The organism is Sporosarcina luteola (assembly GCF_023715585.1).
Classification (GTDB): Bacteria; Bacillota; Bacilli; order Bacillales_A; family Planococcaceae; genus Sporosarcina; species Sporosarcina luteola_D.
The window spans coordinates 1-115,343 of sequence record NZ_JAMBOK010000005.1 but is presented as its reverse complement, the minus strand read 5'-3'; the positions used below and the strand labels follow the sequence as shown (position 1 = coordinate 115,343).

The following is a 115,343-nucleotide window of genomic DNA, read 5'->3' as shown; positions in this document are numbered from 1 at the left end:
GACATTCCTTTTCGGTTATATTCTCGTAGGCGCCATCGATTTCGGAGCTGGTTTTTTCAATGCATACAGCTTACTCACTGGTAAACAGCGTATTTTGACGAAAGTCATCCAGCGCTATTTATCTCCAGTATGGGAAGTGACGAACGTTTTTCTAGTCTTCTTCTTCGTAGGGATCATCGGGTTCTTCCCGAAGACCGCTTTCTATTACGGGACGACGCTCTTGGTGCCTGTCAGCCTTGGCATCATCTTGCTTGCGATCCGCGGCTCGTATTATGCGTTCGAGACATACGGCGCGCGGGGCCATAAAGGCTATTCATTCATGTATGGTCTGGCGGGTATATTGATTCCCGCGTCGCTGTCAATTGTCTTGACGATTTCCGAAGGCGGCTTCATCGAATTGGTGGATGGAAATCCGGTGCTCGATTACTGGTTGCTATTCACAAGCCCATTGACGTGGTCGATCGTCGTCTTGAGCATTGCGGCAACACTGTACATTTCAGCAGTGTTCCTGACATGGTATGCGAATAAAGCCGGCGACGTGGAAGCGACCGACCTGCTCCGGAAATATGCGCTCATCTGGTCATTGCCGACGATCATTACAGCAGGCGGCATCATTTTCGAGCTTCGGAGGCATAATTTCGAGCATTACAGCAACATCCAGACGTTTTGGCCGATGTTCCTCATTTCCTTCCTGTTGTTTGCAGGAACGGTTTGGCTGCTTTGGAAGCGCCACAACTACGGGTGGGCATTCATTTTGCTCATGGGCCAATTCATCTTTGCGTTTTTCGGGTACGGTGCGTCGCATTATCCGTATTTGCTGTACCCGTATTTGACGATTTACGATAGTTTCACGAATCCTGCGATGGCAATCTCACTCATTGTGGCGTTCATTCTCGGACTTGGTCTCTTGATCCCGTCGCTCGTCCTGCTCATGCGACTGTTCCTGTTCAATAAAGGATATGTCCGTGGGAAGAAGGATTTCCATGTGTAAAGGGGGTTATGGGCATGACTGATTTCATTATTTTCTATGCACCTTTCATCATCCTGATTGCAGCCATCGTTGTTGCGTTTCTCATTGCGCCGCTAGATGGCTCGGTTACGGATAAAGAGGAGTAATGTGGAAAACAGACGTCCAGTGCGTCTGTTTTTTTGCTTCTTGAAAACTTAGCGATCATTTCCAGGAACTTATCTCTCATTTTCACAATTAATCGGTCATGCTCAGTTCCTTATCGGTCACTTCCCAAGAGTTATCGTCATTTTAGGACCTTTGTCTCGTCTAGAGTAAGTGAAATACCTTCCGCTTTGCATGCCTGCCGACACTCGCTTTTGTGATAAACTAAGTACATACGAAATTTGGAGGAAGAAAAAACATGTCTTTTATTGTGAATCAAAATGATCGTCTCACTGTCCATGTGGAGGATTTGACCCATGACGGATCAGGCGTTGCAAAAGTGGAAGGCTACCCGCTTTTTATACCTGGTGCACTGCCTGGCGAGGAAGTCGAGGTCATAGTCGGGAAAACGCTGAAGAATTATGGATTTGCGCGTCTGTTAAATGTGACGAAGCCATCTGAGGACCGCGTGGAACCGCCATGCCATGTGTTCTGGGAATGCGGCGGCTGCCAGTTGCAACATCTATCATACGCAGGCCAGCTCATCCAAAAACAAAAACAGGTCCGCGACGTCATCGACCGCATCGCGAAGTTGCCACACGTGCCTGTCCACCCTGTCAAAGGGATGGAAGACCCTTGGCGCTATCGCAATAAATCCCAGATTCCCTTCAGCGAACGGGACGGAAAAGTTGTATCCGGATTTTACCGGTCGCGCTCCCATCACATCATCGACACGGACGTCTGCATCATCCAAAGTGAAGAGGCAGATGAACTGATGTCCACGCTGAAACACGAAATGCATGCGCTTGGACTTGAAGCGTACAACGAAAAGTCCCATCGTGGCATGCTTCGGCATCTGATCGTCCGGAAAGGGAAGGCGACAGGCGAAATCATGGTTGTCCTCGTGACGTTGAAGAAAAAATTCCCGCAGAAAGACGCCGTTGTCGAACTCATCAAACGAGTTGTACCGGAAGTGACATCGATCATGCAAAACGTCAATGGAGAGAAGACGAACGTCATCTTCGGAAATGAAACGCTCCCTCTCTACGGCAAGTCATTCATCATCGACAAGATCGGCGACATCGAGTTTGAAATATCGGCGCGCTCCTTCTATCAAGTGAACCCTGCGCAAACCGAAGTTCTTTACAAGCAAGCACTCGACTACGCACAGCTGACAGGCGACGAAATGGTCATCGACGCATACTGCGGGATCGGCACCATTTCACTGTTCCTTGCCCAGAAAGCGAAGGAAGTGTACGGAGTAGAAATCGTCCCGCAAGCGATCGAAGACGCCAAACGCAACGCTGAATTGAACGGCATAACGAACGCCCACTTCGAAGCGGGCGCAGCGGAAAACGTCATCCCAAGATGGTACGCAGAAGGCAAACGCTTCGACGTATTAGTCGTTGACCCGCCGCGCAAAGGATGCGACGAGAAACTCTTACAAACAATCCTGGAATACAAACCGAAGCGTGTCGTCTATGTATCATGCAACCCAGGAACACTGGCACGCGACTTGAGGATTTTGGAAGACGGCGGCTACAGGACAAAAGAAGTCCAACCCGTCGACATGTTCCCCCAAAGCAGCCACGTCGAATCAGTCGCCTGGCTGGAAATTTAAACGGTGCCTTTAAACGGTGCCTGTGCATCACCCATTTATGACAATTCAATAATTCGTATATCTATTCATAAGGTAGGCAACCAAAGCTTAACATGGTTGCCTACCTTTTTAATTCTATACAATTGTAGTGTATTATCTGAATTGTGTTGGTGCCTGTGTAAGGTGCATTTATGACTATTCACTATGTAGAATATAAATTCAGTAAATATCCAGTGGCCCATTGATAAATAAAGCTTCCTGATTTTTATTATGCAATTGTAGTGCATAATCAGAATAGTTTGCTGCACAGGCACCTAGCGCAACAGCTTGTAAGTAAAAAACAGGAAGTTACTCCTATTACAAGTCTTTCAAAAAAATACGATATAAAAGTACAGGCCATACCACTAAATTTGAAAGAGAGTGAAGGAGATATATTATGAAAGAATTATACAATAAAGGTAAGTCGCAAAAGATTATTGCAACAGCACTTACGTTAGGATTTGCAATGAATATGTTAGTACCTTTTGCAAGTGCTGAAGAACTGATTGACACGGAAAAAGAGTACGTTGTCGTATACAAGAATAATAGTGGAAAAGACGCTGTTATCAGAGGAAGCAAAAAGGTGAAAACTCAATTCAAGTCCATTAATGCTGTAGCGGTAAAAGCAAGCCCGAATGCAATGAAGGCATTGGAAAAGAATCCAAATATCGCCTCCGTTGAAGAGAACATCAAGTTTTCTTTAGTAAACAATAAAAATGCTGTACAAGTATTGAACAAGGTAGAGGCTAAATCGACCGGAACTACTATACCCGCTGAAGAATCTCAATGGGACATTCAAGCGATGAAAGTATCAAATGCTTGGAACGAAGGATTGACTGGAAAGGGTGTTAAAGTGGCTGTTGTGGATTCAGGAGTTGCAAACCATCCAGACCTTCTAATTAAAGGTGGAGTTTCCACTGTAGATTACACCACTTCTTTCAATGACGACAATGGTCATGGCACGCACGTTGCAGGGAGCATCGGAGCAAAGAGAGATGGAAGAGGATTAGTAGGAGTAGCACCTGACGCTGATTTATATGCCGTAAAGGTAATGGATCAAGATGGCAGCGGTTATCTAATCGACATCTTAGAAGGACTTGACTGGTCGATTGTAAATAAAATGGATGTTGTCAACATGTCTCTTGGAACAAGTGCTGACAGTAAAGCATTTCATGACATGGTTGCTAAAGCACAAATTAACGGAATCGTATTAATAGCAGCTAATGGAAATGATGGAGTGGGAACTCCTGTAAACTTCCCCGCAAAATACAATGAAGTAATTGCTGTATCCGCGGTGGATCAATCTTTGCAAATCGGTAGCTTCTCTTCTACGGGCGTTGAAACAGAATTCTCTTCACCAGGCGTAGCGATTGTAAGCACCTATTTGAATGGAAGTTATGCACGTTTAGATGGAACGTCAATGGCTTCTCCTCACGTTGCAGGATTTGTTGCTCTATTGAAGCAAAAGAACCCTACAATGACAAATGCACAGCTTCGTGCTGAACTGCAAAAGTATGCAACTGATTTAGGTGATGCAGGAAGAGACTCATTATTCGGTTATGGATTCTTAACGTATGAATCCGTTAAAGCACCAACAGTACCGCCTGCACCAGTTGTAGACACTACGGCTCCTGCTGTGGTTAATAATGTTAAATTAACTGCTACAACATATACAAGTGCTTCATTTTCATGGACAAATCCAACGGACGCCGACTTTGCAAAAACAAATATCTATTTAAACGGTAGATTGCTTGGTTCTGTTGATAAAGGCACTCAAGCAGTTAATGTCACTGGTTTAACAAGAAACACATCTTACACTGTTATGTTCAAAACAGTAGACATTACAGGTAATGAGTCTGCGGGTGTAAGTCTGAAATTTACTACAAAACGATAGTGGTTTGTAATGAAAAGCCCTTTCCTTATGGAAGGGCCGCTGGGTTCGCTTTTTACAATCCTGAAATCATCAACATTTTATAATTAATTACTAACTTAAAAAGAAAAGATTGTAGACAAACACAATTTTACTTGTCGTTTGTCTACAGTCTACAAACGCTCAGTGATGAGTGTTTTAAATAGTAGCCTCGAAGACTAGAGCCCGTCAACCTTCCTTGTCCTTATTCATATTATGTAAGGAGAGGAGGTTTTACGGAATGGATCGATTCATCCTTTTGATGTTGGCTGGAATCTTAGCAGGTTTTGCATTAGTACGTGTACCATTAGCTGGTCCTTACTTAGGAGTCTTAGAGCCAATCATAGATTTGCTAGGTATTTTAGCTATCTTGATTTTCTCGCTTGTTCTACTTTATAAAGGAGTAAAAGCGCTAATTGGAAAGTACTAAGGGAAGTTCATTCTCATCATATATAGAAGCTTTTTCGTATCATCGCAAACTTGATAAGTGCCACGTCCTATATCATTGGGACATGGCACTTATCATACTGTCTATTTCGTACTTCTTATCTGTTCCATTAAATAATTGACAAAAGTATCGTCCCGGACAAGCCAGGCTTCGTCGTATCTATTAAAGAAACGATCTGCTTCGTCAAAGCTTGCAAAAGTCTGTTCCATAGTTGTTTTGTTTTGTTAAATAGCCCAAGTTTCCTCGCTTACCGGTTAAATGAAAAAGTTATCTTCTCTTCGATTTGTATAGAGGGAACCGAACGAAGAACGTTTCACATTACTGCGATTTCTGCGTGCATCTTCTCTTGGCTCTAAGAGAACGTGTCCAATACAAACGTTTGAAACGCCTCCTTGCTAAACGAGCATCCAGATGCTTTTGCATGCCCGCCGCCGCCATATTGCCCCGCAACTTCCGACACATCCACATGATCATGGATCGTTCGAAAACCCGGGTTTTTCGGTGCCTGTGCATCACCCATTTATGACAATTCAATAATTTGTATATCTATTCATGAAGGTAGACAACCAAAGCTTGCCATGGTTGCCTACCTTTTTGAATTTATACAATTGTAGTGTATTGTCTGAATTGTGTTGGTGCCTGTGTGAAGTGCATTTATGACTATTCAACGTGAAGAATATATATTCATAAACTATCCAGTAACCCATTGAAAAATACAACTTTCTGATTTTTATTATGCAATTGTAGTGCATAATCAGAATAGTTTGCCGCACAGGCACCCTGAATTGGCACCCTGAATTGCGAATCCCTGTCCAGTCTCGATTTATCCGTGTTTCCCTCATGGCAGCAAATCATTTTGAAATGTTCCATGCTTGGTCGATAAAAGTAGGTATTGAAATCAGTAGCATTACCCAACCATCTTTCATAAATTGGTAAGGAGTGTGTTTATGGACTATTTATTATTGTGTTTCCCCTTTCAAGTTCATAGCACATCTTGACAATTTAATTGGAGGTGCAAGAATGAATGATTTCCATAACGAACTCCAGATGTTGAATGTTGGCGATTTCAATTCGAGTCAGGCAGTTTCTTTTGACCCGAACGCGTCCTTTTCAAATTCTACTGCTCTGCTCCCTATTATCGGCATCGGTGGTGGCATTGGCCGTTGTTCTAGCTGCTTTAGCTGCGCTAGCTGCTTCTTCTTTAGTTGTTTTAATTGCTTCAATTGTTTCCGCTGCTCTAATTGTTTCCGTTGCCATAATTGTTTTCGCTGTAGTAGTTGCGGCGGCCGTTGCCACGGTTGATATTTCTAGACTTCTAACAAAAGCCATGAATGCCAAGGTCCCTGCAGTTGTTGCAGGGACCTTTCTATAAGGTTAAACATATGAAACAAGCTACGGTACATAGGATTATAGTGTTAGTCATAATCTCGATTTAGAAATAGCTATGGTTAAGGAGGAATGAAATGCCGAATTTGACCCCTCTGATGCGTCTGAAAGTGAAAAGGGACACATCTTTTCTCCCCGATTCAAATAGCGGTGTGTATTTCAGGAACAATAAAAATTCTTTTCGTATGGAAGGGAATGCAATCGTTCAGTGGATTGAAAAACTGATACCGATGTTCAACGGGAAGCACACCCTTGGGGAATTGACAGAGGGATTGCCTGTTCCATATCGGGATCGTGTCTATGAAATTGCGGAAGTGCTGCACCAAAATGAGTATGTTCGGGATGTGAGCCAAGATCTTCCTCATCAATTGGCCGATCAAGTGCTAGATAAGTATGCCTCCCAAATAGAATTTCTGGACAGTTTCGGTGATTCGAGTGCGTACCGATTTCAAACCTATCGTCAGGCAAAAGTGTTAGCGGTTGGCGCTGGTCCTTTTTTTGTTTCGTTGGTTTCCTCATTACTTGAATCAGGATTGCCCAAGATCCATATGCTCATCACGGACTCAGTGCCGACCAATAGACAGCGGTTAATGGAACTCGTGGAACATGCCCGTGAAACAGACGGCGAGGTAGCGGTAGAAGAGGTCAGCTTAAAGAAGGATTGGCGGGAGATTATTCAACCGTTTGATTCGATTTTGTATGTGTCTCAGGAGGGCGATATTGAGGAACTCCAATTTCTTCATAAGATTTGTATGGAAGAGAAGAAGGTGTTTCTCCCTGCTATATGCCATCAGGGTGTGGGCCTTGCGGGTCCGTTGGTGCATCCAGACGATAAGGGGAATTGGGAGTCTGCGTGGAGGCGCGTGCATCGAACTGCACTTGCCAAGGAGCAACAGCTCTCCTCTTTCTCTGCCACAGCAGGGGCAATGTTAGCCAATGTAATCACATTTGAATTGTTTAAAGAGATTACAGGAGTGACTGAATCTGGACAGAGAAACCTTTTCTATCTGCTTGATCTAGACACATTGGAAGGAAACTGGCATTCGTTTTTGCCTCATCCGTTGGTGGAAGGACCCATGTCCACTGAATGGGTAACAGATTTGGATGTGCGTCTTGAACGAAGCGAAAGCAAAGATGAATCGAGTGGATTATTACTTTACTTCAGCCAGCTGACATCGGACGTATCAGGGATTTTTCATACCTGGGAGGAAGGAGATCTAAAGCAGCTGCCTTTAGCTCAGTGTCGCGTGCAGGCAGTTGATATATTATCGAAGGGACCCGCTGAGCTTTTACCAGACATAGTTTGTACAGATCTGACGCATGAGGAAGCACGGAGGAAAGCGGGATTGGCTGGAATAGAATCGTATGTGTCACGAGCGGTTGGATTGCTCATTGCGACCCTACCATCCTATCAGGAAATAGAGGAGTACGGGGAAGAAATAAAGGAAATCATCGGTGTGGGAGCGGGAGAAACGGTTGCGGAAGGTATTTGCCGGGCATTGCAAAATTGTTTGGACAAAGAGCTGAGCATGCAGTTGGAAAATAAAAAAATCCATGTTGTTCCCATGCAAGTGGAGACGGTAGAAGACGAACACTGCAGGTTTTATTTGGATGCACTGACCACGATGCACGGCTCAGCGACGATTGGCTTGGGAGAGGAATTGAACGGTTTCCCTGTCATCTGGGTCGGAACGAATGACGGCTGGTATGGTGGTGTAGATTTGAATAGTACATTGGCGTTGCGAAACGCGTTACAACAGGCGCTTATGAACCCGGTGCAAGCCCAGGAAGATTCGTCAGTTCTACTGGAAGAAAAGGTACCACTCAGCCTTGTTATCTCCGCTTGTGATGAGAAGGGACAGTCCGAGATTTTGCATTCCGCTATACAAATCCTAGAACGGAATCACAAACGGCTAGTAATAGCTGATCTAGCAGTTGAACCATTTTTGAAAGAGGGGATCGCAGGGCTGTTTGGCGTATTCTTACGAGAGGAGGGAGGATTCCGGTGAGTGCCGTCATTGTGGTTGTTGGTGAAGGATTATTGGCTGACCGTGTATGCGGGGATCTATTCACTCAATACGAAGTAATACGCCGCTACGATTTCGAAGAGGAAATACCAGAAACGACTGAACTGGTTCTGGTATTGCATGATACCTTGAATCCTTCCATTCATAAAAGAGCGGAAGAGGTATTGCGACTAACCGGCATACCTTGGCTGCGAGGTTTTGTTTCATATGGAGAAGGGGTGATTGGGCCACTAGTACGTTCAGAAATACCAGGCTGCTCCCAATGTGCAGACAAGCGACGTATCATGGCCGGCCGAGATCGTAAAGAGATGTGGGAGATAGAACAGAGACTAAAAGAACACGGTGGAAATTCGTGTGATGCTTGGGCATCGCGTACGGGATTATTGCAATTGGCACACCTTCTCGAGTCGGAGGTACAGAACATACTAGAAGGAGAACAGGCTCATTCTGAAGGTCGATTATGTTTAATCAATCTGAAATCGCTAAGAAGTTCGTGGCATTCGTTTCTTCCTGACCCGTTGTGTCCGGAATGTAGTCGATTACCCAATGATTCAGCAGACGCGGCCCGAATTACACTGCAATCTAGTCTGAAGATCAGTCCTGACAGTTACCGCTGTCGTTCCGTGGATGACCTGCAAAAGATTCTAAGCAAGGATTATCTAGATGATCGGTCTGGTTTGGTAACTAGTAAAATGTATCACCTCATGCTGCCATTTGCCGATGCAAGTGTTAATCTGCCGTTGTTTGGCGGAGACGAGGGGGTGGCAGGCCGGACTCATTCATACAAGGTTAGTGAGTCTACGGCTATTTTGGAAGGGTTGGAGCGGTACTGTGGTCTGTCTCCAAGTGGAAAACGAACAGTCGTTCATGACAGCTACCGCAATCTGGAAGACCGAGCGCTTAATCCTCTTGAGGTAGGTGTTCATTCAAAAGAACAATATGCGCTGCCTAATTTTCCATTCAAACCGTTTAATCCTGATCGCTCGATCGATTGGGTTTGGGGTTATTCGTTTTTGAAAGAGCATCCTATTCTGATTCCGGAGTTGCTTGCTTATTACAGCTTGGGCGGTGAGGGATTTGTCTACGAAACTTCCAATGGATGTGCGTTAGGCGGTAGTTTAGAGGAGGCCATTTTCTACGGTATTATGGAAGTTGTTGAGCGTGATTCGTTCCTGGTGACTTGGTACGCAGAGCTGGCACTTCCACGTCTTGACCCTTATTCAACGAATGATCAAGAATTAAAGTTGATGATTGACCGTGTGCGGGCAGTTTGTGGTTATGATCTTCATTTTTATAACTCGACGATGGAAAACGGAATTCCAAGTGTCTTGGTACTGGCGAAAAACAGGAAAGAAACAGGGTTGAATATCATTGCTGCGGCAGGCGCTCATCTGGATCCAATACGAGCGGCGAAAAGCGCGATTCATGAGTTGGCTGGCATGATGCTAATACTTGACGAGAATTTAAATGCAAACCGGGAGAAGTATGTGCAAATGCTGAAAGACTCTTCCTTGGTACGGAAGATGGATGATCATGGGATGTTGTATGGGTTGCCGGAAGCGCAAGAACGCCTTCAGTTTTTGCTAGATGATAATCGGCCATTGCGAACGTTTGAGGAGGAATTCAAATGGAAGGCAGTGCATGCAGACCTCACGGATGATCTTCGGGATATTCTCCAGGTGTTTAGGAGATTAAACCTCGATGTGATCGTGGTGGATCAAACGGTACCGGACATCAAACAAAACGGACTGTTCTGCGTAAAAGTCCTGATTCCGGGGATGCTGCCGATGACATTCGGTCAACATCTTACCCGAGTAACAGGACTTGAGAGGGTACTCAGGGTGCCAATGGAACTCGGATATAAGGAAGAACTGTTAACACTTGAACAGCTCAATCCATATCCGCATCCGTTCCCATAACCAGTGGTTAGGAGGTAGGAGGATGAATCTTGAGGCATTGCTGCACAATCTCCATTTTGACATTGACAAGGCAAGCCCGCCAGACTGGGAAGTGGATTGGGACGATGCACCGCTTACGTATAAGCTCTACCGTGGCTTACCTGTGATTCCGCTTTCTTTAGAAGTACCGTTGACGATTAAAAGGATGGAAGTAAATGCAAAGATAGACTTAAGCGACATTGGTCATTTTCTCTGGTATGTATTTGGTCTAACTCAATTTAGCGAGTCTATGATGGATTTGGGTTCCAGCGATCAAGCCATGGACCTAATGCATTCGAAACGTAGGTTTGTTCCTTCCGGTGGGGCGCTGTATCCAAACGAATTGTACGTTTATTTGAAGATAGAGAATTTGCCTGCCGGTGTTTACCATTATGATGTGGCACATCATCGCTTAATGTTGCTGCGCGAAGGAAATTACGATTCATATATCTCCAGGGCGCTTGGTAATCGCTGTGACGTATCCGAATGTTTTGGTACTGTTTTTGTATCGACAATGTTTTGGAAGAATTTCTTTAAATACAATAACTTCGCTTACCGTCTTCAAGGCTTAGATGCTGGTGTACTGATTGGACAATTACTGGAAGTTGCAAAATGTTATGGATTCGACTCTTCGGTATACTTCCAGTTCCTAGATCGGGCCATCAACCACCTACTTGGGCTTTCCGAACAAGAGGAGAGCGTGTATGCGGTGATTCCGCTATCGGCGGAAACAACAAGCTGCTTCAACAAAAGCACCATAGATGGGGATGACTCATCCACTGAATTATGCCAAGAGTTGAAAGCAATTCAGTCTACTCATTACGTCCACTCACGAACGGTTAAAGAGTATCCGATGTTAACCAAGATGAATGAAGCGTCTATGTTGGAATCAACGAAATCGTTTCGGCATGTCAAGGAGGAACAAACAAATTGTGAGGGTCAAACGGTGACTCTGCCTTATGTGAAGCGATTGTCTTATGATTTGGCGTCGGTCTGCAGAAAGCGATTTTCACCGGACAAAGATTTCGTTTTGGGGAATGTCAGTCAACTGCAGCTTGCCACATTGCTTAAGGGTGCGATGGATTCCTTCTCGTATCAAAATGATTTGGAGGAAGTTCAAAAGAAACAGAAGTCCCGTGTTTCGCTTTACGGATGTTTGTATACTGTCGAGGGCATACCGGATGGTGCCTATCACTATGACAGCGATGCCCATGCGTTACGTCGAGTACAACTCGGAGATCAGCGATTGCGGTTACAGCACGGTATGGCCGGAGGGAATGTTAATCTGTTTCAAGTACCGCTCTGTCTACATGTGGTAGGGGACAAAAATCATTTAATACCGGACATGGGATACAGAGGATATCGAATCCAGCAAATGGAAGCGGGTATGCTGGTGCAAAGATTGCTTCTAGTCGCGTCAGCCCTCGGATTTGGAGGACACCCACTCCTCGGGTTTGATGTGAACAGTAGTGATGCGATTTACAAGCTGAGTCCACAAGGAAAAACCAGTCTTATCCAAATCCCGACAGGTCCGTATCGACACCGTCCTTGGTTAAGTGGGGGTCTGCATAGTTAAAGTTAGTGGTAATGCCTCAATTCCCTTTTAGGAGTTGAGGCTATCTTTATGTAGAGAGCTAAAACTTCTCTTTTTGGTTAATCATATAAGCAGGGAATTACATTATTTTAGGAAGCTCCATCCAATGGTGTAAAGAGAATTTACAAAACCTTTACAAGAATACCTAAGTAAATTTACAAACTTCTATTATTATTTACAAAGAGCCAATAAATCATGTTGGAGGTATATAGATGAAAATCATGAGGGATGCGCTAAAAGGATTATTCGTTATCTCCTTAACAGTTTTGCTAGCTGCATGCGGCAACAATGCCGAAGGAGAGACCAACTCGTCAAAAGACGGTTCAACTACAATTGCTATTTCAGGGTCTACTTCGGTAGGACCATTAGCTGAAAAATTAGCTTTTAAATATGAAGAAAACAACGATGTGAAAATAGAGATCAACCAAATTGGATCATCGGCGGGCATTACAAATGCGATTAATGGAGTATCTGAAATCGGGATGTCTTCCCGTGATTTGAAACAGGAAGAGGTCGACAGCGGATTAAACGAAATCGTTATTGCTTATGACGGTATTGTTGTCGTCACTCACCCGTCGAATAAAGTGAAAGGTCTCACGCTCGAGCAAGTGAAGAAAATATTCACTGGTGAAGTAACGAACTGGAAAGAACTCGGTGGTGATGACATGGAGATTGTCGTCGTTTCCCGCGAGGATGGGTCCGGATCACGTGACGCATTTCAGGAAATCGTTGACTACTCTTCAGGTGAGCTAGTGAGAAGCGCCATCATTGCGAGTGGAAACGGAAATATTAAAACGACAGTTGCAATGAATAAGCATGCGGTCGGTTTTATTTCCTTCGAATATGTGGATGAGTCCATTTCAACCGTTGACATTAATGGAGTGGAAGCGACAGCGGATAACGTTCTGAAGCAAACATATAAACTATCACGACCGTTCTTGTTCGTCGCCAAAGAAGGAAATCTAACCGATGCAGGACAACAATTCATTGATTTCATTTTAAGTCCAGAAGGACAAGATGTGGTTGTTGAAACCGGGGCTATACCGGTTAATCAATAACGTCTGTCAGTCTACATTAGTGATCTCGGAGGGATGCAGCTATGACAAGCCCACCTATTGAAAAACAAAACATAGGTAACGGTAAATCAAATAGGAGAAAATATATATTGGAAAGTATATCATCAAAGCTTTTCTTATTCTGTGCACTTTTATCAGTGCTCAGTTTGCTGTTGATTGTTGGATTTGTATTTTATAGAGGTTCCCATCCATTCATAGCAGAAGGTTATAGCTTTATTGACTTCATCTTCGGAGTTGATTGGGTGCCGAGCGAGGATAAATTCGGGATATTCCCAATGATTGTCGCTTCCATTTATGCGACAATCGGTGCGCTGCTTATTGGGGTACCGATTGGTTTATTCACAGCAATCTTCCTGTCAGAAATTGCGCCGAAACGGTTTGCAAAAATCATATCGCCAGCTGTCCAGCTGCTAGCGGGGATCCCATCTGTTCTGTATGGCGTTTTTGGCCTTGCCATTATCGTGCCATTTTTGCAGAACAATTTAGGATTAGCAAAAGGGCAAAGCTTATTGGCCGTCATTATCGTATTGGCGATCATGATGCTTCCCACAATTGTGACGGTGGCTGAAACTGCAATTCGCGCTGTGCCAAAAACGTATCGGGAAGGTTCTTTGGCACTTGGTGCTTCTGAAATTGGAACAATATTCAAAGTGGTCGTGCCGGCAGCCAAGTCCGGTATTATGGCAGCGATCGTTTTAGGTTTAGGGAGAGCGATCGGTGAAACGATGGCAGTCATTTTGATAGCAGGAAACAGTTTGATCACGCCTACGAGTCTGACTGACAGTGTCCGGCCATTAACGACTAATATCGCTCTGGAAATGGGCTATGCTGCAGGCGTGCATCAAGAAATGTTATTTGCGACAGGTATCGTGTTGTTCTCCTTTATTTTGATTTTAAATTTCGTTCTGGCAAAAATCAGCGCAAGGGGGGGCCACTAAAGTGAGGAAGTTTAAGGATAATGTATTGCGCGGGCTTCTATGGTTTTCGGCTTTCGTCACGGTCGGTATTCTCTTGCTGATTGTAGGATTCATTTTTTATAAAGGATTCCGTCTCATCAATTTGGAATTCATCTTTGGCGATTATTCACCGACAGATGGTGGAGGCATTTGGCCAATGATTGTTACAACCGTGTATACAATCGTCATTTCACTCGTTATTGCCACACCGATTGGGATTTTAGCGGCAGTCTATCTTCAAGAGTACGCAAAGCAAGGCAGGCTTGTTAAAACGATCCGTTTTGCGACGGAAAGCTTAACAGGGATTCCCTCCATTATCTATGGATTATTCGGTGCCGTATTCTTTGTTACGACGTTAAAGCTTGGCATGTCGATCATCGCGGCGTCATTGACGTTGACGATTATCGTATTGCCTGTTGTCATACGAACAACAGAAGAATCATTGAAAACGGTCCCGCAAACGTACCGGGAAGGTTCTCTGGCTCTAGGTACAACAAAACTTCAAACACTTATGAAAGTCATCTTGCCAAGTTCAATGCCTGGAATCCTGTCAGGAATCATCCTTTCAATGGGACGGATTGTCGGCGAGTCGGCAGCGATATTTTTAACCGCTGGAACTGTGGCGGCGATGCCTGCAAGCATCTTCTCTTCCGCGAGGACATTAACGGTTCACTCCTATTTAGTTACGCAGGAGGCAGGGGATATTGAACTGGCAGCTGCGATTGGAATCGTATTAATCGTCATCATCTTGATTTTGAACTTCTCGGCTACGTTCATTTCAAAGAAATTAACGAAAGCGGATTATTAATGATACAAGAAGTGAAGGAGGAGAATGTAGCGCTTATGAAGCAGTCAGAGAGAACGTCAAAAATCAGAGTAAAAGATTTGAGTCTTTTTTATGGAGATAAACAGGCACTATACGATGTATCACTAACTATTGAAGAAAAGAAAGTGACAGCGTTAATCGGGCCATCCGGTTGCGGGAAGTCAACCTTTCTTCGGACGCTGAACCGCATGAATGATCTAATTGATGGAGTGAAAATAAACGGAGATATTCTCATCGATAACGAAGATATATATAAATCCAATGATGTCATTAAACTTCGTACAAAAGTCGGGATGGTATTCCAAAAACCGAATTTATTCCCTATGAGCATTTATGACAATGTTGCTTACGGGCCTCGGGCGCAAGGCATTAAAAACAAGAAAGAATTGAACAAAATTGTTGAGGAAAGCTTGCGCGGAGCTGCGATTTGGGATGAAGTGAAAGACCGTCTCAAGTCATCAGCACTCGGTCTATCAGGCGGTCAGCAACAAAGGGTTTGTATTGCCCGTGCAATTGCGATGAAACCTGACGTCATTCTAATGGATGAGCCTACTTCGGCACTTGACCCGATATCTACATTGAAAGTTGAAGAATTAATTGCACAATTAAAAAAAGAATATACAATTGTAATCGTAACACACAATATGCAACAGGCTGCACGAGTGTCGGACAAAACAGCTTTCTTCCTTAGTGGAGAAATTGTTGAATATGACGTGACAAATAACGTCTTTTCAAATCCGAAGGACCAAAGAACAGAGGATTATGTAACTGGCCGTTTCGGTTAACGTACCAAGGCGTAATTGATTATTATCAAGGGGTGACTTTCATGAACGCAAGGAAGAACTTTGACAAGAACTTGCAAGAATTACAAAACAAAATGCTGGAGATGAACAAACTTACCATATCCGCATTTGAGAAAGCGTTCACTGCGTTTAAAACACAAGATATTGAATTGGCATTGCGAGTTATCGATGAAGACACGGCTATTGATAATCTTGACCAGGAAATCAACCAATTTGCTGTGTGGCTTATTGCAAAAGAGCAACCATTTGCAACGGATCTACGAAGAATCATTGCATCTCTTAAAATCACTTCTGATATCGAACGTATTGCAGATTTCGCTGTAAACATTGCGAAAGCGACTGCTAAAATCGGAAAGACCGAATCGCTGATGAACATTACAAAACTTGAGCAAATGAATGAGACATCCCTTAAGATGCTGAATATGGCCGTGTCCGCGTTCATCGACGGGAACATGGCGTTTGCTAAGGAAGTCGCCGCTTTAGACGATATAGTCGACAATGCCTATGCAGAAACATATAAAAGCATTACTGAATACTTGCGCCAACACCCCGAAGAAACAACACAGCTCGTTCAGCTGCTGTTCATCAGCCGCTATCTTGAACGTACCGCTGATCACATAACAAACATTGCCGAAAGCGCTGCGTATTTAATAAAAGGTCAGATTTATGATTTGAATCAATAACAAACTACATCAGGTGGAATCCTTCTTTCGTGAGGATTCCATCTTTATTTTTTATGAGTTTGCTCTCTATTCACTATTTTGAGAAGATAAGAGTACTAGGGAATGTAATGGAGGGGTATGATGACGTCAGTAACGGATAGATTAACGGAATCGGTCTTACTGGAAATATTGGAGAATGCATTTCAGTGGTTTGTTGTCGTTGATAAAGAAGCGAACATTTTATATATCAATGAGGAATACTGTAAGTTCCTAGAAACGACTCGTGAAGAAGCAATCGGAAAGCCGGTGAACCAAGTCATTGAAAATTCCCGGATGCATGAAGTGATAAAGACGGGTGAGGAGCATATCGCATCACCTCACTTCATCAAAGGAAACTACATGTTAGCGAATCGTGTCCCAGTGAGGGTGGATGATGAAATTGTAGGGGCTTTCGGAAGTGTTATCTTTCGGGACTTGAACGATTGGCAAAATTTGAGCTCTCAAGTGAGAACGACAATGGAGAAAATTAAGATAGGGCAGTCTACAGAGAAAGCGACTTTCCGACTTCAAGATATTCTTGGATCCTCCGATTCAATCCGGTCAATTAAAGAGACCATACAAATGATCGCCCCGAGTGATTTACCTGTATTGATCCAGGGAGAAAGCGGAACCGGAAAGGAAATGTTTGCGCAGAGCATACATTACCTATCGAATCGATCTGAAAAGCCATTTGTCAAAGTAAACTGTGCAGCAATTCCCGCAGAGTTTCTTGAGCTTGAGCTTTTTGGCAGTGTCGGATCTACTGAACAGCTCCAGAGAAAAGGGAGAATCCATCAAGCGGAAGGAGGTACATTGTTCCTGGATGATCTAGGGGACATGCCACTCTCGCTGCAAGTGAAATTATTGCGGGTTCTTCAGGAAGGAACAATTGAACCGATCGGGTCCCACAATGCCAATGAAGTGAACGTCCGAATCATTGCTGCTGTGAATCAACCGCTGAAAACCTTAATGGAGTCCGGGAAATTTCGTGAGGATCTCTATTATCGGATTCATGCAGTTACGTTGCAAATTCCGCCCCTTCGTCAGCGGATGGAAGATTTCGAGGAAATCACAAATCACTTTTTTCACGAAACGATTGCAAAAGTCGGGAAGCGCAATCTTTCAATTGCACCCGGGACGATGCAAACTCTTAAAGAATATAGTTGGCCGGGGAACGTGAGGGAATTGCAGAACATAATCCAAGCGGCAGTCTATTTGACGAATGGAGATCTGGTGGAACCAAGTGTCCTGCCTCAAGGAGTCCGAGCTAAATCCCTTTACTATACAGGAAGCACGCAAACATTACAGCAAGCGGTTGAGCAATTGGAGAGGAATATCATTGCTGAAACTCTTCAGATGTACGAGAATAAAAGAGAAGCAGCAGAGGCGTTAGGGGTAAGTAGGAGTACTTTTTATGAGAAATTGAAAAAATATGAGTTTTGAACTACTTTCCGGTTTTCTGGACACGAGTCCGGAATTTCGGACATTGTAAAATCCTTGTTTCATATATTGGAAAGGGTTATGAGTAGACAGTCCGGTATTCCGGACTGTCTTTTCAATTTATCTAGTCAAACGCTTATAAATAAAGGTTTGCAAGATTTCATAAGCTTTGATTAAATGAATTGAAAGCGCTTTACTAGTTACATATGTAGGAGGTGGGTTCAGAGAGACAAGCGATCAGTAAATGTAATGTATCTACTGTCATTATTTTTTTGAACAATATTAACTGAAGATTACAATTACGCTTGGGGGGGAAATGGAATGGAAGCATTAGGGATGATTGGTTTGATTGGAGGACTCGCTCTTCTTATTTTCCTGACAATGAAGGGCGTAAATATTTTGATTGTCGGTCCTATTTCCGCGTTGTTTGTTGCGCTTATGAGTGGCATGCCCCTATTCGCTAAACTTGCAGATGAAGGGCAAGCTGATTTTGTTACAAGTTATATGGGTGGATTCACTTTCTTTATTGCATCTTGGTATATGATGTTCCTGCTTGGTGCGGTATTCGGGAAAGTTATGGAGGATAGCGGAGCAGCAGATGCCGTTGCAAAATGGTTTGTAGACAATTTGGGTATGAAGTTTGCGGTATTGGCTATCGTTGCGGCGTGTGCGATTTTGACATATGGCGGCGTAAGCTTGTTCGTTGTTGCATTCTCGGTATATCCAATGGCAATCTCTTTATTTAAACAAGCTGATTTGCCAAGAAGGTTCATTCCTGCGACATTAGCTCTTGGATCGGTAACATTTACAATGACTTCAGCTGGATCGCCGGAAATCCAAAACTGGATACCGATCCCGTACTTGGGGACAACTGCTTACGCAGGCTGGGAAGTCAGTTTACTAGTCGCCGTGTTTATGGCAGTGTTTGGCTATTGGTGGCTGAAGAGAATGGTGACTAAAGCAGTAAATAAGGGTGAGCGGTTCGTCGGCAGGGAATCGGATCCAACATTCGATACTACACGTAAACTGCCAAATCCTTTCTTGTCCATGATTCCTTTGGCTGTTGTACTGATCATCTCATTTATCTTCCACGATTCATTAGCTCAGTCGGCATTGATTGTCGCGTTGCTCGGTGGGATTATCGCGACTTATTTTGTAGGAAGAAAATATTCTTCTAATTTTGGTGCGGCTGTTTCAGCAGGTACGCTTGGCGCAATTGTTGCGATTGGAAACACTGCCGCAGTAGTCGGTTTCGGCGGAGTTGCAAAAGCGGTCCCTGCTTTCCAAATGGCTGTAGAAGCTATGACAAACATTCCGGGCTCTCCTTTAATCGGCGCAGCCATTGCGGTATCGGTAATTGCAGGCATGACTGGTTCTGCATCAGGCGGTCAGACGATTGCCTTGCCATTGATAGCACCTCATTATATGGACATGGGAGTAGATCCGGAGGCGTTGCACCGCGTTGTCGCCATCTCGTCAGGCGCACTTGATTCCCTTCCGCATAACGGATATGTTGTAACAACCATACAGTCCATTTGTGGTGAATCACATCGAGATGCGTACGGTCCAGTGGGGGCATTGACTGTAATTGTTCCAGTCATTGGTGTGGCAATTGCAATCATCTTGTTCTCCTTTGGCTTTGGAATTTAACCGGTTTTGTAGTATAGATTAACAACTGGATGACAGTTTACTCATTGGGCGCCTTAGGCACATCGCGTTTGGCGCCCCGTATTTTTGTCTCAGGAGGGTTTCGCATGGTAGAAGGAAAAGTTTTATTTATTACAGGAGCAGCGCAAGGGATCGGTTTTGAAATTGCCCAAGCATTTTCTGAAGCCGGTGCTAAGGTTGTACTTTCCGATATCAATGAGGAAAAAGTGCAGGCTGCTGCCCATAGACTTAGCGGGGACGCGATTGGCATCAAATGCGATGTCACGTCTGAAGCAGACTTAGAAAAGGCGATAAATGAAGCGATTGATCATTTTGGAAGAATTGATATTCTCATCAATAATGCAGGGATGCAGCATGTTGCAATGCTCGAGGACTTTCCGACAGAGCGGTTCGAATTGCTCGTTAAAATCATGCTCACAGCGCCATTTATTGCAACAAAACTCGTATTGCCGCATATGAGAAAAAATGGTTTCGGACGTATCCTGAATATGGCTTCCATTAATGGGCTTGTCGGTTTCGCAGGGAAAGCGGCGTATAACTCAGCCAAGCATGGCGTCATCGGCTTGACGAAAGTGGCGGCTTTGGAAACGGCTGCAGATGGGATTACAGTGAACGCAATCTGTCCGGGCTATGTTGACACGCCATTAGTGCGCAATCAGCTCCAAGACTTGGCGACAACTCGCAATGTGCCGCTTGAAGCCGTACTCGAGGAAGTCATCTATCCATTAGTGCCTCAGAAGCGACTTTTAGATGTTAAGGAAATCGCCGATCTGACATTATTCCTTGCGAGCGATGCAGCAAGAGGCATGACCGGCCAAGCGGTCGTGCTGGATGGCGGATATACAGTTCAATAAAAAAAGCGACCTCATCTACGAGAGGTCGCTTTTCATTTGACAGAATCTTTCGGGTGCCTGTGCAGCACACATTTATGACAATTCGATAAAATGAATAAAAATGTACAGATTCAAATTGCAAACAGTGACATGAATGGATTTCTGAATTAATTTATTCAATTGTAGTGCATAGTCAGAATAGTTTGCTGCACAGGCACCTCTATTTAGGCACCTCTATTTTTGGCACCTCTATTGATTACTTTTTATCTCTTCCATTAAGTAATTGACGAAAGCATCGTCCCGTACGAGCCATGCTTCGTAGTTTCTTTTGAGGAAACGTTCCGCTTCCTCGAAACTTGTAAAGGTCTGTTCCAGTTTTATGTTATTTTGTTTAATGGCCCATGCCTGATCATTTTCCGGGTAGAGGAAAAAGCTGTCTTCCATTCGGTTTTTATAGAGGGAACCAAACAAGGAGTGTTTGACGTTATAGCGATTTCGTCGTGCATCTTCCCGCAATGGCTCTAAGTGGAACGTGTCCAACACAAATTTTTGAAAAGCATCCTTGGTCATTGAGCATCCTGAAGCTTTTGCATGCCCGCCTCCGCCGAATTGCCCGGCAACTTCAGATACATCAACATGATTATGGATTGTTCGAAAACCGACTCGTTTCCCGCTCATGTTTAAGATGGCGATGTAATCAAGATGAGGGTATTCTTTGCCAAGTTCATTTCCCAGCTCTGAATGGTAGGATTCCGCATATACGACTCCCGCAAAAAGGTTGTCCGCTTGCATCTGGACGAGTCCTCGCCTCTTCCGGCGAATATAGCGTTCGATTTTATCTTCTTCCATATCGAGTAATTTCTTTTCGAATTCATCAAAGTGAAAGTGGTCATTAGAAAGCAGTCGCTCGATCATCTTTTCTTCAAATTCATCAATGGAGAGTAGGAAAAAGAGAGCGTTGAGCCGTTGTGCATTCTGATTATTATTTTTCTCCCATTCCCATGTATCATACTGCCTGACGAGCTCGACAAATTCGGCAATCGCATCTGATGGCTCTATTAGTTGATGTGTCACCAAGTATTCATAAAATAAGGAAGTCGCTGAAGTTGATTTTCCTTCTTCATCCTCCACCACGACATGGCCCCACTCATAGTCATTAAAATGCAAAGCTGTCTTATGGTGATCCAGCAATTGTATCTTCCCGCCGTCTTGATAAAACGACTCAAGTCTCTTTTCGTTTTCCCCACTTACCGATAAATCGGTAATAAACAAAAATGTATCCTTATCTTCATTCTCAAGAAACCATTCCACTTCGCGATCAAGACCGGAAACGGAATTGTAGCGCACGTTAACCTGCTTTCCAAATGCTATTTTCGCTAGAATTCCGCATCCCACGCCGTCCAGATCATTATGTGACAATAATTTATACACATCCATCACTCCTCGAACGACAGTATAGTCAAAATGCAGGAGTGACAGACATCAAAAAACCTCCCGAATTATCGGGAGGTTGGAAGTGTTAGTTCAGCACCAACACCAAGCTTCTCAAGTACAAATGCATAGCATTCCGCGGCTTCCTTCAAGTGGTTGAAGCGGCCTGACTTGCCGAAATGTCCTGCACCCATATTCGTTTTAAACACAATGACATTGTCATCGGTTTTCAATGCTCTCAGGCGTGCAACCCACTTCGCCGGTTCCCAGTATCCGACACGCGGATCATTCAAGCCGGTTGTAATATACATATGCGGATAGTCTTTCGCTTCCACATTGTCATAGGGGCTATAGGACTTCATATAGAAATAATCCTCGTGATTTTGAGGATTGCCCCATTCATCCCATTCCAATGTAGTTAGGGGAATGGTCGTGTCGAGCATCGTCGTAACGACGTCAACGAACGGCACGGCAGGAACGACAACCTTGAATAAATTGCCGGCCAGATTTGCCACTGCTCCAACGAGCAAGCCTCCCGCACTGCCTCCGCGAGCCGCCATTCGATTCGGTGTTGTATATCCTTGCTCAATAAGATGCTTCGCTGCGGCAATAAAATCCGTAAATGTATTTCGTTTATGTTCCATCTTCCCATCTTCATACCAACTTCGTCCCATTTCGGAACCGCCGCGCACTTGCGCTGTGACAAATACGACACCCTTGTCCAAGAGCGGGAGACGATACGGATCGAAATGCGGATCGCTGTTTGCACCATAGGAGCCATATCCAGATAGAATCAATGGCGCTGGCCCTTCATCGAGCGCACCTTCCTGATAGACAACGGTCATCGGAACATTGACGCCATCCTCGGCAACTGCCCATAATTGCTTTTGGCGATAGCTTGAACGGTCAAATTCTCCACTGACGGGTGCCACTTGCAATTGACGCTTCTCTCCAGTAGACAAGTTCAGCCCGTACGTCGTTTTTGGCGTAAGCAGCGACTCGTATTGAAGCAGCACTTCCTCTGTCTCGTAGCCTTGGTCGGATAAAACCGATACTGTATAAAGGGGCTCATCCCATACAAGCGGACTCATCTCACCGTCCTGCACTATCCAAATCTGCGTCAACCCGTTCTCCCGGCCTGCGACAAGCAGCTTATCGCGAAACGGATACATCCCTTGAAGATACCGCTGATCGTTATACGCAACGACATTCACCCGTGAACTGATGTCGTCAAGTGGACAACGGAGCAGTTGGAAGTTCAGCGCATTTTCGTTTGTCAGTATGAGCAGATCCTCCCCCCAATGCTCGACATCATAGAGAATCCCGTCTCGCCGCGCATCCAGTAGTTGCAGAGGGGAGGAAGGGGCATCTGCATCCACCATGCGGATTTCACTTGACGTTTTCGAATGTGAATAAACAAAAATAAACTTCCCGCTTTGCGATTTAGACACGTAAAGTGTAAATGTCTCGTCTTTTTCTTCATAGACAAGCTCATCGTTCCCCACGTCACTGCCTACTCGATGCCTCCATAATTTACAAGGGCGTTGATTGTCATCAACAGTAATGTAGAAAATATAGTCGCCAGAGCGGCTCCATTCCATGCTTCCGTATAAAAACACATCAGGAATCCGGTCGGACAGAAGCTCGCCCGTTTCCATGTCCTTTATATAGATAGTATAACGGTCGGTTCCATCACGGTTCTCCAAATAGGCCAGGCGGTTGTGATCGGTACTCATACGCTGCACCGTCACGCTTAAATAGTCACTGCCCTCGGCCAATACATTCAGATCGAGCACCACTTCCTCCGATGCATCGTTTAAAAGTTCGCGGCTTGCCGCCCGTTTGCGTGCATAGATCGGGTATTGCTTGTCCTTTTCCAAACGTGAATAGTAGTAGTATTGTCCATGCTGTACAGGAACTTTCACTTCCGAATCGGGAACACGGTCAACCATGCTTTGATAAATTAGGTCCGTTAGTTCCTCCATGGGGCGCATGATGTCGTCATAATACCGATTTTCTTCTTCAAGATAATTAATGACCTCCGGGTTAGTACGATCCTTCAGCCAATAATAGTCGTCTTCGCGTACATCGCCATGCAATTCATGGGGATGGGGAATCCGCTTTGCTATAGGTGGTTTCATTCTAGTTCCTCCTCTCCTTATAACTAGTAGTTTCGCGACAATGTACAGAAATACCTCTTTTTAAAAGATGCGTGACGGATTCGTAACAAACATACAGGTCACTGCATATTTTAGGCTAAAGGGGTTTCCTTGCAGACAACCGCCCCCGTCAACTTGGGAGTCGCGGGGGCGGTCAGTGTAGAGAACTACTTATTCTCTTGGCATTATAGAATTTCCAGTTGTACGATTAGCGCCAAGAGGATTTGTAGCAACAGCTGCAAGGAAATCGCTACATCAGTATCTACCGTTGTCACCTCGACATCACGGGAGTTGACGATGATAAGTCTTTGGCGATTCGTCTGCCGGATTTGTGCTCGCTCCAGTAGTTCTGTAGTCACGCGTTCCGCTCTTGTAGCATCTGCAATCGAGATATTGATGACGATTGCAATCGCCACTTGGAGTGCAGCTTGTAAGGACACGGCAACTTGCGTGTCAGTCGTGCTGACTGTGACATTTGCAGAATCACGGATGACGATTAGTTCGTTGGAAAGCTGATCGATATTGGAATCCAACTCCGCATCTGCCCCTGTATTTCTTCTTTCGTTTCTGCGAGTAGCGAGCGGGTGCGTTGCATCATCATCTAATGCAGACCATCTGTCTCGGCATCTGTCTTCTTCACGTGAATAATATTCATAGTCATTGTCATAGTCCATTAAATTTCCCTCCTCTCTCTTCCTATTACATGTGCAGGAAAGTTTTTGAGTTGGACAAATCATCTATTCTTGTTGTTTTTTATTTTCCTTCTGTTGTTTCTTTTGTAGGAATGCATCTCGTAGCGGATGGGGCGCTTGTCCGTCTGTTTTTTCCTGTGAATCGGTTACTTTCCGAACGGCTTTCGATGCCAAAAAGTCGTCTACTTGAGTTTTTAGCTGTTCAACTGTCTGCTTCAATCCTTCACGTTGCTCAACTGTCATGCGTTGTTTAGCTTCATCGATATCGATTTTGTGTTTGGAGAATACATCAGCTACAAACAGTTCCATTAACTGGCTCGACAGTCCATATAATTGTTCGCGGTTATTTTTGTCTTCCACTCAAATCACCTCCTTTTGCACTTACAAATATGTATACTCCCGCGAAACCTTAGTAGCCGGGCATCTATACATACAACAGGAAAAATACATAGGGAATCATGATGTAGAGAGCAACGTATGAAATGAAAAGGAAGAACATCCCCCTTATAGCGGGATTGTTCTTCCTTTTCGTTGATTCGGTCTTTTGGCTCCTATACCAATGAATTCCAGAAGGTAGACAAAAACGTCCTTAATTCATTGTTCAACATGCACAAAGGTTTGGCCGAATTAGCGATTATCGTAAAAACCTTATGCACAGTACATAGCGAGGGGTTGTGCATTTTGGTTACTAGACATAAAGACCGGAACCACAAAGCTATGTATAATAAGTGGTGCACGATGAAAATGTTTTAGAAGTAAAACTTTTATCAGCCAAATACAAACTAAATGCAGTTGAAAATACAGCATTGAAAGGGGCAGTTGATATGACAGTAATAAATGAAGCTATCGAGACAAAAGCAATTCAAGGCGACCAACACTCGACGTTAGATGAATCACTGCATCCGAAAGCCGAGCAGGATCGGACCGTCAAGCCAAAAGACTATGTCTTCATGTGGATTGGCGACGGGGTGAACTTAGGGAATATGACATTGGGAGCCAGTGTAATTGTCGCAGGAGCGGCAACATTGAACATCTTCCAAACAATCTTGGCAGCATTGATCTCCATTGGGATCATTTCAACGATCTTCGCATTGAATGACCGACTAGGTTATCGTGAAGGTATTCCATACGTTGTACAACTTAGAATGTCCTTCGGGATAAAAGGGAAAGTCATTTCGTCATTATTACGCGGTGTACCTGCCATCGTCTGGTACGGTATTCAAAGCTGGATTGGCGGTACTGCGTTGAATGAAATAATGAAAATCGTTACGGACGGAGCATTCAATAATGTTGTTGTCTGCTTCATCGGACTTCAATTATTCCAGATCGTCCTTTCATTATTCGGTTTCCATGCGATTAAATGGGTGGAAACAGTTGCATCGATCGTTTTCATGGCAGCGCTCGTATATGTATTTGGGATCCTTATGACTTCACATACAACTCAAATTGCTGAAACATGGGTACAAGCTAAAGGCTCATGGGGCTTGCCGTTCTTCGGACTCATCATGGTCTTCTTGGGGAACTATGCAGGAATCTTTGTAAGTGCTGCGGACTATTCCCGCGAGCTGAAAACTGGTTTAAGTGATAAGAAGCGTGGAGCATTATACTTTATTCCAATAACAATTTCATACGGTTTTGTTATTGTCATTGGTGCAATGTTGGCAGCTGCAACAGGAGTTACGAACCCGGCGCAAGCACTTCCAATCATCCTTAATAATGATTATGTTTCCGTATTCGTGTCAGCCTTTATCGTAGTGGCAGTTATTGCAACAAATATGGTGGCGAATATCATTCCGCCGGCCTATGTCATTACATTGCTGACAAAATTGAAATACAAAGCTTCTGTAACGATTACAGGATTGCTAGCTTTAGGTGCGTTTCCTTGGTTGCTTATCCAGGAATCGTCAGCTACAGGGTTGAATATGTTCATCCTCATCTATTCAGCATTTTTAGGACCTGTTATCTCCATCCTTCTAGTTGATTATTATATCTTACGAAAACAGAAAGTGGATATGACGGACTTGTATAATGACGAGGGATCATTCGCCGGATATAATCCAGCAGGATTGATCGCAATGTTCATCGGTGCAGGTGCTGCATTCATCGAGGTTGAGCTAGCATGGATCATCGGTCTTGTCGTCGCGGGGACATCTTACTATCTTCTGTCGAAATACGCGTTTAAAAATTCAAGCTTCAAAAAAGGAACTATTTTCGAGAAATAATGAATCTTATAAATTGCCTCTTGAAGAATCACTCTTCAAGAGGCAATTGTTTTGTTCAAACTGCACAAGCGTTTATTTAAAGTGTCTATTATTAAACCCTTCCTTATCCACTGTATCTAATAAAACATCGTTCTTTTGTTTAAGTGACCTAAAGAAGTATATCAATATAGGTTGTATAATGAGGACGTCCACTACTACGGTAGATGTGAAGCTCGTTGGGGCGAAGACAACGGTACGAAACCCTTGCCGATGAACCTCAATATAGGTAGGTTTCGAATACTAGTGGTAAATTTTAAGGAGGGGTTTTTTTGACTCTTTTTGATAGAGAAAAAATGAAGAGTGCAGGATATAGTGAAGATGTTCTGCCCACAAAAGTAGAAGATCGGAAATGGGGGATTAGCAATTTCCTGACGGTCTGGATGGGTTCTGTTCATAACATTCCAAACTATATTGCCATCGGTGCTCTATTTGCTTTGGGATTGTCGGTCGGCCAAGTGTTTGCTGCAATCATGGCTGCTTCCATTGTCATATCAGCAATGCTTGTTCTAAATGGTCATGCAGGATCGAAATATGGATTGCCGTTTGCGATGCTGCTGCGTTTATCTTACGGTCCGAAAGGTGCAATGATTCCGGGTGTGTTAAGGGGAGTCATTTCAGCAATTATGTGGTTCGGATTTCAAACGTACGCAGGTAGCCAGGCTTTATCAATTCTAATCGGTAAGCTTTGGCCGACATATTTGACATTAGGCGGAGATTGGAACTTTCTAGGGTTATCTTTGCCGGCGTTAATTTCATTTTTACTGTTCTGGTTGTTGAACATTGCGTTAATTTACGGAGGTATGGCTTTCCTAGGGAAGTTTACAAATATCCTCTCGCCGCTTGTGTATATTGTTTTTGGAGGAATGGCAATTTGGGCCATTAACTTAGCGGGCGGAATCGGTCCAATTCTTTCATATACAGGCACAGGAGTTCCAGGGAATAAAATAGTTATTTTCATCGCAGCTGTAACGGCAGTCGTTGCGGCATGGGCAGCACCGATTGTTAACGCTTCCGATTTCACGAAGCTTGCAAAATCGACGAAGACGCAAGCGATAGGACAAACTGTCGGCCTTGTTGTGACTTATTTGCTTTTCGCGGTTGCAAGTATCGCCATCATTGTCGGATCGGAAATCGCCTTTGGAACACCAATTTGGAACGTACTCGATGTTGTAGCACGTTTTGACGGGACATTTGCAATCGCTATTTCCGTACTTACACTTTGCTTAACAACATTATCTGTAAACGTAACGGGAAATATTGTACCGGCAGGTTACCAATTAGCATCCCTATTCCCGAAGACACTCACATTCAAATCGGGTGCCATAATTGCAGCAATTACTGGTATTCTCGTCATGCCATGGAAACTGATGGAAAATGCAACAAGCATTTTCACTTTCCTCAATATTATTGGGGGAATCCTGGCTCCGGTGACTGGTATCATGCTAGCCCAGTACTTCCTCATTTCAAAAACTAAAATTGACTTGAATGCTTTATATGATGCGGAAAAGGGAAAATACCATTATACAAAAGGCTTCAATGTGAATGCGATTATTACAACTATAATTGCGGGAGTCATTTGTCTGATTGGAAACGTAGTACCTGTCCTAAAGCCGCTTTATGATATGTCTTGGTTTGTAGGAATCATTACAGCCTTCATTCTTTATACGGCGCTTGAATCGACCTATTCAAAAGGTGCTATGCTGCGAAAAGCTCCAGAGCTATCGAAGGAGAATAGGTAATTCGAGAAATGGTGAAACTGATGTTTGGTGTAAATTTGTTGGGCAAAAAAATCATTGATAACTGAGAGGGGAAATTCAAATGGCTTTCGATTTAGTTATTAAAGGCGGAAAAGTAGTTTTACGTGATGGTGTTTATAACGTTGACTTAGGTATCAAAGATGAGAAGATTTCATGCATCGCAGAGAATATTACGGAAGATGCAAAGGAAGTTATTGATGCATCTGGCCAATATGTCATGCCTGGAATGATTGACACGCATGTACACATCAGTGAACCTGGCCGTGCGGAGTGGGAAGGATTCGAAACAGGATCGAAATCACTGGCTGCAGGAGGTACAACAAGCTACGTGGAAATGCCGCTGAATGCCCTGCCGGCAACAACAAACAAACCAGCGTTGGATCTTAAATTGGAGGCGGCTGTTGACCAGAACTATGTTGACTACGCGTTTTACGGCGGACTCGTCCCTGGCAACGTCGATAAGCTGAAGGAAATGTCGGACGCTGGCGTACTAGCGTTTAAATGCTTCCTATCCGATATTACAAGTGACATTCCGGATGATTTCGTAAACGTGGATGACTTCACTTTGTATAAAGGCATGCAAAAACTGGCTGAATTGGATCAGATCCTATGCATCCACGCAGAAAACGCGTCTGTACCATCGGGCCTTGCTAAGGAATTTGAAAGGGAAGGCAAAAACTCCGGAGTTGAATATGCGGAGTCCCGTCCGATCTTCACAGAAGTGGAAGCAGTTCAGCGTGCGATTCTTTTCGCTAAAGAAACTGGCTGTAAATTGCACCTTGTTCATATTAGTACATCAGAGGCAATTCAGGTAATCCTAAAAGCGAAACAAGAAGGCGTCGATGTTACGGTTGAATCTTGCCCTCACTATTTCGCATTCACTGCGGACCAAGTCGATGAAGTCGGTCCGAAAGCAAAATGTCAGCCACCAATCAGAAAAGCCGAAGACCAAGCAAGACTATGGGACGAGCTTCTAGCTGGCAATATCGACTGGCTGACGTCCGACCACTCGCCTTGTACGGAGGACTTGAAGCAAGGAACGATTTGGGAAGCATGGGGCGGAATTAGCGGCGCGCAAAACAACGTCGACCTTATGTTTGACTTAGCTGTGAAACAGCGCGGACTTCCAGTTCATGAATTCGTTAAATTGATTTCAACAAACCCGTCTGAGCGTTTCAACATTACGCACAAAGGTGAAATTGCAGTTTCCAAAGACGCAGACATCATTTTAGTCGACCCGAACCAATCGTACACAGTGAAAAGGGAAGACCTTTACTACAAAAACAAACATAGTGCATACGAAGGCAGAAAAATCGATTGCCGCGTGACAAAAACAATCGTCCGCGGACATGTCGTATTCGACCTGGAAGAAGGCATTGTCGGAGAACCTGTCGGCAAGTTGATTGCTGCTACTAACTAATTCATTTATACCTTTGCCGTTGTCCGTTGCGGCAATGGCAAAGGTAAATTTTTTATTTGGAGGAATTAACGATGAGTACATACGATTTGATTATTAAGAACGGTACGATTGTTACAGCTGAATCCGTTATCAAAGGTGATATTGCTGTTAAAGACGGTAAGATCCAAGAAGTTGGCCAAGCGCTGCAAGGCACGGCTGATCGTGTAATCGATGCAGAAGGAAAACACGTTTTACCAGGCTTGATCGACACGCATGTCCACTTCAATGAGCCGGGAAGAACAGAATGGGAAGGACTTGCTACAGGAAGCCGAAGCTTGGCTGCCGGCGGAGCGACTTCCTTCTTCGATATGCCATTGAACAGTACGCCTCCGACAATCAATAAAGAAAATCTTGACTTGAAAAAGGCATGCGCCGATGAAAAATCAATCGTCAATCCATATTTCTGGGGCGGCCTTGTTCCTGAGAACATTGCGGACCTCAAGGAACTTCACGAAAATGGGGTTATTGGTTTCAAAGCATTCATGTCGCCAAGCGGTATTGCTGATTTCAACCATGTTGATGATGAAACGATCTTTAAAGGGATGAAAGAAATCGCTTCCTTCGGTTCGCTTCTTGCCGTTCACGCGGAAAGCACGGTCATTTGTGACCAACTTGCTGAAGAAAAGCAAAAACAAGGCAAGACATCTGCAAGAGATTTTGTCGAGTCTAGACCAATCATTTCTGAAATCGAAGCTGTCCGAAGAATTATCTCTTATGCGGAAGCGACTGGATGTAAGCTTCACGTCGTCCACGCGAGCAGCAGAAAAGTAGTCGACATCATAACAGAAGCAAAACAGCGCGGCGTAGACATTACGGTGGAAACATGCCCGCATTATTTAGCGCTATCAATAAAAGACTTCGAAGAAAAAGGCGGATTGGCGAAATGCTGCCCTCCACTACGCGACGAAGACGAAGTCGAAGATCTATGGGCTGCGATTGCTAATGGGGAAATCAACGTTATTGCTTCCGACCATTCACCAGCTCCGGCGACTATGAAAACAATTACAGACAACTATTTTGAAGGTTGGGGCGGAATTTCCGGTGCACAGTCCACGTTGAACATCATGTTGACTGAAGGCTATTTCAAACGCAATCTTCCATTGGAGAAAATTGTTGAATTGACTGCAACGAACCCAGCGAAACTATTCGGCCTCTCGAATAAAGGCGCAATCGAAGCTGGCTATGATGCAGACATAGCGATTGTTGACTTGAACGAAAGCTTTGAACTGAAGAATGAAGACCTCTTCTACCGTCACCAGCACTCACCATACGTTGGGTTTGAGTTCAAAGGAAAAGTCAAAACAACTATCGTTAATGGAGAAGTTGTCTTTGAGAACGATGAAATCGTCTCTGAGAAAACAACTGTTGGCCAATAAAAACAAAAAAACCAAAGCCCATGCAAACCGGGCTTTGGGTATAGACTGTAGACAAACACCATGAATTATGGTGTTTGCCTTCAGTCTTTTTTCTTTAAACATAGAGAGGAAGCTAACAGTGTTGATTTCCGCTGCGTGCGGACGCTTTCCGCGGGCACGGCTTCAGCCAATCGAACAACGTAGGGTTCGATTTGCCTTAATTTCTGCGTTCTTTGCAGAAATTAAGGCAGCCTCCACATCCTGCTCCCTTAGGGGCGCAAAAAACACTGCTCGCAACGCTTCGCTTGTGCTCGCAAAAGCCGTTCTTCGTCACGGCTTTCGCAGGAGTCGCCGCTCTCCGCTCCAATCAACGGGGTTTCCTCAAGACCATCTGGTGGGCAAACTGGATGCGGCCATTAATCTCTCCTTTTTCTATCCATAGTTGAGGATCTTTATCAATTAATGGGAGACCTAGTACAGATTCAGTGGTACTGATAAAGATGACATCCATTCAAACGTTCGGCATCCTTTCCAGTGCCAGGCAATTAACATCTATTGCTAACTTCCTTTTAGAGAAACAGGTTCTTCCTGCACTTCCTTAATAAACGAAATGACAAAAGAAGGCTTTTTCAGAAAACATGAGGATGTCTATGACGAGCATTTCGAAGAAAAGCAGGACATGCGATGGACAGGTGACAGGGGACTTATAAAATATCCATGCAAGCAATGCTGACTTTTGCTGCCATCAATCTTAAGCAGCTGGCCAGTTTGATATGGAGGGCGGAGGCTGTATGCGTTGATTGAATGATGCCGATAACCTAAATGGACATCCAGTTGATTGGAGTGCAGGGCGGCGACTCCTGGGGGATTAGCGCGGCGTGAAGACCCCGCAGAAGCAAAGCGACGAGGAGGCTGAGGGCAAGCCCCCCGGAAAGCGTATGCCCGGAACGGAAATCAACGTTATTTTAGTCTACTGACAGTTAAAATGTACATATTTAAGCAAAAGGGTTGGAAATCATAGATTTCCAACCCTTTTGTCTATAGTCTGAAACCAAAGCCCATTCAAACCGGGCTTTGGTTTTATTCGTCTTCTTTTAAAAGTGATCCGATCATCAACGCTACACGTATGCGCAATGAGTGGGCCGGGTCGCGGAAAGAGCAATTCAGCAACTCTTCCGCTTTCTCGATACGGTATTTCACTGTATTCCTATGGATATACAAGCGGCGGGACGTTTCCGAAATCTCACATTGTGAATCCAGATACACTTGAATCGTCTTGACCAATTCCTGGTTTTCTTTTGTCTTTGGATGGGCAAGGGACTTCAGTGTGTTCTCATACAGTGCTTTCAAATCTTTTTCGGGAATCGTGTTTAATAAATCTTCAAGCTCTTTCATTTTATAGAAATTAATGAAGCCGAGCATATTCATATCGTATCCGCTCATAATTGCTTCGCATGCTTCTGCATAGGCGGTTGTAATATCTTTAATGGACTGAACCGTATTGCTGACGCCGAAGGAGATTGAATAATCGCCTTGCAAGCTTTCCTGGCATCTCGCAACAAATTCAGTTACTTCTGCAGTGTCCGCTTCATCAGCGTATTGCAAGATCATGACGAAGTATTTTTCCTTCGTGAATAAAATACCGTCCAATTCGCTATGAACAATCTCATCCTCAAGTTGATCATAAATACTGTTGTACAGTTCTCCAGCCTTTTTCTCGTACAATTGAAGATCTTCGTAATTTTGTCCTTTTTGGTCTACAGTACAAATGATGCAAATGTTATTTAAGTCCTCGTTCAAGCCATAATAATTAGCACGGCTCAAGATTTCTTCATCAGAATGTATCCGATTTTCGATCAAGTCGTCAAAGAAATTATTTTTGAGGAGCCTTGAGTTCTCTTCGATTGCCTGCTCCTTGATAATTGTAAAGGTAATGACGTTGCCGGCCTGTTCAATCGCCATTTGCGAAGATGGATAAGGCAAAGTCATGGAATCGACAATGACGAGCATGCTAGGATGCTGCCGTTTGGTTTGAACAGGGAAAGTGGAAATGGATTGATGTTCCCTCGAAGGAATCGTAAAGGTGCTTCCTTCCCGGGCAGATGGTAAGTCTTCTTTCACTTTTTCGATGATTTCCTGTTCGGCCAATTTCATTGAGTCCATCCGGAAATCATGACTATGGGCAATTTTTTCTCCCCTATGGTTCAAGAGCAGGGTAGGACGGGATAAAAAATGCCCCAATTGCTCGATGAGTGCAGTTAAACTGTAACCTTTAATCATCATATCGGAAAACTCTTTTTGGACATGCAACGCGTAATAGAGCTGTTCCGATTCAGCATCATTTAAATAATTCAAAATGTGTCGGGATACTTCACCTAATGTGTGCTTCGTAGGCAAATCAATGATAGGAAACGCCAAGTCATCGGCGAGCAGCTTCACTTCACGGGGCAATTCTTTGAAGAATCGATTGATCTTAATGGCAAGTCCTGAACAGTTTAATTCATACATTTGTTTAATCAATTCGCAGAATTTCTCAGGATCGTCCTTGAATGCATATCCAGTCGTAAGGAGAAGGTGATTTTCCTTCAAGAAATTGATGATGTCCGGCGTGTCGGAAATATTTACAAATTGCACATTTCTTGTAAGACCGCGATGGCCCGCAAGCACAATGCTTTCTTTCATGCCTTCCAATATAAATAAATCGTTTACTGTTTTCATAAGCATAACCTCTTTTATAGAATTCCCAATAGAATTTTTAAGCAGTTTGCACATACATACCATAGTTTATTGTACATTAAAAGTAGACAAAAATAAAGCTTGGTTTTGTTCATTGTAAACAATGAAATTTTCAGCGAATACATGTAGACTAGAATAGATACAGGCAGATATTTTGGAATGCTATACGCTTCGGGGGTGAGGAATTGTTAGGCTCGACAAATGTAAACTCAAATCGTAATAGAGATGCGTTTGTTTTGAAGGCGACTGCGGCAAGTGATGAAGTTTCCCGTATCTTGAAGGAAAATCCGAACGGACATGTCCATAGTGTATTTACGACTAGTTTCAATTTAGCCTTCGGTGGGCATCTTGTCCATGTTGGCGCATTGGGGAATGGCATCGCGCCATTCGGAATAGGGTTGGATCAAGCGGATGCGCATTTGCTAACCACTTTGCTTGCTGTCGACTTGGAAGCTGTGTGGGATGAGGAATCAATGTCAGTGCTTTTCCCGAAAGGAATTAGCCTCTCGTTACATGAAGCGAAATGGACAAACCATACAATACAGCCTTCCACTTACGATCTCACTTCTCTTGAGGACAACTTCATGTATTTGGCGGATCGGCTTCTTCAAGACGACTGGCATACTGGTCTGGCCGAAACGACCGATGAAAAAAAACAGATTGTCCACTATATCGTCGACCCCTCTTCTTTCATAGAAGGAATCCCCGTCCTGGATAAATTGAATGACTTGAAAAATCTTGTCTTGCATCATGAGTTGGACGAGAAAGAAGTTTTCGACTATTGGATTGGCAGGGGACTTGGGCTCACACCGAGCGGAGATGACGTCATTACCGGAATTTGTGCAGTTTTATCGGCGCTGGAAGGGACAGACCAAACGTTTCTGCGGAAATTGAAACCCTATTTGATTGAATATGGCCAAAAACGGACGACTTTTGTCGCTCTGGAATATCTTCTCTATGCAACTGAAAACAAATTCCATTCCCATCTCCAGCAGTTATGCTATGTTTTAGATAAACAGCGAGGAAAAGAATTTCTAAAGGCTGTCGAAGAGATGAAGGAGATCGGCCACACATCAGGTGCGGATACAGTACTAGGAATGTTGCTCGGCATGAAAGCTGCCGTTATTCATAAAAAAGAAAGGTGATTGTTATCAAGGAGTTAGTAAAATCAAGTAACTGGATTTCGGGCTTACAGTGGCTCTTTTTTATTTTCACGAATATCGTTGTCATACCAATCACTGTGGGGGCGGCTTTTGATCTTCCGCCAGAGACAATTGTCAATATGCTTCAGCTATCCTTTATCGTCACTGGACTAGCGTGTATTATCCAAGCGTTCTTTGGGCATAAACGTGCCATCATGGAAGGGCAATCCGGCCTTTGGTGGGGTGTCATTTTAACACTATGTACAACAGCTGCGGCTCAAGGGATGCCTTTGCATATTCTTGGAGGCAGCTTGACAGTAGGTATTATCATTGTTTCAATCATGACTTTCTTGATTGGTGTAACAGGGCTCGGTCCCCAAATAGCGAAGTTATTCACTCCAGCAGTGATGGGTGTATTCATGTTCCTGTTCGGCTGTCAATTGATCGGGATCTTTTTAAAGGGGATGCTCGGGATTCCTTTTGGCAACCAGGCTGTAAACCCGCAGATTGATTTATCCGTTTCCCTATTGGCGATTGTCATTGCGACTCTGATCATCGTCATCAGCGTGAAGGCGCCTTCAAGTATAAGGCGATATGGGTTGCTGATCGGGATTATCGTCGGTTGGATCGTTTATGCGCTGATTTTTAAGCCGGAAAGCACAATTAGCGGAACGACAAAGTTCACCCTTGAATTATTCCCATTAGGGAAGCCGGCATGGGATGTCGGGATTATCATTACAACTATTTTAGCAGGAATGTTGAACACAGCGAATACGTTCGGCGCATTAAAAGGAACGGAAAGCATGTATGAAGTGGAAACGACAAAGTCGGAATACAGGGCATCATTCACCATTACGGGTGTATTCACACTCATTGCGGGTATTTTCGGCCTCGTTCCGAACTCGCCATTCGTTTCATCGATCGGTTTCTTGAGCCAAACAGGGATCATTAAAAGGATTCCATTTGTGCTTGGTGGATTCATGTTCCTCATTATGGGACTTATCCCGCCGCTCGGCCACTTCTTCTCACAGCTTCCATTAAGCATCGGTAGTGCTGCGTTGTTTGTCTCGTACTTGCTTCTCCTGAATTCTTCCTTGAATTTCTTCAAGCAAGTCGAATTTAATACGGTCAACGTTTATCGTTCAGCAATTCCGTTGTTCGTAGGAGTTGTCATCATGACTCTCCCGGCCACTTATTTTGTTACAATTCCAGGCGTGATCCGTCCATTGCTAAGCAGTGGGTTGCTAGTGGGAATCATACTAGCGTTGCTGTTGGAGAACTTCTTCAAATGGGATACGTATGGTGTGGAAAGTAAGACGGAACAGAAGGATGAAGTAGATCCACTTCCGGTTAAATCAAAATCATAACGATGAATTAGAAAAGGGCGCGAGAGTATACTCTCGGCCCTTTTGGCTTACTTCAGTTTATTGCGTAAGAAAGTGATCACTTCTTCAAATGCATTTTGTACAATCGGACTTTGCCAGTCTTCGTCAAATTGATGCTTGCCATCAGGAATGGTGATCAGTTTATGGTCAACGCCGTTTTTTTGCAAACCTTCAGCCATCAGGACGGATTGCTCATAGGGGACATCCTCGTCTTTCGTTCCGTGGAGGAGCAGGGTAGGCGGGTAGTGCGGATGGATATTGAATAGTGGACAGTACTTGGAAAGCTCGTCTTTTGCCAAGACAGGGATTAGTCCGCTTAATTCTTCAATCCAAACGCCATGCTGCCTCGCATGCATATAGATGGCGTACCGCTTTTCAATCGGACCGACCGAAATGATTTCATCCGACACGAGCATTTTGGCCAGTTCCCTAGGCACAGTTGTCATCGCTGAATAGTGGGGGCTCGGTTTCACCGCCCAATCACCGGTAATATCGCCATACCCATAGAAAGAAACGATGGCTTTCGGCTTGTTCCGGAACGTACCCGTTAGAAGTGCGAGATATCCGCCCGCTGAACTTCCGATGACCGCAATATTGCTCGGATCATAGTCGAATTCCTTGATCCCTTCATGTTCGATCCAGTCGAGGGCATCTATGATATCATCTTGAATCTCGGGAAGCTTTGACTCTGGCGCCAACCGATAGTCGATTGAGAAGATGTTGAACCCAGCTTGTCGATAAAACTCAATCTGTTCTTTCTTCATATCTTCACGGGACCCCCATAGAAGTCCGCCGCCGTGTATGTAGACAATCACTGGGCGGGATGATTCTTCAGCCGGATAAAAGTCCGCTTTCAACTCGAAGTTATCCTTCTGTTTATAAATGATCGTTGTTTTTGACATGATGTCACGCTCACTCCTTCGTTAGATAAGCTTTCGTTAGTATTGTATAATAAGAAGAATGATATTTCGAGATAAGGACATTAGGATACATGGAAAGGGGTGCGGCAAATGGAGTTTAGAGTAAAGGATTTATTGGCGATCGGGCCGATGAAGGATGCTGAAATTTTAAGCGGACGTACGTATGTTCAAAACGTGATTGAAGGCGTAACGATCATGGAAGGACCGGATATCGCGAATTGGATTAAAGGCGGCGAAGTGATTTTAACAAGCCTTTATTCGATTCGGGATTTCAATGTGCAAGAACAAAAGGATTTTATTGCCAAATTAGCTGATAAGAACGTGAGTGCTCTTGTCATTAAGAAGCATACTGAAGATATTTCCGATCAATTGCTCGAAGCCGGCGAAAAAAACAGAATGCCGATCATACAGCTGCCGCAAGAAGTTCCCTTTGTCGATGTCATGTATCCGATCATGGGGGAGCTTTTCAATAAGCAGGTCACGAAACTGCGATACTTTAAGGAGATCCATGATCGATTTACAGCTTTATCTCTCGCTGATAAAGGCCTTGAGAAAATCATTTATACACTTGAAAAGTTAATTGGAAATCCAGTTGCACTTTTTGATAGGAATTTCAGTTGTATCGTATCGACGTACCCTGAACTTGAACAATTTGAGATGGTAGAGAAAGTGCATTTCTACGAACAGACTTCAGGCATTAAATTTCCTCACTATCGCCAAATTGTAAAATACCCTGAACTGGATAATGTGAAAGGGCATCAAATTGTCGTTCCGATAGAAGCGCTGAACCATAACAAAATGTATTTATTGATCGGCGAAATAAACAAATCACTTGGTGAATTGGATTTGATCGCCGTCGAAAACGCAGCGACTTCCTTATCCTTGGAATTAGTGAAGCAATTTGCCGTCGCAGAAGTGGAGAAGAAGTATAAAAACGATCTCATTGAGGAATTGATCAGCGGGAAAATCCAATCGATTCAAGCTGTATATGAAAAAGCGAACGTCATCGGTTGGGACTTCACTGGTGCATTTGCTGCGGTGCTATTTAAACTGAACCGCCAGGCGGAGGGCGCTTTAAAGCAAAAAGGCGATCTCGCTGACCGTGCGCATTTCCTTGTGAATGAAGCGATTCATCACTATTTGCCGAACGGCATCATTTCAAATAAAAGCAATCTCTTCATTGTTCTTTGGAAAGTTGAGAAGGAGAGCAAAAATGATACTGCATGGATGAATGACATAAAGAATACAGCACGGACGATTCAAGCGGTCATTCAAAAGCAAGCTAAAGACATAGATGTCCAAGTGGGAATAGGAAGTGCGGTAGGAGATATTTCCGAAATTCCGCAAAGTTATCGGGAAGCGCATGATGCACTGGATTTAGGGGAAACATTAAACGGTTTGGCATCGATTACAGCTTTCTCGGAACTTGGGATCTTCCGGCTGCTGCGTTATGTCAAGGACTCATCCGCTCTCATGCAGTTCATACCGAAATCCCTTAAGGAGCTGCTTGATTACCAACAGGCGAATCAATCCGATTTACTGAAAACATTGCAGACATTTTTAGAGTGCAATCAAAACGCAGCTCAAACCGCTAAACTCCTCTTTGTCCATTATAAGACCGTCGTTTATCGCTTGGAGAGGGTTAAGGAGATAACGGGAATGGATTTTGAAGACTCTGAAGAGATGCTGTCTGTACGGGTTGGACTAAAAATTTATGAACTACTTCAGCGTGAAAATGAAGAATAGGTAAAGAGGCAGCTATACATGCTGCCTCTTTTTTTTGTTTCTTATCCATACTAGACAAACAAAAGTTAAATCTTTATCTAATTACGCTAAAGACTATTTAGATTAGAACGCTTACAATTAGAAATGGAGCTAAAACATGAAAGACGATTCATTGCATACTATCCGTATGAACTACAAACAATAATTGCGTTCTACACTAATTATAAGCATACATAACGCGGAAAAGGGTGGTGAAATAGGTGAACGATATGAAAGAAATTATACAAACGCTTGATTTAGCGGAAGAGACTGCCGGCAGACTTGATTGGCTCGGTGACTTCGGCAAAGATCCTGAAGGCGGTGTTTCTCGTTTACTCTATACAAAAGAGTGGGTTGAAGGTCAACACGCTTTGAAAGACTGGATGGAAAACGAAGGACTTGAAGCTCGTTTTGATGAAGTTGGAAATCTGTACGGTACTCTAAAAGGGAAGAACGCAAACGAAACTGTGTTGACAGGCTCCCATGTGGATACTGTAACAAACGGCGGACGCTATGACGGAGCTTACGGCATCGTCGCCGGCATCATTGCGTTGAAGTATTTGAAGAAGCATTTCGGTCAACCAGTCAGAAACATTGAAGTCGTTTCAATGGCAGAAGAGGAAGGCAGCCGTTTCCCATATTCATTCTGGGGATCCAAAAACATCGTCGGCTTAGCCAAACAAGCAGAAGTGGAAACAATTAAAGACTTCGATGGTGTCCCGTTTGTTGACGCAATGAAAAATGCAGGCTTCCGTTTTAAGGAAGAGTCGAATGGTCCACGCAAGGATTTGACGGCATTCGTCGAAGTTCACGTAGAACAAGGCAGTGTTTTGGAAACCGAGAAAACGGCAATTGGTGTAGTGAATAACATTGTTGGACAAAGACGGTATACGGTTGAGATTACAGGTGAAGCTAATCATGCGGGAACGACGCCGATGGGGTATCGGAAAGATGCCATGTTTGCGGCCAGCCATATGATCCATGAAATTATTTCAATGGCTAGAAAAATCGGGGATCCGCTAGTGACGACTGTCGGAAAGATTGAAGCGTACCCGAACATCGTAAACGTCGTTCCGGGAAAAGCGATTTTCACGATCGATGTACGACATACTGCAAAAGAAGCGATCGTTTCATTTACTGAACAAATGACGGCCAGAATGCAGGAAATCTCCAATGAGCATGGAGTTGAAATGAACATTGATCTATGGATGGATGAAGATCCGGTTCCAATGGATCAAAGAGTTGTTGAGCTCATTGAAAAACAATGTAAAGAAAACGGCCTCAATTATAAAGTGATGCATAGTGGAGCGGGTCATGATTCCCAAATCTTTGCTCCTATCGTGCCGACAGCTATGCTGTTCGTTCCGAGTCTGAAAGGAATCAGCCACAATCCAGCTGAATTTACCGAGCCCGCAGATTTGGCAGAAGGCGTTAAAGCACTGATTGGTGCACTTTATGAGTTGGGCTATAAAGAGTAAATTTTTCTCAAATGGGTGTACGCCCGGAAATATAAAAAACAGAGGAGAATGTAAAGATGGGTTATCCAAAAGATATACTTTCAAGCAGGTCAATTATTAAACCAGGACAATATGCACTAATTGCTCCAGAAGGATTAGTGAACAACGTCATCCCTGGATTTGAAAATTGCAGAATCTCCATTTTAGCTTCACCGAAACTAGGCGCAGGCTTTGTCGACTACATGGTTACAATGCATGAAGGCGGCAAGAACAGCGAAGGTTTCTGCGGTGAAGAAGACGTACAGTGCTTTGTTTATGTAATTAGCGGAAAAGTGAAAGCGAAAGCTGACGATCAAGAGTTCATTCTTGAAGAGAGCGGCTACCTATATTGCCCTCCAGGCGTGAAAATGTATTTGGAAAATATGGAGTCAGGCGATTCCCGCTTATTCCTTTACAAGCAAAAGCATATTCCATTGAAAGACGGACGCAAGCCATGGGTAGTTTCCGGCCATGCAAATGACATCGAGTACATGGACTATGACGATATGCATAACGTTCACCTGAAAGATCTATTACCGTTGGATCTTGAATTCGATATGAACTTCCACATTCTTTCATTCGATCCAGCAGCAAGCCATCCATTCGTAGAAACACATTATCAAGGTCACGGCGCGTACCTGCTATCAGGTGAAGGTATGTACAACTTGGATAATGAATGGATTCCAGTTAAAAAAGGCGATTACATCTTCATGGCGCCATATGTCCACCAAGCAGCTTATGCGGTTGGCAGAGAGCCTTTGACGTATGTTTATTCCAAAGATTGTAATCGGGATGCATCACTATAATAGCCCCAGTAAAGAGGTGTCAAGATGAGAGTAAGCAGAGACGACTTAAAAGGTCTAATTAAAACAAAGCTTGAAAAGGCTGGCCTAAATGAAGAACATGCTGATGTCGCGGCAGACGTGTTAACGTTTGCCGACGAGAGAGGCATTCACTCCCATGGCGCAATGCGCGTGGAATATTATGCTGAACGAATCGCCAAAGGTGGAATGAACACAAACCCGGACTTTAGATTTGAAAAAACTGGCCCGGCAACAGGTATATTCCACGGCGACGGCGGAAATGGCCATACAGCAGCGAAATTGGCTATGGATGAAGCAATCAAAATGGCGAAGGAAAGTGGAGTTGCCATCATTGGCGTTAGAGATATCTCTCATAGCGGAGCAATCTCCTACTTCACAAACCAAGCAGCTGATGCTGACCTGATCGGCTTCTCCGTTTGTCAATCAGATCCGATGGTAGTTCCATTCGGAGGTGCCGAGCCTTATTACGGTACAAATCCGATTGCATTCGCTGCGCCAAGCAGCAACGGAAAGATGATTACATTGGACATGGCAACGACTGTCCAAGCGTGGGGAAAAATTCTCCATGCACGTTCCAAGAACGAATCAATCCCGGATACGTGGGCGGTTGACAGCAATGGGGAGCCGACTACGGATCCGATGAACGTCAATGCTTTATTGCCGATTTCGGGCCCTAAAGGGTATGGCCTTGCAATGATGGTGGATGTTCTATCGGGCATCCTTCTCGGACTTCCATTCGGCAATAAAGTTTCGTCAATGTACGAAGATTTGGCGGAATACCGCAAGCTTGGACAACTTCATATTGTCATCAATCCAGCATTCTTTACAGGTTTGACATCTTTCAAAGATGACATTAAACAAACGATGGACGACCTGAATGGAATCAAACCGGCACCAGGCTTTTCAAAAGTCCTTTACCCGGGTCAAAACAATGATGTAGTCATTGAGGATTATAAGGAAAATGGAATCGAGATTGTAGATGATATTTATGAGTATCTAAAATCCGATGTCATCCATAATAACCAATATGACCATAAGAACCCATTCGCTGAATGATATCCATTCTTTAAATAGAGAGCATCAGTGTAAAACTTAATAGGGGTGAGCGGAATGAGAGTAAGTAGTGAGCAGTTGAACGAGTTGATTACAACAAAGCTGCATAAAGCGGGATTGACTGAGGATCATGCGCGCGGAGTTGCCGACGTGCTCGTTCACGCAGATGCCAGGGGAGTCCATTCTCACGGGGCAATGCGTGTCGAGTATTACGCAGAGCGAATTGCTAAAGGCGGACTGAATGCCAATCCTGAATTCAAGTTTGAAAAGACAGGTCCTGTTACTGCCATTTTTGATGGTGATAACGGTGTAGGGCATGTTGCTGCGAAATTGGCGATGGACGAAGCAATTCAAATGGCCAAAGAAAACGGAGTTGCTGTTGTCGGCGTGAGAAGAATCGGTCACAGCGGCGCACTCTCCTACTTTGTTCAACAAGCAGCAAATGAGAATTTGATCGGCATTTCAGTTTGTCAATCCGATCCGATGGTCGTTCCTTTTGGCGGAGCAGAGCCTTATTACGGAACAAATCCGATCGCATTTGCGGCACCAGGCAAAGACGGTAAGAATATTACATTTGATATGGCAACAACCGTTCAAGCTTGGGGGAAAATTCTCCATGCACGTTCAAAAAACGAATCCATTCCTGATACATGGGCAGTTGACAGTGAAGGTCACCCGACTACTGATCCATTTAAAGTGAATGCATTGGTACCGATAGCTGGACCAAAAGGATACGGACTCATGATGATGGTGGACGTCTTATCCGGGATCCTGCTTGGACTTCCTTTTGGAAACAAAGTGTCCTCCATGTACCATGATCTCACCGAATATCGAAATCTTGGACAGCTCCACATTGTCATCAATCCGGAATTCTTTACAGGATTAGGCTCATTCCAAGAAAGCATTGCGACAACGATGCAAGATCTCAATAACATCAAGCCGGCTCCTGGTTTCGATCATGTTTCCTACCCTGGACAAAGAAGTGCCGAAAGGGAGAAGCAGTATGAGGAAAACGGTATTGAAATTGTAGATCACATATACGAATATTTAGTATCAGATGTAATTCATAACAATGCGTTTGATAATAAAAGCCCTTTTGCTAAGTAAGACTTTTTGATAAAAAGGGTGGTCATCTTGAGTGGCCACCCACTTTTCTGTGCGGATTTTACAAAAAAATAATTTAAGAGGTGCGTGAAAACATGCTTTATACGATTGTCAAACAGAATTCATATCAGGATTCAGTTAACCTAATGCTTCTCACGAATAAAATTTCAACAATGGAAGGCATTACTAAGGTTCAAATTATGATGGGAACACCTGCTAACAAGGATATCCTCAAAGCTGCGGATCTTTACACTGAAGAACTAGATAGTGCCGCTTCAAATGACATGTGTATCGTTGTAGACACGGAACAGGAAGAGAAAATTGAAGAAGTACTCGAGGAAATCGATAACTATCTAAGCAACCAAGCAATCAGCGCTGGTAAAGAAGCTTTTGAAACGGTTAACTCTTGGGACAAAGCTGTAAATGCACTTCCTGATGCAAATATTGCTATTATCTCTACACCAGGTCAATATGCTGCTGAAGAAGCGGAAAAAGCGCTTGACCGCGATATGCACGTCATGATTTTCAGTGACAACGTAACGATTGAAGATGAGCGACGCATCAAAGAAAAGGCGCATGAAAAAGGTCTTCTCGTAATGGGTCCTGACGCTGGTACAGTTATCGTTTCCGGTGTTCCACTTGCATTCGCAAACGTAGTGAAAACAGGAAAAATCGGCGTAATCGGAGCTTCTGGTACAGGTATCCAAGAAGTTACGACTGAAATTGACCGTCTAGGTGCAGGGGTAAGCCACGCAATCGGTACGGGCGGCCGCGACCTTTCTGACAAAATCGGTGCAATTACAATGTTGGACGGCTTGAAAGCATTGGCACAACATAATCAAACAGAAGTCATCACACTTATTTCTAAGCCACCTGCAAAAGAAGTTCGTGACCAAGTTGTCGAATTGCTACACAGCATTTCAAAACCGGTTGTTGCAATCTTCCTTGGAGAAGAACCGCATAACCATGAAGGAAATGTGTACTATGCAAACACACTTGAAGAGACAGCTGCACTTGCTGTAGATCTAGTAAAAGGCAACGAAATCAAATCAAATTACAATCACCTTGAAGACGAAGTACCTGCTGTAGACTTGAAACCTGAACAGAAAACAATTAAAGGTCTTTATTCAGGCGGTACGCTTGGATATGAAGCAGCTACATTGATCAGCAGAGGCTTGAATCTTGGAGAAACTGACCACGACCAAGCGGGCTACCTTCTAAATGCTGACGGTTTCGAAATTATCGACCTTGGTGACGATATTTACACACAAGGAAAACCGCACCCAATGATCGATCCGGATACAAGAATCAAGTTCTTCCAAAAAGCTGCACAAGATGAATCAACAGCAGTCATCCTATTTGATGTTGTTCTTGGTTACGGTGCACATGACGATATGGCAGGCGCATTGCTTCCAGGCATCGAGAAGATCCAAAACGAAACAAAAGCAAACGGCAGAAACGTTTACTTCGTTGCTACAGTTTGCGGTACGGATCAAGACCCACAAGGCATCGATGAGCAAAAAGCGAAACTTGCAGAAGCAGGAGTTATTATCCGCGACAGCAATAACCAAGCGACATTGACTGCTCTAGCAATGCTTGGCATTCAAGTTGAAGAAGGAACTAAAGAAGTTGTTCCTGCAAAAGAGACGAAGACTGTTGAGTTCACAGTTTCAGAAGCAATCGAGAAGCTATTGAATGAAAAACCTAGCGTAGTTAACGTTGGATTGAAGAGCTTCACGAAATCGGTTACAGCAAACGGCGGCAGAGTTGTTCAATATGACTGGCGTCCAGTTGCAGGCGGAAATCCAAGATTGCGTAAAATCTTGAGCCTACTTAAGTAATACCAAAAGTGTAGTGAGGAAATATTGATTTTTCAGGAGGAAACCAAATGTACGGACAATTTAAAACGATTGATGAAGCAAACCGAGCGGTTATCGATAAAGTTGTATCTGGCGCACCATTCTTAATTGATGTAGTTCCAGCGAAATCTGTTATTGAAGAGTTAAACGGGAAAGTATTACTTCATGCTGGCCCGCCTATTAAATGGGAAAATATGACAAGCCCAATGCAAGGATCTTGTATCGGTGCTGCATTGTTCGAAGGTTGGGCGACAAACGCTGACGACGCACGTACAATGCTTGAAAACGGTGAAGTTGAATTCATTCCTTGCCACCATGTGAATGCAGTAGGTCCAATGGGTGGAATCACTTCCGGAAGCATGCCGGTCTTAGTTGCGGAAAACCGCGACGGCGGAAATCGCGCATATTGCACAATGAACGAAGGAATCGGTGCAGTACTTCGTTTCGGTGCGTACTCAGAGGAAGTTATCAACCGTCTAAACTGGTTCCGAGATGTGCTTGGTCCAACACTATCCAAAGCGCTTCATATTAAAGGTGACGGCCTAAACGTCAACGTTATGATGGCTAGAGCAATTACAATGGGTGACGAGTTCCACCAACGTAATATTGCCGGCTCATTGATCTTCCTAAAAGATATCGTTCCATACATCCTACAAACAGATGTAGACGAAAAAGATAAGCAAGATGTTATCCAATTCCTTGCTGACACAGATCAGTACTTCTTGAACATTGCAATGGCTTCAACGAAAGCGGTAATGGACTCAGCTAGACAAATCCAACATGGTACAGTAGTAACAGCAATGTGCCGTAACGGACATGAGTTCGGAATCCGTATCGCAGGAATGGGCGACCAATGGTTCACAGCACCGGTTAACACGCCACAAGGTCTATTCTTCACAGGATACGATCAAGACATGGCTTGTAAAGACATGGGTGACAGTGCAATCACTGAAACATTCGGTGTTGGTGGATTTGCAATGATCGCTGCTCCTGGTGTTACACGTTTCGTAGGTGCCGGCGGTATGGACGATGCTGTTAATACAAGTAACGATATGATGGATATTTGTATCGATCACAACCCGAACTTCTCAATTCCTACATGGGACTTTAAAGGTTCTTGCCTAGGAATCGATGCACGTAAAGTCGTTGAAACTGGTATCGAGCCGATCATCAACACAGGTATCGCTCACAAAGAAGCTGGCGTTGGCCAAATCGGTGCAGGTACTGTTCGTGCTCCATTAGCTGCCTTTGAAAAAGCGATCGATGCTTACGCAGTGAAGCTTGGTCTAATCGAAGCGGAATAATGATTTTATGTGGAGAGGAATGGTTATAAGCTAGTTCCTCTCCTCTTTTCTGTGATAAAATAAGGGAGCTTTATTTCTCCAACAGTTTGACTTGATATGCGGTATATTTTTTCTTAATCAAAGGAGAGTTATCAATGAGTAAAAAAGTTGTATTAGCGATCGGTGGAAACGCCATCATTAAAGAAGGCCAAAAAGGAACACTCGAAGAGCAGATCCAAAACATTAATGAGAGCTGTGAACCTGTTCTTGATTTGATCGAACAAGGAAATACAGTTGTCATCACACACGGAAACGGTCCGCAAGTAGGGAATTCATTAATTAAAAACCAAATGGCGGAATCTGTCGTTCCAGCTTTCCCACTTGATGTATTGGATGCTGAAACGCAAGGGAACCTCGGGTACTTGATCCAACAAGCATTCAGAAACAAAATGGTAGAGCGTAACATCCAACGTCCAGTGGCGACAATCGTTACACAATCGGTTGTTTCCCAGGATGATCCGGCTTTCGCTAACCCAACAAAACCGATCGGTCCTTTCTATACACAAGAAGAGTTAGATAAAGTTCTTGAAACAGAAAAAATCGATTACATTGAGGACAGCGGACGTGGATACAGACGCGTCGTTGCTTCTCCAAAACCAGTTACGATTGTTGAAAAAGACGCTATCCAAGCTCTTCTTGACAAAGAAATCATTGTCGTCACAGCTGGCGGCGGCGGAATCCCTGTTGTCGAAGAAAACGGCATGCTGAAAGGTACAGATGCTGTTATCGATAAAGACTTCGCAAGCGCATTGTTAGCTGCGGAAATCCAAGCGGACTACCTCTTCATCCTTACTGGCGTTGAGCAGGTAGCGATCAACTTCGGTACTCCACAACAAGAGAACCTTTTTGAAATGACAGTCGAAGAAGCACTTCGCTACATGGATGAAGGCCACTTCCCTAAAGGAAGCATGGGACCGAAAATCGAAGCGGCTATTATGTTCCTTGAAAAAGGCGGCAAAAACGTCGTTATCACTTCAATGGACAAACTTCAAGACGCACTTGAAGGAAAAACAGGTACACGCGTAACTCTATAATAAAACCAAAAGACAGCTCTCGCAGCTGTCTTTTGTATATCATTGAAAAGTCCAGGCGACGGTTTGTACGTTAGAGTAGGAGGTAGATCGATGTCTGGTAATATTGATGATTATCTTCAGCAAGGGATTTATGGCCCGAGAGTAACGAAGCCAGACGAACGGCGGAGATTCCTCGGATCAATTCGTGAACGCATTGTCATTGCACTTACAAAAGAGCAGGTGAGGGAAAAGGGAGTATACAAACAAGTCGAAGAGGCCATCAAGGAAAATAGAGAAGCCCGTCTGTACTTGAATGGGAATATACACTATGGCGTGCTGTCAAAATACACAAAGATCGCCTCCAAATATGATGTATCGTACAGATATGTTACAAACAAAGAACATGAATCAGATATCGGTCTCATCCTCGCATATGACGATGCAATCGATAAAGAAGAGATTTTTGTAACGAGGGAAAATAATTCCGCCGTCGAGCCAGAAAAACACACTAAGAAAAGCGCCTTCTCCCTCCTCGCAAAACTCTTCAAGCAGGACAAATAGTAATTGTGTCGGTGCCTGTGCATGGTGCAATTATGACAATTCAACTATTTGTATAAAAATTCGTGAAGAAGCTGACTGATTGTTGAATCGGTTGGCTTCTTTATTTTTTTTATTCAATTGTAGTGCATAGTCAGAATAGTTTGCTGCACAGGCACCCGAATTTGGCACCCGAATTTGGGAAGTATAATATTCTCAATGATAGACAAATTAAGAAGGAGTGGATTGTTGGGTAGATGATTTTCGAGAAGAGGTAAAGCTGATGAAAAAAAGTGTTAAAGGAATAAGCTTAGGGGCTACTTCTGCGATAGCGTGGGGAGTAGACACAGTTATTATAGGCATTATTATCGCGAGCACACCATTTAAAGAGGCTGTGATCATTGCTCCAATTATTGCTGCTTTCATGCACGACTTTTTCTCTTCCATCTGGATATCGCTGCTGATGATTAGTAAAGGTGAATTCCTTAATGTTGTAAAGCTGTTTCCGACGAAAAGCGGCGCTATTTTAGTATTGGGCGCATTATCCGGCGGACCGTTGGCAATGAGTTTTTATTTTCTTGGGATTCAATACGCCGGCGTAACGTACGCGGCAAGTATTGCATCAATATTTCCTGGCATAGGAGCCGTGCTGGCCTTCTTTTTCCTGAAGGAGAAGATGAACGGAAAAACTTGGTCAGGGGTAGTTTTGAGCATCATTGGCGTTATTATATTGGCGTATGTGCCAACGAAGTTCGATACGGAAAGCACCTTTTTCATTGGGATATTGTTTTCATTAGGGGCGGCCATCTTCTGGGGGCTTGAAGGTGTGATCGGTGCCTGGGGAATGAGAGGAAAAGAAGTCGTGCCGCTGTATGCGATTAATATTAGGCAAATCACTTCCGCCCTCAGCTATGGAGTGATCATTGTTCCATTGATGAGTGGCTATCCTCTAGTATTCGAAGCAGCGACATCCAGCATCGTATGGGTCATCGTCATAGCCGGCCTTCTAGGAACTCTTAACTATTCCTTGTATTACTCTTCAATTGATTTAATCGGCGCTGCCAGGGGGCAATCACTGAACAATACGTATGTATTTTGGGCGATCTTAACCGAGATTTTGTTTATCGGTACGGCGGTCAATCTTCAATTCATCATTGGTGCAATTATCGTCATTTTGGGATCAATCCTTGTATCAGGAAGCGTCAAGCGAAGCTGATTGTGTGGGTGCTTTTACTAGGTATAAAATTTGCGAGGAAGCCAGCCGATAGGGTAAATCGGTTGGTTTCTTGATTTTTATTCTCAAGTATAATGTAAAATCGGAACTGGATATGTGCAAGGAGCCACTAAATTGGATATACATAAATACAGCATTTATTGCAAGTGGAGGTGTCGCAATGAACGTTACAATTGAATGGACATATAAATCGCCTAAAGGAGTCGAAACCGTCTTCCGTTCCGAGGAAATGGATGCATCACAGGCTGTTCTCATTGCGGAAGATTTAGAGAGGACGGGGCGCACGAAAAGCATAAAGTTCATCGATCGTTTTGACAGCTCGTGGACCGTAAAGGAAATGAAGGGTTATTTGAAAGGAATTGAAACAGAACCCCATAATATTACGGTGTATTTTGACGGGGGGTTCAACTTGTCCACGAAGGCTGCCGGTTTAGGCTGTGTCATCTACTATGATCAGAACGGGAAATCGTATCGACTAAGGAGAAACGTAGCCGTATCTGAGCTAATCTCGAATAACGAAGCCGAATATGCGGCACTACATTTCTGTTTGCAAGAATTGGAGCTGTTGAACGTACATGATCTTTCCGTACGCTTCATCGGTGATTCCCGTGTCGTCATCAACCATTTGAGCGAGGAATGGCCGGTCATCGAGAGCAATCTCTTCAGTTGGGCGGATCGAATCGAGGCGAAAATGAAAGAGCTCGGGATTCGACCGGAATATGAGTTGGTATCGCGAAAGAAGAATGCTGAAGCAGACCGGCTAGCGGCACAAGCGCTGAATGGCATTTCTGTATCAGCAACAATCGAAAGAGGGAATGAATAAAAAAAGTCCCCAGTATGGGAACGAAAGCATTTCAATGATGTTATGTTAACTGCATTTTTTACAATTCTTGCATTGAGATTTGTCAGCACCGCATTTTTTGCATTTTGCCACTCCATCACTCCTTTGCAAGCATATATTCAACTTTATTCAGTTGCCTCCGAAGTTATGCTTGAAATGGCTCCCTTTCATGAATTGATATGCGGATGCCTTGAAACAGCTGTCACTTCCATGTTGGTATACAATAGATGCACTAGCTGCTGTTCAAATTAGGAGGAAATGATAATGGAAATCGGTATTACAACATTCGTGGAAACGACGCCTGATGTAGAAACGGGTCAAGTCGCAAGCCATGCGGAACGTATCCGTGAAGTCGTGGAGGAAATCGTGTTGGCGGATAAAGTCGGGTTGGACGTGTTCGGGGTAGGGGAGCATCATCGTGAAGATTTTGCCTGCTCGTCGCCTGCCGTTCTGCTTGCTGCAGCGGCCTCACGGACAAGCCGGATTAAACTGACGAGTGCAGTCTCTGTTTTGTCTTCAGACGACCCCGTACGGCTCTACCAGCAGTTTGCAACGGTTGATGCGATATCAAATGGCCGTGCTGAAATAATGGCAGGAAGAGGATCCTTCATCGAATCGTTTCCTCTCTTTGGCTATGATCTTCAGGATTATAATGAATTATTTGATGAGAAGCTGGAATTATTATTGAAAATCAATGAATCTGAAAAGGTTACTTGGAACGGCACGCATCGTCCATCCATTCCAGATTTAGGAGTGTATCCACGACCTGAACAAGACCGTTTGCCAATTTGGATTGCGAGCGGGGGAACGCCGCAGTCTGCTATTCGTGCTGGCGTTCTTGGTCTGCCTCTTGTACTTGCGATCATTGGCGGCAGTCCTCTGCAGTTTGCACCGATTGTGAAGTTATATAAAAGAGCTGCGCAGCAGGCGGGACATGACGTATCAAAGCTGAAGATTGCGTCCCATTCCCATGGGTTTGTAGGAGAGACAACAGATGAAGCAAAGGATAAATTCTTCCCGCCAACAGCTCAAGTAATGAATGTCTTAGGAAAAGAGAGAGGGTGGGGGCCGTACACGCGTGAATCCTTCGAAGCAGCAAGCAGTTTGGAAGGGGCAATGTACGTAGGTGACGCGGAAACAGTCGCAGAGAAAATCATTTACCTCCGTAAGAATGTCGGAGTTGAACGTTTCATGCTCCACGTTCCAGTCGGTTCAATGCCGCATGAAGACGTCATGAGAGCGATTGAGCTGCTAGGAACGGAAGTGGCTCCGATTGTAAGAGCTGAAATTGGACGATGGGAAAAAGAAAACACGCAATTACAGATTTAGATAAGAAGTAAGGAGAAGGAAAATGCAAAAACTAACGAAAGTATCCGATCGTCTTTATTATTTACCACCTGTTCAAGTAACGGACCGCCCGATACTGGGGGCGATAGTCGGGGAAGAAAAGACAGTCCTCATTGATTCCGGAAATTCCTCACAGCACGCCAAGCTTTTTTTACAACAGCTTGAGCAAATTGGAGTCAGGGCGGATTTGCTCATCCTCACCCATTGGCATTGGGACCATGTCTTTGGCATGCGTGAAATCGCAGTACCGAGTATCTCCAATAAGGAAACCTACGGAAATATCCAAGAAATGCAATCCCTGTCCTGGGAAGACGAAGACTTGGATCAACGGGTAGAAGAAGGAACAGAAATCCCATTTTGTGCGGACGCAATTAAAGAGGAGTTCGGTTCTGAGCGGAATATCCAGGTTCAGCTACCTACAATTGTCTTCGAAAATCGAATGACTGTACATGCAGGTGGAGTGACATGTGAAATTGAGCACATCGGCGGCGACCATTCAAGCGATTCCTGCATTGTATTCATTCCGGAAGAAAAGGCCCTGTTTTTAGGGGATTGCCTCTATGCGAATCTATACGCTGAAAAGTGGAATTACACGGTGGGAAAAATGCTTAAGCTCGTTCAGCAATTAGAAAAGTATGATGCTGATATTTACTTCCTCTCCCATCATCCAGCGCCTTTACGGAAAGAGGATTTCGACTCGTTTCTGCAATTGCTGAAAAATGCGGCCCTGCTCACCCAAAAGCATGAAGGGAACGCAGAAGCCATCCGCCAAGAAATGGCCAACACGCTCCAACGAGAATTGAACGAAGAAGAAACCGAAACAATCGGCTACTTCGTCAACGGCTGGTGAAATGTGTAGAATTGTGTGGGTGCCTGTGCATGGTACATTAATGACTATTTATGATTTTGGATAAAAATACACCATAATTAGTAATGAACGTTTATATTTCGGTGTTTCAGTTGTCAGTTTATTCAATTGTAGTTAATATGCTGAATAGTGTGCTGCACAGGCACCGCTTTTGACAGCCACCGCTTTTGACTTTTATCTGTCGGTTTCCTGGAAATCGATTTTGATGATGTTGTCGGTTTTTGTGGAGAATGTGATCTGGATAATAACGCCGAATTCGTGCTTGTCGTCTTTTAACCATAACTTGAACTTTTCAATGGTTGTATTGTCTTTCGTTTCGCTCCCGATATGCAAGTAGTCGACAATATTTGCGTCGGGATATTTTTGTTTTGTCTCTTTTACCGCCAAGGCCCCCCATTTTGCGTATGCGGGTGTTTGTTCGTGCTGCTGTGTAGGGATAGTTATATCTGCTGCCGTTGCAGGAACTGCGATCATTAATCCAAGCGTTATAAGTAAATTTTTCATAAGGGTCAACTCCTTGTTCTGTTGATGCTGTTAGGATGAGTCATTTGACTGGATTCATTCTGTCATGTGCGAATAACTGAATTGCAGATTGTAAGAATAGGAGATGTGGCAATGAAGAGGCTAGTCATACTTACTGTTGGCAAGACACATAGCGGAAAAACTACATTTGCGAAGGCTTTGGAGAAAAAGCTAACTAACTCAATTGTTGTGGATCAAGATAACCATGGGGCATTTATTAATACATACTACAAGTATTTACAACCGAAGGCAGGACCGAATACGCTGAAGCACGCAATCTCACAGCTGATTGTCGATTATGCGAAAGAACATACCGACTGTCATCTCATTATTTGCAATTCAAATCGAAGCCGAAAAGGCCGTGCGTATTTGCTTGAACAGTTCTTTCCGAAAACTGAATTCATTCGCGTCCTCGTCCACTTTGATTTACCGGATTCTGTTCTGCTGGACCGCGTTACAAACAGTCAACGTGATACGGGTATCTTCAGAAGCGCTTCCAATTTTGAAGAAGTCCTTGTTCGGCAAAATGCCGATTCGCTTAAGGAAGACGTCGTAGATCCATTTGAGGGAGAAGCAGATCATTTATTCGTAATCAAGGACAGTGGGGAAGTTGAAAGTGTTATCCGGAGAATTGTTATGATGGCAAAAGACATCCGCTAGTCACTTCCCAAGTATAGTTCCTGGGCGAACGGGAATCGTAAAGCCAACATATCCAAATGGAGGATTGGCGATGACAAACAATAACTGGACTGGGAAATGCACATCATGAAGTACTTATTGCTCGTCTGCGCAGCCATCTTAGCAATAGGAATTTCCGAGATTTCAAGCAATGCTATGATTCTAGACTCAACGACGAAAAACACCGTGAAAAATGAAGCACTTTTTCAAGAGATTAAATCTTACGGTGAGCAGCATGAAATCAAACCGATCGATGCAAAGGTGGACAGGGTCTGGAAGGCGATGCCGGGATATAATGGTTTGATTGTAGACGTCAACGCGAGTTATGAAAAGATGAAGGCAGCAGGAAAGTTCGATGAGACAAAGCTTGTTTTTAAAGAAGTCCCTCCAGCTGTTCATTTGGATGACTTGGATCCTCAGCCGATCTTCAGGGGGAATCCTGAAAAGCCGATGGTATCCCTTCTGATCAATGTGGCGTGGGGTGATGAATATATCCCGCCCATCCTCAAAATCCTGAAAGATCAACAAGTAAAGGCAACTTTTTTCTTTGACGGCAGTTGGACGAAGAAAAATCCCGATCTGGCATTGATGATTTATAATGAAGGTCATGAAATCGGCAACCATGCATACAGTCATCCTGATCTACAAAAGCGCTCTAGGACCGAGACGATGGAAGAAATCTCAAAGACAAATGATGTCATTGAGCAAACAATCGGCTTCAAGCCGAAATGGTTTGGACCGCCTAGTGGAAGCTTCAATCAACAAACGATTGATGTCGCACATGAACTTAACATGAAGACGATATTATGGACGGTCGATACGGTAGATTGGAGAAAACCTGAGCCCTCTGAAATGGTGCGCCGCGTCGTATCAAAAGTGGAGAACGGCTCAATGATCTTGATGCATCCAACCGACCCCGTCGCTAAAGGGCTTGGGGCAATGATAATAGATATTAAAGCGAAAGGGCTTCGACTTGGAACAGTGAGCGACCTGATGAGCGAACAACGAATTAAGTGAAAAACGCCTGGCGTTTGATGAAATATCATCAAATTCCGGGCGTATTTTTCGGATCTTATATGACGAATGAACAAAAAGAAAAAATGCCAACCAATCGGCTGACAGTTTACTTTTTTCCATATCCCGTCTTTTTGTCCAATAAGCGCATGACATCTTTGGCGTTGTCAATCACATATTGAATTTCACTTAAATCCCGTTCCATAAGAGTTGATCGATGAATTTCAATTAATAGCTATTTATCTGTAACATCTTTGGTATCTGATAGGTTCTGGAAGTTGAATATTTCCATTGGTGCGACTTCTAAGGAATCCATGACTTTTTCCAGCGTTCCCAATGTGGCATTGCCTTTTCCATTTTCAATTTCAGATATACTTGCTCTTGCAATACCCGCTTTTTCAGCCAAATCCTCTTGGTTCATTCCCTTTGATTCTCTGATCATCCGCAAATGTTCTCCTACAAGCCGGATGAAGTTTGAAGCGGTTGCCATGAATTATCACCTCTACCTATGAGGGTAGAGTAAAATATCGGTATTGATGATCCGCGTATGTAATACAAAGTAATCGGTTTGTTCTATATAACGTACACAGATGTGTGTTCATTAAGAAGTTACAAAATACGAATTTGGGACTGTTCCAGAAACGCCAGAAAAATGGTAAACTGGATAGGTTCTACTCTTATGAAGGAAGTGTTTTACTATGATTGGACGTAATGATCCTTGCCTTTGCGGCAGTGGGAAGAAATATAAGAAATGTTGTCAGTCGAAAAATGCAGTTTCCATTGAAACTGTTCAACAAGATGAACTGGAACGCGCATTGCAGACTTTCTACGACGAGTATCCGGAGCGGAAGGATATCCCGGATTATTTAAAGTTGGCGAATGAATGGAAGCAGTCGTTAGGCAACTTCATGCCTGAAGAAATGATTGAGGCGATTGCGATGGATGAATTCTTTTTCAACCATCGATCTGATATCTGGTTAGGGTATTTGGATAAACAGAAAAAAAGGCTTTTGCGTCCATCGGTTCTGAAAGTGGTTGATACGTGGCACAACCCGCGATCGTTCATCGGGGAAGTTATCGAAGTGGATGATACATATATAACTGTTCAAATGATCTTCAATGATGAAATAATCAAGCTTCGCCGGGAAAGCGAAAAGCCGGTACCTGTGGGCGTCCACTTATTCTGTTTCGTATTGCCTGACGGTACAGGGAATGAAAATCACTATTTAGCAGTGTCGAGCTTGATCTTCTTTCCAACGGATCATACGAATGCAATTCAGGAATTCGCAAAAAGGTTTTCATCTGAAGAAGCATTATCGGCGCCTACTTTCCTAAAGGAAAATGCATTGGATTTCTGGAAATGCCTTGGTGAAGATGGGTATGAAGGCGGCGAATTCACCAATTTCGAAGCTGGCGTTCTGTTATCTGCAATCGAATTTTTGGAAAAGCATAATCGGGATTCGAAAGAGCTGCTAGATGTAGTGGAAGATTTTCTAGTGGAACAGCAGCCGAATGCACGGAAGGAAATGGCGATTGCCGCAGGTGCAATCCGTTTCGGACAAGATAATTCATTTTTTGAACCAATCTCCATGTCGTTGAAGGAAATTGCTGAGTGGTTTGAGGTTTCACCTTCTTCCATGAATAAATATTCTAAAGACCTCGAGGCGTATTACAAAGCCAAAGTTACAAATTAATAGACCTATTTTCCACCTAGCTTCTCTAAGCGGCAGGTGGATTTTTTATTCTCTATCTTTATTGTCAGAAGATTGGTAGAGTTAATTCATTAAAAGAAAAGGAGATGGGGAAAATGGCATGGCCGACGCATATTGTAGCTTGTGGGGGGCTTGTTGAAGACAGCGATGGCAATATTTTAATCGTGAAAACCGAACACGGCGGATGGGTGTTTCCAGGCGGGCAGGTTGAAGTCGGGGAGAATTTGATGGATGGCGTAATCCGGGAAGTGAAAGAGGAGAGCGGCATCGATGTGGAAGTGTCGCATTTGATTGGCGTGTACACGAATTCAGCCCTTTATAAATGGTATGACGGAGTGACGGATGTTCCGACAAAAGTGATGTTCGACTTTGCCTGCAAGCCTGTCGGCGGAGAGCTCTGTACATCGGACGAGACGTCGGATTGCAAGTGGGTTCCTAAAGATGAAGTGCTGGAATACATTACACAGCCTGCAATCCGAGCCCGTATTGAAGAGTATTTTAAGTTTGACGGGCATGTGGAGTATAAAGAATATGTTACACATCCTGGATTTGAAGTGAAAGTGAGCAGGAAGGTGTAGGGGGAAACTTGATGCTAGTGCAGTTATGCGTGAATAAATTGCTTTATGCGTCTTTGCTGCGATTTATGAGCATATAATCGCGTTTATGCGTGCTTTCAAGGATTTATGCGCATTTGCGTGCCTTTATGCGTGAATAAACGATTTTATGCGTATCTACAGGAAAATTCGTATCCAATACAGACCAAAGTACGAGTTTGCCAGATTTCATTTACAATAAAAAATTCTTCGTCTATACTAATGGCAACATAAATTACAACTACATACCGTTTCTGCACTAGGGGTGCCCAATATTGGCTGAGATGCGAGCAATGGCTCCGATCCCTTATAACCCGATCAGGATAATACCTGCGTGGGGAAGTGTAGTGGCTTTCCGATTGTTTCATATTGGAGAAGTACTACATCTTCCGGGATGTAGTTTTTTTTATGAAATTTTTTCGGGGGGTTGAAGGAAATGGAATGTGGATTAAGTCCAATCGTCGGATTCCGTTTTTCGTTATATCCGATGGCAGATGATTTTGTAAGTGTAATAAAAGGAGCGCTGGAAAAGACGGACACGTCCAATGTGTGGATGCATACAGATGATGTATCTACCGTCATGCGCGGCAAGCAGGTCCATGTCTTTAACGTGGCAAAGGCGATTGCGTTGCATGCCGCGAAAACCGGCAAGCATATTGCGTTATCCGGTACTTTTTCGGCGGGATGCCCAGGTGATACAGCGGGCGATGCGTATTTGGACAAGGCCGAGAAGATCGCCAATACGGATGGGACTAATCAATATGTGTCCTCACAATTTGCGCTGTATCCAATGAATAATCCGGCATACATGGATATCATTTATCGCGAAGTGGACAGGGCGAAAGAGCAAGGCGTCTTTAATGAATCGATGCATTATGCGAGCGGTATCCATGGGGATATCCATGATGTATTTGCATTTTATGAAGAGGCTTTCAGCAATGCGCGTTCTGAAGGGCATAAGCATCTGGTCATGACGGTTTCGATGAGCATCAACAGTCCGTCGCACGGAGGACTGTAACATGCTCAAGTCATGGAAGTTGAAAGAAGTCGTCCTCATGTCGTTGTTTTCAGTCGTATTCGGGATTGTCTATCTACTGTTTTTACATGTCGGCAATATTTGGGCAGGGTTTATTGGGCCGATCGCTTATGAATGGATTTTCGGCATTTGGTTCATCGTGTCGATCATCTGTATGTATATTATCCGAAAACCTGGGGCTGCCGTCATTTCGGAAACGATTGCTGCCGCCATCGAGGTGCTGTTAGGGAATGCGGTAGGTCCCCGGTTGATCCTTGCAGGTATTATACAAGGGCTAGGGGCCGAGGCGGCTTTCGCTGCAACGCGCTATCGTCGATTTGATATATGGGTGCTGATGTTGGCCGGTGTAGGCGCGTCGGTGTTCAGCTTTATCTATGGCTATTTTCTAGGCGGATTCACGGTATTCAGCACAGGCTATGTGCTGCTCATGTTTGGCATCCGGATTGCCAGCGGAGCGGTCATTGCCGGCATTGGGGGTAAGGCGGTCGTCGATGGATTGCTTGCTACGGGATCACTCCGAGGCTATCCGATTACGCGTGCGAAAAAAGGTGAGGCGCGTGCGTGAAGTGATCCGGTTCGATAATGTTAGTTTCCGCTATCCCGACGAGGAGGAATGGATTCTTGAAGATCTTTCATTCTCCGTGGTTAGCGGAGAGAGGGTTGTCATAACGGGGCCGAGCGGGAGCGGAAAAACAACATTGCTTTATCTATGCAACCGACTGTACCCGGAAAACTGCGATGGCATCGTAAAGGGTTCCGTTACTTTATTTGATAAAGAAAGCCAGTGCTATTCGCCGGGTGAAGTGAATCATCGTATCGCGACTGTGTTTCAAGATCCGGATGCGCAGTTCTGCATGATGACAGTCGAAGAGGAGCTTGCTTTCACGCTTGAAAACTTGAATGTGGAGCGGGAGGAAATGGTTGGACGGATTCAGGCCGTTTTGGAACTGACAGGATTGACCAAGTTCCGTCATTCTGTCATCCAACAGCTATCCGGAGGGCAAAAGCAACGGATTGCAACAGCATGTGCATTGATCATGGAGCCGGAAATTCTGCTGCTCGATGAGCCGATCTCCCATTTGGATCCGTACACCGCGAAGCAGTACATCGATTGGCTGGATAAGCTTCAACAGGAACGGTCTTTGACAATCTTGGCGATTGAGCATCGGCTCGATTTATGGGGAGGCTTTTTCGATCGTGAATTTCAGTTGGAGCGAATAAATGACGCGAATCCAATGGTGAAAAGGATCAGCAGCAAACAGGAAGGTCGGTCATTGCAAGTAGCAAAAGTCGGCACGCAGTCATTTCTACAGGAAGTTTCATTCACAATGAACCGGGGAGAAGTGGCGATTCTTGCCGGACCGAATGGGAGCGGGAAATCGACATTGCTGAAAGCGCTATGTAAATTGATTCCTGCGAGTGGAACTGTGCGCCCCTCCCATTTAGGCTATGTCCTTCAATCACCGGAATTTTTATTCGTGACGCAAACGGTACGGGATGAGATTGCTTTCGGCGGCGGCACGGATACAGATGAATTGCTGAGCCGATTGCATTTGGCAGCAATTTCGGAAGCCCATCCGTTTGCCGTGAGCCATGGGCAAAAAAGGAGAGTGGCGATTGCTGCGATGCTGTGCGACGGCAGGGAAATCATTTTGATGGATGAACCGACGTCCGGACAAGATGCTGCATCCTTGGCGGAGTTATTCCGGTTAATCGATGAGCGGGCTAAAGAAGGGACTACCTTCTTGATCGTCACCCATGATATGGAGTTTGCGTTTCATGTGGCGGATTCGATTTTATTAATGAATGAAGGCACGTTGACTGGGAAGTTTGACGCTGATCAAGTTTGGCGTGATGAAGAATTACTGGCGAATCATCATCTGCTTCAGCCGAAGGGGTGGGTGGGACATGAAGTCTGCTTTGCATAATATGAATCCTGCTGCAAAGTTCATTGTCGTCACGATTTGCATGTTGACGATGGCATTCTTCTTCAATCCATGGACGCCGTTGCTCATGTGGATCGGAGTGCTGCTCATCCAGCTGTTGTTCAGCAGGATTGATTGGAAGCTATGGATTCTGTTCATGATTCCCTTTCTCATCATGGCGTTCGGTTATTTTTGGACGACACTCGTCTTTGCAGAAGACAAGTCAGGGCCTGTCGTTCTATCGATTTGGTCGATTAACATCACGGAAGTCCAGTTGAATCACGCATTGTCATTAAGTTTTCGTGTCTTGGCGTTCTCTGGCTTATCACTATTATTCGCATTGACGACAAATCCCGTTTCATTCATTTTAAGTTTAATGCAGCAAATGAAGCTCTCGCCGAAAATCGCCTACAGCATTTTGGTCGGATATCAGTTCCTTCCTGTCCTGAAAGATGAATTTGTGCAAATCCAGCAAGCCCATCGGCTCAGAGGCGCGATGCAAGACAAAAATGCAATCCGCCGATTGCTGCATATGCGGAAGATTCTTCTTCCGATGCTAGCGGGTGCTGTCCGAAAAGCGGAAAGGGCCGCATTTGCAATGGAGGCGAGAGGATTCACAGGTGAGCAAAGGACAAGCTTTTACAAAGTCATTCGTGTCGGCAGATTGGACGGGTATTTGGTTAGTCTCTTCATGCTACTGCTCATCATAAGTTGTACCAGTGTTTTATATATCAATTAAGTTCTCGGGGTCCACTTAAAGTGGGGTTACTAGGAAAAGCTTCGAAGGCAGACGCCTGTCGAAGCTTTTTATTGCGGGTCGAAGGTCACGAAACGACGATAAAGTTGTGAAAATGACCGATAACTTCCTAGAACTGATCGATAACTCGTCTAGAATGATCGATATAACTAAGAATATGACCGATAACCACCAGGAAATGACCGATAACTTTCCGGGGACCATGGGGAACAACTCCAAGATTGAAAACGTCAAGCTCTTGAGATTAAAACGGAGTCAATAGGAGGAGCCATGTGGTTAATTAGTACATATGTCATCAATATGTTAGGCTATATGATCGTTGCAATGCCCGTATACGTCATTGCCCGAATCATCATCATAAAAATAAGAAAGCTGCCCGTCAGCAAATTACATGAACTGCTGCTAGCCTTATTCATCCTCTATTTAGTCGGACTCGCCTCCCAAACGATTATTCCGAGGTGGAATCTGGGCGTGGACGGGAGTACGGGAAGATTCTTTTTTGATGTTTCTATTTTTGATCGTCAATCGAGCGTCAATCTCTTCCCGTTCCGGACAATTATGAATTATTTTCAAGCCAATGAGTATGTGAGTGGTTGGAGCAGCGTTTCGCTCGTGAATCTTCTTGGCAACTTGTTCGTGTTTTCTCCGATTGGAATTTTCGTCCCTCTATTATGGCGGAGGATGGATTCATTTAAAGCAATCGGGTTTGTAGGGTTCGCGGTCACTTGCTTCATCGAAGGCACCCAATATTTCATCGGCCGCAGTACGGATATTGACGATATTATCCTGAACACAATCGGTGTAATGATCGGATATGGACTCTATCTCAGTTGGAAAGTGTTTAGACCTCACACAAAAACTGTTGACCGTAAATGATCATTTTGTTATGATAAATACAACTTTCAGAAAGCGGGTGATGTTTTATGGCTACAATCAATATGGCTATTGCACAATTGATCGGCACCATACATTCACCTGCCATGCCTTCGTAATAGGCATGTTTCTTCTGTTATGCGCGTGAAAGCATGGTGTCCGATCCGGAACCATGCTTTTTTATATGTATAATAGGAGGAAAACCATTGATTAACTTAAACGAATACGGATGGAATCAATTCCACCAAGAAAATATGAATACACTAGTAGCAGAACTGAAAGCGGACAAATACGTTCCAGGACGTGTAACGCTTGAACATAAACGGATGTACCGGGTGATGACGGCAGAAGGGGAATGGCTCTCCGTCTGCTCGGGGGCATTTCAACATGCGGCCCACGAACGAAGGGATTACCCTGCTGTCGGCGACTGGGTAGTCGTTGAAAAAATGCCCGGGGAAGAGCGGGGCATCATTCACGCCATCCTGCCGAGGACATCTCTCTTTTCAAGGAAATCAGCCGGGTCGACCATTTCCGAACAGATCATTGCGGTGAATATCGACATCGTTTTCCTCGTCATGTCGATGAACCACGACTTCAATGCAAGACGATTGGAACGTTACCTTGTAGCCGCCTATGATTCCGGAGCGACCCCGGTTGTCGTCCTGACGAAAATGGATGTTAGCGACGACCCCGATCATTATTTGGAGATGGCAAGGGCAATCGCATTCGGCACGGATGTTTTTCCGGTGAGCAATACGACGGGGGAAGGGATCGAGCGGATTACGAATCTGCTAAAAAACGGCAAGACGGCTGCATTATTAGGTTCTTCCGGCGTCGGAAAATCATCGCTCGTCAACTCGATTTGTGGCGAAGGAATGATGGCGGTGCAAGGTATTCGCGAAGATGACGCAAAAGGAAGACATACGACAACCCATCGGGAACTCATTAAGATACCGACAGGGGGCGTGCTCATCGACACACCGGGTATGCGAGAATTCCAATTGTGGAATGAAAGCGAGAGCCTCGACTCCGGGTTCAAGGATATCGAGGAACTGTCAGCTGCATGCAAATTCACCGATTGCGGGCATGAAAGCGAACCGGGCTGCGCAATCCGAAATGCACTTGAAACCGGAGAGTTATCAGCAGAACGTTATGGAAACTATGTTAAACTTCAAAAAGAAATCGCATTCCTCGATCGTAAAATGGACCGCCAAGCACAAGCAGCCGAACGGGACAAATGGAAGAAGATAACGAAGGGAATGCGGAAGCACCCATCTAAAAAGAGATAAATGATAGAGGCAGGGGCAAAGGCGGAATCCTTTGTCCCTGTTTTTGCTTGTTAGAGCGATAGAAGAATACTCTTTGCTGAATGGCACATTCTACAGATGAAATCTTCACATGAAAGATTGGGGAGTTGTAGATGGAGTCAATCTGGTTGGAGTATGCCTGGACGCTGTTAATTCTCATAGGCTTGGAAGCGTTATTATCTGCTGACAACGCGCTCGTACTTGCAGTTATCGCAAAGCATCTGCCGGAAGAAGAGAAAAAAAGAGCGATCAATTACGGAATCATTATGGCCTTCGTCTTCAGATTTGCTGCACTTTTTGCGATTTCTTTTATTGCAAATGTCTGGCAGATACAAGCGATAGGAGCAGCATACCTTCTTTATTTAGGATTAAAGCACGTCATCAAGGCCCGGTTCGGGAAAGAAAATAAGAACATTCATAAGGACGATGAAAAGGAAGCCGCCGGGAAAGGTTTTTGGCCGACTGTAGGAAAAATTGCGTTAGCCGATCTTGCATTTGCAATTGATTCGATTTTGGCTGCAGTTGCACTTGCACTTGGTCTTCCAGATTCACCACTCGGAGATATTGGAGGCATGGATGGTGGGCAATTTATCGTTGTAGTTATCGGCGGTGTTGCTGGTCTTGTCTTAATCAAGTTTGCTGCAACGTGGTTTGTGAAACTCCTCGACAAACGCCCTGCATTAGAAACAACAGCTTATGCCATTGTAGCTTGGGTTGGTGTCAAACTAGCGGTCATAACTCTTGCCCATGAGGATATAGGTGTTTTAAATCGAGATTTCCCTCACAGCACTGTTTGGAGCATCATTTTCTATGGGGTACTAGTAGCGATTGCCCTTATCGGTTGGTTTGCCCCCAGCAATAAATCAGGGAATGCGTTGGAGTAGATGATGGTAGGAAAATCATTAAAAGCGTAAAGAAGCCGGCAAATTGCCGGCTTCTTTCGTTTATGATCTTGGATTCTTATGAATTCTTTCTTTGCGCAAATCCTCTTTCATATCATCGAGGTTAATCGTATCCACTGTCTGCATGTCTTCATGCATATCGAACAAGCTTATGCGATCCGTAGAAGGAATTCCTTCAGGATGCGCCAAATAGCGAAAGTGGATGGTATCTCGAACTTCACCCTCCGTGGGCTGCTTTTCATCAGCCATAGCGCTTGCCTCCCTACATCTGTTTCCTTATAGGATTGGCAAGGACAGTGAATCTATTCATACCCGATCACTCATAGTGGACAACTGTGCTGGATTCAGCGCCTCCGTAATGGGGCAGCCGTCTTTTCTTTATTGGAAATCATTTTGCGGACAATTGGATATAGGACTGGAGCCCATTTAATTGCGGTCTTGATTACTCTTCCTAATTTCATGAAATTCGCCCCTTTCTAACCGTTTTCTTTAATTTCCCCTCTTCTGCAAATAAATAAACAAAAACCCCTATTTCTATGACAGTTTCACTATGTTAATCAACTTCTTGTTTGTCATATTCAAAACTTTTGAAAGAAATATGTTTGATTTTGAAAGTAATTGGACAGAACTGGGGAAATTGTTAAAGAGAGGAGCAACAATACTTGATTAAGATGAAAATGATGATGTTGACGGCAATAATGACACTCTCATTCAGTGCCGTGACAGAAGCAGCTCTATTCAGCCAAACAGAATCTGAAGAGGAGATTACAAATCTCTCCAAAGAAGAAGTGAGTCCGAATCTTATTGATATTCCTTTTGCCGAAATTTGGGAGGGAACGTTTCCCTTATTTTACCCGCCATTAGATTTATTGAAGGAAGAACCTGTAACATACACAGTTGTTGGAGGCGATAATCTATACCGGATCGCCTTGAATTTTGAGATGACAGTGCAGGAATTAATGAGTTTAAATAATTTGACCGGAGAAGTAATCCACCCGGGTGATGTATTGCTAATTAAGGGGGATCATCCCGGAAATGAAACAGCTGCGCTAGAAGCTGTCAAGGTTGCATCTGCCACTCAGGAATCAATTCCAGAAAATGCAAAAAAGAAACCGGCATTCAACACATCCGTTTCGAACCCCCCGGCAAGTTCGGGGACTGAAATGTTTGTAACTGCTACTGCGTATACCGCCTACTGTCCGGGGTGTTCCGGGACGACAGCTTATGGGATCGATTTACGCGCCAATCCAGATCAGAAAGTCATAGCGGTAGACCCGTCAATTATTCCATTAGGTACAAAAGTTTGGGTGGAAGGCTATGGGGAGGCGATTGCGGGAGATGTTGGCAGCGCAATCAAAGGCCATAAGATTGACGTTTTCATCCCTTCTTATGATAGTGCGATGCAGTGGGGCGTTAAAAAGGTGAAGTTGAAAATCATTAATTAACTAGATACGTATTGGGAATTGTTCATTAACTATTCCCAGTACGTTTCTTTTTGGAAGAAAACATTTCCGACTGAGTGAAGTTTCACTTTATCCCGCATTAACTGGCAGTAAGACTCCCACTAGGTGTGAGTCAACTGCCAGTAAAAGCCCGATTGGTTCAACTAACACTCAGTAGGAATAAAACATTTCCGACTGAGTGAAGTTTCACTTTATGTTACACTAGTAACTAATTGACCGTCGGTTGGAGGAATGAAAATGAGTGATATGAATCAGGAGCTATATGATTACTTGATTGACAATAGAGATGCCATTACGGATGCATGGCTGTTGGAACGCGAAGAGAAGGATGGCTCGATTTATTCCAAGGATGCCGGTGCTTGGTCAGAGCAGTTGCTGCGTGAGCAAAACAGGCTTACGAATTTGACAATTGCAAGTAGTTTATTGGAAGACCAGGAAGCATTTGAAACGAATAAAAAGAATTGGGCGAAGCTTGTTGCGGAAAGTCGTGTGAGTAGCAGGACGCCGATCTATGAAGTCCTTGAAGCATTAAGCAAGTTGAGGAAAACATTCTGGCAGTTTATTGAAAAGTTTGTCGATCGGGAAGGGGATCTTGTCCTTCGTGCTGATATTCTCAATTGGGGAATCGTTTTACATAAAGCGTTCGATGAAATCATAGTGGAGTTTACAACGAAATATGATGAGCTGATGAATTCGCGGCTCTTTGCTCAACAGAGCCTGATTGAAGAGTTGAATGCTCCGATCATCAAGCTTAATTCGACAATCGGGGTACTGCCGATTATCGGGGATGTTGATACGACCAGAGTCCAGTCAATTGGCGACTATGTCCCCACTAGGTGTGTGGAGCTTGACGTCAGCCATCTCTTTATTGATTTGTCGGGTGTTTCCATCATTGATACGATGGTTGCGAATCATATTTATCAATTGATGCAAGTGCTTGATTTGCTAGGGATCGAATCGACGATGACCGGTATCCGTCCGGAAATTGCTCAGACGTCCGTCCAATTGGGTCTGGATTTTTCAAGAATCCGTACGTTTGGTTCGTTGCAGTTGGCGCTTAAAAAGAATTTTAAGGATTTCGCTATATAATGAACGTAGAAAAAGAGTGTCCAGAACTTCGGTTTTAACCGTCAATCTGGACACTCATTTTAATTTAAATGTTTTATGTTGATTCCAAATAGATTCATTAGAATTGCCCCTTTTGCATCTTCAGTGATTGTTTTGGAGGTTATCACGCCATTCTCCGATACAGTCAACTTGAGGTCCTTTAACGTTGTTCTACCTGCAGGGGTCGCTAGTGTAACAATGTCAACATGAGTGAAGGTCGACTCGGGTGAGACTTGATTGAACACGCATCCTTCATGGAAGTCGGAAAGCTGCTTTTCGATTGTGGAAAATCGGTACAGTGGTCGGGAATCCCCATTCCGGTTTCTGATCAAATCAAAAATACCGTTGCCGGATTTCTGTACCGCATAAGTCCCACTTACGTCTGTGTGCGGGCTCCCATTCAACGGAATTGGCAGGATAGTGGAATCCCCGAATCCGACATCGACGAGATAAGACTGCTCCAAATGGACGAGGATGGCGGCATGCGTCTCAGGCTTCGCCCACTGTCCATTCGGCCGGTATACAGTGGCGGCGATGAGGGAAGCGTCATATCCGAGCTGTCTCAACAGCCAATGAAATAAACCGTTCAATTCATAGCAAAAGCCGCCACGTTTCCGAAGGACGACCTTTTCGTAAATCGTGTTCAAATTCAAATAGATCGGCACCCTGCGGATAACATCGAGATTTTCAAAGGGGACAGCGGTCATATGCAGACGTTGCAGTTCAGACAACTGTCGCAGGGAAGGTTGGTTGCCAGGTGATGCATGGAACCGGTCGAGGTATTTTTCAATCTCCATTCTATCGGCCTCCTAACAAGTAAGACCAGTATACCATTTTTATAATTATCAATACCCGGAAAAGCCGCTGCAAGGACAATGCTTGCAGCGGCTTTCCAGTATCAACAAAAAAAATATTCTCGACTAACCATTACTACAATTGGTCAACTATGCAAACGCATACAATGTTGAAACAGCAATTTGCGAAAAAAATGTAATACTTTCAGCTTATTACGAATATAAGGGTATTCATAACTAATGATATATGATAGTATAATAAAAAGATAATTCGGATATTAGAAGGACAGTAGATATCCGATGAGAGAATTGCGGGGGATTCATATGAGAAAACATAATATTGTTTGCATCGTCATCATTAGTGCATGCCTATTCCTCCTAGTCGGCTTCAACGACCAGACGAAGTGGGTTCATAATCCCAACTTGATAAGTATTGCCCATAGGGGCGCATCCGGTTTTGCCCCGGAAAATACCCGCTCTGCATTCCATAAGGCAGTGGAACTCCGTGCGGATTATTTGGAATGCGATGTCCATCTATCAAAGGATGGCGAGCTTATTATCATGCATGATGATAAAATCGACCGGACAACAAATGGAAGCGGCTACATTAAGGATATGACATTGGATGAGTTGAAAACATTGGATGCCGGAGGAACGTTTGGTATTGAGTTTCAGGGAGAACCGATTTTGACGCTCAACGAATTACTGGATGAATTCTATGACCAGATCGGATTATTAATCGAACTGAAAAATCCACAGTCCTATCCGGGAATCGAAGAAAAGGTCGTTTCGCTAGTGAAGGATTATAATGATATCAGTTCAATCATCATCCAATCATTCGATGTAGATTCCATGAAGAAAGTACATACTTTATTGCCGGACATTGAAGTGGCAATCTTGGTTCATCCTTCCGAGTCGCTATTATCCGCGAAGAAATTAGATGAATTAACATCATTCGCATCGTATCTCAATTTTAATGTGTCCTTCTTAAGCAAAAAGATGGTGGATAAGATTCACGAACGTGACAGTAAAGTCCTCGTCTGGTCGAAGAAAGACAAAAGGCTTGTGTCGAAAGCACAAAGATTCGGCGTTGACGGCATCATCTCGGACTTTTCAAAATGGCCGACAGAAGAACCGCTCTACTTAGCAAAGGAATAGCTGGATAGAAAAAGCCGAAAAGCGATTTTCGGCTTTTATTTTTTTGCTTTTTATTCCCGCCAGTCATTTGCCATTTTTAGCGGAAATGATGGGAGAAATATAGTATGATAGACGGAATGGATACGAACGGAAATAAAGAGTAAATCGTTCTATACTGTATTTGTCCATCACTACTATTGAGAGGAACTGTGAAGATTGATCATAAGCATTTTATATGAAGATAATCATCTACTTGTTGTTGAGAAGCCGGTCAATTTGCCTGTACAGGGCGATGACAGCGGAGATGATGATCTATTGACATTATTAAAAGCAGACCTGAAGAAGCGTCATCAGAAGCCGGGAAATGTCTATTTAGGTTTAGTGCATCGGTTGGACCGTCCGGTAGGAGGCGTCCTCGTATTTGCAAAAACGTCAAAAGCGGCTTCCCGGCTCTCCGACGTGCTGCGGAAAAGGGAAATGGAGAGGACGTATTTGGCTGTAGTCAGGGGTGGCTTAGGCGATGAGGGCCTACTCACGCATCATCTTTGGAAGGACTCGAGGAAAAACATCGTTCATGCTGTTGACGCATCCTACCCAGGTGCTAAGAAAGCCATCCTCCATTATGAAACAATCGACAGGAAGGACGGGATGAGCCTGCTCGCAATCCGGCTCCATACAGGCAGGTCGCATCAGATCCGAGTACAGTTGTCAGCATCGGGTGCGCCGTTGTACGGAGATCAGAAATACGGCCAGCATGTGAATCGGCCTGGACAGCAGATTGCGTTATGGGCACATACCCTTTCCTTCCCCCATCCGACGACAAAGGAAATACTTGCCTTCACGTCCCATCCGCCAGACGAGCACCCTTGGCATAGTTGGAAACGGGCGAGCGCAGGATTGTTGGTAAATTAGATTCAAGTTTGGCCCCGGTTGATTGACATCGAAAATCAGTACCCCTACACTTAGATAGAGAAAATATGTTGGAGGACACTATGACAAACCATCCGTTTATCCCGATCATTGTAGGGACTGATATCAATGCATACAATATGGCGATTTCTTTTCACGAGGCATACGGAATCCATCCGATCCTCGTCGGTAAGGAGCCTTTATCTTTCACAAGTTTAAGTACGATTCCAGGTGCAATTGAGTTGAATCCGAACTTGGGGGAAAAGGACGAGTTCATTCGCTTCTTGAAACAAGTTGCAAAAAAACATAAAACGCAAGGCAAAAAAATGCTGCTCATCGGAACAAATGATTTATATGTCCGTATGATCATCGAATGCCGTGAAGAGCTCAAGCGAGATTTTGTATTCAATTATATCGACGAGGAATTAATGAATAATCTGCTCGTTAAGAAAAACTTCTACCAGCTTTGCGCAGAGCATGGAATTGATACACCAGCAACGTATTTCCATTCCTGCGAAACAGATGACAGGTTCGATGAAGACGTCATGTTCCCTGTCATCATCAAACCGAGCAACGGTGTGCAATATTACAAGCACCCCTTTGAAGGCATGCAGAAAGTGTATAAAGTCGATTCTTATGAAGAAATCCAACAAGTCATCAAGACAATTAAGGACAGCGGTTATCGCGACGACTTGATCATCCAGGACTTCATCCCGGGCGATGATACATATATGTGGGATTCCGTTTTCTACATTAACAGCAAAGGCAAGTCCGAGCTGATTACGTTCGGACAAGTCGTTTTGCAGGAGCATACCGTGACAGCAATCGGCAATTATACAGCGGTCATCACCCGTTATAATGAAGAGATGATGCTGAAATTGAAAGGGTTCTTGGAAGCGCTCAACTACGTCGGCTACGCAAATTTCGATTTAAAATACGATCATCGCGACAAAAAGTTCAAAGTGTTCGAAGTAAATATCCGGCAAGGTCGTTCAAGTTACTACATCACATCATGCGGTCATAACCTGGCGAAGAATTTTGTCGATGACCTCATTTATGGCGTTGAAAAGCCGTTGACGCTTTTGGACGAGAAATTCCTATTCACCGTCGTTCCGAAAATCGTTCTGAGGAAATTTGTTGACAATGCCAAAGTGCGTAAAGAAATCGATCAGCTTATAAAGGCGGGCAAGTATGCAAATCCGCTGTTTTACAAGAGAGACAAAAGTTTCAAAAGGAAACTGTATCTTTTAATGAGGCAAATTAATTACTATCGGAAATATAAAAATAACAGATGGTCATGAAATCTCCCCGTTGCGTTTAACGCACCGGGGATTTTTTGTTACTTCTTCATTGTTTACAATTCCCGTTAAAGAGGAATAGATGATAGCTAACAATTTAGGAGGAATTAACACCATGAGAAAGCAAGAGAATCCCGTGATCGAAAACAAAAGGGATAAAATAATCGAAAGCCTTGTCGAAGAAGGTGTTTTTAAAATTAATGGAAAACAATTATATCAACTATCTTTATATGAGTTAATGAAACAGTATACAATGAAGGCAGAGTAAAACGATGTTGGGGGGATTTACTTGCAAGGAAAATTGGATGAATTGCGTCATGGATGGCTGGAAGAAGCGACAATCCTGCAAATGCAGGAAAAAATGGAGACCGGTCTTCTTACATCAGAAGAATTGACCGTTATGTATATGGATATAATTTCAGAAAAAGACCTTAATATCAATGCCATATTGGAACTGAATCCGCAAGCACTTCAAATTGCCCGATCGCTTGATGCGGAACGTCGCAAGGGTGCAGTACGTTCTTCGCTGCATGGAATCCCGGTGCTATTGAAAGACAATATGGACACAGGGGACGGCATGCATACGAGCTGCGGCTCGTTGGCAATGAAAGACCACTATGCCACCGAAGACGCATTTTTAGTGAAGAGACTGCGGGAAGCAGGTGCTGTCATCTTGGGCAAGACGAATATGACTGAATGGGCGAACTTCATGTCGGACAAAATGCGTAATGGTTGGAGTTCCCGCGGTGGGCAAGTGAATAATCCGTATGGGCTTTTTGATGTGGGAGGTTCGAGTTCCGGCGCAGCAGCTGCAATTGCTGCAAATATGGCAGCAGTCTCCATCGGAACGGAAACGAGTGGATCCATCATCAATCCATCATCACAAAACGCACTCGTCGGCATCAAACCGACTGTCGGATCCATCAGCAGAACCGGTGTCATTCCACTTTCATTCACCCAGGACACGCCGGGGCCAATGGCGCGGACTGTAGAAGACGCAGCAATCACATTCGGAGTAATGACAGGTTACGATGAAGCCGATCCAGTGACGAAGGAAGCTGAGCGTTTCAATGGAATCGACTGGCTGTCCTTGTGCGACACCGAAGCGCTTAAGGGAACGAGGATCGGAATCCCCCGATCAATTTTCGTCCGCGAGATTTCAACGGAAATGAAAGAGAAATTCGAAGAAGCTCTCCGTCGACTTGAGTCATTAGGAGCCGAACTAGTCGATCATATCGATTTAGGGACAATGGAAGACGATCTTGGTTATGACGTACTTCTGTATGAATTCAAAGCTGCATTAAATGGCTATCTTGGAAAAACGTCACCGACAAATCCAATACGTACATTATCCGATATTATCCAATTCAATAAGGAACATCCGGAAGAGACGTTGAAGTTCGGTCAAGTGCTGCTTGAAAAAGTGGATCGGACGAGTGGGACATTGACCGAGCCGGAGTATATTGAAGCATTGTTGCGCAACCGTCATTTGGCGGGAGAATTGGCTCTTGATAGGGCTTTCGACGAGCATAATATCGATGTGCTCGTATTACCGCAGGATCATGGGTGCAGTTTCAGTGCAGCGGCAGGGTATCCGGCTGTTACGGTCCCATCGTCCTTCACTAAAGAAGGCGAACCTTTTTGCATTACGCTATGCGGCAAAGCGTTTTCCGAACCGGAACTGATTGGCTATGCATACGCATTTGAACAATCTGCGCGTGCACGGAAAAAGCCCTGACTTGAAAGAAACTCGAATTCGGTCCATTATAAGATAAGGAATAGGGAAAGCAGGGATGAGAATGTCCTTCTTGGAAAAAATGGACGATACTATTAAGAATAAGTGGAAGTTTGAAAGGGAAACACCGATTCAATCGCAGATGATCCCTGAATTGTTAAATGGACGGGATGTAGTCGCGGAATCACCTACCGGAACCGGGAAGACGCTTGCGTATGTCTTGCCGATCCTTCAACAGGTCGACGGGAAGAAGATGCAGACACAAGCGTTGATCATGGCACCTTCCCAGGAGTTGTCGATGCAGATCGTCAATGTCATCCGTGAATGGGTGGAAGGAACGGACATTACCGTAACCCAACTGATTGGTGGGGCGAACATGCAACGGCAGGTTGAACGTTTAAAAAAGAAGCCGACCATCGTTGTCGGAACTCCGGGACGCCTCGTTGAGCTTGTAAAAGCGAAGCGCCTGAAGATGCATGATATCCGTTACATCGTGCTCGATGAAGGCGATCAGCTATTATCACGGGATTACCGAGTCATCGTGAAGGAGTTGATCGAAGCGGCCAATCCCGAACGTCAAGTTGCCGTCGTCTCCGCAACGATCACGGATGAAATTGAACTTGTTGCTAAAAAGCTGATGAATGATCCAATTCGGCTGCATGTCTCTGTCGAAGATATGCCGTTGTCAGGCAAAGTCGTCCATTCATTTGTGAAGACGGAAGCCCGGGATAAGACAAATCTTCTTCGAGGGCTAGCACATTTGCCTTCAATCAGGGCGCTTGCTTTTATGAATAATGTCGATCAGCTTCGGATGAAGGAGATGAAGCTGCAATATAATGAAGCACCTGTTGCGGTCCTCTACTCTTCAATGACGAAATTCGAAAGGCAAGAGACGTTGGAAAACTTCCGGAAAGGCGATATCCGGATTTTGATAGCAACCGATCTAGCTGCCCGAGGCTTGGATATACAAGGACTGACCCATGTCATCCACGTCGATGTCCCTCATACAGTGGAACAATACCTCCATCGTTCAGGACGGACAGGACGTGCAGGAGAGGACGGGGAAGTGCTTACATTGCTTTCGTATCCTGAAGAACGGACGTACAGGAAGCTTTCGAAAGGATTCAAGCCTGTCCAAAAGGTTTGGTATAAAGGGAAGTTGACCGAAGGGAATTCGAAGACGGTAGGCGGTCAGAAAGAAGTAAAGAAACCGAACAAGAAATGACAATCAAAAGCGTAGGGTGGCGAAACCGTTGCTCCTAACGCTACGCTTTTACTCGCAAAAGCCGTTCTTCGTGACGGCTTTCACTGCGACAGGCATAAAGCGGATCTGCGAAACGGCGTTTTTTGCCGTGTAGCAGAGCTGATTTATGACCCGAGCGGTTGCCACCCGGAGTCTAGACGACAAAAGGGCATTGCTGGTTTTAGTATCCAGCAATGCCCTTTCCTTGTTCTTATAACTGTGTCAAAATAATCGGTTCGTCTTTTGTCACGATGATTGTATGTTCAATTTGAGCGACAAGGGATTTATCCGGCGTGATGAACGTCCATCCGTCCCCAAGTTCAATAATGTGCTCGGCTTTCTCGGAGATGAACGGCTCGACCGCCAACACCATGCCTTCTTTCATCAATGTTTTATCCCATGCATCATAATAATTAAGAATATGCTGCGGCTCTTCGTGCAAGGATGTGCCGATTCCGTGTCCAGTCAAGTTCTTGATGACTTTCAGGCCGTTATCCTTCGCTTCCCGCTCGACTGCCTTCCCGATTTGGTTCAGACTTGAACCTGCTCTCACTTTTGTCATAGCACGGTCAAAAGCTTGTTTTGCCACGTCGCACAGCAATTGTTTCTTTTCGTCGGATGTACCGACGACGAATGAAATGCCGGTATCGGCAAAGTATCCGCCAAATGACGCGGACACATCGATATTGACAAGGTCGCCGTCTTGGATCACACGAGATCCGGGAATGCCGTGGGCAACTTCATGATTGACACTGATGCATGTATAGCCCGGGAACTCATATTGGTCAATCGGTGCTGATACAGCTCCGCGCTCAGCAAGAAGTCGTCCTCCGAGTTCATCAATCTCTTTGGTCGTAACACCAGGAACAGTCGCCGCTTTCATCGCTTCCCGCACTTCTGCGACGATGCGACCGATCTTTTTCAAAGCTTCGATCTCTTCGTTGTTCTTCACAATCATGATTTACAGGTCCCTTCTTTGAAACGTAATTTTCCATCTGATTATAACATAATTATTCATTCGTAAATAAACGTATGCCTTTCCTAGCTGATTTCCGCTGCAACGACTTATAATACTACCTACCTTTATACAGTCATACATTGATGATGGACCGGATTGGTAATTCCTAATCCGCTACGGAGGCCGTAAATCCAATAAAGGATTTATGTCCTTTTTTGTTGAATACTATAACTAACGTGGCGGTTAGTAGTGTAAGAAGATGTAGTAAACTGGAGGTCATATAATGAGTAAACGTATTATCTTTTCATACGCATTTTTCTTTATCGCAGTAACTACACAAATTATCGATTTAATATTTTCTTCCTCGGAATTGAATCGTGAATATTACTACAATAACTTACTTCAATTTGCATTACTTGTACTTATAGTAAGTCCAATTACAGGGATTGTATTAGGCTTATTCGCAAAAAGAGGAAAGCATAAACTTATCGCTATCGCATTAAATGCTATCTTTTTTGTTTCTATTTCACTAGTAGCGTTAGTAAATCTTTGGATAATAACATTTGGTAAATAAAACTTGCTTCATAATAAGTAGTAGAGAGGATGGCGTTCTATGGCACTTAAAGACTTTGCGTCTAGCTTTTTACTTATCATTAGTTGGTTACTGTTTTCTTTATGTGCATACGCACTTTATTGGACGATAGTAATACCTGGACTAGCCATTGTTCCTTTTCTCGTTTTTTTAATTTCTAGTTTGATCTGTTTTTACTGTTCGAGAAAACTTAATGCTAGGAGAAAAGCCAATTAGTTTTTGAAATGCTCCAAAGTGAGGAGGAAACAATATGTTAATCACTAAGAATAATGGGTTTGGTTTTCTTGATTTTCTTGTAGTAAGAGAAGATGAAATATATGATTATCATCCATTAGCTGGTTCATTTGCGGTAATAAAGTGTGATGAGAAATATCTTTTATGCTATAACACTATGAGAAAACAATGGGAATTGCCAGCGGGCAATAGGGAAGAAAACGAAACACCAAAGGATTGTGCAATCAGAGAACTTTACGAGGAAACAGGTCAAATCGTTTCCGATTTAGAATTTAAGGGGTTATTAAAAGTTGAAAACCAATTGAATACTAAAGTGAAATTCAATCCAATCTATTTTACTGCTCTAAATGAACTTCAGCCATTTAAAGAAAATAGCGAGACATCTGAAATAAAGTTATGGGATTTAAAGGAACTGGTTGGATGTGTAGATGAGGTAGACATCAAAATATTTGACTATATATAGAATATTGAACGCGTGCTTTACTTTTTATTGAATATAAGGGGAGTTTATTTGATTAAGGAAATGTAACTGTAGATTGTGAAATGCAAAATTGGGGTGAATATAATAGTACATAAAATGGGATTGTACGGAGAGTATTTTAAATCAATTAGAGAAGGAAAAAAGACAGTAGAGGTCCGTTTAAACGATGAGAGGCGAAGGGAAATTAAAGTTGGCGATAGTATCGAATTTATAAGGGTGCCTGAAGGAAATGAAACATTGAAGGTACAAGTTACGGACTTAAGACAATACGATACATTTGAACAAATGTATGAAGATATTCCGTTTCGAGATTTTGATTGTGAAGGTTGGTCAATGAAAGAAATGGTAGAAGGGACCTATGAAATATATACTCCGGAACAGGAAAAACAATGGGGAACATTGGCTATTACGATAAAGCATTAACCTGAAATTTTTAACGGACGGTCGTGTTTGAATAAAAAGGACCCTGAAGAGGTCCTTTTTCTTAACTCATATTCCTTTCATTCCTATCATTTCAATACTTTCACACCGTGGTAGACATTCCAGATGACGACGATTAAAAACAGAAGTCCATAGATGAGCATGAACAGGAAAGGAGCCAGTCCCCAAAAGTCAAATTGCCCCGTCAACATTGTGTGCATCCTGGATTCGTAGGAAATCATCGAAAATGAAAACAGGACGAAGCCGGCAATAAGAAGCACGACTGGTATAAGATGAGAGATTAGCGAACGTTTCGCATGCCCTTTCACATCATGATCATCCGTTACAAAAAAGACGATTGCAGGCAATAGAAGCGGTGAAAAGAAGATGCTGAAATAACAGAGGGCTGATAATAGTTTATTATTTGACATGGGCTTACCTCCCGCAATTCTAATAAGTAGTTTACAATTCATCTTGCTTATAAGTACTGTAACATATACAATGAATACGACAATTGAATTACATGACCACAAGGGGTGCCAATATGGCTGAGATTGGACATTCGTCCGGACCCTTCGAACCTGTAAGTTCATGCTTGCGTAGGGATGTGGATGGAAACTGACAACGATCGATGTCTCGGTTCTATCCGGGGTGTCGTTTTTTTGTTGCGAAAAAGTATTGATGCTGTTTACTAACCGTAGCCATGATGGGCATATTTCAAACATACCCATATGTGGAATGCCCGGTCGAGTCAGACGAACCGCTTTTTCATTCCGTATCCCTCCGACTAAAAAAAAGGGGGAATTACAATTGGATCGTAAAAGACTTCAGTTACTGTTGGAGGTTGCGATTTTAGGAGCTTTATCATTTGTACTGGATAACGTAACGTTATTCAAAATGCCTCAAGGCGGTTCCATTACGTTATCGATGCTGCCCATTATTTTGATGGCATATCGGTGGGGACTTGCGGGAGGACTATTGACTGGATTGATTACGGGTCTCCTGCAAGCTGTCATAGGAGGCTATATCATCCATCCAGTGCAAGGTGCATTGGACTATTTTGTTGCATACACAGTTGTTGGGTTTGCTGCCTTTACACATGGATGGTTAATTAAGAGCAAATTGGCGGGGCGCAAAGGTTCAATGGCTGCGGCAATTATTGTGGGGACCGTCCTAGGGGGGCTTCTTAGATTATCAGCCCACTTCCTAGCCGGCATGGTGTTTTTTGCTGATGCGGCGGGAGATAAGCCTGCTTGGTTATTCTCTTTAGGATATAATGCAACCTATATGATTCCATCCATTATATTGTGCGCTATCGTAGCAGTTGTATTATTTACATCTGCACCACGGCTCATTCAAAAGGGATAAAAAAGGAGTAGGCTCATGATGAACTCATGTGCCTACTCTATTTTTGTGGTCTGCACCTCTGCTTGAAAACAGGAAGATGCAGGCGATGATAACGGCGGATAAAAAGATGGCCGCTGCAGATATGAACAGCTCCTCCGTCCCATTCCTAACGGCAATCCCGATAAACGCCCAAACAAATACAAGATTCATCACATAATCCTTGTAGTGGTACATAAAATGTAAAGCGAACGCCGTGGAAATCGTTAAAAAGATGACCGCCCATAAAGGATCACTTAACCCGAACCCGGTCCAACCATGGATCATTAAAAAATAGCTGATATTTGAGACGGTTGTAATGAAAATCCACCCAGTGAGTAGGCTGAAGGGCACTCTACCAAGCATTCGGTTTTCCTGTTTTGGGAACGTGACATATAAAGTGAGCAGCACAATAAGCAAAGCTATTTTTGTAATGACCGTTCCAGTGAAAAATCCGAAGTGCCAAAGGGAAATCCATGCAATATGCAAAAGACAACTTGCTACGAAAAGGAAAGTGACGCGGTTTCGATGTGCGGAGCTCATCATATGGAAAGTCTTTTTGAAATTGAAAATCCAGAAAAAGATCATGATATAGAGCAACCAACAGATGAGTAATACGTAGTTTGCGGGCAAGAAAAGCAATGGCAGCCGACTCGTAATTTCGCTTGTTGTGTGTCCATTCAGTGAGTAGAAGCTTGCGGTTATATTTAATAGTATGACTGTACAAAGCGACAGGGTCATTAGAAGTATTCTTGACATAGTACATCCTCCCTCTGAACAGTATACATAGGAATGAGGAACTGTGCGAAGGAAAGTGTGAAGTTTCCGTCACAAATCCATTATTTCGAATGCCGAAGATTCATGGTATAATAAAAACATGGTTTAATTACAATTTTCCGAATGATTAGGGGGATCCTCATTGACTACGACAAAAACATATTCACAAGTTTGGGATTTAGATGTATTTTTTAAGGGCGGCAGCGGCTCGGGGGAGCTCCGTAACCACCTTGATAATGTAAAGACGCAGATTGGTGAATTGGAAAACCTTGCAGCTGCCACACAAACACCTTCAACCGTGGAAGATGCCGATCAAATTCTTCATATAATTGAAGATATCAAAAACACTGCTAAAAATCTAAGGGAAGCCGGAGCGGTCATCGGATGTTTCATCGCCGCCAATACGAAGGATAAAAAAGCGCTTCTTCTCCAAGCTGAAGTTGCCTCGCTTGGAGCGCGGTTCCAGACAGCCGTTTTAAAAATCAAACAAGCTGTTGCTAAAACCGAGGAAACAGTTTGGAGAGACTTGTTGTCGACAGAGCAACTAGCCCAATTCGATTTTATTCTACAAGAATGGCGCGAAGAAGTTCAATTAAAACTGTCCGAGAAGGAAGAAAGCCTTATCACGGCGTTAAGTGTTGATGGGTACCAAGGTTGGGGCCAACTTTACGATCAACTCGTCGGAGACATTACAATTGAAATGACAGTTGACGGGGAAGAGAAGAAGCTTTCTGTCGGCCAGGCAAATAATTTGAGCTCCCATGCAGATGTTGCTGTACGCAAGGAAGCGTTTGAAAAACTTGAAGAGGCGTGGGGAGCGAAAGAGGATTTCTTTGCCTCAACATTGAATCACCTCGCAGGATTCCGCTTGGCAGTCTATAAGAAGCGGGGTTGGGAGTCCGTTCTGAAAGAACCTCTCATGCGGAATCGGATGAGCCAAGAGACGCTCGACGCAATGTGGAGGGCTATCAGTGCCAATAAAGCCCCTTTCGTGGAATATTTGAAGCGGAAAGCCAAACTATTAGGAAATGAAAATATGAATTGGTATGATTTAGATGCACCCGTAACTTCATCCACGAAGGAAATGCCGTTCCAGGAAGGCGCTGAATTCATCTTGGAGCATTTCGGCAAATTCGGTCCGGAACTGGAGGCATTTTCGAGGAAAGCCTTTGAAGATAGCTGGATCGAAGCGGAAGACCGGGCGGATAAACGTCCAGGAGGATTCTGTACAGGCATGCCGGTATCGGAACAATCCCGTATCTTCATGACGTATAGCGGCTCCATGTCCAATGTGGCGACGTTGGCACATGAACTCGGTCATGCGTTCCATTCGTACGCATTGCGGCCAGTCCATTATATGAATCGGCAATATGCAATGGGCGTTGCAGAGACGGCTTCCACTTTCGCTGAAATGATCGTCGCGGACGCTTCCGTCAAGTCAGCGGAATCGGAAGAGGAGAAACTCGCACTGCTTGAGGATAAAATCCAGCGCAGTGTGGCATTCTTCATGAATATCCATGCTCGCTTCCTGTTCGAGACGCGCTTTTACGAAGAAAGGAAAAATGGAGTAGTCCCTGCAGCAAGATTGAATGAGTTGATGGCTGAAGCGCAAAAAGAGGCATATGGAGGGGCTCTTGATACAGTTCATCCGCACTTCTGGGCTTCGAAGCTGCACTTTTATATTACGGGGACGCCATTTTATAACTTCCCGTATACATTTGGATATCTATTCTCATTGAGCATTTATGCAAAAGCCATTGAAGAAGGGGAATCGTTTGAACAGAAATATATGGCTCTATTGCGCGACACGGCCGTCATGTCAGTCGAAGATCTTGCGATGAAGCATCTCGGAGAGGATATAACAAAAGAGGAATTCTGGGCAAAAGGTGTGGCGTTATGTGTGAAAGACGTAGAAGAATTTTTAAAAATAGCTGCCGAAGAAAGGTGAAGACGCATTGATTCTGCTTGAAGGGCGAACTTGTTATTTGCGTATATTGACAGAAGACGATGCTGCCATATTCACCCAGCTGCTCAAAGCGAATCGAGACTATTGGACAGTCTTTGAGCCTCGTCATGAATCGAGCTACTATACGGTTTCTGTCCAGCGGGATAAGATAAGGGAATCCATTTATCAAATGAGAGATCGGCGCGAATATAACTTTGGAATTTTTGACGCCGAAACAAGCAGGTTGATCGGTCATATATCGTTATACAGTATTAAAAGGCTGCCGTTTTCAAGTGGCTTCGTCGGCTATTCAATTGACGAACGGGAAACAGGGAGAGGTCTTGCGACGGAAGCGGTGAGAATTGTCACAAAATTCGCATTCGAAACCGTTTCACTGCATCGGGTGGAGGCATTTGTCTCTCCGCGTAATGCCGGTTCTGTCAGAGTGCTTGAGAATGCCGGTTTTATCCGTGAAGGATTGCTGAGAAAACTTTTGTATATTAACGGTTGTTGGGAAGATCATTATATGTATGCCTGCTTAGCAGACGACTATTGAAAGGGCAAGGCCGCCTGGCGGAAACTAAAAGCAAAAGTAAAAAACCGATTCTTCACATGAAGAATCGGTTTTTGTCTTATTCTTGTCGTTTCCGCACCTAGCGCCTTCTGCTATGTCTATTTCCCGGGAAATCTGGTGTCAGTATTCGTCGATTGCATCGTATCCGTCAACGATGATATCCAGAAGTCCGGTATCTGGATGGGCGACGAGGCCGTGTACAGCCACTTTGCGATCCATAAGCGGGTGATTCCGGACTTGATCAACACTTCGTTTGACGCTTTCAGTAACATCATTGAAGCCTCGCAGCCAATCTTTCATATTGATGCCCGAGTATTGTAAGGTTTTAAACAGGTTTTTGTCTACTCCACGATCAACCATCTTGCCGATAATCTGTTTGGTGTCGATTGAGCTCATTCCACAATCGTGATGCCCGATAATATACACTTCATCTGCCTGCAATTCATATAGAGCGATCAGGATGCTCCTCATGATGCCGCCAAAAGGATGAGTGACGATAGCGCCGGCGCTTTTGATGATTTTCGCATCGCCGTTCCGTAAGTTCATCGCTTTCGGAAGAAGTTCCGTCAGCCTTGTGTCCATACAAGTTAGTATGACAATTTTCTTATCGGGAAATTTTGTAGTGGCGTACTCTTCATATTTCTTCTCGTTTACAAATTCTTTATTGTACGCAATGATCTCAGATAATAATGTCATGATGAGGCCCCTCCATTTTTCAATTGGGATTTTAAGAGCTGAAAAATCTCTTTTCGAATACATTCGAACTATAGTAAATAGTGTACAGAAAAAGAAAAGAGCTGCCAAGTGGCAACTCTTTGATTTATTTATTTCACTTCCGGTTTTGGATCAATTATCTCTGCATCAGCAGAATTGAGAGCCTTCCCGAGATAATGCATTGTAAAATATGCTGCTATGCCAAGTACAATTGCGTAACCGATAACTGTAGTATACATCAAGCCCATGATGAGACCCCTCCCTACAATAAATGTTAGTATACATTCATTATACTACATTCCTGGAATAATTAAAGAGCAGATTCAATTCTATTACTAATTTGTGTCCGAAGTCAGAACGCCCAGTTTCCATTGCGGAAGATCTGTTCAACTGTTCCGTCCGCCAACTCTCCGTCAATATCCATTTCCTCCGAGCCGATCATGAAGTCGACATGTGTGATGCTTTGGTTCAATCCATGTTCTTCCAACTCTTCCGTTGACATCGTTTTGCCGCCTTCCAGACAGAAGGAATAGGCACTTCCGATGGCAAGGTGATTGGATGCATTCTCATCGAACAATGTATTGTAGAAGAGAAGTCCCGATTCGGAAATTGGCGAAGCATGCGGTACGAGTGCCACTTCACCGAGATACTTGGCTCCTTCATCCGTATCGATCAGATGTTTAAGAACGTCCTCACCTTGACCGGCTTTCACTTCTGTAATCCGTCCGTCCTTGAAGGTGATCGTAAAATCATCGATGATATTGCCGCCGTAGCTGAGCGGCTTCGTATTTTTGACATAGCCGTTTACGCCTGTCTTATGTGGGACCGTGAATACTTCCTCAGTCGGCATGTTGGCCATGAACGCATTACCATCGACATTCACACTACCGCCGCCGATCCAGAGATGCCCTTTTGGCAATTCAATCGTTAAATCAGTGCCAGGTGCCTTGTAATGGAGTTTCGTATATGCTTTTCCGGTCAGATAATCGGCTTTTTCAATCAATGCGCGGTCAAGTTCCTTCCAACCGCCCACTGCATCTTCCTGATCTGCCCGAACTGCCTTGAAGATCGCTTCCCAAAGTGCTGGAACTTGTTCGGATTCCTCAAGCTCAGGGAATACTTTTGCAGCCCATGCCTTTGAAGGGGCGGCGACGACTGACCAGCTGAATTGATCGGCCATCATCATTTTCCGGTACTTGCTGAGTGCTTTTCCGCTCGCCTTTTGGACGTCCGCAATGCGGGAAGGATCCACGCCTTTTAACAGGTCAGGACTTTGAGACACGATGCTGACGAAAGCCGCCCCACCTTCCGCCAATTTTTCGCGCTCCATCACTTTCCATTCCGGGAAATCCGAGAATGATTCAGCAGGAGCCTTTTTATAGCGTATTTTAATCAGTTCCTCATCTGCCCAATCGACGATGACATGTCTTGCTCCGGTTGTATAAGCCTTGTCAGCCACCATTCTGACAAGTGGGGCTGTTTCAATGGAAGCGCTGATGAAGAGTGTCTGGTCCTTTTGGATATTCGCTCCGACTTCCACGATCAGTTTTGCATAATTCTCCAACTTCTGTTCAAATGTCGACAACTAAACAACCTCCTTGGTCCGTATGTATTCATAGTACTCTAGTGTCAGAAAACAGGCAAAGGGAAAAATTCGAAAATCTGCAGTAATCTGTACTGCCGAAATATGTGTACGATAGGTGACATTTAAATTGAGGCATTAATAATTATTCAGGATTGCTAAAGAAAGAAGGGAATATGTCGAAATAAGAAGAAGTAGACTGATAGGACATGGAGGTAGAGGTATGGATTTCTCAACGATTGTTGGACTTATCCTCGGAGTAGTGGCGCTTTTTGTCGGGATGGCGATGAAAGGCGTTACACCGGATAATCTGTTAAATATAGCTGCGATCCTTATAATTATAGTAGGGACTGCGGCAGCAGTAGTCATTGCCTTTCCGATGAAAGAGATCAAGCGGGTTCCAAAGCTGTTCGGCATCCTTTTCAAAGAGCAGCAGATGACAGCCGATTCAGAGTTGATCAAGATGTTTTCAAGCTGGGCAGATGTCGCAAGACGTGAAGGCTTATTATCCTTGGAAGCAAAATCAGATGAAATTGTTGATCCTTTTTTGAAAAATGGACTTGGGTTGGCGATTGACGGACAAAATGCCGATTACATCCGTGATGTACTTACCGAAGAGGTGGAAGCCATGGAGGATCGGCATTCGGCAGGTGCACTCATTTTTTCACAAGCTGGAACCTATGCGCCGACACTCGGTGTACTCGGAGCTGTTGTCGGGTTGATAGCAGCGTTGAAGAATATGAATGACATCGATGCACTTGGACATGCCATTTCAGCTGCATTCATTGCGACGTTGCTTGGGATCTTCACGGGTTATGTACTTTGGCATCCTTTCGCCAATAAATTGCAACGGAAGTCGAAAGAGGAAGTGCGCCAGAAAATGATGATGATCGAAGGCATTCTGTCAGTTCTCGAGGGGGAGGCTCCACGGGTGATTGAACAGAAACTGGCGTCTTACTTGTCGATGGAAGAACGTCGGAAGCTCGCAGCTAAAAATACGAGCGACAAGGGGGCGGAACAGGTTGTCGAGGAGACGTAAGAGGAAGAATAAGGACGAAGGGCATATGGATGAATCTTGGCTTTTGCCTTATGCGGACCTTCTCACATTGCTATTAGCATTGTTTATCGTCCTGTTCGCTTCGAGTTCATTGGATGAAGCCAAATTCAGTCAGATATCTTCCGTGTTCAACCAGATTTTTGATGGGGGGACAGGCGTGATGGATAATAGTGCACCAACGCCCGTACCGATTCCCAAAGACAGTGCAGGGGAGGAAAATGAAAACTCCTCCTATTTGGAAGACCAGCAGTCCCTTGAGGAAATTCAAGATAAACTGGATGAATATATTGCAGTTCAAGAGCTTGAAAATCAATTCCAAACGAGTTTGACGGAAGAAGGACTGCTGATCACGATAAGGGACAGCATCCTGTTCGAGTCGGGAAAGGCAACGATAAAGCCGCAATATGCAACTTTGTCCAAAGATATCGCCAATCTGCTGGTATTTGACAAGCCCCGCCAAATTGTCATTACAGGACACACAGATGATATTCCGATCAATAGCGCTGAATTCCCGTCGAACTGGGAACTCAGCATGATGCGGGCGATCAATTTCCTGAAGACCATCGTCAACAATGACCAATTGGATCCACAGCTATTCAGTGTGAAAGGGTACGGGGAAAATAAACCCGTTGCATCAAATGACACTGTCGAAGGAAGAAGCAAGAACAGACGGGTTGAAGTTCTTATTCAGCCTCTTGTTTTAAAAGATGGGACGTCTGTTGAATAATCAAAGCGTATATGGGTGAGAGAATCTTTCACCTGTTTAAATGAAAAAGCCGATATGTCAGGTTTCCCTGACGTATCGGCTTTTTCATTATTTGCGTAATGCGCCAAGTTCGGCTGCAATGGCTTGCATTTCATTCGGAGTGATCGTGTCCCTTTTCATGACCATCTCGTACATGTAAACCAAGTCCTCATATTGGGAAGTGCTGAAGTTTTCAGCTTTCATTGCATCCACATTGACCATACGGAGTTTTTCTTTAATCTTGTCAATCATATACGTTACGTTTTCAGCTGTTGGTTGAGATAGATCCATAATGTCATCCGCCCTTCATTAGCTTCGGATTTAATCATTACATTAATCTTACTTGCTGTCAACCGGTGCTGGTTTCCCCATTTTTTCGGCTTCTTTCTCTTCAATAATCTTCGCTTTGAAGCGTTTTGTCTCAAGGATGATGATGCCTGACAATCCAAGAAGACCGATCAAGTTAGGAATCGCCATCAAACCGTTCAATACGTCTGCAAGAAGCCAAACGATGTCAAGGGATACAAGAGATCCGACAATGATGAACGCTACAAAGGCAATACGGTAGCCCAATACTGCTCCGTTTTTAGGGAACAGGTATTGGAAACATTTTTCTCCATAATAGCCCCATCCAAGTATAGTGGACGTTGCGAAGAAGACAATGCCGATTGCGACGATGATCGGACCTGCATCACCAAGGAATGTTCCAAATGCCTGCGCAGTCAAGGCACCAGCGTCAATCGATTTATCTTGCCATTGACCCGACATAACGATTGTGACACCAGTAATTGAACAGATGACGAGTGTATCGAAGAAAACTTGCGTCATGGAAATGAGTGCTTGGCGTCCAGGCATATCCGTTCTTGCAGCCGCAGCTGCAATCGGTGCCGAACCGAGCCCGGCTTCGTTTGAGAAGAGTCCGCGGGCAACTCCGAAACGGATAGCAGCCCCAATTGCACCGCCTGCAGCCGCCTCTCCTGTAAATGCATACTTGAAAATCGTAGCGAATGCTTCAGGAACTAGATTGATATTCATGACCATGATAATCGCACCGGCGATGAAGTAGAATAGTGCCATTATCGGGACGAAGAATGCAGTAACCCGTCCGATTGATTTGATTCCTCCAAGGATGACGAGGCCCCCGAAGATCAATAGGGCAATCCCAGTAACCAAATGTGGGACATTGAATGTGCTATTCATGACATCCGCAACTGCTTTCGATTGTGTACCGTTCCCAATACCGAAAGCAGCTAGCGCTCCAAAGATTGCAAATGCGACACCAAGCCATTTTTTCTTCAGACCGTGTTCCAGATAGTACATCGGTCCACCGGCCATTTCACCTTTGGAATCCTTTACCCGGTATTTGACCGCAAGGATGGCTTCCCCGTATTTTGTAGCCATTCCGAAGAATCCTGCGAGCCACATCCAGAAGACGGCTCCCGGCCCGCCCATGTATACCGCTGTTGCGACACCGACGATATTACCTACACCGACTGTGGCGGCCATCGCGGTCATCAGCGCCTGGAACTGGGAAATATCACCCTCAGCTTTTTTATCATGTTTGCGGGAAAATACTTGTTTCAGTGAATATGGCAATAAACGAACTTGGATAAATCCGAGTCTTACAGTTAAAAAGATACCCGTTCCCACAAGTAGGACAAGCAGCGGCGGTCCCCAAATAAATCCACTCGCCTTATCCAGAAAGCCTGTGATTGCTTCCATCATACTACCCCCTGTTTTGTTTGTCTTTTTGACTCTGAATTACTATTCAAACGAAAACATTCACCTTGTCTATCGACTCCCTCCCGTAATCACTACCTAATGCATTAGACTATTAAGAATATTGGTAGTGTTATGGTTAATATGCCTTAACTGCTTCCCATTAGTCAAGACTTTTTTGTGGATTCGGAGAGATTGTTTGTTTTTTCGTCTCAAGGGTATAATGATATATGCAAATTAGAATGAAATTGGAGGGTCTTACGTGGGAAACAGCAAATTTGGAAGATTTATCTTGTTGGGCGCCTTAGTAGGCGGAGCTGTAAGCTTGTTCGATAGAAGCACCCGTTACCAAGTGAAAAGAAAATCAAGTGCGATGATCGAGCAAGTAGGATATTATTCAAAAAATCCGGATGTACTGAAAGATAAGCTGCAGCAACAGAAAGACAAGTACTTATCAATATACGAACAATTTTCAGGTGATGCTGCCTATATTAAAAATCAAGTCGAAGAGCTAAAAACGCTGACCCCGCAAGTGAAAGATCTGGTCGTCGGAACGAAAGACGCCTTCGTTGACTCAAAAGAGGAATACAAAGAAATTGTAAACGAGTCGAAAGAAGGTATGGAAGCAAAAAAGATCTAAGCACGGGAAGGAGTGAGTCGCATGTGAAGCATACAGACCGGTTACCTCCGAAAAAAGTAACGTACCCATCCGAAGAGGACAAGAGCGGATTCATGGCGAATTCAAAAGTCATGAAATTTCTTGATGACGTAAAGGATGGAGATTTGGAAAAATTCGATGTCACGACGTCGAAGGGATTTTGGAAGGAGCTCCTCGTGAGAATAAAGACGGTGGATATCACCGGATTAGGTTCTCAGTTGGCCTTCTTTTTCCTATTGTCCCTATTTCCTCTATTAATCTTCTTAATTACACTATTGCCATTCTTGAGCATCGATGAATCACAGGTATACCTGTTCATAAAGGATTATGCACCTGATAGCGTTTATACACTAATCCATAATACGCTCGAGGAGATACTGAAAAACCGGAATGGAGGACTCTTATCAATCGGGGCCTTGGCAACAATATGGTCGGCATCCAAAGGAATGAATGCTCTTACTAAGGCAATGAACCGGTCGTATCATGTTGAAGAAACAAGATCGTTCTTTGTTGCGAGAGCAATGTCGGTCGTATTCACGGTCGCTTTAATCGCTGTATTGATTGTCGCACTTCTGTTGTCGGTATTCGGTCAGCAGATTGGAACTCTTGCATTCTCTTATTTCGGAAATGAAGAAGGGTTTTTGAGATTGTGGGGAAGCCTGCGGTGGATCCTGCCTCCAATTCTGATCTTCCTTGTGTTTTCTGCACTTTACTGGGTCGTTCCAAATTTGAAGATCCGATTGAAAAGTGCGATGCCCGGGGCGTTTTTTGCGACGACGGGTTGGATATTGACTTCTCTGGCATTCTCCTATTACGTTGGGAACTTCGCCAATTACTCAAAGACGTATGGAAGCATCGGTGGAATAATCGTCCTCATGATGTGGCTCTATTTTTCCGCTATCATCTTAATGCTTGGCGGACAATTGAACGCTGTCATGACGGAACGGAAGCAAGCTAAAATAGCGAAAGAAAAGAGCAATGCAGTCAGTTGACATGCATTGCTCTTTTTTGACATTCATTCAACTTTATTCAACATCCGTAATCCATTCAAGATGACGAGGATCGTGCTGCCCTCATGACCAATGACGCCTAACGGCAGATCTACAACTTGCATGAAATTGGAGATGATCAGAATAGCGATGACCGTGACGGAAAAGAAAACATTCTGTTTCACGATCCGGTTCAACTTTTTAGAAACCTTAACCGCGTAGGAAATTCGAGCAAGATCGTTTTGCATAAGGACAACGTCTGCCGTTTCCAATGCAACGTCGGTGCCTTCACCCATAGCTATGCCCGACGTGGCTGTTGCCAATGCGGGAGCGTCATTGATGCCGTCTCCTACCATTCCGACTTCTCCGTGTTCCTTCAGAAGCCTCTTCAGTTCCTCTACCTTCGTTTCGGGCAGGCATTCTGCCACGTACCGGTCCAATCCTGCTTCATTGGCAATCGTTCTCGCAGTCTTTTCGTTGTCCCCCGTCAACATAATTGACTGGATTCCTAGTTGTTTCAAATCCTTGATCGCACGGAATGCTTCCGGTCGCAGCGTATCTTTCAGTGCGATGACAGCGAGGATTCCTTCCGCATCTTTCATGGAAACGACGGTCTTGCCTTCATTTGAAAGGTCATGGACGATTCCGTCGTGGAATTCATTAATTAATTTCGTTCCGACAAATTTCGGGTTGCCGACGAGGATTTCACCTGAATTGATAAATGCGCGTATTCCATATCCGGGAACATCCTCGATCTGTGGGCTTTCCCTCAAGGAAATCCCTCGCTCCTCAGCATATTTTACGATCGCGACTGCGAGTGGGTGATTCGATTGTGCTTCTATGCTTGAAAGAAGGGCGAGTGCTTGATCGGAATCCGCGTTTTCACGAATGATAAAATCAGTCACGACCGGCTTCCCGGCAGTCAATGTCCCAGTTTTATCGAAGGCGATTGCTTTCAATGAACCGAGATTCTCCAGATGGACGCCGCCTTTAAACAAGACGCCTCTTTTGGCTCCGTTTGAAACGGCAGCCAACGTTGCGGGCATGATCGATGCAACGAGTGCACAAGGGGAGGCGACGACCAATAAGACAATCGCGCGGTAAAATGTCGTTGTCCAATCCCAGTCGAATAGATAATGCGGTAAGAACATCATGACGATAACGGTGAAAATGACAACTTTTACGTAAGTGCCTTCAAATTTTTCGATGAATTGCTGGGATGGCGACTTTTCACTTTGTGCGTTTTGGACAAGCGTAATGATTTTCTGGAACAATGTTTCCGAACTTGGCTTCGTCATTTCGACTTGAATGGCTCCGCTTATATTGACGGTGCCTGCGAAAAGCTCGTCATCCTTTGCTTTTGTGACAGGTACCGATTCGCCATTGATGGCGGACATATCGACAGAAGTCGTTCCTTGGATGATAACGCCATCTACTGGAATCCTCTCTCCCGGTTTTACAAGGATACGTGAGCCGACCGAAAGGGAAGCGGTAGCTACACTAACTGTTGAACCGTCATCCTGGATAAGCCATGCCTCTTCGGGCTGCAGCTCCATTAGTGCAGATATCTCTTTATGGCTTTTATTTAAAGTATACGTCTCAAGGGCTCCGCTGATCGCGAAAATGAAGATCAAGATGGCTCCCTCAGCCCAATAGCCGATCACGGCAGAGCCGATTGCTGCGAACACCATCAGCATTTCGACATTTAATTGTTTATCGGCTATCGTTTCCTCAATGCCTTCTTTCGCTTTAGCGAAGCCGCCAATTAGAAAAGCGATCATATAGAAGGAGATCGACAGCGTCGAGGATCCGTCTTTGCCGATCAGCCAGGCTGCCAAAATCAGGATTCCCGCAATGATTGCAGCAATGAGTTCCAAATGCGCCGTCCAATGTGCAGGACTTTGTGGTGTTTCCTTCGTGTGCGTTGTCATGTTACTACCTCCTTTTTTGAGAATGAGTATCAACTTCAATTAGGGATAATTATTATGATGTGATAATTATTATAAAGTAAGTATAGCAAACTTAAAGGGAAAAGCAATTCACATGATTCAGGGAAGGGAAATAGCATGGAAAAGCCCCGGCACAATAAGTGCCGGGGCGATAGTTAATTAGCTGAAAACCTTTTCTTTGAATTGGGATAGTTTTTCAAGCGATGATTGATCTACGTCTGCGTGCAGGCTGTTTCCGTGTGAATCCATTGTAACGACAGCAGTAAAGTCCTCGACGCGCAAATGCCACATCGCTTCCGGAATGCCGAATTGGAGAAGATCTACGCCTTCAACCGCTTTAATGCAGTCTGCATAATATTGTGCAGCTCCGCCAATTGCGTTCAAGTACACACCACCGTGTTCCTGCAACGCGGCAAGTGTTTTGGGTCCCATTCCGCCTTTGCCGATAACGGCACGGATGCCGAATTTCTTCATGATATCACCTTGGTATGGCTCCTCACGAATCGATGTCGTTGGACCTGCAGCCACAATCTCATAGCCACCGTCATCATTTTTCAAAACGACCGGACCGCAATGGTAGATGATCTGGCCATTCAGATCGACTGGTGCATCATTCTCAGAAAGGTGCTTATGGATAGCATCGCGTCCTGTATACATGCGGCCAGTAATTTTAACGACGTCACCGACTTTAAGGTCGCGGATCTGTTCCTCGCTGATTGGGGCAGTCAGTTCGACGACGCGGGATGTCTGCTTCGCTTCATGTTGTCCTTCTTCTTGTTCAAATGAAAGCTTTTCACCTTCATTATAATGCCAATTGGTAACGGAGCCAGTCGCCGGATCGAGATCCACGGCCATCCGGCGGTAAGCCCAGCAATTGTACGCGACGGAAACATAGAAGCTTGCCGGGATTCGGTGCATTACGCCGATTTTACATCCTAGCAGCGTCGCCTCGCCGCCGAAGCCCATTGTACCGATGCCGAGTTTATTTGCGGACTCAAGTATATAAGTTTCTAAGTGGGCGAGCTCTTCGTTCGGATTTATGTCATCCACCGCACGGAACAGTTGGTCTTTCGCAAGCTCATAGCCTGATGTGCGGTCGCCGCCGATGCCGACGCCGATGAAACCCGCGGAACAGCCTTGCCCTTGTGCTTGATAAACGGAGTGGAGGATGCACTTGCGGATGCCGTCAAGATCTCGACCTGCACGGCCTAAACCGTCCAATTCGGTCGGCAGGCTATATTGTATATTCTTATTCTCACAGCCGCCGCCTTTAAGAATCAATTTCACTTCAATATGGTCGTTTTCCCACTGTTCGAATTTAATGACTGGAAGGCCGTCGCCGAGATTATCGCCGCTGTTTTCTCCAGTTAACGAATCAACGGCATTCGGTCTCAGCTTGCCATCTTTCGTCGCTTGAACGAGTGCTTTTTTGATGGCTGCCTTGATCTCCAACTGATTGACTCCAATTGGGGTTTTAATTTTAAACGTTGGCAATCCTGTATCTTGGCAAATGGGAGAGAGTTTATCATCTGCCATATTAATATTCTTCGCTATTGTATCAAGGCTCATTGCAGCCCGGGTACCTGCGTCTTCTAGTTCCCTGGCCGCCTTTACTGCACGACGGACATCCTTCGGCAGATTTGTGGACGTTTCGCAAATAAGGTCATACATGCTTTTCTCAAGCTGTTCTATGTACATTCCCATTTCCCCCTAGAGCATCATTGATCTTTTTTTAGTTTATTCATCTGATTTTCCAGTTCGTCGACTAAGCCGATAAGCTGATCGATATCGTCAAGATCAGTTGTTTCGGGTTCGATCGATTCAAGCTTCTCCAAAAATTGATGAAGACGAGTTTTTAACTCGTTTACATGACTGTTGCTTTGCTTGTTGTCCAATAAGTACACCTCTTTTCGTCATTGTAATCGTATACGAATCACGGGTTTTTTTCAATGTAGCAGAAGGTTGTGTAAATAAAATGATAATTCAGCTAAACAAAATCTTTACAATAGAAAATCAACATGCTATACTACAAGTAATCAATTGGAAAAGGAGGCCGTAGTGTAGAGACGAATCGAATCCTTACGAAAAGGAGGGGATCCGTGAACGTTTGACGGCCCTAGCCGATAAACGCCTACGAATTATATGCAAAATGAAAGTGAAGGTTCCATTCATACGTAAAGGCCCAGCCGTATTCTGTCATCAGATATGGACTGGGCCTTATTCGTCATGCTAGAAATTCATACGTCTCGACAACCTCGATCGAATCGATGACCGATTGGAGCATGGAACAGTTCTTCGCTGTTAGCTGTAGAATTTTTTCCATCTGTTCGTCATTGATTTTTTCACGTTCAATGAGGAAATGGAGGTGGATCTTCTCCACTCGGTTTGCGACCTCCTCATTCCGGACAACTTCTTTTACCTCAATGGTGATATTTTTGGCTGGCATCCTTTTTCTTTCAAGGATTTTACGTAGAACGCCTCCGCTGCATACTGCAATGGATGAAACTAATAGCTGGTAGGGACGGAATCCATATTCGTCATTGGCGGAAATTTGCAGTTTGCCGAACGATGTTTCCGTTTCAAAACCGTTTTCAGTCATTTCGAATTTCATTCAAACCAATCCTCCTTATTCCACTTATGCTACTATTGTATAGTAATTCCTCATACTTAAGGAGCGTATTGCTTATGCTTACTACATTGTCCGCCCAGCAGCGGCGATTTTGGATACTTGTTATCATCGTTTCAATCTCGGGCTTTTCGCAAGGCATGTTATTGCCGCTCATCTCAGCCATTTTCGAGCGTGATGGAATTTCAAGTGCATTGAATGGACTGAATGCAACAGGTTTATACATAGGTACGCTTCTCGTGTCTCCATTCATGGAAGCGCCATTACGTAAATATGGCTACAAACCCGTCATCATAGTGGGCGGTATTCTCGTATTTACATCATTGCTCCTCTTCCCGTTATGGAAGCATGTCGTTTTTTGGTTCATCCTGCGATTGTTGATCGGCATCGGGGATCACGCTCTTCATTTCTCCACACAGACTTGGATTACGAGTACATCGGAACAGCACAGATTGGGAAGAAATATTGCAATCTATGGCTTGTCTTTCAGCTTAGGGTTTGCCGTAGGCCCGCTTTTTGCGCCGCTCGTCAATCTCCATGAAGGACTGCCATTCATCGTCTCGGGCTTACTGTGCATGTCCGCCTGGCTGCTCGTCTTCAAATTGAAAAATGATTTTCCGGAAGTAATGAAAGGGAATGTGGAAGCTGGTAGTTTCGTGAAGCGATCGAAAAGCACGATTGCCATTGCATGGGTCGCTTTTTTAGGTCCGTTCGGGTACGGGTTCCTGGAATCATCATTAAACGCGATGTACCCGGTATATGCGTTGCGTAGTGGGATGGAGTTCACATCTGTTTCCATGATCCTAGCCATTTTTTCTGTAGGGGGCATCGTTTCACAGTTGCCGCTCGGAATGCTTTCGGACAAGTTCGGAAGAATGAGGATCCTCCCGATAACGTATGGGGGTGGGGCGGTCGCATTCTGGGCTGCGAGCATGATGGGGAATTCTGTCCCGTTCGTCATGGTGGCTGTCTTCATCGCCGGCCTATTTGTCGGGTCCACCTTTTCACTTGGCATTTCCTACATGTCGGACCTGACTCCGAAAGATCTTTTACCGACTGGAAACTTACTTTGCGGCATCTTTTTCAGCATCGGCAGTCTGACCGGTCCATTTGCAGGCGGGCTGTTCCTTGAATTCGTCGAAAATGTCAGCTACCTCCTCATCATTTCAATCCTGTTTGGAATGTTGTTCTTCATTTCGCTTTACGGTACGAAAAGAAAAAGCATCCCTTTATGAGGATGCTTTCACTTTCACCGCAAAATCGAATTTACATTTTCATATTCCATGACAAGATCGTCCAATGACCGGAATTCATAACCTTCTTTCTTCGCATCACGAATGAAATCGGGCAATGCTTCCGCATTATCGGGCGATACGGTGTGCATGAGGATCAATGCCCCGGGATGAAGCTGATTCATCAGCTCATTATAGGCATAGTCGCGGCCGCGCGGTTTATTGGCATGCCAATCAATGAAAGCGACAGACCAGAACATGTGACGGTAGCCCAGCTCATTGCCTTTGCTTAATACAGCATCATTGAAAATCCCTTCAGGCGGCCTTGCATACACCGTCCGTTTTACCCCTGTTGTTTGATAAAGTAGCTCATCGAACTTTTTCCATTCCTCTTCCATTCTAGCTTCGGATAGATTCGCCATATTCGGATGCCCATAAGAATGATTTCCGATGATATGCCCATCCTTTACCATGCGTTGAACGAGAGGGGCGGCGCTCTTCAGATAATGTCCCGTAAGGAAGAATGTCGCTGGGACGTCCTCATTTTTCAATGCATCCAAAATCTTTTCCGTATAGCCATTCTCGTAACCGTTGTCGAAAGTCAAATAGGCGATCTTTTCGTCAGGTTTGCCTTTGTATATGGCGCCGTGCTTATCGAGCATCGATTCCAATGCGGGTCCGGCATTTGGCGGGACGCCATTGGTCGCCTTTTTGAATCCCCAATGGAATTCTTCTGCATTTGCTGCGAATGGATTGAATAAAATGCCGACAATAATGATGAAGGCAGCCATTAGTATCCCTGGTCCATGTTCTTCAACCATAGAGTGCACAACTCCTTTTTGAGTAGGATGTGCGGATCAATAGGGAATATACGAAGAAATTCACGCTTTTTACAATAGATTTTCGAGCGCCAATGACAGAACAGGGAAATTGAATTCAAAGCCGTCCGCCAATAGCTTCTCAGGCGTAACATATTGTCCTTCCAACACGAGGGAACTCTTTTTTCCAAGAGCCAGCTTCATAATTGGAGAAGGAGCAGGAAACCAATGAGGACGATGTAAAGTGGCACCAATCATTTTCCCGAAATCATCCATCCGGAGAGGAAATGGAGCTGTGACATTGACAGCGCCTTCCAATTGGCTATTTTCCATAACATGCAAAATTGCTCTTGTAACGTCTCGCACATGGACCCATGAAACCCATTGCCGTCCGGTGCCAACTTTGCCGCCGACGTACAGTTTATACGGCAAGACCATAAGCGGCAATGCCCCTTCATCCTTCCAAAGAACAACTCCGAACCGTGTAAATACTGTCCGTATCCCGAAATCATTCAGCGAAGCAGCCTTCTTCTCCCAATCACTCACTGTCCTGCCAAGCAAATCCGTAGCAACTTCTGCAGATTCCTCCGTATAAATCGGCGTTTCAGAAGCAGGGTAAATTCCGATTGCACTGGCATTAATGAAGACGGACGGTTTTTCATCCAGATCGCCGATGATCCGAATTAATTCATCCGTCGCTTCCATCCTGCTTTCATAAATCTGTTTCTGATGAGCCTCTGTCCAACGTCCATCATTAATTGAAACACCTGCAAGATTAATGAACACATCCACTTTGCCGATCTCATTCTCCGGACTGGCACCATCTTGCAGCCAACGTACATACTTTACTTTTTCACTGTCCGTCTTTTTATTACGCGAAAAAATGATGATTTCATGGCCGTTCTTTACTAGTAAATCTGTTATGTGTTGTCCAATGAACCCTGACCCACCTGCGATAACAACTTTCATTCCGATCACCCTCCTATATTAATAAAGAAAAAAGTGTGAAACGTGTACCGGATTGAAGCGAAAGCCGTAACGAAGAACGGCTTTTGCGAGTAAAAGCGCAGCGTTACGAGCACATCTTAGCCCTGCCGGAAATCCTGTAAAGATGACCTCCTCCACCAGAACATGTATACTGATAGATAGCGAGGGAGGTCGAATAGATTTGCCTGTTATTACGAAAATAACACAACAAAAACGCGATAGCGAACGTTATAATATATTCCTAGATGAAACATACGCCTTCAGCGTCCATGAGTCCGTCCTCGTCAAATTCGGACTCACAAAAGGAATGCAACTTGACGAATGGTCGATGGACGAAATCACATACGAAGACCAAATCGAAAAAGCATTCAACCGCGCACTCCACTACCTATCCTTCCGAATGCGAAGTGAGTTTGAAGTGAAAAAGAAACTCAAGGACTTGGAATACGGAGAAGCAGTCATCCTCGAAGCAATCGTGAAATTAAGAAGACTCGGATTTCTGGATGACGAAGCTTTTTCCGAAGCATTGATGCGGACACAGAAAAACGCATCGAATAAAGGTCCTAAAGCGATCCAACAAGAACTGCAAAAAAAAGGGGTCGGGAAGGAGTTGCAACAGCAAGTGCTTGAAAACTATTCAGAAGAAGATCAATTCGCAGTCGCTAAAAAGCTAGCCGAAAAGGCAGCAAGGACGAACAGCTCAATCGCTCCTGCGCAACTGAAGCAAAAAATCCAAAATGCGCTTGCCCGAAAAGGTTTTGCTTTTGAATTGATCAGCCGTGTGATGCAGGAAATCGATTTCGGCAGGGATGAAGACGAATGGGATTCGATTATCAGTAGCGTCGGCGAGAAGGCTTGGCGCCGTTATCAATCGAAGTATTCCGGATATGAATTGCGAAAACGGGTAAAACAAGCGATGTACCAGAAAGGCATACCGTTTGAACGAATAGACAGTTTCATCGAGAAAAAGGAGAACGAAGAAGATGGAGACTAAAAAATATAGTGAAATGACCGAACACGAACTAAGGTCAGAAATCGGCAGTCTTATGGAGAAAGCCCGCAAAGCTGAACAACTCGGTATGATCAACGAGTTTGCCGTCTATCAGCGCAAAGCGCTCATGGCGAAATCATATATGATTGACCCGTCAACAATCGTTCCCGGAGAAATCTACAGGATCGAAGGAGATGATGGCGTCTTTTTCCACGTCGACTATTTGAAAGGCCGTTTCGCTTGGGGATACCGTTTAGGCGGCGAACGTGCGGAAGAAGCGTTGCCAATCGCTATGCTGCAATCCGTTAAAACAGGTAAATAAAAGATATGCAAAAAGCTTGCCGGTAACGCGTTTAGCGGAAATGGCAAGCTTTTGCATGTCTACGTCCAACTCCAGGCGCCCTGCGCTTTTGTTAAGAGTTCGGAATGAAATTCAGTTTTTTAAGGAGCTTGTCCTCTGAGAAGATCCATCCGGTATACGAATTGATCACTTCCATGTTTTCATTAATATGCGCAACAGCAACGAACGGATAATAGCTTTTGCTCCGATAACGCAAGTCGATGAGGCGGACTTCATACAAATTCCCGACATGCGAAACGGACCATCTGTAGATAGGAGAGAAAGACACGAAGGCCTGTATATTCTCGTCCTCCATCGCCGCATCGATATAAGGGGTGTTCGGCAACGGCTCGCGTTCGAACTTGTCGTATATATTGACGGAGCGCCCGTATGCTCTTCCGACATAGTGACACTTCTTATTGGAAGCGGCAATCCTCCATTGGAAAAAATGCATCGTCGGTGCGATGAAAATATCATCCGCATCCGGAATTGTATTGCGGACAGCATGTTTCACTGCCGCTTTGACGGCGAAACGCAATAGATAATAGAAAAAAACCACGATATACATAAGCGAGAAGGTCAGAACTGGCTCAGCGCCAAACATCCATGCAATGATTGCGATGATATGCAGCGCAAATATGATCGGATCAAAAGTATTGATGACTCCGATGGCGACCCACTGTTTGGAAAATGGCCGTAACGCCTGTGTGCCGTAAGCGTTGAAGATATCTACAAAGACATGTAAAAAAACCGCTAAGAAAGTCCATGCCCAAAGATGAAAGAATGCCGCCTCGGGGAAGATGTACGACAGCAGAACCGAGATGATCAGCGGCCAAAGCAGGACTGCCGGAACCGAATGGGTAATTCCGCGGTGATTCCGTATATAAACCGCATTATTCCTCAATTTAAGGACAGTATCGATGTCGGGTATCAAGGAGCCCGATACGACACCCATAAACACCGCCGTTGTTGTGACGGAATCCGAAGCAACGACTGGATCTGCCAGTGTCAAACCACAAATGGCGACACCCATGACAATATGTGTTCCCGTATCCAAAAAATCACTCCTTTACATCACCACTGAATTGTCAGTGAAGCGTACAAGACGCAATCATCATTCTTTTATTAGTATATACCCTATTTTTCAGTAACGAAAAGCATATGCAAAACGGAGGTAATCATGCAACTTTTTGAACGGAAACATGAAAGTGAATTCAGGAAGGCGCTCATCACATGGTATTTGGAAGAAAAGAGAGATCTGCCATGGAGAAGGACGTCGAATCCTTATCATATATGGATATCTGAAGTGATGCTTCAACAGACGCGTGTAGAAACGGTCATCCCTTATTATGAACGGTTTATCGAAAAATTCCCGACGCTTGCCGACTTGGCAGCTGCGAAGGAAGAAGAAGTCTTGAAGTTATGGGAAGGACTCGGATATTATTCCCGTGCCCGGAATTTGCAATCTGGCGTGAAGGAAGTTGTAGAGGATTATGGAAGCCGAATTCCCGAAAATCGGAAAGAAATATCCAAGTTGAAAGGTGTCGGACCTTATACTGCCGGTGCTGTGCTCAGCATCGCATTCGGCATTCCAGAACATGCTGTCGATGGGAATGTCATGAGAGTATTATCACGAATCTTATTAATCGATGAGGATATCGCGATCCCGAAAACACGGAAACTATTCGAGGAAGTCGTCATGGCGTTAATTGACAAAGAAGATCCTTCATCGTTCAACCAAGGCCTGATGGAGCTCGGGGCGACGATCTGCACACCAAGGCCGAAATGCCTTCTTTGCCCGGTCCGCGATTTCTGTGCTGCGTTCCACGAAGGAAGGCAGGACGAACTCCCGGTAAAATCGAAGAAAGTGAAAACGAAGACAGTACCTGTTTCGTCAATTGCCATCCGGAATATCGATGGAGAATGGCTGTTGAGGCAACGGCCTTCGAAAGGGCTCTTAGCAAATATGTGGGAATTTCCGATGGTGGAAAACACATCTGGATCCATCGAGGAAATTGTGAAAGCCGAACTCGACCTGGACGTCCGCTCCATTACACCATTGACGGATTTCAGACATGTCTTTTCCCATCTTACTTGGGAAGTGAGAAGTTATTCGGCGGTGACGGAGGATCGGCCACCGGAAGGATTCGAGTTCTTTTCGGCGGAGGAAGTGGAAGCAATGCCAAAGGCGGTTCCTGTAATAAGGATTTGGGATGAAGTGAAAAAATCCAAAGATTACCTAAAATAATCCCGGAATAAAAAAACGGACTTTGAACATCATATTGGTTACGGAGGTGAAAATCCATGACAAACAAAAATCGAAACAACTTCAACCAACAAACATCACAAGCTTCGTTCACAAACCCAAACAAAGTCAAACAAGAAATCATGTCTGAAGAGTTTGGTTCTGAAACAGACGTGAACGAGGTTCGTCAACAAAACCAACAATCGGAAATGAACAAAACAAACGTTTCCGGCGGAGCAGGAAGTTTCGGTAAACAGTCGAAATAATGGATGGACATCACCGGCCGGCAGCTAAAGCTGCCGGTTTTTTTAATTTTGTATTGAAGGGTAAACGTTTCAATTTTCATCGGTCAATTGGTATAATGTACGAATATTAGGGTTTCCGACAGTTAAAGGTGGTTTTACTGATGACAATACCGAAAGAAGGCGAAACGATACAGGTACATAGCTATAAGCATGATGGCAATATCCACCGAGTGTGGCAAGAGACAACCGTGTTGAAGGGCACCCGGAATATTGTGATTGGTGCAAACGAACGGACGCTTGTCACAGAAGCGGACGGCAGGACGTGGTTGACGAGGGAGCCTTCGATCTGTTACTTCCATGCTGAACATTGGTTCAATATCATTTGCATGCTTCGAGAGGATGGGGTCTATTATTACGTAAATATGAGTTCACCATTCGTATATGACCACCAAGCACTGAAATACATCGATTATGACCTTGATGTGAAAGTGTTTCCGGATATGAGTTACTTAATCCTGGATGAAGATGAATATGATGACCATAAAAAGCAGATGAAATATCCAGATGTGATCGACCAAATACTGAGACGCAATCTTGATAAACTTCTCATGTGGATCAAACAGCGCAAAGGGCCTTTTGCACCGGATTTCATAGAAGTATGGACTTCCAGGTATCAATTCTATAAACAGGTAAAGAAAAATGACCAATGAGAGCCTGTCTGCGTTCATGCAGTTGGGCTTTTTATTGTTGGAGGAGGATGAAAATGGGAGACAGTATAAAAAGATATTTGAAGTTTGTTAAGCCATACAATTGGCAGATCGTCTTGACAATTTTAATCGGCATCGTGAAATTCGCAATTCCTTTATTCATTCCTTACCTTATTAAAATCGTCATCGACGATATTATCATGGCGGATACCTTGACCGATGCGGAAAAGACGAAGCAGCTTTTCCTATGGATGGGAGGAACGGTTTTACTGTTTTTCATCATCCGGCCGCCTGTTGAATATTATCGCCAATACTTCGCGCAATACGTCAGCAATAAAGTCTTATACGATATTCGTGAGAACCTATATGGACATCTGCAAAGGCTCGGGCTCCGCTACTATTCTAATACGCGGGCGGGCGAAGTCATTTCACGAGTCATCAATGATGTCGAACAGACAAAGAACTTCGTCGTGATCGGTTTGATGAATGTCTGGCTTGACTTTGCCACAATCATCATTGCAACATGCATCATGCTTACAATGGATGTACCGTTGACAATCGTAACATTGCTTGCATTCCCTTTTTATGCATACAGTGTGAAGCAATTCTTCGGGAAGCTCCGGGACTTAACGAGAAAACGGTCACAAGCGCTTGCCGATGTGCAAAGTTATTTGCACGAACGTGTGACAGGGATAAGCGTTATTAAAAGCTTTGCACTTGAGGATAAAGAACAGGAGCGTTTTGACCGGACGAATGGCAATTTCCTCGATAAAGCAATTGATCATACGAGATGGAATGCAAAAGCGTTTGCGGTCGTCAACACGATTACGGATGTCGCCCCATTGCTCGTCATATCCTATGCTGGTTATCAGGTGATCAACGGTTCTTTATCCGTCGGGGTAATGGTCGCTTTCATTGCGTACATAGATCGTCTGTACAATCCGTTAAGAAGATTAGTCAATGCTTCGACATCACTGACGCAATCATTCGCTTCAATGGACCGGGTTTTTGAATTGATGGAAGAGCCTTATGATATTAAAGATAAGAGCGGTGCAAAAGCATTGCCGTACATTGAAGGGGAAATCCAATTTGATCACGTTGGTTTTTCATATGGGGAAGATGAAGAGCTGGTGCTGCGTGACATTAACTTTACGGTCAAGCCGGGTGAGACGGTGGCGCTTGTCGGCATGAGCGGCGGAGGGAAGTCAACAATCGTCAGTCTCATTCCGCGATTTTACGATGTCACGGAAGGATCAATCCGTATAGACGGCCATGATTTGCGTGATATTCAATTGAAATCATTGCGTGACCAAATAGGACTCGTCCTTCAAGACAGCATTCTCTTCAGCGATTCGGTGAAGAGCAATATTTTAATGGGGAATCCCTACGCGTCGGATGAGGAAGTGATTGCCGCAGCGAAAGCCGCAAATGCGCATGACTTCATCGAATCATTGGCGGAAGGCTATGACACGACCGTCGGTGAACGAGGCGTTAAATTATCCGGCGGACAGAAACAGCGGATCGCGATTGCACGTGTGTTTTTGAAAAATCCACCGCTGCTCATTTTGGATGAAGCGACCTCCGCATTGGATCTAGAAAGTGAAGCGCTTATCCAGGAATCCCTTGAACGGCTGGCCAGTGACAGGACAACCTTGATTGTCGCACATCGGCTGTCGACCATTACTCATGCCGACAAGATTTTCGTCATTGATCACGGTGAGTTGAAGGAAGTCGGGAGCCATGAAGAACTGATGGCTAAACAAGGGATATACTACAATTTATTTCAAGTTCAATCGTTATAAACTTGCAGCTGCCGGACATCCGGCAGCTTTTTTTGTCGTGGAATGAACCAGACTCTATGAAATTTTCCATATTGCCTTTTCCTTAATAGAAAGTATAATGAGTATAATAAAATGTTTCTGAAAACAGACAAAGCGAAAAGGTGATCTCATGAATGAAAGGAATAAAATTCTTGATGTAAAAGACTTGCAGACTACCTTTTTCACAGACTCCGGAAAAGTCCCTGCGGTTGATCATATCGATTTTCATCTCCGGGATGGCGAGATATTAGGAATTGTAGGGGAATCTGGGTGCGGCAAAAGTGTAACGTCGCTATCCATAATGGGGCTCGTACCTAGTCCGCCCGGGAAAATCACAGGCGGGGAAATTGTGTACAACGGACGCAATTTAATCGGCTTATCGGAAAAAGAGATGAGGCAGATCCGCGGAAATGACATTGCGATGATTTTTCAGGAGCCGATGACGTCTTTGAATCCTTTATTCACGATTGGCAACCAAATGGTCGAAGCAATCTTGATCCACGAAAAAGGCTGGTCTAAAAAGCAGGCGCAGGAAAGGGCCGTTGAGATGCTGAAATTGGTCGGCTTGCCTCGTGCCGATTCCTTGCTGAAAGACTATCCACATCAATTGTCAGGTGGTATGCGTCAAAGGGTCATGATCGCGATGGCGCTTGTCTGTAATCCTAAAGTATTGATAGCGGACGAACCGACGACAGCTCTCGATGTGACGATCCAAGCGCAAATATTGAAGTTGATGAAAGATTTAAATGTACGATTAGGGACCGCCATATTATTAATTACCCATGATCTTGGCGTTGTTGCTGAAACTTGCGAGCGGGTCGTCGTCATGTATGCAGGGCAAATCATTGAAGAGGCACCTACCAAACTCATATTTGAAGATCCCCAGCATCCGTATACGAAAGGTCTGATCCAATCAGTCCCGGATATGCGCGTTAAAAAGGAGCGTCTTCATTCCATTCCAGGGAATGTTCCGAAGCCCGGTTCCATAACGAGCGGCTGCAGGTTTGCGGCACGATGCGAATTTGCATTTGAACGGTGCTTTCAGGAGAATCCGGAGCTTTATGAAACAGCGGATGTCCATCAGACGCGATGTTTCCTATACGACGAAGGAAGGGTGAAGTCGGATGTCCACAACGCCTTTATTAAAAGTTGAAAACTTGAAAAAGTACTTTCCCGTTAAAAAAGGGATGTTCGGTAAAACGGTCGGTTATGTGAAGGCTGTTGACGACGTCTCGTTTTTCGTTAATGAAGGGGAAACGCTTGGTATCGTAGGTGAAAGCGGTTGCGGGAAATCGACGACGGGGCGCGTGCTAATGCGTTTGCTAGAACCTACAGACGGACAAATCGAGTTTGACGGGAAAGATCTGGCGTCATTAAGTCAGGAAGAGATGAGAAAAACACGTCGCGATATCCAGATGGTTTTCCAGGATCCTTATGCCTCGTTGAATCCACGCCACACGATTGGCAAGATTTTGGAGGAACCGCTTATCGTCCATGGTGTTTCAGATGCGAAGGAGAGGAAGAAGAAGGTCCGCGAGTTTCTGGAAATCGTCGGATTGAATGCGTATCATGCGAAGCGCTATCCGCATCAATTCAGCGGAGGGCAGAGGCAGAGGATCGGCATTGCACGTGCTTTGATGACAAATCCGAAATTGATCATCGCGGATGAACCCGTATCGGCGTTGGACGTATCCATCCAGGCGCAAGTATTGAACCTGATGCAAGATCTCCAGAAGGAGTTCAACCTCACTTATATTTTCATCGCGCATGATCTCGGCGTCGTCCGGCATATTAGCGATCGTGTCGCTGTTATGTACTTAGGGAAGATGGTGGAGGTCGCGGATAGTGAACAACTTTACGGTAAGCCGCTGCATCCATACACGCAGGCGTTATTATCGGCTGTGCCCGTTCCGGATCCGGATTATCAGAAAGAACAGATCATCATAGAAGGAGACATCCCAAATCCCGCTGACCCGCCAACCGGATGCACATTCCATACTCGATGCCCATTCAAAATGGACATTTGTACTAAAGTTACACCGCAACTTGCAGAACAAACTAACGGTCATTCTGTCGCCTGCCATCTTTATACAACCCAGGTCGACAATGATATAAAACAATTGGAGGGGTCTCTATGAATAAAAAGAGAATGTGGTCAGCTGCGTTACTACTAATGCTAGTTCTATCTACTGTACTAGCTGCCTGCTCGGGAGGCGGCAAAGAGAGCAGTGGAAGCACAAAGGATACATTGGTCTTTGGCCGCGGCGGCGATTCAACGTCGCTTGATCCGTCAAGGGTGACGGAAGGCGAAACATTTAAGGTGACAGTCAATCTATACGAGACGCTATTGAATTTCGGCGAGCAAGATACGACTATTCAACCGGGACTCGCGAAAGAATGGGAAACAAGTGAGGATGGATTAACGTACACATTCAAACTGGAAGAGGGCGTCAAATTCCATGACGACACTGATTTCAATGCAGAAGCAGTTGTAAAGAACTTCGAGCGCTGGGCAAATGGCGATGCCGATAAATTCCCGTATTACAACTCCATGTTCGGCGGATTCAAAGGGGATGAAGGCCACGTCATCGATTCGGTCACAGCCGATGGGGATCACACGGTCATAATTAAGCTGAAACGTCCTCAAGCTCCATTTTTGAAAAACATCGCAATGAGTATGTTTGCTATTGCAAGTCCGACTGCCTTCGAAAAAGGTGACGATCAATTTGAAAGGAATCCGGTCGGTACAGGACCTTTCAAATTTGTAGATTGGAAAACAAATGATTCAATTACAATTGAAAAATTCGATGGCTATTGGCAAAAAGGGTTGCCGAAATTGGATAAAATCGTTTTCCGTTCCATCCCGGACAACTCAGCACGTTTGAATGCTCTCATTGCCGGGGAAATCGATCTGGCGGACGGCATCAATCCTGCGGATGGTGAAAAAATCGAAGGCAATGCCGATCTTCAACTGATTGAGCGTCCTTCTATGAACGTCGGCTATCTCGGATTGACAGTGACTCGTCCTCCTTTCGATAAGAAAGAAGTACGCCAGGCGATGAACCACGCAATCGATAAACAAACAATCATTGATTCATTTTTTGAAGGAAGAGCGGATCTTGCTAAAAACCCAATGCCTTCTTCCATTTCAGGCTATAACGATGATATAGAAGGTTACGAATATGATCCAGAAAAAGCTAAAGAACTTTTAGCGAAAGCAGGCTATCCGGACGGTTTTGAAATGGAACTGTGGGCAATGCCTGTTCCTCGCCCGTATATGCCGGACGGCGCTAAAGTTGCGGAGGTCATCCAAAGCAACCTGGCGGATATCGGCGTGAAAGCTAAAATTGTAAGCTACGAATGGGGAACGTATTTGGATAAGGCGGCCAAAGGGGAAGCGGATGCTTTCATGCTAGGCTGGACTGGAGATAATGGAGACGCAGATAACTTCCTCTATGTTCTTTTGGATGAAGATAATATCGGCAGCAACAACTATACGTATTTTAAAAACGCAAAAATGCATGACCTATTCATTGAAGCACAGACAGAAGTGGATGAGGATAAACGGATTGAGCTTTATAAGCAAGCTCAGGAAATCATCCATGAAGAGGCGCCATGGGTTCCGCTTGCGCACTCAACGCCACTTCTCGCAGCAGCGAAAGATTTGACAGGATTTGTTCCACATCCGACAGGCTCAGATCTATTATCGAACGTAGAATTCAAATGATGGATCCGCTTTTCGCTTTATGCTGATCGGTTAGGGGGAGTCGTTCGATTTCCCCCTTTTCCTATTTTTTCGCTTTTGTTAACATCTAGCTTCGGGCGCCAGAGGCTCGGGGTCATAAGCCAGCTTCGCTACACGGCAAAGTACGCCATTTCGCGAAGCCGTCTTATGCCTGTCGCCTCTAGTCGAGCGCCCTCCGCCTTTGAATTTGAATTTGGTGAGGTGAAGGTGATGCTTAATTACACCGGCAGAAGATTATTACAACTAATACCCGTATTACTCGGCATGGTCTTCATTGTTTTCATGATGATCCGGGCGATACCCGGGAATCCGGCCCAGATCATTTTAGGGCAGCAGGCGTCACCCGAGGCGATTGCAGCGATGAACGCGAGACTTGGGTTGGACCAACCGTGGTATATACAATTCTTCAAGTATTTAGGCGGGATTTTACAAGGCGACCTCGGAGAATCGCTGCGCACGCGACTTCCTGTCGCCGATGAAATATGGCCTCATTTGGCCGCAACGATGGAGCTCGCTTTTTTTGCAATTTTGATTGCGATTATCATAGGTGTTAATGCAGGCATCGTCTCGGCGTGGTTCCAAAATTCATGGTTCGATTACATAGCGATGATTTTGGCGCTCGTTGGTGTTTCCATGCCGATTTTTTGGTTAGGGCTTCTAGGGCAATGGGCATTTGCCATCGAATTCAGCTGGCTGCCTACAACCGGGCGGGAGCAAGTTAGGGATCCGGTCAATGCGATCACCCATCTGTACATCATTGACACGATCATCCAAGGCCGATTCGACCAATTATGGCAAGTGATTCGCCATCTCATATTGCCAGGCATTGCATTGGCGACAATTCCGATGGCGATCATCGCTCGGATGACGCGTTCAAGCATGCTTGAAGTGATGCGTGCCGATTACATCCGGACTGCCAGGGCGAAGGGGCAGAAAATGTTTTGGGTCGTTTACAAGCACGCGTTCAAAAATGCAGTCATTCCCGTCTTGACGATTATCGGTCTGCAAATGGGAATGCTGCTCGGCGGCGCTATATTGACTGAAACAATCTTCGCGTGGCCGGGCATCGGACGCTATATATACGACGCCATCAACTTCCGGGATTATCCCGTCATTCAATCCGCTATTCTCGTTGTCGCCTTCATCTTCGTCATGATCAACCTGATTGTCGACTTGCTTTATAGTCTGATCGATTCGAGGATTAAATATGACTGAGAAAGGGGGAATGCGGAATGTCTGAATTTACACCTAAGATGGATGGAATTGTTGAAGCGGAAATTGAGAGGACAACCGGCCCTTGGCGTGAGGCTTGGCGAAACTTCAGGAAGAGCAAAGTGGCGGTTGCCGGAATGGTCATCATCCTCTTTTTCGTGCTACTTGCCATTTTTGGTCCTTTCATTGCAAAAGAAGGAATCAATCAGCAAATGCCTGCGGATCGGCTTCAACCGCCTTCAGCGGAATATTGGCTCGGTACGGATGACTTCGGACGGGATATCCTGTCACGCATTATCCATGGAGCACGGATATCGCTTTCTGTCGGATTCCTATCGGTCATCGCATCGGTCGTTGTCGGCAGTTTTCTAGGAATCATTGCCGGCTATTACGGCCGTTGGACGGACACGATTATATCGAGGATTTTTGATATTATGCTTGCATTTCCATCGATTCTGCTCGCTATTGCCATCGTTTCCGTTTTGGGGCCAGGGCTTGAAAATGCCTTGATTGCCATCGCAATCATCAACGTTCCGAATTTCGGGCGTTTGATACGTTCCAAAGTGCTAAGCATCAAGGAAGATGAATATATTATGGCGGCAAAGGCGATCGGAATGAAGGATGCCCGTATTTTATTCTCACATATCCTGCCGAATTCGATGGCACCTGTCATCGTGCAAGGAACATTGGCTGTTGCAACTGCCATCCTGGAAGCCGCGGCACTCGGCTTTCTTGGACTCGGGGCGCAGGCGCCGCAACCTGAATGGGGGAAAATGCTCGCCGATTCGAAGTCGTATTTGCAGTCCGCTCCATGGACGATGATCTTCCCTGGGCTTTCCATCATGCTGACGGTGTTAGGTTTCAATTTGATGGGCGACGGCTTAAGGGACGCGCTCGACCCGAAAATGAAAAACTGAAAAACCATCCTTGGCACATTGCCAAGGATGGTTTCTTTAATAGATTTCATTTTCCATTTCATTGCTGACTTCGTGTCCGTGCCTGCGTTGATTGGAAATGATTAGCCGGTCCAGATACTCCAACTGTTCTTCGTAATTCAATAGAGAAGATAGGACATGGAGGAGGTGGTATGCGGTAAATTCTTCCTCTTCCTTTGTGATGGCAATTTCCTTCGCGAAAATATCCATCACTTCCTGACGTTGGATAAATTCCTCATTCAACGTATCCATCATCCGGTCCGCCTTCAACTTGCCTACAAATTTCAGATGGATCTGTTCATGATACGTGAGCAATGCGTCGAGACGTTCCTGAATCATCATCCGGAAATGTTCCGGCAGGTTGATCAGTTCATTTTCGTAGTTATGAAGCCGTGCCAACACTTCCTGACTGCTTTTTGATGTTGCGATCATCTGTCTGTAGATAACAAGCTTTCGCGCCTTCGAGCGGGAGTTCTTCTTGAAATAGCTCCGTTCCTCTTTGTAAAGCGAATAGAGCTGATCGACGTTTGCAAGACGTTCCTTTATTTTCACCAGCGACTTTTTCGTTGCAATATGTTCGGATGCCTGTCTGCCCGCAAGCCGTATCCACCGGATGATTTCGTCCTGCGCTTGGTGGATCGCCTGGAATAGTTTCGTTTCATACTTCGGGGGCATGAACAGCAAATTGACGACAAAAGCGGATAAGACTCCGATCACCATAGTGACGAATCGGAGGAGAGCGAAGGAAAGGAAAGCATCCCCTTTGATCTCCATGATGGCAATCATCGTCACTAAAGCTAATGAAATGGATTTCTCAAGCCCCAATTTCAACATGATCAAGATGATGATGACGGCGGCAAACCCGACAGTTACAATTTGATGTCCAAACACCAGCACGAAGGTGATGGCCGTAATGGCACCGATCAGATTACCTTGAATCTGTTCAACGATCGTCAAGTATGATCGATATATGGATGGTTGAATCGCAAAGATGGCCGCAATCCCCGCAAAAACAGGATTCGGCAAGCTGAGCATCTCCGCCAGAAACAATGCGGCAACGATTGCTATACCCGTTTTGAAGATGCGGGCGCCAAGTTTCATATGATTATCCTTTCTACTAAAGGTATTTATGTTGTGTACTGTTTCTTACTTGTTCATTTGGAGGGCAAGCTCTTTGAATGAGCGGTCCACCGCCTCTAGTGTATGTCTGATGTCTTCCTCTTTATGAGCAATTGTGAGGAACCAAGCTTCATATTTAGACGGAGCGAGGTTGACACCGTTTTCGAGCATCAGTTTAAAGAACTTAGCGAAAATTTCTCCATCTGTCTGTTCAGCCTGCTCATAGTTCTCTACTATAACATCCGTGAAGAATAAAGTCAGCGCACCGCCAAGACGATTGATTGTTAGTGTGATGCCGTGCTTATCCGCCAATTGAAGGATGCCTTCTTCCAGCATTCCCCCAAGCCTGTCCATCTCTTCGTAAACACCGGGTTGCTGCAGTACCTCGAGGCATGCGATGCCGGATAGCATGGAAGCAGGATTGCCAGCCATCGTCCCGGCTTGGTAAGCAGGTCCGAGGGGGGCAACAGTTTCCATAATCTCCTTCTTGCCGCCATATGCACCGATCGGCAAACCGCCGCCAATGATTTTACCGAAAGCAATTAAATCCGGAGTCGTTCCAAGCAGAGTTTGAGCACTGCCATAATGGAAACGGAAGGCAGTGATCACTTCATCATAAACGATGAGTGCGCCTTTCTCCTTTGCAAGTTCATGGACGAGTGGAAGGAATCCTTCATTCGGTTCGACAATGCCGAAATTCCCGACAATCGGTTCGACTAGCACACATGCCAGCTGGTCTCCCCATTTTTCCATTGCTTCCTTATAAGCATCCGGATCGTTGAATGGAATTGTGATCACTTCTTGCGCGATGGAAGCCGGGACTCCCGCTGAATCGGGTGTACCTAACGTTGCCGGGCCGGATCCCGCGGCAACAAGCACGAGGTCCGAATGGCCATGGTAGCAGCCGGCAAATTTCATCACTTTCGTCCTTCCGGTGAAGGCACGGGCGACACGGATTGTCGTCATGACAGCCTCGGTTCCTGAATTGACGAAACGGACCTTATCCATTGAAGGGATCGCTTCTTTCAGCATCTTGGCGAATTTGACTTCATGTCTCGTTGGAGTCCCGTATAACACCCCGGTTTTTGCCGCCTTCGTAATCGCCTCTGTAATATGTGGATGAGCATGGCCTGTGATGATCGGGCCATAAGCACCTAAGTAGTCAATATATTTATTTCCATCAACGTCCCAGAAATAAGCGCCTTCCGCACGCTCCATCACTGTCGGCGCACCACCACCGACCGCTTTATAACCGCGGGATGGGCTGTTGACGCCTCCGACGATATGTTCACATGCTTCTTGATAGATCTGTTCTGAATTAGTTCTGTTCATTTCAATTCCTCCGTTCAAATCGGTACATACTCCATTTTATACAAACTTTCGCCGTTACGCCAAAGAAATTGAAACTATGCCGGTTGTCCGGTACGATTGTATAAAGAAAATTGGAGGGATCGATATGGAAAAGTTGGAAGGTATGCAGGCGCCGCAATTTTCATTGCCGAACGAAAACGGTGAAATCGTTTCGTTAAGTGATTTTGAAGGGGAGAAGTATGTCATCCTCTACTTTTATCCGAAGGACGCCACTCCCGGCTGCACAACGCAGGCATGTGATTTCAGAGATGCGCATCAAAGCTTCAGTGATCTGAATGCTGTCATTCTTGGGGTCAGTCCTGATAACGAAGCATCACATCAACGGTTCATCGAAAAGCAAGGACTGCCGTTTTCATTGTTGGTGGATGCAAACCATGAAGCAGCTGAAGCATACGGCGTGTGGAAATTAAAGAAAATGTTCGGCAAGGAATATATGGGTATTGAGCGTTCCACGTTTTTGATCGACCCAACTGGGACTGTCGTGAAGGAATGGCGGAAAGTTAAAGTGAAGGGGCATATAGAAGAAGCGCTTGCAACATTGGAGCAATTGACGAAGAAGGCGTAAGGGGGAAATGGGATGAATGTTTTATTCACGTTCAAGATCAAGGATGAACAGATGGAGAAATTGGAGGCGGATTTTCCCGGAATTCAATTTAGCTTCCATAAGAAGATTGATGAAGTTTCTCTTGGTGAATACGAAATCATTGCCACGTATGGCGAAGATATCAGTACAGAGGTGCTGGATAGGGCGACTTCCCTTAAGTGGCTGATGGTCGCTTCCGCCGGGGTGGAAAAGATGCCGCTTGCAGCAATTGCCGAAAAAGGGATTGTCGTCAGCAATGTACGCGGAATCCATAAAACACCGATGGCTGAAACGGCACTTGCGCATATTCTGTCTCTCGGGCGGGCGCTGCCTGTATTAGCGGAGCAGCAGAAGCGGAAAGAGTGGAATACAAAAGTACGCCAATCAGAATTGCGCGGTTCGACTGCGCTCATCTTAGGTCCCGGGGCGATTGGATCTGAAATTGGACGCTTGCTTCAAGCATTCGGAGTCCGAACGATCGGTTGCAATGATTCAGGGGATGAAGCTCCGTTCATGGATGAGACCATTCAATTCGAAGGGCTTGTAAACAGACTGCCGGAAGCGGACATTGTCGTTTCCGTATTGCCCAGCACAGCTAAAACGAAGGGATTGCTCAAGGAAAGCCAATTTCAAGCGATGAAGGAGTCAGCGCTATTCATGAATTTCGGCAGAGGCGACCTCGTAAAGGAAACGATTCTCGTGGAAGCTTTGAAAAATGGGGAAATCGGGCATGCAGTCCTAGACGTATTTGAAAAAGAACCGTTGCCTGCGGAAAGCGAGCTATGGTCTTTATCGAATGTCACCATTTCTCCGCATGTCTCGAGCCATTCCGGGAAGTATATTGAGAGGGCGCTTGAATTTTTCACGGAAAATCTGAAGAAGTGGCAAAAAGGGGATAGGAGCTTAACCAATTTGATCGATACTGAAAAAGGGTATTGACGGAGATGTCCTACTTATCTGTGGAACAGCACTTTAGTTGACAAACATGCCTTTTCTCAGTAAACTAATTATAATGATTATAAAGAAGTAATCTTTATGGATTGGAGTGTTGGCGATGTCTGAAGTGTTTTTGAAAGACGCGCTTGTCACATTGAAGGAAAGTGGTGTGCGTATAACACCACAAAGGCATGCTATATTAGAGTTTCTCATTTCTTCTGAGACGCATCCTACTGCTGATGAAATATATAAAGCGTTAGAAGCCGATTTTCCAAATATGAGTGTTGCGACCGTATATAATAATCTGCGTGTTTTCCGGAATGCCGGGCTTGTAAAGGAACTCACTTATGGAGACTCTTCGAGCCGGTTCGATTTTGTTACACATGATCATTATCATATCATTTGTGATCATTGTGGAAAAATCGTCGACTTCCATCATCCCGGCCTGGAGGAAGTTGAGCATCTAGCTTCCCATGTCACGGGATTCGAAGTGAATTCCCACCGACTTGAAGTATATGGAACATGCCCTGAATGTGCAGCAGGCGCCAATAAAGCAAAATAAGAAAACCGGTTCCGAGGTTGAAAGACGGAACCGGTTTTTTGTTATTTTTTTTTCGAAGCTTCTTTTTTACTTTCCGGACGGTTATACGCAACATCGAATTCCTTGCCTTCTAATGAAGGGTCCAATGTGAGCGGCTCTCTGCAATGTCCGCACATATCAACACGTCCAAGCATTTTAGTTGCTTTGCCGCAATTTGGACAGACGATCTGTACAGCCCTCGTCGACAAGGTTCCAATCCAAGCATATACGACTGTGCTGCCAAGTATCGCAAGGAGCCCTAGTACCATGAATATCAACATGATAATTTCATTCTTCCTGAAGAATATCCCAAGATACATAATGACGACCCCAATGAAAATCAGGGATAACGCAAATGACCGGATCCGATTTATTTTATTTTTATAAGGTTTCATCCATAATCCTCCTTAGAATGACTTTGATGAATGAGGAACATCTATAGATATGTATTGAATGTTCCTCAATTAATATAGCACAAATTCCAGTTGCATCATATTTTACGAATTTTGAATGAAGGGTTTATCAGAAGACGCGTCGAAAGAAATAAAGGTGGAGGTGTCACAATGGAACAGGTTCTTAGACCGATTTATCAAGAACGCGCAAGCTCGCCTGAAACGTTAGGTGTCATACTTGTTGAGAAAAGGGGTGCAGGCGATCCGATAACAGACACGTTTGACGAGATTATGCTCATCATAACATCTAATGAAGAAACGCCAATATATACAAAACACTATACGGATGGAACCGGAAAAGCTGCAATGCACGTCATCAGCGAAAAGCAGTTGCGGAAATGGCTATTGCTTGGGACTAGAAGGAAAGTTGTCGACTGGTTATTCTATGGGAAGATTTTCTTTGATCGCAACGAATTTGTGGAGAACTTGAAAAACGAGTTGAAGGAATACCCTTTCTATGGCCGTAAGATAAAGATGGGGCTCGAGCTTTCCAGATTAGTGAGAGTGTATATGGAAGGGAAAATGTTTTTCGAACAGCAAAACTATATGGATGCGTATCAACATGCGATTCAATCCCTTCATCATCTTGCAAGACTCACTGTTATTGAAAAGGGCTCATCTCCAGAGGTGACTGTATGGTCGCAAGTCAAAAAGATCGACCCGGCAATTTATAAACTATATGAAGAGCTGATCATGAGCGAAGAACCAATAGAGAAAAGGCTAGAACTTCTATTCCTTGCAAGTGAATTCTTCATTCATAACCGTACATTGGACGGGGCAAGGCATATCATGGACGTCATGTCGACGAAAGAGACATGGACGATCCAGGAGCTTCATGAGAATGAGGAGTTACAGATGTATTCAATCAACCTGGAAGTTCTCGTTGAGTTTTTAATTGAAAAAGGTTTCATTCAGATTGTGGAAAGTGAATCGAAAAATGAATATGTATTTCATAGGGACTACCGTGTTGGTAATGAATATTGATAGGAGAGATATATAACTGTTGATTTGCGCTAGAGGCGGACGCTTTCCGGGGGACGGGCGGTGAGTCAATCGAACAGCGAAGGGTTCGATTTGCCGTATTTCTGCGTTCTTTGCAGAGATTAAGGCATCCTTCAATATCCTGCTCCCTTAAGGTCGCAAAAAATACTGCTCCCTTAGGGTCGCAAAAAATATTGCTCGCAACGCTCGCAAACGCCGTTCTTCGTAACGGCGTTCGCTTCAATCAACAGAACTTCCAAATCAATTAAATCAAGTCCAATTCACCAATTTAGTGTTTTATAAAGTTTTTTTGCTTTCGGTGTTGACATATGAAAGCAGCCCATGCTAATATAGTAAACGTCGCTGAGGGAGTTAGTTACTTAGCTTCGAACAAAACGTTTCAAACTAATTTTTAAAAAGTGCTTGACTCAGAGAGCAAGCGATGATAGATTAGAGAAGTCGCTTTTGAAGAAGCACAAAACAATGAACCTTGAAAACTGAACAGCAAAACGTCAACAAATAAAGTTCTGGAGCTGACCTCGTCGGTGAAAAGAACATACGAATCTTTGGATTCGAAATTGACATCTTAATTGATGCCAGCAAGAAACTCGAGCTACTCGAATTTCTCTATTATGGAGAGTTTGATCCTGGCTCAGGACGAACGCTGGCGGCGTGCCTAATACATGCAAGTCGAGCGGATTG

At 44.5% G+C, this 115,343-nt stretch carries 110 protein-coding genes, 1 rRNA gene and 2 riboswitches (1 of these 113 running past the window's edge); of the genes, 82 read left to right on the top strand and 29 right to left on the bottom strand.

Annotated elements, in window-relative coordinates; all coding sequences use genetic code 11:
* The 5 genes from M3193_RS15835 to M3193_RS15820 all read left to right on the top strand — a co-directional run.
* Window positions 1–991, top strand: the 3' portion of a protein-coding gene (locus M3193_RS15835) for a cytochrome d ubiquinol oxidase subunit II (protein ID WP_251629692.1). The gene continues 35 nt to the left of window position 1, outside the view; the window shows 991 of its 1,026 coding nt (coding positions 36–1,026); its start codon lies beyond the left edge, outside the window; the stop codon is at window positions 989–991.
* Window positions 992–1,005: 14 nt separating this feature from the next.
* Window positions 1,006–1,116 (top strand): cytochrome bd oxidase small subunit CydS, encoded by a 111-nt coding sequence (gene cydS, locus M3193_RS16875; RefSeq protein WP_410055881.1) that lies wholly within the window; start codon window positions 1,006–1,008, stop codon window positions 1,114–1,116.
* 254 nt (window positions 1,117–1,370) lie between these two features.
* Window positions 1,371–2,732 (top strand): 23S rRNA (uracil(1939)-C(5))-methyltransferase RlmD, encoded by a 1,362-nt coding sequence (gene rlmD / locus M3193_RS15830; protein WP_251629690.1) that lies wholly within the window; start codon window positions 1,371–1,373, stop codon window positions 2,730–2,732.
* 415 nt (window positions 2,733–3,147) lie between these two features.
* Window positions 3,148–4,644, top strand: coding sequence for a S8 family peptidase (locus M3193_RS15825; protein ID WP_251629688.1), 1,497 nt, complete (start codon window positions 3,148–3,150; stop codon window positions 4,642–4,644).
* Between the two features lie 256 nt (window positions 4,645–4,900).
* Window positions 4,901–5,089 carry a hypothetical protein gene (locus tag M3193_RS15820; protein ID WP_251629686.1) on the top strand — a complete coding sequence of 63 codons (189 nt, stop codon included), beginning with the start codon at window positions 4,901–4,903 and terminating at the stop codon, window positions 5,087–5,089.
* Window positions 5,090–5,459: 370 nt separating this feature from the next.
* On the opposite strand, the gene M3193_RS15815 is transcribed toward M3193_RS15820, so the two are convergent.
* Window positions 5,460–5,627, bottom strand: a complete 168-nt coding sequence (locus M3193_RS15815; RefSeq protein ID WP_251629684.1) for a hypothetical protein — start codon at window positions 5,625–5,627, stop codon at window positions 5,460–5,462.
* Between the two features lie 500 nt (window positions 5,628–6,127).
* On the opposite strand from M3193_RS15815, the gene M3193_RS16845 reads away from it, so the two are divergent.
* The 12 genes from M3193_RS16845 to M3193_RS15755 all read left to right on the top strand — a co-directional run bounded on the left by M3193_RS16845 (window position 6,128) and on the right by M3193_RS15755 (window position 20,375).
* Window positions 6,128–6,409 (top strand): heterocycloanthracin/sonorensin family bacteriocin, encoded by a 282-nt coding sequence (locus M3193_RS16845; protein ID WP_353056424.1) that lies wholly within the window; start codon window positions 6,128–6,130, stop codon window positions 6,407–6,409.
* 161 nt (window positions 6,410–6,570) lie between these two features.
* On the top strand, window positions 6,571–8,502 hold the full coding sequence (locus tag M3193_RS15805; RefSeq protein WP_251629679.1) for a putative thiazole-containing bacteriocin maturation protein: 1,932 nt from the start codon (window positions 6,571–6,573) through the stop codon (window positions 8,500–8,502).
* The gene (locus M3193_RS15800) at window positions 8,499–10,439 is read left to right on the top strand and encodes a TOMM precursor leader peptide-binding protein (protein ID WP_251629678.1); all 1,941 of its coding nucleotides are present in this window, start codon (window positions 8,499–8,501) and stop codon (window positions 10,437–10,439) included. The genes M3193_RS15805 and M3193_RS15800 overlap by 4 nt, the downstream gene beginning before the upstream one ends.
* A 22-nt stretch (window positions 10,440–10,461) precedes the next feature.
* Complete coding sequence (locus M3193_RS15795; RefSeq protein WP_251629667.1) at window positions 10,462–12,033, top strand: SagB family peptide dehydrogenase; 1,572 nt, start codon at window positions 10,462–10,464, stop codon at window positions 12,031–12,033.
* Between the two features lie 230 nt (window positions 12,034–12,263).
* Complete coding sequence (locus tag M3193_RS15790; protein ID WP_251629665.1) at window positions 12,264–13,109, top strand: phosphate ABC transporter substrate-binding protein; 846 nt, start codon at window positions 12,264–12,266, stop codon at window positions 13,107–13,109.
* 107 nt (window positions 13,110–13,216) lie between these two features.
* Window positions 13,217–14,065: a phosphate ABC transporter permease subunit PstC gene (gene pstC / locus M3193_RS15785; protein WP_251629663.1), complete on the top strand. Its 849-nt coding sequence runs from the start codon at window positions 13,217–13,219 to the stop codon at window positions 14,063–14,065.
* 1 nt (window position 14,066) lies between these two features.
* Entirely contained in the window at window positions 14,067–14,891 is an 825-nt protein-coding gene (gene pstA / locus M3193_RS15780) for a phosphate ABC transporter permease PstA (protein ID WP_251629661.1), read from the top strand.
* Window positions 14,891–15,694: a phosphate ABC transporter ATP-binding protein PstB gene (gene pstB / locus M3193_RS15775; RefSeq protein ID WP_435372054.1), complete on the top strand. Its 804-nt coding sequence runs from the start codon at window positions 14,891–14,893 to the stop codon at window positions 15,692–15,694. The genes pstA and pstB overlap by 1 nt, the downstream gene beginning before the upstream one ends.
* A 41-nt stretch (window positions 15,695–15,735) precedes the next feature.
* Entirely contained in the window at window positions 15,736–16,395 is a 660-nt protein-coding gene (gene phoU, locus M3193_RS15770) for a phosphate signaling complex protein PhoU (protein ID WP_251629659.1), read from the top strand.
* Between the two features lie 120 nt (window positions 16,396–16,515).
* Entirely contained in the window at window positions 16,516–17,856 is a 1,341-nt protein-coding gene (locus tag M3193_RS15765; protein ID WP_251629650.1) for a sigma-54 interaction domain-containing protein, read from the top strand.
* Between the two features lie 318 nt (window positions 17,857–18,174).
* On the top strand, window positions 18,175–19,503 hold the full coding sequence (locus M3193_RS15760) for a GntP family permease (protein ID WP_251629648.1): 1,329 nt from the start codon (window positions 18,175–18,177) through the stop codon (window positions 19,501–19,503).
* Window positions 19,504–19,607: 104 nt separating this feature from the next.
* Window positions 19,608–20,375, top strand: coding sequence for a 3-hydroxybutyrate dehydrogenase (locus tag M3193_RS15755; protein WP_251629646.1), 768 nt, complete (start codon window positions 19,608–19,610; stop codon window positions 20,373–20,375).
* 228 nt (window positions 20,376–20,603) lie between these two features.
* Here the strand turns inward: M3193_RS15755 and M3193_RS15750 are convergent, their stop codons facing one another.
* The 4 genes from M3193_RS15750 to M3193_RS15735 all read right to left on the bottom strand — a co-directional run bounded on the left by M3193_RS15750 (window position 20,604) and on the right by M3193_RS15735 (window position 24,996).
* Window positions 20,604–21,785, bottom strand: coding sequence for a DHH family phosphoesterase (locus tag M3193_RS15750; RefSeq protein ID WP_251629644.1), 1,182 nt, complete (start codon window positions 21,783–21,785; stop codon window positions 20,604–20,606).
* Window positions 21,786–21,853: 68 nt separating this feature from the next.
* Complete coding sequence (locus M3193_RS15745; RefSeq protein WP_251629643.1) at window positions 21,854–23,926, bottom strand: S9 family peptidase; 2,073 nt, start codon at window positions 23,924–23,926, stop codon at window positions 21,854–21,856.
* Window positions 23,927–24,129: 203 nt separating this feature from the next.
* Window positions 24,130–24,618: a spore coat protein gene (locus tag M3193_RS15740; protein ID WP_251629641.1), complete on the bottom strand. Its 489-nt coding sequence runs from the start codon at window positions 24,616–24,618 to the stop codon at window positions 24,130–24,132.
* A gap of 63 nt (window positions 24,619–24,681) precedes the next feature.
* A complete protein-coding gene (locus M3193_RS15735) occupies window positions 24,682–24,996 on the bottom strand; it encodes a hypothetical protein (RefSeq protein WP_251629639.1) in 315 nt (104 codons plus the stop codon).
* Between the two features lie 464 nt (window positions 24,997–25,460).
* Between M3193_RS15735 and M3193_RS15730 the strand changes: the two genes are divergently transcribed.
* From M3193_RS15730 to M3193_RS15715, 4 genes are all read left to right on the top strand, one after another.
* On the top strand, window positions 25,461–26,858 hold the full coding sequence (locus tag M3193_RS15730; protein ID WP_251629637.1) for an NCS1 family transporter: 1,398 nt from the start codon (window positions 25,461–25,463) through the stop codon (window positions 26,856–26,858).
* Between the two features lie 308 nt (window positions 26,859–27,166).
* The gene (allW, locus tag M3193_RS15725; protein ID WP_251629636.1) at window positions 27,167–28,636 is read left to right on the top strand and encodes an allantoin permease; all 1,470 of its coding nucleotides are present in this window, start codon (window positions 27,167–27,169) and stop codon (window positions 28,634–28,636) included.
* Window positions 28,637–28,715: 79 nt separating this feature from the next.
* Window positions 28,716–30,074 (top strand): allantoinase AllB, encoded by a 1,359-nt coding sequence (allB, locus tag M3193_RS15720; RefSeq protein ID WP_251629634.1) that lies wholly within the window; start codon window positions 28,716–28,718, stop codon window positions 30,072–30,074.
* Window positions 30,075–30,145: 71 nt separating this feature from the next.
* Complete coding sequence (locus M3193_RS15715) at window positions 30,146–31,489, top strand: allantoinase (protein ID WP_251629632.1); 1,344 nt, start codon at window positions 30,146–30,148, stop codon at window positions 31,487–31,489.
* Window positions 31,490–32,548: 1,059 nt separating this feature from the next.
* Here the strand turns inward: M3193_RS15715 and M3193_RS15710 are convergent.
* A complete protein-coding gene (locus M3193_RS15710; RefSeq protein ID WP_251629630.1) occupies window positions 32,549–34,186 on the bottom strand; it encodes a PucR family transcriptional regulator in 1,638 nt (545 codons plus the stop codon).
* A 203-nt stretch (window positions 34,187–34,389) separates the two neighbouring features.
* On the opposite strand from M3193_RS15710, the gene M3193_RS15705 reads away from it, so the two are divergent.
* Window positions 34,390–35,349: a DUF2877 domain-containing protein gene (locus tag M3193_RS15705; RefSeq protein WP_251629628.1), complete on the top strand. Its 960-nt coding sequence runs from the start codon at window positions 34,390–34,392 to the stop codon at window positions 35,347–35,349.
* On the top strand, window positions 35,346–36,713 hold the full coding sequence (locus tag M3193_RS15700; protein WP_251629626.1) for a uracil/xanthine transporter: 1,368 nt from the start codon (window positions 35,346–35,348) through the stop codon (window positions 36,711–36,713). Before M3193_RS15705 ends, M3193_RS15700 begins: the two co-directional genes overlap by 4 nt.
* Window positions 36,714–36,760: 47 nt before the next feature.
* Here M3193_RS15700 and M3193_RS15695 read toward each other — a convergent pair whose 3' ends face one another.
* Window positions 36,761–37,633: an alpha/beta hydrolase gene (locus M3193_RS15695; protein WP_251629624.1), complete on the bottom strand. Its 873-nt coding sequence runs from the start codon at window positions 37,631–37,633 to the stop codon at window positions 36,761–36,763.
* Window positions 37,634–37,741: 108 nt separating this feature from the next.
* Between M3193_RS15695 and M3193_RS15690 the strand changes: the two genes are divergently transcribed.
* The 13 genes from M3193_RS15690 (at window position 37,742) to M3193_RS15630 (ending at window position 52,916) form a co-directional block, all read left to right on the top strand.
* Window positions 37,742–39,397 (top strand): PucR family transcriptional regulator, encoded by a 1,656-nt coding sequence (locus tag M3193_RS15690; protein ID WP_251629622.1) that lies wholly within the window; start codon window positions 37,742–37,744, stop codon window positions 39,395–39,397.
* A gap of 248 nt (window positions 39,398–39,645) precedes the next feature.
* Complete coding sequence (allC, locus tag M3193_RS15685; protein WP_251629803.1) at window positions 39,646–40,893, top strand: allantoate deiminase; 1,248 nt, start codon at window positions 39,646–39,648, stop codon at window positions 40,891–40,893.
* A 56-nt stretch (window positions 40,894–40,949) separates the two neighbouring features.
* A complete protein-coding gene (gene allE / locus M3193_RS15680; protein WP_251629620.1) occupies window positions 40,950–41,717 on the top strand; it encodes a (S)-ureidoglycine aminohydrolase in 768 nt (255 codons plus the stop codon).
* Between the two features lie 24 nt (window positions 41,718–41,741).
* On the top strand, window positions 41,742–42,791 hold the full coding sequence (allD, locus tag M3193_RS15675) for an ureidoglycolate dehydrogenase (protein ID WP_251629618.1): 1,050 nt from the start codon (window positions 41,742–41,744) through the stop codon (window positions 42,789–42,791).
* 54 nt (window positions 42,792–42,845) lie between these two features.
* Complete coding sequence (gene allD / locus M3193_RS15670) at window positions 42,846–43,895, top strand: ureidoglycolate dehydrogenase (protein ID WP_251629617.1); 1,050 nt, start codon at window positions 42,846–42,848, stop codon at window positions 43,893–43,895.
* 92 nt (window positions 43,896–43,987) lie between these two features.
* Window positions 43,988–45,733, top strand: a complete 1,746-nt coding sequence (gene fdrA / locus M3193_RS15665; RefSeq protein WP_251629615.1) for an acyl-CoA synthetase FdrA — start codon at window positions 43,988–43,990, stop codon at window positions 45,731–45,733.
* Between the two features lie 47 nt (window positions 45,734–45,780).
* Window positions 45,781–47,055: a DUF1116 domain-containing protein gene (locus tag M3193_RS15660; RefSeq protein ID WP_251629613.1), complete on the top strand. Its 1,275-nt coding sequence runs from the start codon at window positions 45,781–45,783 to the stop codon at window positions 47,053–47,055.
* A 134-nt stretch (window positions 47,056–47,189) separates the two neighbouring features.
* On the top strand, window positions 47,190–48,128 hold the full coding sequence (gene arcC, locus M3193_RS15655) for a carbamate kinase (RefSeq protein WP_251629612.1): 939 nt from the start codon (window positions 47,190–47,192) through the stop codon (window positions 48,126–48,128).
* A 90-nt stretch (window positions 48,129–48,218) separates the two neighbouring features.
* The gene (locus M3193_RS15650) at window positions 48,219–48,668 is read left to right on the top strand and encodes a YueI family protein (RefSeq protein WP_251629610.1); all 450 of its coding nucleotides are present in this window, start codon (window positions 48,219–48,221) and stop codon (window positions 48,666–48,668) included.
* 259 nt (window positions 48,669–48,927) lie between these two features.
* Window positions 48,928–49,860 carry a DMT family transporter gene (locus tag M3193_RS15645; protein WP_251629608.1) on the top strand — a complete coding sequence of 311 codons (933 nt, stop codon included), beginning with the start codon at window positions 48,928–48,930 and terminating at the stop codon, window positions 49,858–49,860.
* Between the two features lie 178 nt (window positions 49,861–50,038).
* The gene (locus tag M3193_RS15640; protein ID WP_251629606.1) at window positions 50,039–50,701 is read left to right on the top strand and encodes a ribonuclease H family protein; all 663 of its coding nucleotides are present in this window, start codon (window positions 50,039–50,041) and stop codon (window positions 50,699–50,701) included.
* Window positions 50,702–50,983: 282 nt separating this feature from the next.
* On the top strand, window positions 50,984–52,048 hold the full coding sequence (locus tag M3193_RS15635) for an LLM class flavin-dependent oxidoreductase (protein ID WP_251629604.1): 1,065 nt from the start codon (window positions 50,984–50,986) through the stop codon (window positions 52,046–52,048).
* Window positions 52,049–52,070: 22 nt separating this feature from the next.
* Complete coding sequence (locus M3193_RS15630) at window positions 52,071–52,916, top strand: MBL fold metallo-hydrolase (protein ID WP_251629602.1); 846 nt, start codon at window positions 52,071–52,073, stop codon at window positions 52,914–52,916.
* Window positions 52,917–53,108: 192 nt separating this feature from the next.
* Here the strand turns inward: M3193_RS15630 and M3193_RS15625 are convergent, their stop codons facing one another.
* Complete coding sequence (locus M3193_RS15625) at window positions 53,109–53,438, bottom strand: DUF3889 domain-containing protein (protein WP_251629600.1); 330 nt, start codon at window positions 53,436–53,438, stop codon at window positions 53,109–53,111.
* A gap of 111 nt (window positions 53,439–53,549) precedes the next feature.
* Here M3193_RS15625 and M3193_RS15620 point away from each other — a divergent pair, with 111 nt between their 5' ends.
* Both M3193_RS15620 and M3193_RS15615 read left to right on the top strand, forming a co-directional pair.
* Window positions 53,550–54,116, top strand: a complete 567-nt coding sequence (locus tag M3193_RS15620; protein WP_251629597.1) for an AAA family ATPase — start codon at window positions 53,550–53,552, stop codon at window positions 54,114–54,116.
* A gap of 105 nt (window positions 54,117–54,221) precedes the next feature.
* Window positions 54,222–55,151 (top strand): polysaccharide deacetylase family protein, encoded by a 930-nt coding sequence (locus tag M3193_RS15615; RefSeq protein ID WP_251629595.1) that lies wholly within the window; start codon window positions 54,222–54,224, stop codon window positions 55,149–55,151.
* 232 nt (window positions 55,152–55,383) lie between these two features.
* On the opposite strand, the gene M3193_RS15610 is transcribed toward M3193_RS15615, so the two are convergent.
* Entirely contained in the window at window positions 55,384–55,638 is a 255-nt protein-coding gene (locus M3193_RS15610) for a helix-turn-helix domain-containing protein (RefSeq protein WP_251629593.1), read from the bottom strand.
* Window positions 55,639–55,846: 208 nt separating this feature from the next.
* Between M3193_RS15610 and M3193_RS15605 the strand changes: the two genes are divergently transcribed.
* From M3193_RS15605 to M3193_RS15565, 9 genes are all read left to right on the top strand, one after another.
* Window positions 55,847–56,842: a YecA family protein gene (locus tag M3193_RS15605; RefSeq protein WP_251629592.1), complete on the top strand. Its 996-nt coding sequence runs from the start codon at window positions 55,847–55,849 to the stop codon at window positions 56,840–56,842.
* Window positions 56,843–56,955: 113 nt separating this feature from the next.
* On the top strand, window positions 56,956–57,438 hold the full coding sequence (locus tag M3193_RS15600) for an NUDIX hydrolase (protein ID WP_251629589.1): 483 nt from the start codon (window positions 56,956–56,958) through the stop codon (window positions 57,436–57,438).
* 266 nt (window positions 57,439–57,704) lie between these two features.
* Window positions 57,705–57,811: riboswitch (TPP riboswitch) on the top strand.
* Between the two features lie 78 nt (window positions 57,812–57,889).
* A complete protein-coding gene (locus M3193_RS15595; RefSeq protein WP_251629587.1) occupies window positions 57,890–58,471 on the top strand; it encodes a Ykof family thiamine-binding protein in 582 nt (193 codons plus the stop codon).
* Between the two features lies 1 nt (window position 58,472).
* A complete protein-coding gene (locus M3193_RS15590) occupies window positions 58,473–59,054 on the top strand; it encodes an ECF transporter S component (protein ID WP_251629586.1) in 582 nt (193 codons plus the stop codon).
* Window positions 59,047–60,417 (top strand): ABC transporter ATP-binding protein, encoded by a 1,371-nt coding sequence (locus M3193_RS15585; protein WP_251629584.1) that lies wholly within the window; start codon window positions 59,047–59,049, stop codon window positions 60,415–60,417. Before M3193_RS15590 ends, M3193_RS15585 begins: the two co-directional genes overlap by 8 nt.
* Entirely contained in the window at window positions 60,398–61,153 is a 756-nt protein-coding gene (locus M3193_RS15580; RefSeq protein WP_251629582.1) for an energy-coupling factor transporter transmembrane component T family protein, read from the top strand. Before M3193_RS15585 ends, M3193_RS15580 begins: the two co-directional genes overlap by 20 nt.
* A 288-nt stretch (window positions 61,154–61,441) precedes the next feature.
* Window positions 61,442–62,047, top strand: coding sequence for a VanZ family protein (locus M3193_RS15575; protein ID WP_251629581.1), 606 nt, complete (start codon window positions 61,442–61,444; stop codon window positions 62,045–62,047).
* A gap of 206 nt (window positions 62,048–62,253) precedes the next feature.
* On the top strand, window positions 62,254–63,333 hold the full coding sequence (gene rsgA, locus M3193_RS15570; RefSeq protein WP_251629800.1) for a ribosome small subunit-dependent GTPase A: 1,080 nt from the start codon (window positions 62,254–62,256) through the stop codon (window positions 63,331–63,333).
* 131 nt (window positions 63,334–63,464) lie between these two features.
* Entirely contained in the window at window positions 63,465–64,235 is a 771-nt protein-coding gene (locus tag M3193_RS15565; protein ID WP_251629579.1) for a TerC family protein, read from the top strand.
* A gap of 60 nt (window positions 64,236–64,295) precedes the next feature.
* On the opposite strand, the gene M3193_RS15560 is transcribed toward M3193_RS15565, so the two are convergent.
* Window positions 64,296–64,502 carry a hypothetical protein gene (locus M3193_RS15560; protein WP_251629577.1) on the bottom strand — a complete coding sequence of 69 codons (207 nt, stop codon included), beginning with the start codon at window positions 64,500–64,502 and terminating at the stop codon, window positions 64,296–64,298.
* A gap of 422 nt (window positions 64,503–64,924) precedes the next feature.
* Here M3193_RS15560 and M3193_RS15550 point away from each other — a divergent pair, with 422 nt between their 5' ends.
* The gene (locus tag M3193_RS15550; protein ID WP_251629798.1) at window positions 64,925–65,698 is read left to right on the top strand and encodes a 3D domain-containing protein; all 774 of its coding nucleotides are present in this window, start codon (window positions 64,925–64,927) and stop codon (window positions 65,696–65,698) included.
* 255 nt (window positions 65,699–65,953) lie between these two features.
* The gene (locus tag M3193_RS15545; protein ID WP_251629572.1) at window positions 65,954–66,805 is read left to right on the top strand and encodes an STAS domain-containing protein; all 852 of its coding nucleotides are present in this window, start codon (window positions 65,954–65,956) and stop codon (window positions 66,803–66,805) included.
* Between the two features lie 59 nt (window positions 66,806–66,864).
* Here M3193_RS15545 and M3193_RS15540 read toward each other — a convergent pair whose 3' ends face one another.
* Entirely contained in the window at window positions 66,865–67,620 is a 756-nt protein-coding gene (locus M3193_RS15540) for an arylamine N-acetyltransferase family protein (RefSeq protein ID WP_251629570.1), read from the bottom strand.
* A gap of 321 nt (window positions 67,621–67,941) precedes the next feature.
* Between M3193_RS15540 and M3193_RS15535 the strand changes: the two genes are divergently transcribed.
* The 6 genes from M3193_RS15535 (at window position 67,942) to M3193_RS15510 (ending at window position 73,921) form a co-directional block, all read left to right on the top strand.
* Window positions 67,942–68,775, top strand: a complete 834-nt coding sequence (locus M3193_RS15535) for a glycerophosphodiester phosphodiesterase (protein ID WP_251629568.1) — start codon at window positions 67,942–67,944, stop codon at window positions 68,773–68,775.
* Between the two features lie 195 nt (window positions 68,776–68,970).
* The gene (locus M3193_RS15530; protein WP_251629566.1) at window positions 68,971–69,666 is read left to right on the top strand and encodes an RluA family pseudouridine synthase; all 696 of its coding nucleotides are present in this window, start codon (window positions 68,971–68,973) and stop codon (window positions 69,664–69,666) included.
* An 80-nt stretch (window positions 69,667–69,746) separates the two neighbouring features.
* Window positions 69,747–70,964 carry a carboxylate--amine ligase gene (locus M3193_RS15525; protein ID WP_251629564.1) on the top strand — a complete coding sequence of 406 codons (1,218 nt, stop codon included), beginning with the start codon at window positions 69,747–69,749 and terminating at the stop codon, window positions 70,962–70,964.
* 112 nt (window positions 70,965–71,076) lie between these two features.
* Complete coding sequence (locus M3193_RS15520) at window positions 71,077–71,229, top strand: Fur-regulated basic protein FbpA (protein ID WP_251629562.1); 153 nt, start codon at window positions 71,077–71,079, stop codon at window positions 71,227–71,229.
* A 21-nt stretch (window positions 71,230–71,250) separates the two neighbouring features.
* A complete protein-coding gene (locus tag M3193_RS15515) occupies window positions 71,251–72,699 on the top strand; it encodes an amidase family protein (protein WP_285852036.1) in 1,449 nt (482 codons plus the stop codon).
* Window positions 72,700–72,760: 61 nt separating this feature from the next.
* Window positions 72,761–73,921: a DEAD/DEAH box helicase gene (locus M3193_RS15510; protein WP_251629560.1), complete on the top strand. Its 1,161-nt coding sequence runs from the start codon at window positions 72,761–72,763 to the stop codon at window positions 73,919–73,921.
* Window positions 73,922–74,150: 229 nt separating this feature from the next.
* On the opposite strand, the gene map is transcribed toward M3193_RS15510, so the two are convergent.
* Complete coding sequence (map, locus tag M3193_RS15505) at window positions 74,151–74,897, bottom strand: type I methionyl aminopeptidase (RefSeq protein ID WP_251629558.1); 747 nt, start codon at window positions 74,895–74,897, stop codon at window positions 74,151–74,153.
* A 283-nt stretch (window positions 74,898–75,180) separates the two neighbouring features.
* Here map and M3193_RS15500 point away from each other — a divergent pair, with 283 nt between their 5' ends.
* From M3193_RS15500 to M3193_RS15490, 3 genes are all read left to right on the top strand, one after another.
* On the top strand, window positions 75,181–75,471 hold the full coding sequence (locus M3193_RS15500) for a hypothetical protein (RefSeq protein ID WP_251629556.1): 291 nt from the start codon (window positions 75,181–75,183) through the stop codon (window positions 75,469–75,471).
* A gap of 268 nt (window positions 75,472–75,739) precedes the next feature.
* Window positions 75,740–76,186, top strand: coding sequence for an NUDIX domain-containing protein (locus M3193_RS15495; protein WP_251629554.1), 447 nt, complete (start codon window positions 75,740–75,742; stop codon window positions 76,184–76,186).
* Window positions 76,187–76,300: 114 nt separating this feature from the next.
* The gene (locus M3193_RS15490) at window positions 76,301–76,627 is read left to right on the top strand and encodes an ASCH domain-containing protein (RefSeq protein WP_285852035.1); all 327 of its coding nucleotides are present in this window, start codon (window positions 76,301–76,303) and stop codon (window positions 76,625–76,627) included.
* An 86-nt stretch (window positions 76,628–76,713) separates the two neighbouring features.
* On the opposite strand, the gene M3193_RS15485 is transcribed toward M3193_RS15490, so the two are convergent.
* A complete protein-coding gene (locus M3193_RS15485) occupies window positions 76,714–77,055 on the bottom strand; it encodes a DUF4870 domain-containing protein (RefSeq protein WP_251629552.1) in 342 nt (113 codons plus the stop codon).
* Window positions 77,056–77,146: 91 nt separating this feature from the next.
* A riboswitch (TPP riboswitch) is annotated at window positions 77,147–77,247 on the top strand.
* Window positions 77,248–77,434: 187 nt separating this feature from the next.
* Here M3193_RS15485 and thiT point away from each other — a divergent pair.
* Window positions 77,435–77,992, top strand: a complete 558-nt coding sequence (gene thiT / locus M3193_RS15480; protein ID WP_251629550.1) for an energy-coupled thiamine transporter ThiT — start codon at window positions 77,435–77,437, stop codon at window positions 77,990–77,992.
* Between the two features lie 24 nt (window positions 77,993–78,016).
* Here the strand turns inward: thiT and M3193_RS15475 are convergent, their stop codons facing one another.
* A complete protein-coding gene (locus M3193_RS15475; RefSeq protein WP_251629548.1) occupies window positions 78,017–78,766 on the bottom strand; it encodes a tryptophan-rich sensory protein in 750 nt (249 codons plus the stop codon).
* A 160-nt stretch (window positions 78,767–78,926) separates the two neighbouring features.
* On the opposite strand from M3193_RS15475, the gene M3193_RS15470 reads away from it, so the two are divergent.
* Together M3193_RS15470 and M3193_RS15465 are read left to right on the top strand one after the other, a co-directional pair.
* Entirely contained in the window at window positions 78,927–80,732 is a 1,806-nt protein-coding gene (locus tag M3193_RS15470; protein WP_251629546.1) for a M3 family oligoendopeptidase, read from the top strand.
* A gap of 7 nt (window positions 80,733–80,739) precedes the next feature.
* Complete coding sequence (locus M3193_RS15465; RefSeq protein ID WP_251629544.1) at window positions 80,740–81,285, top strand: GNAT family N-acetyltransferase; 546 nt, start codon at window positions 80,740–80,742, stop codon at window positions 81,283–81,285.
* 138 nt (window positions 81,286–81,423) lie between these two features.
* Here the strand turns inward: M3193_RS15465 and M3193_RS15460 are convergent, their stop codons facing one another.
* The 3 genes from M3193_RS15460 to M3193_RS15450 all read right to left on the bottom strand — a co-directional run bounded on the left by M3193_RS15460 (window position 81,424) and on the right by M3193_RS15450 (window position 83,602).
* Entirely contained in the window at window positions 81,424–81,999 is a 576-nt protein-coding gene (locus M3193_RS15460) for a beta-class carbonic anhydrase (protein WP_251629542.1), read from the bottom strand.
* Between the two features lie 128 nt (window positions 82,000–82,127).
* A complete protein-coding gene (locus tag M3193_RS15455) occupies window positions 82,128–82,265 on the bottom strand; it encodes a hypothetical protein (protein WP_251629537.1) in 138 nt (45 codons plus the stop codon).
* A 104-nt stretch (window positions 82,266–82,369) separates the two neighbouring features.
* On the bottom strand, window positions 82,370–83,602 hold the full coding sequence (locus M3193_RS15450) for an aminopeptidase (protein ID WP_251629535.1): 1,233 nt from the start codon (window positions 83,600–83,602) through the stop codon (window positions 82,370–82,372).
* Between the two features lie 220 nt (window positions 83,603–83,822).
* Between M3193_RS15450 and motA the strand changes: the two genes are divergently transcribed.
* Both motA and motB read left to right on the top strand, forming a co-directional pair.
* Window positions 83,823–84,638 carry a flagellar motor stator protein MotA gene (gene motA / locus M3193_RS15445; RefSeq protein ID WP_251629533.1) on the top strand — a complete coding sequence of 272 codons (816 nt, stop codon included), beginning with the start codon at window positions 83,823–83,825 and terminating at the stop codon, window positions 84,636–84,638.
* Window positions 84,622–85,383, top strand: coding sequence for a flagellar motor protein MotB (gene motB / locus M3193_RS15440; protein ID WP_251629532.1), 762 nt, complete (start codon window positions 84,622–84,624; stop codon window positions 85,381–85,383). Before motA ends, motB begins: the two co-directional genes overlap by 17 nt.
* 87 nt (window positions 85,384–85,470) lie before the next feature.
* Here the strand turns inward: motB and M3193_RS15435 are convergent, their stop codons facing one another.
* Both M3193_RS15435 and M3193_RS15430 read right to left on the bottom strand, forming a co-directional pair.
* On the bottom strand, window positions 85,471–85,692 hold the full coding sequence (locus M3193_RS15435) for a DUF1128 domain-containing protein (protein WP_251629530.1): 222 nt from the start codon (window positions 85,690–85,692) through the stop codon (window positions 85,471–85,473).
* A gap of 48 nt (window positions 85,693–85,740) precedes the next feature.
* Window positions 85,741–87,123 carry an alanine/glycine:cation symporter family protein gene (locus M3193_RS15430; protein WP_251629527.1) on the bottom strand — a complete coding sequence of 461 codons (1,383 nt, stop codon included), beginning with the start codon at window positions 87,121–87,123 and terminating at the stop codon, window positions 85,741–85,743.
* 259 nt (window positions 87,124–87,382) lie between these two features.
* Here M3193_RS15430 and M3193_RS15425 point away from each other — a divergent pair, with 259 nt between their 5' ends.
* Both M3193_RS15425 and M3193_RS15420 read left to right on the top strand, forming a co-directional pair.
* Window positions 87,383–87,760 carry a YtxH domain-containing protein gene (locus M3193_RS15425; protein ID WP_251629518.1) on the top strand — a complete coding sequence of 126 codons (378 nt, stop codon included), beginning with the start codon at window positions 87,383–87,385 and terminating at the stop codon, window positions 87,758–87,760.
* Window positions 87,761–87,783: 23 nt separating this feature from the next.
* The gene (locus tag M3193_RS15420) at window positions 87,784–88,770 is read left to right on the top strand and encodes a YihY/virulence factor BrkB family protein (RefSeq protein WP_353056423.1); all 987 of its coding nucleotides are present in this window, start codon (window positions 87,784–87,786) and stop codon (window positions 88,768–88,770) included.
* A gap of 23 nt (window positions 88,771–88,793) precedes the next feature.
* On the opposite strand, the gene M3193_RS15415 is transcribed toward M3193_RS15420, so the two are convergent.
* From M3193_RS15415 to M3193_RS15400, 4 genes are all read right to left on the bottom strand, one after another.
* Window positions 88,794–90,698 (bottom strand): heavy metal translocating P-type ATPase, encoded by a 1,905-nt coding sequence (locus M3193_RS15415; RefSeq protein ID WP_251629517.1) that lies wholly within the window; start codon window positions 90,696–90,698, stop codon window positions 88,794–88,796.
* A gap of 177 nt (window positions 90,699–90,875) precedes the next feature.
* Entirely contained in the window at window positions 90,876–92,414 is a 1,539-nt protein-coding gene (locus M3193_RS15410; RefSeq protein WP_285852033.1) for a fumarate hydratase, read from the bottom strand.
* A gap of 20 nt (window positions 92,415–92,434) precedes the next feature.
* The gene (locus tag M3193_RS15405) at window positions 92,435–92,611 is read right to left on the bottom strand and encodes an SE1561 family protein (RefSeq protein ID WP_251629515.1); all 177 of its coding nucleotides are present in this window, start codon (window positions 92,609–92,611) and stop codon (window positions 92,435–92,437) included.
* A gap of 329 nt (window positions 92,612–92,940) precedes the next feature.
* A complete protein-coding gene (locus tag M3193_RS15400) occupies window positions 92,941–93,327 on the bottom strand; it encodes an OsmC family protein (protein ID WP_251629513.1) in 387 nt (128 codons plus the stop codon).
* Window positions 93,328–93,401: 74 nt separating this feature from the next.
* On the opposite strand from M3193_RS15400, the gene M3193_RS15395 reads away from it, so the two are divergent.
* Complete coding sequence (locus M3193_RS15395) at window positions 93,402–94,577, top strand: MFS transporter (RefSeq protein WP_251629511.1); 1,176 nt, start codon at window positions 93,402–93,404, stop codon at window positions 94,575–94,577.
* Between the two features lie 14 nt (window positions 94,578–94,591).
* Here the strand turns inward: M3193_RS15395 and M3193_RS15390 are convergent, their stop codons facing one another.
* A complete protein-coding gene (locus M3193_RS15390) occupies window positions 94,592–95,395 on the bottom strand; it encodes a polysaccharide deacetylase family protein (protein ID WP_251629510.1) in 804 nt (267 codons plus the stop codon).
* Window positions 95,396–95,464: 69 nt separating this feature from the next.
* On the bottom strand, window positions 95,465–96,361 hold the full coding sequence (locus M3193_RS15385; RefSeq protein WP_251629508.1) for a TIGR01777 family oxidoreductase: 897 nt from the start codon (window positions 96,359–96,361) through the stop codon (window positions 95,465–95,467).
* A 199-nt stretch (window positions 96,362–96,560) separates the two neighbouring features.
* Between M3193_RS15385 and recX the strand changes: the two genes are divergently transcribed.
* Window positions 96,561–97,373 carry a recombination regulator RecX gene (recX, locus tag M3193_RS15380; protein ID WP_251629506.1) on the top strand — a complete coding sequence of 271 codons (813 nt, stop codon included), beginning with the start codon at window positions 96,561–96,563 and terminating at the stop codon, window positions 97,371–97,373.
* A complete protein-coding gene (locus tag M3193_RS15375; protein WP_251629504.1) occupies window positions 97,363–97,692 on the top strand; it encodes a YfhH family protein in 330 nt (109 codons plus the stop codon). The genes recX and M3193_RS15375 overlap by 11 nt, the downstream gene beginning before the upstream one ends.
* A 91-nt stretch (window positions 97,693–97,783) precedes the next feature.
* On the opposite strand, the gene M3193_RS15370 is transcribed toward M3193_RS15375, so the two are convergent.
* The gene (locus M3193_RS15370; RefSeq protein ID WP_251629502.1) at window positions 97,784–98,767 is read right to left on the bottom strand and encodes a metal-dependent hydrolase; all 984 of its coding nucleotides are present in this window, start codon (window positions 98,765–98,767) and stop codon (window positions 97,784–97,786) included.
* A gap of 123 nt (window positions 98,768–98,890) precedes the next feature.
* On the opposite strand from M3193_RS15370, the gene mutY reads away from it, so the two are divergent.
* The 9 genes from mutY to nikC all read left to right on the top strand — a co-directional run bounded on the left by mutY (window position 98,891) and on the right by nikC (window position 108,601).
* Window positions 98,891–99,958 (top strand): A/G-specific adenine glycosylase, encoded by a 1,068-nt coding sequence (gene mutY, locus M3193_RS15365; RefSeq protein WP_251629500.1) that lies wholly within the window; start codon window positions 98,891–98,893, stop codon window positions 99,956–99,958.
* Between the two features lie 56 nt (window positions 99,959–100,014).
* Window positions 100,015–100,221, top strand: a complete 207-nt coding sequence (locus tag M3193_RS15360) for a gamma-type small acid-soluble spore protein (RefSeq protein WP_251629498.1) — start codon at window positions 100,015–100,017, stop codon at window positions 100,219–100,221.
* A gap of 140 nt (window positions 100,222–100,361) precedes the next feature.
* Entirely contained in the window at window positions 100,362–100,910 is a 549-nt protein-coding gene (gene ntdP / locus M3193_RS15355; protein ID WP_251629496.1) for a nucleoside tri-diphosphate phosphatase, read from the top strand.
* Window positions 100,911–100,963: 53 nt separating this feature from the next.
* Window positions 100,964–102,709: an ABC transporter ATP-binding protein gene (locus M3193_RS15350; protein ID WP_251629494.1), complete on the top strand. Its 1,746-nt coding sequence runs from the start codon at window positions 100,964–100,966 to the stop codon at window positions 102,707–102,709.
* A 148-nt stretch (window positions 102,710–102,857) separates the two neighbouring features.
* Window positions 102,858–103,880, top strand: a complete 1,023-nt coding sequence (locus M3193_RS15345) for an ABC transporter ATP-binding protein (protein WP_251629492.1) — start codon at window positions 102,858–102,860, stop codon at window positions 103,878–103,880.
* Window positions 103,852–104,865 (top strand): ABC transporter ATP-binding protein, encoded by a 1,014-nt coding sequence (locus M3193_RS15340; RefSeq protein ID WP_251629490.1) that lies wholly within the window; start codon window positions 103,852–103,854, stop codon window positions 104,863–104,865. Before M3193_RS15345 ends, M3193_RS15340 begins: the two co-directional genes overlap by 29 nt.
* A complete protein-coding gene (locus tag M3193_RS15335) occupies window positions 104,862–106,454 on the top strand; it encodes an ABC transporter substrate-binding protein (protein WP_251629488.1) in 1,593 nt (530 codons plus the stop codon). Before M3193_RS15340 ends, M3193_RS15335 begins: the two co-directional genes overlap by 4 nt.
* A 228-nt stretch (window positions 106,455–106,682) precedes the next feature.
* Window positions 106,683–107,687, top strand: a complete 1,005-nt coding sequence (locus M3193_RS15330) for an ABC transporter permease (protein ID WP_251629788.1) — start codon at window positions 106,683–106,685, stop codon at window positions 107,685–107,687.
* 17 nt (window positions 107,688–107,704) lie between these two features.
* Entirely contained in the window at window positions 107,705–108,601 is an 897-nt protein-coding gene (gene nikC / locus M3193_RS15325) for a nickel transporter permease (RefSeq protein WP_251629486.1), read from the top strand.
* A gap of 36 nt (window positions 108,602–108,637) precedes the next feature.
* On the opposite strand, the gene M3193_RS15320 is transcribed toward nikC, so the two are convergent.
* Both M3193_RS15320 and M3193_RS15315 read right to left on the bottom strand, forming a co-directional pair.
* A complete protein-coding gene (locus M3193_RS15320; protein ID WP_251629485.1) occupies window positions 108,638–109,720 on the bottom strand; it encodes an FUSC family protein in 1,083 nt (360 codons plus the stop codon).
* Window positions 109,721–109,765: 45 nt separating this feature from the next.
* The gene (locus tag M3193_RS15315; RefSeq protein ID WP_285852030.1) at window positions 109,766–111,070 is read right to left on the bottom strand and encodes a glutamate-1-semialdehyde 2,1-aminomutase; all 1,305 of its coding nucleotides are present in this window, start codon (window positions 111,068–111,070) and stop codon (window positions 109,766–109,768) included.
* Between the two features lie 124 nt (window positions 111,071–111,194).
* Here M3193_RS15315 and bcp point away from each other — a divergent pair, with 124 nt between their 5' ends.
* From bcp to perR, 3 genes are all read left to right on the top strand, one after another.
* Window positions 111,195–111,674 carry a thioredoxin-dependent thiol peroxidase gene (gene bcp / locus M3193_RS15310; protein WP_251629483.1) on the top strand — a complete coding sequence of 160 codons (480 nt, stop codon included), beginning with the start codon at window positions 111,195–111,197 and terminating at the stop codon, window positions 111,672–111,674.
* A gap of 12 nt (window positions 111,675–111,686) precedes the next feature.
* Window positions 111,687–112,631 carry a D-2-hydroxyacid dehydrogenase gene (locus M3193_RS15305; protein ID WP_251629481.1) on the top strand — a complete coding sequence of 315 codons (945 nt, stop codon included), beginning with the start codon at window positions 111,687–111,689 and terminating at the stop codon, window positions 112,629–112,631.
* Window positions 112,632–112,746: 115 nt separating this feature from the next.
* Window positions 112,747–113,190 (top strand): peroxide-responsive transcriptional repressor PerR, encoded by a 444-nt coding sequence (gene perR / locus M3193_RS15300; protein WP_251629479.1) that lies wholly within the window; start codon window positions 112,747–112,749, stop codon window positions 113,188–113,190.
* A 41-nt stretch (window positions 113,191–113,231) separates the two neighbouring features.
* Here the strand turns inward: perR and M3193_RS15295 are convergent, their stop codons facing one another.
* Complete coding sequence (locus M3193_RS15295; RefSeq protein ID WP_251629470.1) at window positions 113,232–113,603, bottom strand: YgzB family protein; 372 nt, start codon at window positions 113,601–113,603, stop codon at window positions 113,232–113,234.
* Window positions 113,604–113,771: 168 nt separating this feature from the next.
* On the opposite strand from M3193_RS15295, the gene M3193_RS15290 reads away from it, so the two are divergent.
* On the top strand, window positions 113,772–114,644 hold the full coding sequence (locus M3193_RS15290; protein WP_251629469.1) for a nucleotidyltransferase-like protein: 873 nt from the start codon (window positions 113,772–113,774) through the stop codon (window positions 114,642–114,644).
* Between the two features lie 626 nt (window positions 114,645–115,270).
* Window positions 115,271–115,343 (top strand): 16S ribosomal RNA (locus tag M3193_RS15285); the annotation flags it as partial.

Coding starts and splice junctions, on each gene's coding strand:
- M3193_RS15385 (WP_251629508.1), bottom strand. CDS start 96,361: ATGAAAGTTGTTATCGCAGGTGGGTCAGGGTTCATTGGACAACACATA.
- M3193_RS15600 (WP_251629589.1), top strand. CDS start 56,956: ATGGCATGGCCGACGCATATTGTAGCTTGTGGGGGGCTTGTTGAAGAC.
- M3193_RS15620 (WP_251629597.1), top strand. CDS start 53,550: ATGAAGAGGCTAGTCATACTTACTGTTGGCAAGACACATAGCGGAAAA.
- M3193_RS15460 (WP_251629542.1), bottom strand. CDS start 81,999: ATGACATTATTATCTGAGATCATTGCGTACAATAAAGAATTTGTAAAC.
- allC (WP_251629803.1), top strand. CDS start 39,646: ATGAAAGAAATTATACAAACGCTTGATTTAGCGGAAGAGACTGCCGGC.
- M3193_RS15640 (WP_251629606.1), top strand. CDS start 50,039: ATGAACGTTACAATTGAATGGACATATAAATCGCCTAAAGGAGTCGAA.
- M3193_RS15475 (WP_251629548.1), bottom strand. CDS start 78,766: ATGTCAAGAATACTTCTAATGACCCTGTCGCTTTGTACAGTCATACTA.
- M3193_RS15350 (WP_251629494.1), top strand. CDS start 100,964: ATGGGAGACAGTATAAAAAGATATTTGAAGTTTGTTAAGCCATACAAT.
- ntdP (WP_251629496.1), top strand. CDS start 100,362: ATGACAATACCGAAAGAAGGCGAAACGATACAGGTACATAGCTATAAG.
- M3193_RS15560 (WP_251629577.1), bottom strand. CDS start 64,502: ATGGCTGATGAAAAGCAGCCCACGGAGGGTGAAGTTCGAGATACCATC.
- M3193_RS15825 (WP_251629688.1), top strand. CDS start 3,148: ATGAAAGAATTATACAATAAAGGTAAGTCGCAAAAGATTATTGCAACA.
- M3193_RS15525 (WP_251629564.1), top strand. CDS start 69,747: ATGACAAACCATCCGTTTATCCCGATCATTGTAGGGACTGATATCAAT.
- M3193_RS15795 (WP_251629667.1), top strand. CDS start 10,462: ATGAATCTTGAGGCATTGCTGCACAATCTCCATTTTGACATTGACAAG.
- M3193_RS15490 (WP_285852035.1), top strand. CDS start 76,301: ATGGGATTGTACGGAGAGTATTTTAAATCAATTAGAGAAGGAAAAAAG.
- M3193_RS15695 (WP_251629624.1), bottom strand. CDS start 37,633: ATGTCAAAAACAACGATCATTTATAAACAGAAGGATAACTTCGAGTTG.
- M3193_RS15395 (WP_251629511.1), top strand. CDS start 93,402: ATGCTTACTACATTGTCCGCCCAGCAGCGGCGATTTTGGATACTTGTT.
- M3193_RS15485 (WP_251629552.1), bottom strand. CDS start 77,055: ATGTCAAATAATAAACTATTATCAGCCCTCTGTTATTTCAGCATCTTC.
- M3193_RS15575 (WP_251629581.1), top strand. CDS start 61,442: ATGTGGTTAATTAGTACATATGTCATCAATATGTTAGGCTATATGATC.
- M3193_RS15740 (WP_251629641.1), bottom strand. CDS start 24,618: ATGGACTATGACAATGACTATGAATATTATTCACGTGAAGAAGACAGA.
- M3193_RS15745 (WP_251629643.1), bottom strand. CDS start 23,926: ATGAAACCACCTATAGCAAAGCGGATTCCCCATCCCCATGAATTGCAT.
- M3193_RS15455 (WP_251629537.1), bottom strand. CDS start 82,265: ATGGGCTTGATGTATACTACAGTTATCGGTTACGCAATTGTACTTGGC.
- M3193_RS15710 (WP_251629630.1), bottom strand. CDS start 34,186: ATGAAAACAGTAAACGATTTATTTATATTGGAAGGCATGAAAGAAAGC.
- map (WP_251629558.1), bottom strand. CDS start 74,897: ATGATTGTGAAGAACAACGAAGAGATCGAAGCTTTGAAAAAGATCGGT.
- M3193_RS15765 (WP_251629650.1), top strand. CDS start 16,516: ATGACGTCAGTAACGGATAGATTAACGGAATCGGTCTTACTGGAAATA.
- M3193_RS16845 (WP_353056424.1), top strand. CDS start 6,128: ATGAATGATTTCCATAACGAACTCCAGATGTTGAATGTTGGCGATTTC.
- M3193_RS15345 (WP_251629492.1), top strand. CDS start 102,858: ATGAATGAAAGGAATAAAATTCTTGATGTAAAAGACTTGCAGACTACC.
- M3193_RS15320 (WP_251629485.1), bottom strand. CDS start 109,720: ATGAAACTTGGCGCCCGCATCTTCAAAACGGGTATAGCAATCGTTGCC.
- M3193_RS15435 (WP_251629530.1), bottom strand. CDS start 85,692: ATGGATCTATCTCAACCAACAGCTGAAAACGTAACGTATATGATTGAC.
- allD (WP_251629618.1), top strand. CDS start 41,742: ATGAGAGTAAGCAGAGACGACTTAAAAGGTCTAATTAAAACAAAGCTT.
- M3193_RS15375 (WP_251629504.1), top strand. CDS start 97,363: ATGGAGACTAAAAAATATAGTGAAATGACCGAACACGAACTAAGGTCA.
- M3193_RS15635 (WP_251629604.1), top strand. CDS start 50,984: ATGGAAATCGGTATTACAACATTCGTGGAAACGACGCCTGATGTAGAA.
- M3193_RS15390 (WP_251629510.1), bottom strand. CDS start 95,395: ATGGTTGAAGAACATGGACCAGGGATACTAATGGCTGCCTTCATCATT.
- M3193_RS15805 (WP_251629679.1), top strand. CDS start 6,571: ATGCCGAATTTGACCCCTCTGATGCGTCTGAAAGTGAAAAGGGACACA.
- M3193_RS15650 (WP_251629610.1), top strand. CDS start 48,219: ATGTCTGGTAATATTGATGATTATCTTCAGCAAGGGATTTATGGCCCG.
- M3193_RS15790 (WP_251629665.1), top strand. CDS start 12,264: ATGAAAATCATGAGGGATGCGCTAAAAGGATTATTCGTTATCTCCTTA.
- M3193_RS15815 (WP_251629684.1), bottom strand. CDS start 5,627: ATGGGTGATGCACAGGCACCGAAAAACCCGGGTTTTCGAACGATCCAT.
- M3193_RS15595 (WP_251629587.1), top strand. CDS start 57,890: ATGGAATGTGGATTAAGTCCAATCGTCGGATTCCGTTTTTCGTTATAT.
- M3193_RS15500 (WP_251629556.1), top strand. CDS start 75,181: ATGAGTAAACGTATTATCTTTTCATACGCATTTTTCTTTATCGCAGTA.
- fdrA (WP_251629615.1), top strand. CDS start 43,988: ATGCTTTATACGATTGTCAAACAGAATTCATATCAGGATTCAGTTAAC.
- mutY (WP_251629500.1), top strand. CDS start 98,891: ATGCAACTTTTTGAACGGAAACATGAAAGTGAATTCAGGAAGGCGCTC.
- M3193_RS15565 (WP_251629579.1), top strand. CDS start 63,465: ATGGAGTCAATCTGGTTGGAGTATGCCTGGACGCTGTTAATTCTCATA.
- M3193_RS15660 (WP_251629613.1), top strand. CDS start 45,781: ATGTACGGACAATTTAAAACGATTGATGAAGCAAACCGAGCGGTTATC.
- rlmD (WP_251629690.1), top strand. CDS start 1,371: ATGTCTTTTATTGTGAATCAAAATGATCGTCTCACTGTCCATGTGGAG.
- phoU (WP_251629659.1), top strand. CDS start 15,736: ATGAACGCAAGGAAGAACTTTGACAAGAACTTGCAAGAATTACAAAAC.
- M3193_RS15540 (WP_251629570.1), bottom strand. CDS start 67,620: ATGGAGATTGAAAAATACCTCGACCGGTTCCATGCATCACCTGGCAAC.
- M3193_RS15615 (WP_251629595.1), top strand. CDS start 54,222: ATGAAGTACTTATTGCTCGTCTGCGCAGCCATCTTAGCAATAGGAATT.
- bcp (WP_251629483.1), top strand. CDS start 111,195: ATGGAAAAGTTGGAAGGTATGCAGGCGCCGCAATTTTCATTGCCGAAC.
- M3193_RS15330 (WP_251629788.1), top strand. CDS start 106,683: ATGCTTAATTACACCGGCAGAAGATTATTACAACTAATACCCGTATTA.
- M3193_RS15605 (WP_251629592.1), top strand. CDS start 55,847: ATGATTGGACGTAATGATCCTTGCCTTTGCGGCAGTGGGAAGAAATAT.
- M3193_RS15590 (WP_251629586.1), top strand. CDS start 58,473: ATGCTCAAGTCATGGAAGTTGAAAGAAGTCGTCCTCATGTCGTTGTTT.
- M3193_RS15315 (WP_285852030.1), bottom strand. CDS start 111,070: ATGAACAGAACTAATTCAGAACAGATCTATCAAGAAGCATGTGAACAT.
- M3193_RS15535 (WP_251629568.1), top strand. CDS start 67,942: ATGAGAAAACATAATATTGTTTGCATCGTCATCATTAGTGCATGCCTA.
- allE (WP_251629620.1), top strand. CDS start 40,950: ATGGGTTATCCAAAAGATATACTTTCAAGCAGGTCAATTATTAAACCA.
- M3193_RS15415 (WP_251629517.1), bottom strand. CDS start 90,698: ATGACAACGCACACGAAGGAAACACCACAAAGTCCTGCACATTGGACG.
- M3193_RS15610 (WP_251629593.1), bottom strand. CDS start 55,638: ATGGCAACCGCTTCAAACTTCATCCGGCTTGTAGGAGAACATTTGCGG.
- M3193_RS15625 (WP_251629600.1), bottom strand. CDS start 53,438: ATGAAAAATTTACTTATAACGCTTGGATTAATGATCGCAGTTCCTGCA.
- M3193_RS15295 (WP_251629470.1), bottom strand. CDS start 113,603: ATGAAACCTTATAAAAATAAAATAAATCGGATCCGGTCATTTGCGTTA.
- M3193_RS15645 (WP_251629608.1), top strand. CDS start 48,928: ATGAAAAAAAGTGTTAAAGGAATAAGCTTAGGGGCTACTTCTGCGATA.
- cydS (WP_410055881.1), top strand. CDS start 1,006: ATGACTGATTTCATTATTTTCTATGCACCTTTCATCATCCTGATTGCA.
- M3193_RS15755 (WP_251629646.1), top strand. CDS start 19,608: ATGGTAGAAGGAAAAGTTTTATTTATTACAGGAGCAGCGCAAGGGATC.
- M3193_RS15495 (WP_251629554.1), top strand. CDS start 75,740: ATGTTAATCACTAAGAATAATGGGTTTGGTTTTCTTGATTTTCTTGTA.
- allD (WP_251629617.1), top strand. CDS start 42,846: ATGAGAGTAAGTAGTGAGCAGTTGAACGAGTTGATTACAACAAAGCTG.
- M3193_RS15430 (WP_251629527.1), bottom strand. CDS start 87,123: ATGGAAGCAATCACAGGCTTTCTGGATAAGGCGAGTGGATTTATTTGG.
- M3193_RS15290 (WP_251629469.1), top strand. CDS start 113,772: ATGGAACAGGTTCTTAGACCGATTTATCAAGAACGCGCAAGCTCGCCT.
- motA (WP_251629533.1), top strand. CDS start 83,823: ATGGATTTCTCAACGATTGTTGGACTTATCCTCGGAGTAGTGGCGCTT.
- M3193_RS15410 (WP_285852033.1), bottom strand. CDS start 92,414: ATGTACATAGAACAGCTTGAGAAAAGCATGTATGACCTTATTTGCGAA.
- M3193_RS15690 (WP_251629622.1), top strand. CDS start 37,742: ATGGAGTTTAGAGTAAAGGATTTATTGGCGATCGGGCCGATGAAGGAT.
- M3193_RS15335 (WP_251629488.1), top strand. CDS start 104,862: ATGAATAAAAAGAGAATGTGGTCAGCTGCGTTACTACTAATGCTAGTT.
- allB (WP_251629634.1), top strand. CDS start 28,716: ATGGCTTTCGATTTAGTTATTAAAGGCGGAAAAGTAGTTTTACGTGAT.
- M3193_RS15730 (WP_251629637.1), top strand. CDS start 25,461: ATGACAGTAATAAATGAAGCTATCGAGACAAAAGCAATTCAAGGCGAC.
- pstB (WP_435372054.1), top strand. CDS start 14,891: ATGATACAAGAAGTGAAGGAGGAGAATGTAGCGCTTATGAAGCAGTCA.
- nikC (WP_251629486.1), top strand. CDS start 107,705: ATGTCTGAATTTACACCTAAGATGGATGGAATTGTTGAAGCGGAAATT.
- M3193_RS15360 (WP_251629498.1), top strand. CDS start 100,015: ATGACAAACAAAAATCGAAACAACTTCAACCAACAAACATCACAAGCT.
- M3193_RS15520 (WP_251629562.1), top strand. CDS start 71,077: ATGAGAAAGCAAGAGAATCCCGTGATCGAAAACAAAAGGGATAAAATA.
- M3193_RS15305 (WP_251629481.1), top strand. CDS start 111,687: ATGAATGTTTTATTCACGTTCAAGATCAAGGATGAACAGATGGAGAAA.
- M3193_RS15715 (WP_251629632.1), top strand. CDS start 30,146: ATGAGTACATACGATTTGATTATTAAGAACGGTACGATTGTTACAGCT.
- M3193_RS15545 (WP_251629572.1), top strand. CDS start 65,954: ATGAGTGATATGAATCAGGAGCTATATGATTACTTGATTGACAATAGA.
- M3193_RS15340 (WP_251629490.1), top strand. CDS start 103,852: ATGTCCACAACGCCTTTATTAAAAGTTGAAAACTTGAAAAAGTACTTT.
- M3193_RS15580 (WP_251629582.1), top strand. CDS start 60,398: ATGAAGTCTGCTTTGCATAATATGAATCCTGCTGCAAAGTTCATTGTC.
- perR (WP_251629479.1), top strand. CDS start 112,747: ATGTCTGAAGTGTTTTTGAAAGACGCGCTTGTCACATTGAAGGAAAGT.
- arcC (WP_251629612.1), top strand. CDS start 47,190: ATGAGTAAAAAAGTTGTATTAGCGATCGGTGGAAACGCCATCATTAAA.
- M3193_RS15820 (WP_251629686.1), top strand. CDS start 4,901: ATGGATCGATTCATCCTTTTGATGTTGGCTGGAATCTTAGCAGGTTTT.
- M3193_RS15550 (WP_251629798.1), top strand. CDS start 64,925: ATGAAAATGATGATGTTGACGGCAATAATGACACTCTCATTCAGTGCC.
- M3193_RS15630 (WP_251629602.1), top strand. CDS start 52,071: ATGCAAAAACTAACGAAAGTATCCGATCGTCTTTATTATTTACCACCT.
- M3193_RS15400 (WP_251629513.1), bottom strand. CDS start 93,327: ATGAAATTCGAAATGACTGAAAACGGTTTTGAAACGGAAACATCGTTC.
- M3193_RS15760 (WP_251629648.1), top strand. CDS start 18,175: ATGGAAGCATTAGGGATGATTGGTTTGATTGGAGGACTCGCTCTTCTT.
- M3193_RS15510 (WP_251629560.1), top strand. CDS start 72,761: ATGTCCTTCTTGGAAAAAATGGACGATACTATTAAGAATAAGTGGAAG.